This window comes from candidate division KSB1 bacterium, from assembly GCA_024655945.1.
GTDB lineage: Bacteria > Zhuqueibacterota > Zhuqueibacteria > JANLFK01 > Oleimicrobiaceae > Oleimicrobium.
The window spans coordinates 230,687-346,029 of sequence record JANLFK010000002.1 but is presented as its reverse complement, the minus strand read 5'-3'; the positions used below and the strand labels follow the sequence as shown (position 1 = coordinate 346,029).

General features: G+C 61.8%; 97 protein-coding genes, 2 tRNA genes and 2 pseudogenes (2 of these 101 running past the window's edge). 96 read left to right on the top strand and 5 right to left on the bottom strand.

All coding sequences use genetic code 11. The features are described 5' to 3' along the window. The 50 genes from NUW13_04440 to NUW13_04195 form a co-directional block, all read left to right on the top strand. Positions 1–1,075: the 3' portion of a glycosyltransferase family 4 protein gene (locus NUW13_04440; protein MCR4438274.1), read on the top strand. 143 nt of this gene lie to the left of the window's left edge; 1,075 of the gene's 1,218 nt are visible here — the last part of the coding sequence; the start codon falls outside the window, past its left edge; it ends in the stop codon at positions 1,073–1,075. A gap of 73 nt (positions 1,076–1,148) precedes the next feature. Beyond that, positions 1,149–1,225 (top strand) — tRNA-Lys (locus NUW13_04435). Between the two features lie 405 nt (positions 1,226–1,630). Further along, positions 1,631–2,581, top strand: a complete 951-nt coding sequence (locus NUW13_04430; protein ID MCR4438273.1) for an SMP-30/gluconolactonase/LRE family protein — start codon at positions 1,631–1,633, stop codon at positions 2,579–2,581. Between the two features lie 88 nt (positions 2,582–2,669). Then, complete coding sequence (locus tag NUW13_04425; protein MCR4438272.1) at positions 2,670–3,740, top strand: hypothetical protein; 1,071 nt, start codon at positions 2,670–2,672, stop codon at positions 3,738–3,740. A 32-nt stretch (positions 3,741–3,772) separates the two neighbouring features. Beyond that, positions 3,773–4,492, top strand: coding sequence for an ABC transporter ATP-binding protein (locus tag NUW13_04420; protein ID MCR4438271.1), 720 nt, complete (start codon positions 3,773–3,775; stop codon positions 4,490–4,492). Continuing rightward, on the top strand, positions 4,489–5,664 hold the full coding sequence (locus NUW13_04415; GenBank protein ID MCR4438270.1) for an FtsX-like permease family protein: 1,176 nt from the start codon (positions 4,489–4,491) through the stop codon (positions 5,662–5,664). Before NUW13_04420 ends, NUW13_04415 begins: the two co-directional genes overlap by 4 nt. Continuing rightward, positions 5,661–6,932 (top strand): FtsX-like permease family protein, encoded by a 1,272-nt coding sequence (locus NUW13_04410; protein ID MCR4438269.1) that lies wholly within the window; start codon positions 5,661–5,663, stop codon positions 6,930–6,932. The genes NUW13_04415 and NUW13_04410 overlap by 4 nt, the downstream gene beginning before the upstream one ends. Before the next feature lie 8 nt (positions 6,933–6,940). Continuing rightward, complete coding sequence (locus NUW13_04405) at positions 6,941–7,696, top strand: outer membrane lipoprotein-sorting protein (GenBank protein MCR4438268.1); 756 nt, start codon at positions 6,941–6,943, stop codon at positions 7,694–7,696. Positions 7,697–7,966: 270 nt separating this feature from the next. Then, positions 7,967–10,042 (top strand): T9SS type A sorting domain-containing protein, encoded by a 2,076-nt coding sequence (locus NUW13_04400; GenBank protein ID MCR4438267.1) that lies wholly within the window; start codon positions 7,967–7,969, stop codon positions 10,040–10,042. Positions 10,043–10,200: 158 nt separating this feature from the next. After that, positions 10,201–10,806: a fimbrillin family protein gene (locus NUW13_04395; GenBank protein ID MCR4438266.1), complete on the top strand. Its 606-nt coding sequence runs from the start codon at positions 10,201–10,203 to the stop codon at positions 10,804–10,806. 55 nt (positions 10,807–10,861) lie between these two features. After that, entirely contained in the window at positions 10,862–12,325 is a 1,464-nt protein-coding gene (locus NUW13_04390) for a hypothetical protein (protein ID MCR4438265.1), read from the top strand. Between the two features lie 27 nt (positions 12,326–12,352). Next, a complete protein-coding gene (locus NUW13_04385) occupies positions 12,353–15,199 on the top strand; it encodes a TonB-dependent receptor (protein ID MCR4438264.1) in 2,847 nt (948 codons plus the stop codon). 109 nt (positions 15,200–15,308) lie between these two features. Beyond that, on the top strand, positions 15,309–17,054 hold the full coding sequence (locus tag NUW13_04380; GenBank protein MCR4438263.1) for a hypothetical protein: 1,746 nt from the start codon (positions 15,309–15,311) through the stop codon (positions 17,052–17,054). A 53-nt stretch (positions 17,055–17,107) separates the two neighbouring features. Continuing rightward, positions 17,108–18,913 (top strand): hypothetical protein, encoded by a 1,806-nt coding sequence (locus tag NUW13_04375; protein ID MCR4438262.1) that lies wholly within the window; start codon positions 17,108–17,110, stop codon positions 18,911–18,913. Positions 18,914–18,928: 15 nt separating this feature from the next. After that, complete coding sequence (locus NUW13_04370) at positions 18,929–19,870, top strand: PorV/PorQ family protein (GenBank protein MCR4438261.1); 942 nt, start codon at positions 18,929–18,931, stop codon at positions 19,868–19,870. A 108-nt stretch (positions 19,871–19,978) separates the two neighbouring features. Continuing rightward, positions 19,979–20,701 (top strand): hypothetical protein, encoded by a 723-nt coding sequence (locus NUW13_04365; GenBank protein MCR4438260.1) that lies wholly within the window; start codon positions 19,979–19,981, stop codon positions 20,699–20,701. A gap of 5 nt (positions 20,702–20,706) precedes the next feature. Then, complete coding sequence (locus NUW13_04360; GenBank protein MCR4438259.1) at positions 20,707–21,513, top strand: sulfite exporter TauE/SafE family protein; 807 nt, start codon at positions 20,707–20,709, stop codon at positions 21,511–21,513. 99 nt (positions 21,514–21,612) lie between these two features. Further along, positions 21,613–24,027 carry a T9SS type A sorting domain-containing protein gene (locus NUW13_04355; GenBank protein MCR4438258.1) on the top strand — a complete coding sequence of 805 codons (2,415 nt, stop codon included), beginning with the start codon at positions 21,613–21,615 and terminating at the stop codon, positions 24,025–24,027. Positions 24,028–24,042: 15 nt separating this feature from the next. Next, positions 24,043–27,111, top strand: coding sequence for a T9SS type A sorting domain-containing protein (locus tag NUW13_04350; GenBank protein ID MCR4438257.1), 3,069 nt, complete (start codon positions 24,043–24,045; stop codon positions 27,109–27,111). A 97-nt stretch (positions 27,112–27,208) separates the two neighbouring features. Then, the gene (locus tag NUW13_04345; protein MCR4438256.1) at positions 27,209–28,255 is read left to right on the top strand and encodes a hypothetical protein; all 1,047 of its coding nucleotides are present in this window, start codon (positions 27,209–27,211) and stop codon (positions 28,253–28,255) included. A 34-nt stretch (positions 28,256–28,289) separates the two neighbouring features. Beyond that, the gene (locus NUW13_04340) at positions 28,290–30,362 is read left to right on the top strand and encodes a T9SS type A sorting domain-containing protein (GenBank protein MCR4438255.1); all 2,073 of its coding nucleotides are present in this window, start codon (positions 28,290–28,292) and stop codon (positions 30,360–30,362) included. Positions 30,363–30,663: 301 nt separating this feature from the next. Then, positions 30,664–32,022 carry a GH1 family beta-glucosidase gene (locus tag NUW13_04335; protein MCR4438254.1) on the top strand — a complete coding sequence of 453 codons (1,359 nt, stop codon included), beginning with the start codon at positions 30,664–30,666 and terminating at the stop codon, positions 32,020–32,022. Between the two features lie 692 nt (positions 32,023–32,714). Beyond that, positions 32,715–33,812, top strand: coding sequence for a sugar kinase (locus tag NUW13_04330; protein MCR4438253.1), 1,098 nt, complete (start codon positions 32,715–32,717; stop codon positions 33,810–33,812). Positions 33,813–33,956: 144 nt separating this feature from the next. After that, a tRNA-Lys gene (locus tag NUW13_04325) sits at positions 33,957–34,032 on the top strand. A gap of 233 nt (positions 34,033–34,265) precedes the next feature. Continuing rightward, positions 34,266–35,147: a creatininase family protein gene (locus NUW13_04320; GenBank protein ID MCR4438252.1), complete on the top strand. Its 882-nt coding sequence runs from the start codon at positions 34,266–34,268 to the stop codon at positions 35,145–35,147. Between the two features lie 586 nt (positions 35,148–35,733). Beyond that, the gene (gene rhaI / locus NUW13_04315; protein ID MCR4438251.1) at positions 35,734–36,942 is read left to right on the top strand and encodes an L-rhamnose isomerase; all 1,209 of its coding nucleotides are present in this window, start codon (positions 35,734–35,736) and stop codon (positions 36,940–36,942) included. A gap of 8 nt (positions 36,943–36,950) precedes the next feature. Further along, entirely contained in the window at positions 36,951–38,234 is a 1,284-nt protein-coding gene (gene larA / locus NUW13_04310; GenBank protein ID MCR4438250.1) for a nickel-dependent lactate racemase, read from the top strand. Positions 38,235–38,441: 207 nt separating this feature from the next. After that, positions 38,442–38,939, top strand: a complete 498-nt coding sequence (locus NUW13_04305) for a hypothetical protein (protein MCR4438249.1) — start codon at positions 38,442–38,444, stop codon at positions 38,937–38,939. Between the two features lie 64 nt (positions 38,940–39,003). Continuing rightward, a complete protein-coding gene (locus tag NUW13_04300; GenBank protein ID MCR4438248.1) occupies positions 39,004–39,858 on the top strand; it encodes a sigma-70 family RNA polymerase sigma factor in 855 nt (284 codons plus the stop codon). Positions 39,859–39,905: 47 nt separating this feature from the next. After that, a complete protein-coding gene (locus NUW13_04295) occupies positions 39,906–41,234 on the top strand; it encodes a 4Fe-4S dicluster domain-containing protein (GenBank protein MCR4438247.1) in 1,329 nt (442 codons plus the stop codon). A 6-nt stretch (positions 41,235–41,240) separates the two neighbouring features. After that, positions 41,241–42,107 carry a deoxyribonuclease IV gene (locus NUW13_04290; GenBank protein ID MCR4438246.1) on the top strand — a complete coding sequence of 289 codons (867 nt, stop codon included), beginning with the start codon at positions 41,241–41,243 and terminating at the stop codon, positions 42,105–42,107. A 63-nt stretch (positions 42,108–42,170) separates the two neighbouring features. After that, positions 42,171–43,382 (top strand): IscS subfamily cysteine desulfurase, encoded by a 1,212-nt coding sequence (locus NUW13_04285; protein ID MCR4438245.1) that lies wholly within the window; start codon positions 42,171–42,173, stop codon positions 43,380–43,382. A gap of 30 nt (positions 43,383–43,412) precedes the next feature. Further along, positions 43,413–43,814 carry a Fe-S cluster assembly scaffold protein NifU gene (gene nifU, locus NUW13_04280; GenBank protein ID MCR4438244.1) on the top strand — a complete coding sequence of 134 codons (402 nt, stop codon included), beginning with the start codon at positions 43,413–43,415 and terminating at the stop codon, positions 43,812–43,814. A gap of 13 nt (positions 43,815–43,827) precedes the next feature. Continuing rightward, positions 43,828–44,031: a hypothetical protein gene (locus NUW13_04275; protein ID MCR4438243.1), complete on the top strand. Its 204-nt coding sequence runs from the start codon at positions 43,828–43,830 to the stop codon at positions 44,029–44,031. A 190-nt stretch (positions 44,032–44,221) separates the two neighbouring features. Further along, complete coding sequence (locus NUW13_04270; protein MCR4438242.1) at positions 44,222–44,701, top strand: phosphate-starvation-inducible PsiE family protein; 480 nt, start codon at positions 44,222–44,224, stop codon at positions 44,699–44,701. A gap of 20 nt (positions 44,702–44,721) precedes the next feature. Beyond that, a complete protein-coding gene (locus NUW13_04265; GenBank protein ID MCR4438241.1) occupies positions 44,722–45,687 on the top strand; it encodes a YitT family protein in 966 nt (321 codons plus the stop codon). A 26-nt stretch (positions 45,688–45,713) separates the two neighbouring features. After that, positions 45,714–46,319, top strand: coding sequence for a methyltransferase domain-containing protein (locus tag NUW13_04260; protein MCR4438240.1), 606 nt, complete (start codon positions 45,714–45,716; stop codon positions 46,317–46,319). Positions 46,320–46,428: 109 nt separating this feature from the next. Continuing rightward, positions 46,429–46,932, top strand: coding sequence for a hypothetical protein (locus NUW13_04255; GenBank protein MCR4438239.1), 504 nt, complete (start codon positions 46,429–46,431; stop codon positions 46,930–46,932). Between the two features lie 44 nt (positions 46,933–46,976). Next, positions 46,977–47,828 carry an MBL fold metallo-hydrolase gene (locus tag NUW13_04250; protein MCR4438238.1) on the top strand — a complete coding sequence of 284 codons (852 nt, stop codon included), beginning with the start codon at positions 46,977–46,979 and terminating at the stop codon, positions 47,826–47,828. A gap of 31 nt (positions 47,829–47,859) precedes the next feature. Beyond that, positions 47,860–49,209, top strand: coding sequence for an amidohydrolase (locus tag NUW13_04245; protein ID MCR4438237.1), 1,350 nt, complete (start codon positions 47,860–47,862; stop codon positions 49,207–49,209). Between the two features lie 242 nt (positions 49,210–49,451). After that, positions 49,452–50,738 (top strand): Glu/Leu/Phe/Val dehydrogenase, encoded by a 1,287-nt coding sequence (locus NUW13_04240; protein ID MCR4438236.1) that lies wholly within the window; start codon positions 49,452–49,454, stop codon positions 50,736–50,738. 212 nt (positions 50,739–50,950) lie between these two features. Beyond that, positions 50,951–53,257, top strand: coding sequence for a PEP/pyruvate-binding domain-containing protein (locus NUW13_04235; protein ID MCR4438235.1), 2,307 nt, complete (start codon positions 50,951–50,953; stop codon positions 53,255–53,257). Further along, positions 53,155–53,739: a hypothetical protein gene (locus tag NUW13_04230; protein ID MCR4438234.1), complete on the top strand. Its 585-nt coding sequence runs from the start codon at positions 53,155–53,157 to the stop codon at positions 53,737–53,739. Before NUW13_04235 ends, NUW13_04230 begins: the two co-directional genes overlap by 103 nt. A 117-nt stretch (positions 53,740–53,856) precedes the next feature. Next, positions 53,857–54,891: a carboxypeptidase-like regulatory domain-containing protein gene (locus NUW13_04225; protein ID MCR4438233.1), complete on the top strand. Its 1,035-nt coding sequence runs from the start codon at positions 53,857–53,859 to the stop codon at positions 54,889–54,891. Continuing rightward, entirely contained in the window at positions 54,888–56,042 is a 1,155-nt protein-coding gene (locus NUW13_04220) for a carboxypeptidase-like regulatory domain-containing protein (GenBank protein MCR4438232.1), read from the top strand. Before NUW13_04225 ends, NUW13_04220 begins: the two co-directional genes overlap by 4 nt. 178 nt (positions 56,043–56,220) lie before the next feature. Further along, complete coding sequence (locus NUW13_04215) at positions 56,221–56,655, top strand: HIT family protein (GenBank protein ID MCR4438231.1); 435 nt, start codon at positions 56,221–56,223, stop codon at positions 56,653–56,655. A 4-nt stretch (positions 56,656–56,659) separates the two neighbouring features. Further along, complete coding sequence (locus NUW13_04210; protein ID MCR4438230.1) at positions 56,660–57,640, top strand: hypothetical protein; 981 nt, start codon at positions 56,660–56,662, stop codon at positions 57,638–57,640. A gap of 43 nt (positions 57,641–57,683) precedes the next feature. Next, entirely contained in the window at positions 57,684–58,634 is a 951-nt protein-coding gene (locus NUW13_04205) for an endonuclease/exonuclease/phosphatase family protein (protein MCR4438229.1), read from the top strand. 23 nt (positions 58,635–58,657) lie between these two features. Continuing rightward, positions 58,658–60,073, top strand: a complete 1,416-nt coding sequence (locus NUW13_04200; GenBank protein ID MCR4438228.1) for a beta-lactamase family protein — start codon at positions 58,658–58,660, stop codon at positions 60,071–60,073. Between the two features lie 24 nt (positions 60,074–60,097). Beyond that, the gene (locus NUW13_04195) at positions 60,098–60,841 is read left to right on the top strand and encodes a class I SAM-dependent methyltransferase (protein ID MCR4438227.1); all 744 of its coding nucleotides are present in this window, start codon (positions 60,098–60,100) and stop codon (positions 60,839–60,841) included. Positions 60,842–60,919: 78 nt separating this feature from the next. Here the strand turns inward: NUW13_04195 and mscL are convergent, their stop codons facing one another. Continuing rightward, positions 60,920–61,369 carry a large conductance mechanosensitive channel protein MscL gene (gene mscL, locus NUW13_04190; protein ID MCR4438226.1) on the bottom strand — a complete coding sequence of 150 codons (450 nt, stop codon included), beginning with the start codon at positions 61,367–61,369 and terminating at the stop codon, positions 60,920–60,922. Between the two features lie 277 nt (positions 61,370–61,646). On the opposite strand from mscL, the gene NUW13_04185 reads away from it, so the two are divergent. The 15 genes from NUW13_04185 to NUW13_04115 all read left to right on the top strand — a co-directional run bounded on the left by NUW13_04185 (position 61,647) and on the right by NUW13_04115 (position 74,419). Beyond that, positions 61,647–63,044, top strand: a complete 1,398-nt coding sequence (locus NUW13_04185) for an ATP-binding protein (GenBank protein ID MCR4438225.1) — start codon at positions 61,647–61,649, stop codon at positions 63,042–63,044. Then, complete coding sequence (locus tag NUW13_04180) at positions 63,016–63,477, top strand: response regulator (GenBank protein MCR4438224.1); 462 nt, start codon at positions 63,016–63,018, stop codon at positions 63,475–63,477. The genes NUW13_04185 and NUW13_04180 overlap by 29 nt, the downstream gene beginning before the upstream one ends. Before the next feature lie 331 nt (positions 63,478–63,808). Then, positions 63,809–64,483 carry an FAD-dependent thymidylate synthase gene (gene thyX, locus NUW13_04175; protein ID MCR4438223.1) on the top strand — a complete coding sequence of 225 codons (675 nt, stop codon included), beginning with the start codon at positions 63,809–63,811 and terminating at the stop codon, positions 64,481–64,483. Between the two features lie 22 nt (positions 64,484–64,505). Next, positions 64,506–65,372 (top strand): lipoyl synthase, encoded by an 867-nt coding sequence (lipA, locus tag NUW13_04170; protein ID MCR4438222.1) that lies wholly within the window; start codon positions 64,506–64,508, stop codon positions 65,370–65,372. Continuing rightward, the gene (locus tag NUW13_04165; GenBank protein MCR4438221.1) at positions 65,369–65,875 is read left to right on the top strand and encodes an acyl-CoA thioesterase; all 507 of its coding nucleotides are present in this window, start codon (positions 65,369–65,371) and stop codon (positions 65,873–65,875) included. Before lipA ends, NUW13_04165 begins: the two co-directional genes overlap by 4 nt. Next, positions 65,862–66,950, top strand: a complete 1,089-nt coding sequence (locus NUW13_04160; GenBank protein ID MCR4438220.1) for an AIR synthase family protein — start codon at positions 65,862–65,864, stop codon at positions 66,948–66,950. The genes NUW13_04165 and NUW13_04160 overlap by 14 nt, the downstream gene beginning before the upstream one ends. 4 nt (positions 66,951–66,954) lie before the next feature. Beyond that, entirely contained in the window at positions 66,955–67,569 is a 615-nt protein-coding gene (gene def, locus NUW13_04155) for a peptide deformylase (GenBank protein ID MCR4438219.1), read from the top strand. Positions 67,570–67,609: 40 nt separating this feature from the next. Then, positions 67,610–68,083: a ferritin family protein gene (locus NUW13_04150; GenBank protein ID MCR4438218.1), complete on the top strand. Its 474-nt coding sequence runs from the start codon at positions 67,610–67,612 to the stop codon at positions 68,081–68,083. Between the two features lie 71 nt (positions 68,084–68,154). Beyond that, positions 68,155–68,463 carry a hypothetical protein gene (locus NUW13_04145; protein ID MCR4438217.1) on the top strand — a complete coding sequence of 103 codons (309 nt, stop codon included), beginning with the start codon at positions 68,155–68,157 and terminating at the stop codon, positions 68,461–68,463. A gap of 40 nt (positions 68,464–68,503) precedes the next feature. Continuing rightward, on the top strand, positions 68,504–69,445 hold the full coding sequence (locus NUW13_04140; GenBank protein ID MCR4438216.1) for an ROK family protein: 942 nt from the start codon (positions 68,504–68,506) through the stop codon (positions 69,443–69,445). Positions 69,446–69,585: 140 nt separating this feature from the next. Next, complete coding sequence (locus NUW13_04135; GenBank protein MCR4438215.1) at positions 69,586–70,587, top strand: D-cysteine desulfhydrase family protein; 1,002 nt, start codon at positions 69,586–69,588, stop codon at positions 70,585–70,587. A gap of 365 nt (positions 70,588–70,952) precedes the next feature. Next, positions 70,953–71,888, top strand: a complete 936-nt coding sequence (locus NUW13_04130; GenBank protein ID MCR4438214.1) for a prohibitin family protein — start codon at positions 70,953–70,955, stop codon at positions 71,886–71,888. Between the two features lie 271 nt (positions 71,889–72,159). Further along, complete coding sequence (locus NUW13_04125) at positions 72,160–72,309, top strand: hypothetical protein (GenBank protein MCR4438213.1); 150 nt, start codon at positions 72,160–72,162, stop codon at positions 72,307–72,309. After that, complete coding sequence (locus NUW13_04120) at positions 72,278–73,147, top strand: DUF6206 family protein (protein ID MCR4438212.1); 870 nt, start codon at positions 72,278–72,280, stop codon at positions 73,145–73,147. Before NUW13_04125 ends, NUW13_04120 begins: the two co-directional genes overlap by 32 nt. Positions 73,148–73,159: 12 nt before the next feature. Then, the gene (locus tag NUW13_04115; protein ID MCR4438211.1) at positions 73,160–74,419 is read left to right on the top strand and encodes an aminotransferase class III-fold pyridoxal phosphate-dependent enzyme; all 1,260 of its coding nucleotides are present in this window, start codon (positions 73,160–73,162) and stop codon (positions 74,417–74,419) included. A 298-nt stretch (positions 74,420–74,717) separates the two neighbouring features. Here NUW13_04115 and NUW13_04110 read toward each other — a convergent pair whose 3' ends face one another. The 4 genes from NUW13_04110 to NUW13_04095 all read right to left on the bottom strand — a co-directional run bounded on the left by NUW13_04110 (position 74,718) and on the right by NUW13_04095 (position 78,702). Further along, on the bottom strand, positions 74,718–75,827 hold the full coding sequence (locus NUW13_04110) for a radical SAM protein (GenBank protein MCR4438210.1): 1,110 nt from the start codon (positions 75,825–75,827) through the stop codon (positions 74,718–74,720). A gap of 197 nt (positions 75,828–76,024) precedes the next feature. After that, positions 76,025–76,792, bottom strand: coding sequence for a pseudouridine synthase (locus NUW13_04105; GenBank protein ID MCR4438209.1), 768 nt, complete (start codon positions 76,790–76,792; stop codon positions 76,025–76,027). A 28-nt stretch (positions 76,793–76,820) separates the two neighbouring features. Beyond that, on the bottom strand, positions 76,821–77,861 hold the full coding sequence (locus NUW13_04100) for a DUF2961 domain-containing protein (protein ID MCR4438208.1): 1,041 nt from the start codon (positions 77,859–77,861) through the stop codon (positions 76,821–76,823). Positions 77,862–77,871: 10 nt separating this feature from the next. Continuing rightward, the gene (locus tag NUW13_04095; GenBank protein ID MCR4438207.1) at positions 77,872–78,702 is read right to left on the bottom strand and encodes a hypothetical protein; all 831 of its coding nucleotides are present in this window, start codon (positions 78,700–78,702) and stop codon (positions 77,872–77,874) included. A 432-nt stretch (positions 78,703–79,134) separates the two neighbouring features. Between NUW13_04095 and gcvH the strand changes: the two genes are divergently transcribed. The 31 genes and pseudogenes from gcvH to NUW13_03940 all read left to right on the top strand — a co-directional run. Then, on the top strand, positions 79,135–79,569 hold the full coding sequence (gene gcvH, locus NUW13_04090) for a glycine cleavage system protein GcvH (protein MCR4438206.1): 435 nt from the start codon (positions 79,135–79,137) through the stop codon (positions 79,567–79,569). A gap of 94 nt (positions 79,570–79,663) precedes the next feature. After that, positions 79,664–80,908 carry a nickel-dependent lactate racemase gene (gene larA, locus NUW13_04085; GenBank protein ID MCR4438205.1) on the top strand — a complete coding sequence of 415 codons (1,245 nt, stop codon included), beginning with the start codon at positions 79,664–79,666 and terminating at the stop codon, positions 80,906–80,908. A gap of 34 nt (positions 80,909–80,942) precedes the next feature. Beyond that, positions 80,943–82,379 carry an FAD-binding oxidoreductase gene (locus NUW13_04080; protein MCR4438204.1) on the top strand — a complete coding sequence of 479 codons (1,437 nt, stop codon included), beginning with the start codon at positions 80,943–80,945 and terminating at the stop codon, positions 82,377–82,379. Then, entirely contained in the window at positions 82,376–83,455 is a 1,080-nt protein-coding gene (locus NUW13_04075; GenBank protein ID MCR4438203.1) for a (Fe-S)-binding protein, read from the top strand. The genes NUW13_04080 and NUW13_04075 overlap by 4 nt, the downstream gene beginning before the upstream one ends. Before the next feature lie 66 nt (positions 83,456–83,521). Continuing rightward, positions 83,522–84,595, top strand: a complete 1,074-nt coding sequence (locus tag NUW13_04070) for a lipoate--protein ligase (protein MCR4438202.1) — start codon at positions 83,522–83,524, stop codon at positions 84,593–84,595. Positions 84,596–84,622: 27 nt separating this feature from the next. Continuing rightward, positions 84,623–85,159: a 4Fe-4S dicluster domain-containing protein gene (locus NUW13_04065; protein ID MCR4438201.1), complete on the top strand. Its 537-nt coding sequence runs from the start codon at positions 84,623–84,625 to the stop codon at positions 85,157–85,159. Continuing rightward, positions 85,156–86,043: a CoB--CoM heterodisulfide reductase iron-sulfur subunit B family protein gene (locus tag NUW13_04060; GenBank protein MCR4438200.1), complete on the top strand. Its 888-nt coding sequence runs from the start codon at positions 85,156–85,158 to the stop codon at positions 86,041–86,043. The genes NUW13_04065 and NUW13_04060 overlap by 4 nt, the downstream gene beginning before the upstream one ends. A 76-nt stretch (positions 86,044–86,119) precedes the next feature. Beyond that, positions 86,120–87,334 (top strand): annotated as a pseudogene (locus tag NUW13_04055) (FAD-dependent oxidoreductase). A gap of 416 nt (positions 87,335–87,750) precedes the next feature. Beyond that, positions 87,751–87,930 (top strand): annotated as a pseudogene (locus NUW13_04050) (hypothetical protein). Beyond that, entirely contained in the window at positions 87,902–89,128 is a 1,227-nt protein-coding gene (locus NUW13_04045) for an FAD-dependent oxidoreductase (GenBank protein MCR4438199.1), read from the top strand. Before NUW13_04050 ends, NUW13_04045 begins: the two are co-directional and overlap by 29 nt. Before the next feature lie 29 nt (positions 89,129–89,157). Beyond that, on the top strand, positions 89,158–89,583 hold the full coding sequence (locus tag NUW13_04040) for a hydrogenase iron-sulfur subunit (GenBank protein ID MCR4438198.1): 426 nt from the start codon (positions 89,158–89,160) through the stop codon (positions 89,581–89,583). A gap of 195 nt (positions 89,584–89,778) precedes the next feature. Then, positions 89,779–91,059, top strand: a complete 1,281-nt coding sequence (locus NUW13_04035; protein ID MCR4438197.1) for a citrate (Si)-synthase — start codon at positions 89,779–89,781, stop codon at positions 91,057–91,059. A gap of 94 nt (positions 91,060–91,153) precedes the next feature. Continuing rightward, positions 91,154–93,091 (top strand): aconitate hydratase, encoded by a 1,938-nt coding sequence (locus NUW13_04030; GenBank protein MCR4438196.1) that lies wholly within the window; start codon positions 91,154–91,156, stop codon positions 93,089–93,091. 48 nt (positions 93,092–93,139) lie between these two features. Further along, positions 93,140–94,339 carry an isocitrate/isopropylmalate family dehydrogenase gene (locus tag NUW13_04025; GenBank protein ID MCR4438195.1) on the top strand — a complete coding sequence of 400 codons (1,200 nt, stop codon included), beginning with the start codon at positions 93,140–93,142 and terminating at the stop codon, positions 94,337–94,339. A 366-nt stretch (positions 94,340–94,705) separates the two neighbouring features. Then, positions 94,706–95,317 (top strand): DUF47 family protein, encoded by a 612-nt coding sequence (locus tag NUW13_04020; GenBank protein MCR4438194.1) that lies wholly within the window; start codon positions 94,706–94,708, stop codon positions 95,315–95,317. Between the two features lie 10 nt (positions 95,318–95,327). Next, positions 95,328–96,326, top strand: a complete 999-nt coding sequence (locus NUW13_04015) for an inorganic phosphate transporter (GenBank protein ID MCR4438193.1) — start codon at positions 95,328–95,330, stop codon at positions 96,324–96,326. Between the two features lie 316 nt (positions 96,327–96,642). After that, on the top strand, positions 96,643–96,873 hold the full coding sequence (locus tag NUW13_04010) for a DUF2892 domain-containing protein (GenBank protein ID MCR4438192.1): 231 nt from the start codon (positions 96,643–96,645) through the stop codon (positions 96,871–96,873). Positions 96,874–96,945: 72 nt separating this feature from the next. Beyond that, entirely contained in the window at positions 96,946–97,752 is an 807-nt protein-coding gene (locus NUW13_04005; protein MCR4438191.1) for a hypothetical protein, read from the top strand. Beyond that, positions 97,733–99,013 (top strand): 4Fe-4S binding protein, encoded by a 1,281-nt coding sequence (locus NUW13_04000; protein MCR4438190.1) that lies wholly within the window; start codon positions 97,733–97,735, stop codon positions 99,011–99,013. The genes NUW13_04005 and NUW13_04000 overlap by 20 nt, the downstream gene beginning before the upstream one ends. Beyond that, positions 98,997–100,817: an aldehyde ferredoxin oxidoreductase family protein gene (locus NUW13_03995; protein MCR4438189.1), complete on the top strand. Its 1,821-nt coding sequence runs from the start codon at positions 98,997–98,999 to the stop codon at positions 100,815–100,817. Before NUW13_04000 ends, NUW13_03995 begins: the two co-directional genes overlap by 17 nt. 35 nt (positions 100,818–100,852) lie before the next feature. Then, positions 100,853–101,485 carry a hypothetical protein gene (locus NUW13_03990; protein ID MCR4438188.1) on the top strand — a complete coding sequence of 211 codons (633 nt, stop codon included), beginning with the start codon at positions 100,853–100,855 and terminating at the stop codon, positions 101,483–101,485. 344 nt (positions 101,486–101,829) lie between these two features. Beyond that, positions 101,830–102,885, top strand: coding sequence for an aldose 1-epimerase family protein (locus tag NUW13_03985; GenBank protein ID MCR4438187.1), 1,056 nt, complete (start codon positions 101,830–101,832; stop codon positions 102,883–102,885). Between the two features lie 41 nt (positions 102,886–102,926). Continuing rightward, a complete protein-coding gene (locus NUW13_03980; GenBank protein ID MCR4438186.1) occupies positions 102,927–104,075 on the top strand; it encodes an aminotransferase class I/II-fold pyridoxal phosphate-dependent enzyme in 1,149 nt (382 codons plus the stop codon). A gap of 41 nt (positions 104,076–104,116) precedes the next feature. After that, complete coding sequence (locus tag NUW13_03975) at positions 104,117–105,661, top strand: glycosyltransferase family 39 protein (protein MCR4438185.1); 1,545 nt, start codon at positions 104,117–104,119, stop codon at positions 105,659–105,661. 79 nt (positions 105,662–105,740) lie between these two features. Further along, entirely contained in the window at positions 105,741–106,565 is an 825-nt protein-coding gene (locus tag NUW13_03970; GenBank protein ID MCR4438184.1) for a hypothetical protein, read from the top strand. Positions 106,566–106,704: 139 nt separating this feature from the next. Further along, positions 106,705–107,922 (top strand): pyridoxal phosphate-dependent aminotransferase, encoded by a 1,218-nt coding sequence (locus tag NUW13_03965; protein ID MCR4438183.1) that lies wholly within the window; start codon positions 106,705–106,707, stop codon positions 107,920–107,922. Then, complete coding sequence (pckA, locus tag NUW13_03960; protein ID MCR4438182.1) at positions 107,919–109,571, top strand: phosphoenolpyruvate carboxykinase (ATP); 1,653 nt, start codon at positions 107,919–107,921, stop codon at positions 109,569–109,571. Before NUW13_03965 ends, pckA begins: the two co-directional genes overlap by 4 nt. A gap of 528 nt (positions 109,572–110,099) precedes the next feature. Then, positions 110,100–110,393, top strand: coding sequence for a hypothetical protein (locus tag NUW13_03955; GenBank protein MCR4438181.1), 294 nt, complete (start codon positions 110,100–110,102; stop codon positions 110,391–110,393). 4 nt (positions 110,394–110,397) lie between these two features. After that, the gene (locus NUW13_03950) at positions 110,398–111,693 is read left to right on the top strand and encodes an ATP-binding protein (GenBank protein MCR4438180.1); all 1,296 of its coding nucleotides are present in this window, start codon (positions 110,398–110,400) and stop codon (positions 111,691–111,693) included. Next, positions 111,686–113,041: a sigma-54 dependent transcriptional regulator gene (locus tag NUW13_03945; GenBank protein MCR4438179.1), complete on the top strand. Its 1,356-nt coding sequence runs from the start codon at positions 111,686–111,688 to the stop codon at positions 113,039–113,041. The genes NUW13_03950 and NUW13_03945 overlap by 8 nt, the downstream gene beginning before the upstream one ends. A 797-nt stretch (positions 113,042–113,838) precedes the next feature. Then, positions 113,839–115,343 carry the 5' portion of a PAS domain S-box protein gene (locus NUW13_03940; protein MCR4438178.1) on the top strand. Its footprint extends 718 nt past the window's final position, so only the first 1,505 of its 2,223 coding nucleotides appear in the window; the start codon lies at positions 113,839–113,841; the stop codon falls past the right edge of the window.

Genomic DNA, 115,343 nt, shown 5'->3' with positions numbered 1-115,343 from the left:
CCAGATCCGCATCCGTCGCATCCGCAACATCGCGCCAGGTGCCGGGGGAATCGGCCAGCTCGTTCGTCTGCCCATCTTCTGGAACCCTGTGTGGGTAGCGCAGTTTGTGCCGCTGGTGCTGGCGGAAGGCTTTGATGTGTTCCACGCCATCAACTTGACCATGGCGCCGTTGGCGCTGGCCATGGGTCGCCTGTTGCGCATCCCGGTGGTCTACGACATGTACGAGAACTACCCGGAGGCGCTGCGGAGCTGGAAGCTCAAAGGGACCTTCAACCGCGTGTTCCGCAATGCGCGCGGCGCAGACCTTCTTGACCGCGTGTGCGTGCGCGCTGCTGACTACCTGCTGGTGGTCACCGAGGAGGCCGAGGAGCGCCTGCGGGAGCTTGGGGTGCAGCATGAGCGCGTTGCCGTCATCCATAACACGCCTGACTTGGAGGCCATGGGGCAACACCCAGTGGCTCAGGAAATCGTGGGCAAGTACAAGAACGACTATGTCATCCTGTACACAGGCTGGTTGAGTCCGGAGCGGGGGTTAGAGACGGCCATCGAAGCTATGCCGCTCATCCGCCAGCGCGTGCCAAATGCACGACTGGTGATCGCCGGGGGAGGGCCAAGTGAGGAGGATGTGCGTCGCTTTGTGCATTTCCGCGGCGCCACTGACTATGTGGAGGTTACCGGGTGGCTTGACCACCGTCTCTTCCCCTCGTACATCACTGCTGCGCAGGTGTGCATCGTGCCGCACCCGGCGGACCCGAGCATCAACACCACTTCCCCGAACAAGTTGTTCGAGTACATGGCGCTCGGCAAGCCGGTGGTGGTGTCTGACGCCCGTCCGCTGGCACGAGTAGTCCGAGCCCACCAGTGTGGTAAGGTCTTTACCTCCCATGACCCCCACAGCTTTGCTGCTGCCGTGCTCAGACTGCGCGGACAGGAGCGCGCTGCCGGTGCCAACGGGCGTAAGGCCGTGATAGAGACTTACAACTGGAGTGTCTCCTCGCAGCGTCTCCTGGCAGCCTATGAGGAGCTGGAAAGGCTGGCAAAGCGGGCCTCACGCGACAGCAGAGCGACGCCATGACGGAGGCGAGGCGGTGGCGCAATTTGCGGTTGTCTTTTCGGGGGGAAACTGCTATATTTCATCGGCAAACAATGAGGGTGTAGCTCAGCTCGGTAGAGCAGCGGCCTTTTAAGCCGTTGGTCGTGGGTTCGATTCCCGCCACCCTCACCATCAGCGTGTCCCCTAAAGCCGGCCTCGCTACTGAGGCCGGTGGCATAACTGCGGGAGGCAATTAGATGGCCTCTTCCGTCCGGTTGCGCATCGCTCCTGTCGCGGTGAGAAGATGGCGATGAGGCATATACTCTCTGCTCGCTACAGCGCCTGTCTTCCCCTCTCCTTGCTTTCTAATCCCTCTTGCTCCTCCTCTTCGGTCTCCGCCCAATCGGTGAAGGGGTGTCCTCACTTCGTGGGCGATTCTGTCCGAAGGGAAGGTTCTGGCCTCTTTCCCGCTTTCCAAGTTTCCTTGGCCCCGAGCGGGTGGTTTGCCACCTGCGGTTTTGGCACCATGGCCGTTCACGGGGCCGTGCCACTGGTTTTCACGCCAAGAGGTGGCCTGTGAGACGCCTGGAGTGCGCTGTGCCGCTACGAGGAGCTGGATTCCTCGTCTTGAGCGTCGCGCTTGCCGTCTGCCTTTTCTTGCTCGGCTGCCGCGGGCCCCAGATGCCGCACCTGTCAAGCTGGGGACAGGTCGCCTCGGGCTTGGACTTCCCTGAGGGGCCGGTGTGGGATGGAGAGGGTTCACTCTACGTGGCGAACTGCTACGGCGGCTGGATTGCTCGCGTGGTGGAAGGGCGGGTGGACACGTTGGTCATCCTTTCTCCGCCTGGGCGCCCTAACGGCCTGGCGATGGGCCCTGGGCAGCGACTCTACGCGTGCGATTTCGGGCGGCGGCTGTTGCTCGGCATTAACTCCTCCGGCGAGGTGGCAGCCGTGAGCGCGGGGCCGCAAGGGGCGCCGTTTAACCGCCCCAACGACCTGGTCGTGGACTCGTCGGGACGGGTCTACGTGACCGACCCGAAGACTTATGGCGCCGAAGCAGTGGATGGGAGGATCATCTGTGTGGATCTCGCCCGGGACACCTCATGGGTGGCGGCAAGCGGCCTGGCCTTTCCCAATGGCATCGCTTTCTCGCCCTTGGATGGCAAACTCTACGTGAGCGAATCGGCTCGACAACGGGTGCTGCGGTTTGCCGTGCGCGAGGACGGCATGCTTACGGACCAGGAGGTTTTCGCGGAGCTGCCCGGCGGCGACCCGGACGGCCTGGCTTTTGACGTCAAGGGGAACCTCTACGTGGCGCACTTTGGTGGCGGCGCCGTTATCGTCATCTCACCCGACCCAGGGGTGATCGTACGCGTGGCAGCGCCGGGGAGGAAACCCAGCAGCTTGGCATTCGGCGGCGAGGGCATGCGCTACCTTTTCCTCACCGAAACCGAGACCAACAGCGTCTACCGCTGCGCTGTCTCGGTACCTGGTGCCCGCTTGCCCTGGGTGGAGCAGCAGAGGGATGGCGAGCATGGTGGTAGATAGGCCAAGAACACGCACGGCCCAGTGTCCGTACCTTTGCGTCCTGGTTCTCGTGGCGTTGCTCCCTGGGGCTTCGCCTTGTGGAGAGTCCGTGCACTGCGCGGGCGTGGTCTCCGGCTGGGCAGGGTACCTGCCCAGTAGGCCAGAAAGCTCTTACGGGGGAGCGCGCTACCTCCCGGAGTTGTCTTTCGCCCTCGAGCTGGGCCCAGGATGGAGCGTCGACGGTGAGGTGTCGGTCAACGGCTACGTCTCTGGCTGGTGCGAGGGCTGGCGCACTGTCCAGGCGAAGGTGAAGTTGTACCGCTCCTGGGTACGCCTATCGCGTCCGCAGTGGGAGGTGCGCGCTGGCCTGCAGAAGCTGAACTTCGGCTCGGCTACGCTGTTGCGCCCGTTGATGTGGTTCGACCGGCTTGACCCCAGGGATCCGCTGCAGCTGGCCGACGGTGTCACCGGCATCTTGGGCCGCTATTACTTCCTGGCCAATGCGACGATCTGGGCCTGGGTACTTTTCGCCAACGAGGGCCCGAAAGGGTGGGAGGCCTTTCCCACGAGCTCCGGGCACCCGGAAGATGGGGGTAGGGTGCAAGTTCCGGTCCCAGCCGGAGAAGTGGCGCTGAGCTTCCATCATCGTTTCGCTGACGTCTCTCCAGCCTTGCTTGGCGAGGGTCCTTCCCGCGGGGGCACCCCTAGCGCAGAGCGTCGGCTCGCTTTCGATGGCAAGTGGGACCTCGTCATTGGCCTGTGGGTCGAAGCGGCCATCAGCCGGTTTGAGGCCCAACTGCCGGCGATGCGCTACCAGAAAATGGCCACACTCGGTGCAGACTACACCTTTGGCCTTGGCAACGGCCTACATGTGCTCGGCGAAACGATGTGGATGAGCAATGCCGAGTCTCTGTGGAAGTCCGGGGAGCGGTTCACGTTCAGCGCGGGCATGGCCAGCTACCCGGTGAGCATCGTGGACATGCTCAGCGGGGTGGTTTTCTACGACTGGCACAACCGAGCGTGGTACCGTTTCGCCTCCTGGCGCAGAAGTCTCGACAATTGGCAGTTCTACCTCATGCCCTTTTGGAATCCCGAGGCCCTGCAAATCTACCGAGCCACGTCCGGCGCGCCGCAATTCGCGGGCAAGGGCGTGCAGGTGCTGGCGGTCTTCAATTACTGAGGAGGCCAGCTGTTTCACATTGGAGACGGACAATGGACGATAGCAAGCTGATCACCATCGAGCATCTGGTAAAGCGGTTTCCCATGGGGAGCGGCCACTTTTCCGCGTTGCGCGGCATAGACCTCGCTTTCGAGCGGGGAGAATTTGCCGGAGTGGTCGGGCCGAGTGGCTCCGGCAAGACCACGCTGCTGAACATCATCGGCTCGTTGGACACGCCCAGCGAGGGGAGAGTGGTGGTGCTGGGTCACTCGATAGGAGAGCTCTCCCATAAGGAGGCAGCACGTCTCCGCAACCGCCATCTCGGCTTCATCTTTCAGACCTCCAACCTCTTTCCGGTGTACACTGCCTACGAGAACGTGGAGTTTCCCCTCCTCTTGCTGGAAGTGCCCGCGCACGAGCGGCGCAAGGCAGTCCTCGAGGCGCTGGAGTGGGTTGGCCTGGCGGACAAGGCAGACTCGCGGCCGGCGCAATTGTCCGGCGGCGAGTGTCAACGGGTAGCGATCGCCCGGGCGATGGTCAAGAGGCCGGAGATCGTGCTCGCCGATGAGCCCACTGCCAACCTGGACGCGGAGAACTCACACCACATCCTGCGCACCATGGCGGAGCTCAACCGCCAATTCCGCACTACCTTCATCTTCGCCACTCACGACGAGAAGGTCATCCAGTACCTGAGGCGCAAGATCCAGCTTGTGGATGGCAAGGTGACCAAGGACGAGCGGTTTGTGCAGGGCGAAGGAGGTGTCAGGTCATGATGGCCGTCAAGCTGGCCTTACGTAACCTTCTGGGAGCAGGATTGCGCAGCTGGCTCAACGTGTTTGTGCTTTCCCTCTCCTTTGTCGTGATCATCTGGTTTCAGGGGATACTGGAAGGATGGAACAGGCAGGCGCGCCGCGATACCATCGCCTGGGAGATCGGCGGCGGCCAGTTCTGGCACCCTGCATACGACCCCTATGACCCTTTCACGCTTGACCAGGCCCATGGCATTCTCCCTCCGCCGTTGCGCGAGGGCGTTTTGCGGGGGGAACTGACGCCCATCCTCGTGGCGCAGGCCAGCATCTACCCGGCCGGCCGAATGCAAAGCGCCCTCCTCAAGGGGATCGACCCTGAGCAGCGGATTCTCAAAATCCCCAGCGCCTTGCTGCAGAGCGAAGGGCCGGAAATCCCCGCCATCATCGGCAGACGCATGGCCACCAGTTGCCGACTCACAGTTGGCGACGTCTTCACGGTGCGCTGGCGGGACAGAAATGGCACCTTCGACGCCCAGGAGGCAAAGATTGTCCACATCATGAAGACCGATGTCGCCTCCATCGACAACGGACAGCTCTGGGTGCCCCTCGAAAGGCTCAGGGAGATGCTCGACATGCCTGAGGAAGCCACCCTCTTGGTCGCCGACCCGACTACCCCGCCGCCGGCCGGGGCACTTGGCTGGGAGTTTAAGAATCAGGATCTTCTGCTGCAAGACATAGAGGCCTTAATCCGCACCAAGAGCGCAGGTAGCTCGGTGCTGTACCTGGTGCTGTTGGCCCTGGCTCTGCTGGCCATTTTCGACACGCAGGTGCTGTCGATCTTCCGCCGGCGAAAGGAGATTGGTACGTTGATGGCCTTGGGCATGACCAGAAGGCAGGTGGTCGGCCTTTTCACGGTGGAGGGCGCGATGCACGGCGTGCTGGCGGCAGTGGTCGGGGCCGTGTATGGCATCCCGCTATTGCTGTACTTTGCCAGCAAAGGTCTGGGTATGCCGAAAGAAGTGGCAGACAGCATGGGCATGGCCATCGCCGACCGCATCTACCCTGCCTACAGCGCCGGGCTGGTTGTGGGCACCACATTGCTGGTGCTCATCGCGGTCACCGTGGTGAGCTTCCTGCCGACGCGACAGATCGCCAAGATGCGGCCAACAGAAGCTCTGCGAGGGCGCACGTCATGATCGGGTTCCTGGTCAAAGGATTGGTGCGCGATCCATCGCGCAGTCTTTTCCCTTTTCTGATCGTCGCACTGGGGGTCATGCTTACGGTGTTTCTGCACGGCTGGCTGGGCGGAGTGATGCACGACTTTCTCGACACCTCGGCGCGCTTCTCCACCGGACATGTGCGCGTGGTGACCCGCGCCTACGCCGAACTCGAGGACCAGTTCCCTAACGACCTTGCCCTGGTGGGTGTCGATGAGCTCTTGGGCGAGCTGCGCCAGAGGGAGCCAGACTTGGACTGGGTAGCGCGCATTCGCTTCGCCGCGCTGGTAGATGTGCCCAATGAGCAGGGGGAGACCAGAGCCCAGGGCCAGGCTATCGGTTTGGCTGCCGACCTTCTCTCGTCTGACAACGAGCTGCACACCCTCAACGTGGCCAAGGCGCTGGTGCGTGGTGAACTGCCTAGCAGGGCCGGCTACGTGCTCCTGAGCGAGGAACTGGCACAACGACTCGGTCTTGCCCCGGGGGACAGGCTCACTCTCATCAGCTCGACCATGTACGGCGGCATGGCCACTGGCAATTTCCTCCTGGCGGGCACGGTACGCTTCGGCGTGGGGCCTGTGGACCGCGGCGCGCTGCTCATGGACCTTGCCGACGCCCGCCAGCTCTTGGACATGGAAGACGCCGCCAGCGAGATATTCGGCTTGTTCCGCAGCAAGGTCTATCGGGACTCCGAGGCAGTGGCCGTCGCCCAGCGCTTCAATCGCTCGCGACAGAGCGACAATGACGAGTTTGCGCCGATGATGTTGACCCTTGGGGAGCAGCAGGGACTGGGCGAGTACTTGGACTATGTCGAGACCTTCTCCGGGATCATGGTCTTCGTGTTCGTGATGGCCATGTCGCTGGTTTTGTGGAACGCCGGGCTTCTGGGCGGCCTGCGGCGTCACGGCGAAGTGGGCGTCCGCCTGGCCATAGGGGAAGACAAGGGCCACGTCTATCGCTCCATGCTGGCCGAGTCGGCGTGCATTGGTATCGCCGGGTCGGTGACAGGCACGCTCCTCGGCCTGGCGATAGTCTCTGTCCTGCAGGTGAAGGGGATTGACATGGGGAGATTCTTCAAGGGCTCCTCGCTGATGATTCCGGGAATAGTGCGCGCGCGCATCACCCCGGCCACCTGTTACCTTGGCTTCATCCCTGGGCTTTTCTCCACGCTTCTGGGCACTGCCCTATCTGGCATTCGCATCTACAAGAGGAACACGGCGCAGCTTTTCAAGGAATTCGAAGGATGAAAAGAGGTATGCACAAAATAGCACATCGCTCTGCAAGGGCATTTCTCGCGTTGAGCTCATGGCTCGCATGGGCCTCTGCCCAGGTTCCCTCAGGCGAGTGGATCCTGCAGAAGATCGACGAGAACCTGAGTTCCACAAACCGGGTCATTGTCTCCAAGATGGTCATCCATGGACGACGGGAGGTGCGCACCATCGAGGCCAAGTCGTGGGTGCAGGGGACGGAGAGGTCCTTCACCGAGTACCTTGCGCCGGCGCGTGAGAAAGGCACCAAGATGCTCAAGATAGGAGACAAGCTGTGGATGTACTCTCCGGCCACAGATCGCACCATTCAGATTGCCGGCCACATGCTGCGCCAGTCGGTGATGGGCTCGGACCTCTCCTACGAGGATATGCTGGAGGACCCGAAGCTCAGCAATCTCTATCGTGCCGAGGTCACCGGCAGCGAGACGGTGGACGAACGCGACTGCTGGGTGGTTGCCGTCACCGCCACCTCGGAGACGGTTGTCTACCATTCGCGGAAGCTGTGGGTGGACAAGGAGCGCTTGGTCCCCTTGCGGGAGGAGTTGTTTGCCCGCAGCGGTAAGTTGCTCAAGAGGGTGGAGCTTAAGGACGTACGACGGATTCAGGGCAGATGGTTCCCCATGCGCATTTGGTTCAAGGACATGCTCAAGACTGGCGAGGGGACCGAGTTTGTCGTCGAGTCCATAGAGTTCGACCAGGCCATCCCTGAGCATCTCTTCACCAAGGCCTCGCTCAGGAAATAAGGGTTCCCCAAATGGTGAGGCGTCGAGACTCGCGCGATTTTGCCGATGTCCCGAGAGAATCTACTTGACAAATCCTCCCTATTTCTGTATATTATATGGGGTTGGCAGCAGGTCCATGAGATGGTGGGGGATGGTGAATGGAGCAAATCGACAAGGAGGTGATGCAGGGCTGCCGCAAAGAGGTTGGACGATGGCAGGTACCCTTTGAGCCAGAGGGCTCCGGGGTATTGACGGCACGCGGTTAACGGACCGAACGAAGGAGGTGCCTCGATGAGCAGACTATTAACAGTCAAGATGACGGTGCTTGCGGGAGCGCTGATGGGGCTCTTCGCAGGGGCGAATGCACAGCAGGTGGGCGGACCGTATCAGCCCGACGAGCACACTGTGCTGCTGATGCACTTTGACGGGGACCTCAAGAACGAGTCACAGTTTTCTGCCGACGGGCAATTCCACGGCGCTCTGACCAACTTCTTCTTCCTGCCGAATCCCGTCGCAGGCCTCAACAAGTGCCTGCGCATCGACAACGATTCGCGCACGGACTCGGCCTACGTGACCGTGGCGGACACGCAGTACCTGGACCTCACCGGCAATTGGACCATTGAAGGCTGGATTAACATCTTCACGTTCGGCGAAGGCTCGGACGATTGGCGATGGGTGCCGCGCTTGGTCATCAAGACCGGCGATGAGGTGTTTTGGCGGCCGAACTACTTCGTGGAAATGTGGGGCTCCACGCGTTTCTTCAGCTGCGGCTATCATACCGCCTCACAGGATGCCTGGCCCCAGGCGAATTCTCCGGACAACACCATGGTGCCTGGTCAGTGGTACCACATGGCCTTTGTCCGCGACACCACCAAGCATGTGCTTTTGACCATCATTCATGACGCAGAGCGCAAGCTGCGCACCTTTGCCGTGGCTGACTACCTGACCTTCGGCGCCGCCGACCCGACGCCCATTACCACCAACCAGCCACTGCACATCGGTTACGCCGGCGGTGGCGGTGACTCCTTCTTGGACGGCTTTGTCGACGAGATCCGCATCAGTAATGTGGTGCGGCCGTTTGCGGTTCCCCCCATCGTCTCCAGTGTTACGGTCATGCCTAACCAGACTGCGGACGTGACCAGTTATCCGGTGGGCGCGAATGCCTACACGCTCATGGGGGCGGCGATCCAGTCGGTTACCCTCTACTATGCGGTGGGCAGCGGCCCGTGGCAGTCGGTGGCGATGACCCACGTTGCCGGCGACTCTTTCACGGCGGTCATCCCGCAGCAGCCGTTGGGCTCTATCGTCAAGTACTACGTGGAGGCAATAGACAACCAGGGCCTGTCCTTCGCCTACCCACGCGACGCAGGGTGGGGCGCAATGCCGTACTACACCTTTGGCATCTACAGCCCGAACACGAACATCTTAGACCTCGGGTTTGAGGAAGGCTCCGGCACGCCGGTCGACGCCTCCCCGTACAACAATCCGGTGACGGTGGTTGGTGCACCGGTCTACTCCACCGACGCAGCTGTGGGCAACTACTCGCTCTACTTTGAGGGCGATTCGAGCTACTTGGAGGTGGACTCGCCATTCCTTTCCAGCACGGAGTTCTGCGTCGACCTCTGGTTCAAAGCGGACACCATCGAGAACTACTGCCGCATCATCAACCGGCCGGCCACCTCGCAAACGTGGGCGAACAACAACTACCAGATCCGCTTCGACGACAGCCGGCACGTGCAGGGCATTGTGGACGGCACGGTTACGCTCACAACCACTGCCCAAGTGGAACCGGGTAAGTGGTACCATGTGGTGTTCGAAGTGCAGGACGCGCCAGCCGGGTTCCCGGCCGTGTGCATTGGCTCCCTCCTCCTGGAGGATTCGGCAGGCACCAGCCTTTATGGTCGTTTCTTGCCGTCCAACACCCCGGTGGCACTGCGAAATGCGCCGCTCCGCATAGGCAAGGCTGCTGGCGGCACCTATCCGCCCTATTTCCAGGGCCGGCTGGACAACATCAAGATCTACAACTATCCGGCGGCCAGACTCTACAATCGCTTCACGGGCGTCGAGCCGCAGACGGCGGAGGTGCCTGCGCGCTTTGAGTTGGCGCAGAACTACCCGAACCCGTTCAACCCCACGACGGAGATCCGCTTTGCAGTTCCTCGTGCATCCAAGCTTACGCTGGCGGTGTACAACCTGCTCGGCGCCAGGGTGAAGACGCTAGTGAACAAGGAAGTGGTCCCCGGCCGCCATGTGGTCACTTGGGACGGCAGGGATGAGGCGGGCCGCGAGGTGGCCAGCGGCGTGTACATCTACCGCCTGGAAGCTGACGGGTTCACCGCTGCCCACAAGATGCTGTTAGTGCGGTAGGAGAAGAGCAGCAGGGGGTGGGCCTACCGTGGCTCACCCCCTGCTTATAGGTAGTTGTCCGAGCACGGCAAAGTGGCGCCCCTGGCTTGCAGAAGAGGCGATTCCCTTGTGGGTGTAAGGCCGACGACAAGGTACTATCTGAGTGAGGTCTCAAGGTCATGAGGAGAAGGCAACTTGCGTGTGCCATAGTGTGGTGCGCAGGGGTGGTGGCGCTGCTCCTGGCCGCCGGGTGTGACACGGGGGTGGAAGTCTCGCCTCAGCCAGGAATCCTGCGCGTTACGCTGCAGTCGGACCCCGCGGACACTTCCATTCTCATCGTCAAAGACACCGTGAACGTGGCCGAGGGGGACAGCTTTGGCGTGACCGTCTACCAGGGGAAGGTGTACAACGACAGTGCCTTCGCCTTGCTGTACACTACACCACGCACCTACCAGCAGCAGGATGTGACCTACAACATCATTAAACGAAGTGCGGGCCAGTACCACAAGTTCACCATCTATGAGTGCCACGTTCCGCCCTTCTCTTATGACAAAATCACCTTCGGCATGACGCCGCGCATCCTGCGCCTTGGGACCTTCGAGATTCCGGTCAAATCCCCTACTGACGTGAGCCCCTTTGTGGAGCTGCACACACAGTTTCACGTGGAGGAAAAGGGGGTCACCGAGGTAGAGGTGCGCATTCGTCCGTTTCGCTCGGTACGGCGCTACCGCGACAGTTATCTTTTTGTTCCCGACGTGGAAATCGTCAGCGTGAAGAATCTATGAACGACAGTGGAGGCGGGGGCAATTCGCAAGAACCGATGCTGAGGTGACCAAGCCCATGAAGCGTGTGGTGACGTCCGCTTTTCTGCTCGCTCTGGCCATAGGTGTGGCATGGTTCGGCTGTGCACGCAAGACTTCGCCTGCGCGTCCTAATCTTCCCCCCAACACGACCGTGGCGAACATCCCGGTGGATGGGGACACGCTGTTTGCTCTTGTCACCTTGCACTGGGACGGCGAAGACGACGACGGTTACATCGCCGGCTACGAGTACCGCTACATAACCTATCACGTGCACGCCGGCGACTCGGTGGTGCAGGCATGGACGCGCAGCGAGCAGACCCGTGCGACCATCGCCTTCGAATCGAGCGATGTGCTCAACCGCCAGCGCTTCCAGGTGCGCGCAGTGGACAATGACGGCGACGTCGACCCTACCCCGGCAGAGAAATGGTTCTACACCTATCAAACGGTCTTCCCCACTACGGAGATCTTGACCCCGACGCAGAACCAGCAGTTCTTTGTCATCGAGCAGACCACCGACTGGTGGCTGGGCATTCACCTCATCTTTCGGGCGCGGGACCAGGACGGCGAAGTGGTGGAGTTTGCCTGGGCCGTTGATGACGGTGAGTGGCACTGGATGGCGGATACATCTGTCTACATCGGCCCGGAGCACTTTGTGCCGTTGGACGGCAAGCACACGCTTCGCGCCACTTGCCGCGACAACACCAACCTGGTCGATCCGGTGGGGGATGCGGTCACGGTGGAACTCATCAAACCCACCTTCAGCAAGCCCATTCTCATCATCGACGAGACGGTGGAGTCGAAATTCCCCTTCGGCATCAGCTTCAAGGACGCCGACGTGGACAGCTTCTATGCGCGCATCTTTGGCACGCGCGACTCTTGGGATTTTGAGAAGAACGGCATGCCTCCCAAGAAGGTGCTGGGCGAGTACAAGCTGTTGGTCTGGCATGCGGATAACTATTTCACCTATGAGGGCGATGTGCACAGGTTGCCGCAGCACATTAACGACATCATCGACTATTTGAACGTGGGTGGCGACTTTATTATGGGAGGGTGGCGTATCCTCAAGTCGTTTGCCCATGCCGAGCCATTTCCCAAGAGCTTCCGCGAGGGGGACTTTATCTACGATTACCTGCACATCATGGTGGCCGATGAGTCGCCGCCTATTCCTGACTTCAATGGCGCCTATTCCAGCGACACGCTGCGCTTCAGCAGCATCCGCGTGGACTCGCTGAAACTCTCCGAGTCGTACCTGACCTCGATTCCTGTGATCGGGTTACAGTACGTGAATGTCATGCCGCGGCGCGCCGGCTTTACCAGCGTCATCTGGCGCTACAAGAATGACGACTATGTGGGCATCCCGACCTATCGGGGCTACCCCGTCGGCATCCGCTACTACGGCACCAGCTTCGACGCCATTGTGCTGGGCTTCCCGATGTTCTTCATCAAGGAGGTGGATGCCGCGCGCATGGCCCAGGAGATGCTCAGGAGTCTCGGCTATTGATGTCCCTTTGCTCAAGAGAACGTGACGATGAGGAAAACGATGGTGCTCAGGCAGCGTAGTCTTGCCTTGGTAGCGTTGGCAGCAGTCCTGTGGGGCCATCAGCTTTGGGCGGGAAATACCGGCAAGATCGCCGGCATGGTGGTCGACAAGCAGACCAAAGAGCCGCTGATGGCCTGTAACGTGATGGTACGGGGCACCACCTTAGGAGCTGCCACCGATGCAAAGGGGATGTACTACATCCTGCAAGTGCCACCTGGCAGATACGAGGTGGCAGCGTCATACATCGGCTATCACACCAAGACGGTGGCCAATGTGGAGGTGAAGGTAGACCTCACCACGCGCGTCAACTTTGAGCTGGAGCCGACGGCCATCGAGTTTCCCGAGTTGGTGGTGGTGGCCGAAGAGCCGCTGGTGCAGCTGGACATCACCTCTACGCGCAAAACGACAAGCCGCGAGCAGATCGAGCAGACCCCGGGTTTCGAGAGGACAACCGACCTCTTCCTTTTGCAAGGGGGCGCTGTCATCGATGCGGCACCGCAGGCCATTCGTTTCGGGGATGGCACGCGGCTCCAGGTGCGCGACGAGAGCGTCAAGGACATCCACGTGCGCGGCGGCCGCGGTGGCGAGATTCTCTTCATGGTGGACGGCGTACCAGTGACGCACCCCATCTACGGTGGGCGGGACGTGCTCAACCTCAACGTGGTGGACATCAAGCAGATGGAGCTGCTGACTGGAGCGTTCAATGCCGAGTACGGCCAGGCACAGTCGGGGGTGGTTAACATCACTACGCGCTCCGGAGGGCAACGACTGGAAGGCGGCGTCGAGTACAAGTCCTCTGAGATGTTCAACACCTATGCGACCGACTACGGTTCCTTCTACTTCGGGGGGCCTGAGCCGGTGTCGCGGTTGCTCGCGGCGCGGGGGCTCCGCTTGCCGGGTACCTTGAGCTTCTTCTTGTCGGGCAACGGCACCCTTTCGGACACACCCTACAACAACCACCGCAAGCGCGACGATATCAATGTCCTCGGCTTGAGGATTAGGGAAAAGCAAGACAACGACGGCAACTTCAACGCCAAGATTGGCTGGCAATTGACGCAGCAGCTGGACCTGGGCTTCTCCTACCACGGCTCCTGGAAGAGCTGGAGCAGTTTTGACTGGCTGTGGAAGAACTATCCTGACCACACGGCCGAGTATGCGCGCAACAATCAGAACCTTATGCTGCGTGTGAACCATACGCTTTCGCCGGCGACTTTCTACACCGTCAATCTTGGCTATCTGACTGTGGACTATACCGGCTCGCTGGACGGCAAGTCGCCTGCCGATTTCTGGCGCTTCTACAAGGACGGAGTGGAGTACGACTACTACACCTATGTTCGTAACTTCTCAGGAGCGCCAGACTCGCTCAAGTCCACCATTAAGGCACCGACCACGGACGGCTATGGCTTCTTTGATGCCCAGAGCTACGAGAACATTTGGCGAGACGACCACACCAAGACGCTGACGGTGAAGGCCGACATCACTTCGCAGATCCACCCTGAGCATCTGGTGAAGACGGGTTTCTTGGTCCAGTCCAACGATATTCACTATGTCGACATCCAGGATGGCGGGGTAAAGCTCTCCAACTACGGGCAGTACGTGTTCAAGAACGAGCCCCCGTTCCCGGCCCCGAACGGGCCGTACAAGGAGTTTGGTCAGAATCGTTGGGTGTTCACCGCTTACCCAACCAGCGGCGGGTGGTACATACAGGACAAGTTCGAAAAGGGGTCGCTGATCATCAACGCGGGAGTCCGCGCCGACTGGCTCCGCTTGGGCTCGACGGTGGAGAACAAGGCGTGGAAGAAAGCCTGGGAGGAGGCCACTGGCTTGCGCGCCAATTGGAAGCAGCTGAAGTACAAGATAAGCCCGCGCTTCGGGATCTCGTTCCCCATTTCCGACCGCACGGTGATTTTCTTCTCCTACGGGCACTTTAACCAGTTCCCCGAGCTGCAGTACCTGTACCGCGACCCTTACACGGGTGGCTTTACGGGCAATCCCTTCTTAGACTTTGAGCAGACAATCTTGTACGAGTTCGGCTTCACGCACCAGTTCCTCAGTGACTGGGCCATTGATGTAAAGAGCTATACCAAGGACATCTCCAAGCAGGTGGAGACGACGCAACTGCTGGCGGCTCTTGGCCTGCCGGTCTATCTCTACGACAACAAAGGGTACGCCAGAGCGCGTGGTCTGGAGTTCGAATTGGTGAAGAGGTACTCCCATTTTACCTCAGGCAAGTTGAACTACACAGTGCAGTGGGCGACAGGCTATTCGTCATCCGCCTTTGAGAACTATATCCGCTCGCTCACCGATTTCCCTCTACCCATCCGAGAGCGCCGCTTGGGGTGGGATGTTCGCCACCAGTTCATCTTGCAGGCGATGTTGGAGGCTCCGCCCAAGAAGAACCCGAAGATGTTTGGCCTCAAGCTTCCTGATAACTGGAACGTGACCATCCTTTCGCGGGTCTCCTCTGGGCAACCGTACACACCTTTCACCCTCGATCCTGTGGTGGCTCAGAAGACCGAGAACTCTGCCAGCGGCCCATGGACCATGTCCACTGATGCCAAAATTCGCAAGTCGTTCAACTTTGGGCCGGCGCGCCTTTCGCTGTTCGTCGACATCTTCAACCTCTTTGGCGAGAAGAACACGCAGATCAGCTATGCGTTCAACACCCTCACCGGCAAACCTTACAAGTACGGTGACGTGGACCCGCAGTTGACGGCGATCAATGTCTACCAGTACCTGAGCTGGCACAAGATTTACAGCCTCATGGACCCACGGCAGTTTTCCACGGGCCGGCACGTAAAGATAGGAACGAGCATTGACTGGTCATTGGACTGAAGATCGGGAGTACCACTTGTTCCCCGGCCGGCAACGGCGCCAAGGGGTATGCTGTCACGCGACCCCTCGCCGAAGGTGTGCGGCTCTTCTCACCCTCGTGGCGACGCTGGTGTTGAGCACTTCGCTCCTTGGCCAGGCCCGGGTGGCCCTGGACTGGAAGCTGCACGACGTAGGCAAGGTGCGGCAGTTTGTCTCCAACATCGGCAGCCTGTGGCCCACCTGGGTCTTATGGGGAAGTTGGACAGGGCTCATCTATTGCGAGTTCCCGCCCGGCAGCCATGAGGAACACGTGGGGGAGGGCGGTATCTGGATTGGTGCGATCACCGGCGTTGACACTGCGGTCTCGGTGACGACCAGCTGGCATTCCGACGTCGAGTTCTTCCCCAGCTCTGCCAAATGGGACACCATTTGGGTGGTGGAAAAGGGAGACACGGTGGACATACCCTATTGGCCGGGCTATACAGCCGTTGGCGATCAGGACTTTGTCTGCCGGTATGCGGACTTTCACATTACCAACATCGCCTTGCACACCCCGTTGTATGTGGACGTGATCCAGACCAGTCATGTCTGGGCCTCACCGCCGTTGGACGAAATGGTGGTGTTCCGCTACTGGGTGACCGCCACAGCCAAGCCCTTGCAGAATGTGTGGGTTGCTTACTGGCTGGACGGGAATGTCGGCTACCGCGGTCCGGGGTGGTCCTTTGCGCTGGACGACTATTCGGTCTACTATCCGGAACGGCAGATGGGTGTCTCAATAGACGCCGCAGGCGGGCCTGATGGCGATGCGTACAGCCCCATCGCGGTCAAGATTTATCCGCCCCAGGGGATGGGCAAGCTGCGCTGGACCTTTAACTGGATCCAAAACCCGGACTTTGGCCCGCCCGCGCGCGACCCTGACCGCTACCGAGAGATGGCGGCAGGGGTGATCATGCAAAACCAGCTTGACCCCATCGGCTCGCAGTTTTTCATAGCCTTCGGACCGTTCAACCTCCAGGTTGGCGACACGGTGCAGTTCTATGTGGGTGAGATCCTCGGCAAGGGTCTCAAGGGGCTGCTGAAGAACGCCGATCGTTTGGACTGGTTGGTGGCGAACGACTTCAAGGTGCCGTCGCCGCCGCCGCGGCCGCCGCTGCGGGTGGAGACCCGCTCTCACCAGGTGGTGCTGCGCTGGAAGGCGCAGCCAGGCGAGCCAGATCCGGAGACCTACCAGGACCCCAATCGCGCCGACCACTGTCCGCAGCCGTTCGAAGGATACCGTGTGTACAAGAGCACGGTCGGCCCCACCGGCCCATGGACCCTGTTGGCCGAATATGACCTGCCTGGCAACGATCTTGGGGCAAACACCGGCCTGGCCTACGAGTACACTGACGTAGGGCTGCTCAACAACCTCGAGTACTACTACTCGGTGACCGCGTACTCGAAGCCTGACACCGTGTCGGGTTTTCCCTCGCAGGAATCCAGTGTCCCCGCCAATGCCAAGGTGGTGGTGCCGGGGACTGAGCCTCCTGCCACGGTGGGACAGGTCGCAGTGGTTCCCAATCCCTACCGCGGCGACGTCGCTTATCACTCCTACAACCCGCCATGGGAGCGCCCGAAGGGCACGCGCGAGCGCTGGATGGAGCAGGACCGTCGTATCCAGTTCATCAACCTACCTGAGGCGTGCGAAATCGATGTCTACACCTTAGCAGGTGACCATGTCATCTCCATCAGCCACCACGACCCGTACAAGGGGTATGAAGACTGGAACCTGACCTCCGGCGTGGGACAGGCGGTTGCAAGTGGCATCTACCTTTTCACCGTCAAGGACACCAGAACCGGCGCCGTACAAGTGGGCAAGTTCGTGATAATCAAATGATGCGAACCACCTTGCGCAAAACAGGAAGAAGAGTGAGAGTCTTGGGTGTACCCATGAGCCTTGCAACTTGCAGGTGGGCGGCAGCGGTCGTTGCTTGTTGCCTTCTGTTCCTGTGGGCCTTCCCGGCGAAGGCGCAGTGGACCAACCTGGATTGGAAGCTGCACAACGTGGGCAAGGTGCGGCAGCTGGTGACTAACATGGGCACCTTGGACGACACCCACGACTACGTACGCGTGGGCTATCCGGGGCTCTTGTATTGCGAAATGCCGCCGGGCAGCAACGAGGAACATGTCTACCAAGGTGGGATCTGGATCGGGGCCATCACCCCGTCCGGGGACACGCTTGTCTCCGTGTCGCGGACCCACTTCACGCCCCACGAGTTCTTCCCCACTGCCGAACCATGGGATACGGTGTGGGTGGTACAGAAGGGTGATACAGTTGACATTCCGTATTGGCCACGCTACGCGGCTATCTCCGACCAGGACTTTGTCTGCCGGTATAGCGACTATAACATCCTCAACGTCACTGACCACACCCCACTCTATCTGGACGTGGTACAGTGGAGTTATGCCTGGAGTTCGCCGCCGCTGGACGAATTTCTCGTGTTCAATTACAACGTGATGCCCACCAAGTTCCCCTTGCGGGAGGTGTACGTCGGCTTTTGGCTGCATGGCGAGATTGGCAACAACGACGCGGCTCTCAACTTCTTAGATGAACATACCTACTTCTTCCCAGCGCAATTCATGGCCGTGGGTGAGGATAACCCCGGCGGCGATGATGGTACGGCGATAAGCCCCATCGGCATCAAGGTGCTCTATCCGGCCGATAGCACGCTCAAGTGGACCTTCAAGTGGTACAATCACGAGGACTTGGCCGGGTGGGGCCGAGACCCGGTGCGCTACCGGCTGGGCATGGCCAGCGGCGAGATCATGCAAAACCGCCCCGAGATCGAACGGGCGCATATTTCGATTGCCTTTGGGCCTTTCCCCTACCTGAACGTGGGTGACACGCTTCACTTCGAGATAGGCGAAGTCTTCGGGATGGGCATGGCGGGTCTGATGAAGAATGCCAAGTACCTGGAGTTTCTGCGCGACCGGCGCTATCGCGTGCCGTTTCCACCTCCTCGGCCACCGCTGCGGGTCTTTCCTGCATCGCACCGCGTGACGCTCTCCTGGAAACCACTGGCTGGTGAGGTGGACCCGGAGAAGTACTACGACCCTTATCGCGGGGACCACAGCTCGCAGCCGTTCGAAGGGTATCGACTCTACAAGAGCACCGTGAGCGCCCAGGGACCGTGGACCTTGCTGGCAGAGTACGACCTACCGGGAAATCGCTACGGCCAAAACACCGGGCTTGCCTACGAATACACCGATGTGGGCTTGGTGAACAACGTCGAGTACTACTACAGTGTCACCGCCTTTTCCAAGCCCGACTCGGTGACCAATTTTCCTTCTCAGGAGTCGAGCGTGACGGCCAACGCCAAGAAGGTGGTGCCTGGTACCCCGCCGCCGGAGAAGGTGGGGCAGGTGGCCGTCGTGCCTAATCCCTATCGGGGCGACGTGGCCTATCATCAATACAATCCGCAGTGGGAAAAGCCGGCGGGCACACGCAAACGATGGATGGAGCAGGACAGGCGTGTGCAGTTTATTAACCTGCCGGCGCAGTGCATTATCAAGGTGTACACTTTGGCCGGAGACCTTATCACCACGCTGGAACACGATGACGCCAGTCGTGGCTATGAGGACTGGAACCTGACCTCCTCGGTGGGGCAGGCCATCGCCAGCGGCATCTACCTTTTCACGGTGGAGGACAAGCGCACTGGCGAGGTGCAAGTGGGCAAGTTTGTGGTGATCAAGTAGAGGACCGTCGTTCGTATGAGAAAGAAGACGAAGCTTGCGTATCGAAAATGGTTGGGGGTGGTGCTGCTCCTGCCGGCCGTGGTCGTCGCCCAGTACGAGCGCCCTGGCAGTACTGATGCGCAGTTTCTCAAGATAGGCGTCAGCGCCCGAGGCGCAGGCATGGGCGACGCGTTCATTGCCATGGTCGACGGCGCCGAGGCGGCTCACTACAACCCAGCTGCCTTAGCCTGGATTCCGGGCAATGCTGTGGCTTTCACCCATACGGGCTGGTTTGCGGGCATCAACCACGATTATGTGGCGGCAGCCCGCACCTTTGGCCGCGCCGGCACGTTTGCGCTCTCGGCCACCGCGCTTTACACCGACGAGATGAAGGTGCGCACTCCCCTGCAGCCAGACGGCACCGGCGAGACCTTCTACGCCGGGAACTATCGCATAGGACTCAGCTACGCTCGCTATTTGACCGACCGTGTCACTTTTGGCGGCACACTCAACTACATCCGCATGGCGCTGTACTCTGATTTCGTCGGCGCGGCTGTGGCGGCGGACATCGCCGTCCTCTACGTGACCCACTTTCGCGGTTTTCGCTTCGGCATGAAGATCGCCAATTTCGGCTCGGAAGTCAAGTTCGTGCACGAATCGTACCCGTTGCCCACGAACTTTACTTTTGGTCTGGCCATCAACGCCATCGACGGCCAGGCACAGAGGCTGGCGGTAAGCTTCTCCGCCATGAAGCCCAACGACGGCCGCCCTTTGGGGGAGGTTGGCGCAGAGTGGTGCTACCAGAATCTCCTCTTCCTCCGCAGTGGCTATCGTCTCAATCATGATGTGGCGCGCTACTCCTTCGGCGGCGGACTGCAAGTGGATGTGGGTGGGCTGTGCTTCCGATTGGATTACGCTTACAGCGACTTTGGCCTGTTGGGTGCTGCGCAACGGATAGGCGTCAATGCGCAATTCTGAGCGCCTATGGCGGCGCGAAAGTAGCTGGCCGTTGCCGACGCGTGGCCCCTGGAGCACAAGCAGAGCCCGGTCCCGCCTCAGCGCCGCCCCCTTTTTCCGTGCTGCCCCATGGTGACGAGTCGGTGCGCAGCGCTCCTCCTGTTGGTGACGCTCACCCAGCCGCTGGCGGCGCACGGTTACCGCTTTTCGCAAACCCCTGAAGAGATGCGCGACCAAGTCTGGGTGCACGTCGACCCGACGCTCATCACTGTGCAATACGAATCCCTCTATCTCGGCCAGCTTGCGCCGCACATTCGCAACATGATCGACACCAATGCCGACACCGTGCTCAGCGCCGCCGAGGTAGAAGATTTTTTCACAGAGTTCGCCCGCTCGCTGAATGACCTGCTGCAACAGGAGCCGTTGCGCATTGGTGGCCGGCGCTCCCGCATGCGCCTTGTGGAGTGTGAGGCGCCTGGTCTGCTCGCCGACAGCCTGCTTGCGCCGCTCAGGCTGCGCATGGTGTTCCTGGTCGAAAGTGGCCAGCTCTCGCCGGGGGATCATGATCTGGAGGCAGACCCCCGTCTCTTCTTCATCTGCGGGAACCACTTCATCGATCTGGCCAAAGAGAGGGTGGCCTTCACTGATGAGCAGGAGCGGGCGATCGGCAGATTGCTCCAGCTTCGTGTTATCGGCTCGCCCTCCATTTCATTCCTGTCCACGTACCCGGGATATATCAAGCGGGACTTGGACATGGTGGTCATCAGCGGCGTGTTTTACGACGAGACTGTGCTGCGTATTCGCAAAGGAAAGTACCCGAAGTTGAAAATCCGCTTCCGGTGCACTCGGTGACAGCCGTGAGCCAAGACCTGGTCAAAGAGGTGCTTTACTATGAGCACGTGAGCCCCCTGTTTGCGCTGGCGGTTCTTGGCGTTGCTTTCCTGCTGGGAGCTCTGCACGCCCTCGGCCCAGGGCATGGCAAGTCGCTGATGGCTGCCTATCTGGTCAGCTCTCAGGGACGGATTCCCGATGCGGTGCTGCTTGCTCTTGTTCTGACAGCTTCCCACGTCTTGGTGGTAGTGGTCGTTGCGCTGCTGGCTCTCTGGGTCACTGACTTTTTTTGGCCAGAAAGAGCTGCAAGATGGTTTTCTTTGGGCTCCGGTGTGGCCGTCTCTGGTATCGGGCTTTGGTTGCTCTTCGCGAGGATCAGGGCTGTGTTCAAGAGGCGGCAGACCTCGCTTTCATCGCGGGGAACGGGCCAGGAGCAAGCGTCCTGGCACGGTGGTGATGTTCATGAGAGACATTTTCATCACCACGAACACGAATACCACCACGCACAAGGCGTGTCTGTGGGGCCGCGAACGTGGTGGGGCGCGATCTCCTTAGGTTTCTCCGGTGGGCTCGTGCCGTGCCCAAAGGCTCTGGTGATCTTGCTCCTGGCCATATCGATGCACAAGGTCCCCCTTGGGTTGGCCCTTGTGGCCAGCTTTAGCCTGGGGATGGCAGTGGTGATGGTGGTGTTAGGCGTTGTCGTGGTGAGGGGGGCGCGCCTGGCCCAAGGCCGCCTGCCCGCCTGGGGCACCACTGCCGTGGCGGTGGCGGGTGCCGTGGTGATTGTTGCCCTTGGTGTGCTGGTGGCCATGCGCTCACTGGTCGCGAGCTGACATGGCGACGGCAGGAATTCTGGGCAAGAAGCAACGCTGTCCCAGCCGGTTGCTCCCGCCTCTGATGGCCAGGCGCTGCGCTTTTTCTCTGGAGGATGGGTGACATCAGCAAGGTCATGGCTTAGGCCTCTCGTCCTCGTCGGCTTGGCATCGTGGGTGGTGCCGGCTGGCAGTCAGTGGATCTATTTCCGCAATTTTGTGCGCCACGCCGACGGGCAGTTCTGCCGCCATCAGCCGCCGGAGGCGAGCTTCACGGTGTTCTTGAACGGGGACGAGTCGCGCATTCTGCTGGAGAACGCGCCTCGCTGGGACACGGGCGGGGATCCGAACATCGACGGCAAGGGTACCTTTGGCGTGGAGCTGGGCAACTTTTCGCCAGCCGTGGCAATGGGGGATTGCGTGGTAGTGCGTTTTTGCTGTGAGGCGGCCGGGGAGCAGGGCGTTCTCGCCGAACGGATCGATGCCATCCCCTGGTACCGTTGGCCCTCTACGCTGTACTTGGCCAAGGTGCAGATGCCTGCGCGCCCGCGAGGACTGCGCCTGCACCGGAACATTCGCGGCCATCGGGAGCTGACGTGGGAGGCAATCCCCAACGCCACTTACGCCGTCTATCGGCGGGCGCTGCAGGACACGGTGGCTGGTGGTCTGGCGCGCAGGCAGTACCAGCTGATGGCCGAAGGGCTCTTCACAAGCAGTTTCACCGACTCTGCTGTGGCGCCGGGTGCGAGTTATGGCTACGTGGTCTTTGCCCGGTCATCATCGGGCACTTGGGGCCCCCACTCGGAGGAGGTCAATGAGATCGTGGCGGGTGCCGACTTGGACGTCGGGTGGATTGCCCGCCTGCCGCGCCTCAGCTACGTGTGGGGGAGCAGCGACCCGGCAGTGGAAGGATGGCCCAGGCCGGGGGAGCTGGTGACCTGGCGCGCTCATATCCGCAACTGGGCCGCCGAGGACATGTCGGCTGTCCCGTACGCCTGGCTCCTCGACGGCGAGGAGGTGGCGCGTGGCCTGGTGGACCTGCCCGACTCGGGCATGGCGACCGTCGACTATAGCTCGCCATGGACCTTCGCGCGCCATGAACTGGAGTTCGTCATCGACCCGGACAATGAAGTACCTGAAGAGGAGGAGGGCAACAACGCCGTTCTCATTTACACCAACGCCCTCAGCGTTGGTTTCTATGTCGAGCAGAGCGTGTACGACTACTTTCACCGGTACCAGAAGGAGTTGGGGGTACATGCCAATTCCTGGGAGGATTGGGCGCAGCGTCACGTGCGCCGCTGGAACCAAATGTTCGCCAACGCGGTCTATCCCGAGACTCCGGAGGGTGTGCTGGACCGCCTGCGCATTGACCATATCACCGTGGTGCCCGATGGCAGGCTCCCTCTTGCCGGAGGTTTGGCGACAAACACCCCCAACTTGCAGGATCGCACCGTCGACCTCCAGTGGGGTTTTCCTGCCAGCTTGCTGACGAGCGGCTTCTACGCCAACCATAAGAGTATCAGCGATAGCAACCCCTTCTTTTTCGAAGGCTCACTGCTCCACGAACTGGGGCACGCACGCTACCTGATTGACCTCTATGGCTTCAACGTCCACGACAACGGCAGTGGTAGCACCGTTGCCATCATGGAAGGAGGTCGGCTCATCGTGGGCACTCCTTACATGCCGCTCGTGGGTGGCGACGCGGTGCACTACACCCCGTACAAAGGGCTGATGAATGGGGAGTACACCTGGATTGACCGGTACAGTGCTGTGGCTTTGAATCTCATCGCGGGCCATCGTGCAACCAAGGGCAACTACAACGCTCCGGAAAACATCGGAGCATTCATGCAGGACTTGCCCCTTGAGAACTGTCTGACCGTGAAAGACAACGGCGGCAACCCCTTGCCCGGTGCCCAGGTCTCTGTCTATCGTGCGACTGGACAGCCAGGGGTGTGGTACGGCAAGTACTTCGACGACAAGGCGGACATGCTCCTTTTCGCCGATGACGCAGGGAATGTCTACCTTGGGCGCTGTCCATTCTCTGCAACCGGCGTGATTGTCCACGACTATGGGTTGTCCAACGCCGTGCTCATTGTCAGGGTGGAGCACGGAGGGGGAGTTGGGTATGGCTTTCTGGAGTCCACGGACTTTAACATGGAGTATTGGCGGGGCCATATCGAAGTGGGGCGGCACGAGTTGCGCGTGAATCTCGTGCCCAAGACCACCGTCCTGACTGCTTCAGGAGAGGAGCCACAAACCACCTGCACGCTCAGCATAGCCTTTCCCAATCCCTTCAACCAAAGTACGGAATTCGCCTATAGCACCACGGGACAAGGCCAGACGCAAGTGGCCATCTTTGATGTGAGCGGCAGGTTGATCAGGACACTGATTGCTCAGGAGCTTCCGGCTGGCACATACCGGGTACAGTGGGACGGAAAGGACCAGTACGGTTTGGCCGCGCCCACTGGTGTTTACTGGTGTCGCCTCACAAACGGGATGCTGGTGCGCAGACAGCAGGTTACACTGGTCCGTTAGCGCGGGGACGCAAAGATGACCCGGCGGCTTATTGCGGTTGCTATGATAGAGGCGGTCGTTCTTGCCTGGGCGACCTTGGGGTGGCCGCAACACGAACTCTCGCAATTGGCTGTGACGGGCCGCGACCCTCTGTTCACCACCTATGCGGCGCCTGTGGCGCGCTCTCAGTTCGTCTTGGACGAAGGGTATCAGCTCAAGTTTTCGGAGCCGGAGCGCGGGGTGGAGTTCACCACCGACAATGGGGGCACCCTTGGTCTTGCCTTCAGAGTGGGGGGCGTAGTGCACTACCAGGTGCGCGACCTGGCGGAGGAGCCCGTGATTATAGCCTCGTATAGCGACTTGGTGAAGCTGCGCATGCGACCGTTTCCGGAAATCGAGGTGGAGGTCTTCTTTCAGGTCTACAGCTCACGGATTGCCATCGAAGAACTGGCAATCACCAACTCGGGCGCAGCCGCACAGGTCGTGGACGCCTACGCGTTTCTCCATCACCCCCAAGGGCTTCGGGCGCCGGCGATGAGGGAGGATGCGCGCAGCTTCGTCTGCTCCCATGAGGAGCCTCCAGACTGGTGGACCCTTGCGCATGGGGTTCCTTATTGCCGCAACGTAACCGATATTCTTGTTCTGGATGCACCGGCCCAGGCGTATGGCGGCTATGCGAGCCTGGGCGAGCCGCCTGGGCCGCCCCTGGCGCGTAGTGCGCGCGGTGGCAATTACTGCGTGGAGTGGGGCACGGTGCACCACGCGGACGGCTCCCTGTGCACGCACCAGCCACCCTTGGTGCAACAGCTGATCACGCGCGCGGACAGCCAGGGCGAGATTCTCACCGAAGATGCACCAAAGTGGGGCGATCCAGACCCGAACATTCCGGGGAATGGTTTCCAGGGCTGCGAGCTGGGCAACTTTCTTCGCCCGCCGCTCAGGGTCGGCGATTCGGTCATCGTGGTCTTTACGTGCAACGCCACGGGGGAACAGGGCGCAGCAGGGGCAGCCGTGGGGGAACTGCCTGCGCCATCGGGCGTGCGGATTGACCTCAGGCTCGCGCCCACCTCGCTGCCACCTGCACCCCGCGACGTGCATGTCCACTTTGCCGCTAACCACGAGGCGGCAGTGGTGAGCTGGGTGCCAGAGCCTGGTTGCCGCTACACCCTCTACCGGAGGACCTCCGGCACGCCAGGGCGCTACGACTTGATTGCCCAGGAGCTCACCGACCCTGGCTACCTCGACTTGGCGCTCGACCCGGACAGCAGCTACCGGTACGTGCTTGTCGGCCGCGACCAGCACGGCACCTGGGGATGGCGCTCCGCCGAGGTGGGGCGGCCAGCGGTGACGTCCTTCTTCGCAGATGTCAACAACCCCCGCCTGTCCGGGCTCATCGGCGAGGAGTGCCGCGTCGTGGCGGTGCAGCGCTCTATGTCACTGCAGCCAGGCGAGACCAAGAGCATCCGCCTGATTCGCGGCGTCATCGAGGAGGGAGGCAACGTGGACAGCCTGGCCATGGTCTGCCAGGCTCTCATGGCCTACGACATGGAAGAGGCGCTGCGCGAGGACGAGGCGGCCTATGCGCGCATCCCGCGCCTGGCATGGCCGAGCCGCGACCACCGCCTGATGTACTGGAGCGCCTTCTCGATGATGCGCCAATGCATGATGCCGCCGGAAGGCGAATGTTCCTTCAACTACTATCTTTTCTCGCGAGAACCAACATGGGGATGGGGGCACGGAGGCCAGGTTTTTCACGAAAGCCTGGCGATGCTGGCATACGCCTATATGGACCCGGTGGGCGCCCAGAATTCGCAGCGCCTCTACGCCGAGCGCATGAACAGCCGGAGCGAGTGGCCCGATGGTTACATCCCTTACCGTGTGGGCCCCTATCTCAACGAGCTGCTCTACTGGGCCAACGAGTACTCTTCCTCAGCGCCATGGTTCAACTGGGAGACGTGGCAGATCTTCCAGGTGACGCACGACACCAGTTTTGTCAGGGACATGTACGATTATGGGGTGAGGTTCCACAACTTCTGGCTGCGGGAGCGCGACGACGATCGAGATGGCCTCTGCGAATGGGGCGGCGATGCTTTCTTGGAGTCGGTGAGGGACTACAACGTGATCTGGGACCTGTTGGGCGGCTACTCGGATCCCCACAACGCCAACAAGGTGGAAGCCCTCGACCTCAATTGCGAGCTGGTCATGGAGGAGAAGGCGCTGGCTTCCATGGCGGCTCTCCTAGGAAAGCAGGAAGAAAGCGCGCATTGGGAACGCCTTGCCCAGGCACGGGCCGACGCCATCAACGCGCTCATGTGGGACCCGGAGACGCGGTTCTACTACCACGTCGACAAGCATACCCACACTTTCACCTATCGCTCGGCCAACGATCTGCGCCGCAAGGAGCTCATCGGCTTCCTGCCCCTATGGGCGGGAGTGGCTAACCAGGCCCAGGCGCGCTACCTCTTGGCGCAGCTGCGCAACCCTGATACCTTCGGGCGGCCCTACGGCGTGCCGCTTCTCGCGCACAGTGACCCTTACGACGGCTACGATGCTCATTCGGTGTACCCGGAGTGGAACTTCCTCGTGTTTCGAGGCCTGCTGGCTTACGGCTTCTACGATGAGGCGCGCGAGCTGGCCGAGCGCCTCTTTGCTGGGGTGATCGCGACGCTCCGCGACTATCACGACTTTTACGAGTCCTACTCCTGCGATGCACCCCGTCCCTCGGACTCCTGGCTGCACACGTACATTTGGACTGGGGTGGTGGCGCGCATGCTTCTGGACCTGGACGAGGTGGGCATGCGGGTGGAAGAAGAAGTAGCTCCGCATTCGGCGCCCCCTGTGGCCGTGGCCGTTTTCCCGAATCCTTTCAATTCCCAGGCAACATTTGTCTTCCCGACGAAACAAGACGGCGAGGCGCGGTTGAGCGTCTACGACCTGGCAGGGCGGGAGGTGGCACGCCTGGTTGACCAACACCTGCCTGCCGGCCTCCATCGCGCAGAGTGGGACGGCACTGCGCTGGGGAGGCCTGTCGCTTCCGGCCTTTACTTGTATGTGCTCAAGGCAGATAAGCGCACTTGGCAGGGGAAGATAGTTCTTGTCCGATAGACCCGAAGGCGGAACTTCTTTCTGCGAGGGCACCCTGCCGAGGCGGTCCCGCGTTGAGTTCTCTTTGGTGGCGGATAACTGGTAAGGAGGGCCTGAGATGCTTTCAAGATTGACATTGGGCCTGTTGTGCGCAGTCATGTGGTGGGTGTTCGGCGTGGCGGCGCAAGCATGCGCAGGCTCGGTGCCAAAGCCTCCCTTCGTTGTGCCGGTGGTGGTCGTGTGCTACTATCCCTTAGCAGGCGATTCCATTAACATAGCCGTGACCGGAGATTGGGGGCGGAGCCTTGCCTTCACGCGAGCCAAGACCGACAGCCTCACCAAGAGGATCGCCGAATGCCTGGAAGAAGGCTCCCGCTTTCGGGGATACAAGAATCCAGCGGCGAAACCGAGTCTGAAGTACAAGATCCTGCACAAGCACGAGTTCTTCGAACCCTTGCCATTGTGCTTCAAGCCCGGCCACGCTCGCCCGGTGCCCGACTATTACGCGGTCGTGAAGCGCATCGACGCTGAGTATTGGGTCGAAAAGAGAGGCGTGAAGGAGATTTGGTTGTGGGCCTACCATGGCGGCGTCTTGGACCTGTGGGAATCGAACATGGCGGGGCCGTTTGGCGATGTGAGCAACAGCGACCGCGACCCCAACGACTTGCCGACCTTTCGCAAGACGTACACCTTGTACCACTACAACTATCAGCGCGGACTGTCCGAGGCCATCGAGGACCACATGCACCAGATCGAGGCGGTGTTGAACTTTGTGGATGGCCGCGATACGACGCCAGAGGACGAGTGGCCGAACTTGCTCTTCTGGGGCAAGTTCGTGGGGAGCGACAAGACCCACAAGATTGTCAGGCCAGGGTGCGGCTGGGCGCACTACCCGCCCAATGCCGAACGAGACTATGACTGGAAGAACCCTCGCCTGGTGTGGACTGACATAGAGGATTGGCGACCCGACGGCACAGGGCAGCGCAAGCAGGTGAACTGCCAACGCTGGAACTGCAACAGCCTCGACTGGTTCATCCTGTGGATGCAAAGCCTTCCCGGCGCGGACAACGGTCTCGAATACGATGGCCGCCCGCTGACGAACTGGTGGATTTTCATCGGTGATTTCGATGCGGCCATGAAAAGGGGGTTTAAGCTGGTGCTATGAAAACGGACGTGGTCATCTTGGAGGAATTCTTGAAATGGTTACTCTCTCCGACAGGCCAAAGGCGGCTTTTCTGGCCGCGGCTCTCGCCTTGTTCGGCTTCGGAACAGGGCTGGCTCAGGTCACCCAAATCCAAGCGCTCAATGTGCTGAAAGGGATCACTTCCGGAACCATAGTTGCCTCGGCTGAGCCTGCGCTGAGGTTCGGCTCCATGGACAGAATCTTTGACGGCAACGGCCTCACCAGTGCCGGGGTGCAAAATTCCAGCACGCTGAGCATCACCCTCCTCCTTGACAGCGCGGTGACCCTGAAGGCCAGCAAGGTCTTCTTCTGGATGGAAGGCGAGTGGTCCCTGGAGACTGCGGCGCAGCAACAGGACCTGACCAGTCGCAGCGGCACCTACCGGATCCCCGTGGAACGCCGGCTGTGCCATTACTTTGCCTGGGACTCGGTGGGATGCTCCGTCGAAGGGGTGCGGGCGGTGCGTTTGACCGGCCGCAACACGCAGATCGACAGCAGCTACGTGTTCGTGGGCGAATGGATGCTCTACTCAGGCCAGACCTTGGTTGCCCTCAAGATTATCCCGGAAGAGTTCAGAATGGTGCCGGGCACCACCCTGCAGCTTACCGTCAAGGCCGTGGACAGTGGCGGTGGGTTGATGCCCTACCCGTTTGCAGCCCCGCCGGCGTGGAGCTCGAGTGACCCTGGCGTGGCACATGTCGGCGAAATGGGCGATGTGCATGCCGTGGCCCTGGGAAGCGCCGAGCTCACGGCCGTAGCCGGCTCTCTCACCGGGAGCGCACGGGTGACCGTGGTCGAAGACTTTGTCTCGCAGAAGGTGGAGCCGATGGTCGTGCCGGTGGCAGTGGTGCTGCAAGACCAGATTATCGACAAGGTGAACAAGAGGCGCATCCACCAGCTCCGCGGCTGGGCCGACCCGCTCGTGCTCGTGTTTCAGCTGGCGGAAGAGTTCTACCAATGCAGCGACGGGGTCGTCCAGTATCAGATAGTGGAAATCCATGACGATGTGCAATGCTTTTCCCGTCTGGATGGCACGTTCATGTCCTTGGACACGCTGGCCTACTATTTCGGGCCCGGCGGCAGATTGTACGGCCGCAGCACACCAGGCACGCTGCAGTACATGGCGGAGATCGAAGACCGGGTCAAGTTCGACTACCGGGCGATGATCGACTATCATCAGTTCGACCAAAAGCGGAACGAAGGCCGCATCATGGAGGTCTGGGTCTACAGTTTTCCCTTTGCGGGCATGTGGGAGTCGCAGCTGGTCGGTCCGGGCGCGTTTTGGTACAACTCCCCGCCCATGGACCATCCAGCGCTGCGCCGGCTGCTCCCGGTGATGGGCTGGAACTATGAGCGCGGCATCGCTGAGGCCATGGAAAGCTATGGCCATCGCTCCGAGAGTGCCCTGGCGCACGCCTACGGCCGCTGGAACCCAAGGGCCGAGCCTCGCAACAACTGGGAGATCTTTACCACTATCGACAAGGACAGGCCGGGGCAAGCTCACGTCGGGAGCATCCACTATCCACCCAACGGCATGAGCGACTATGACTTTGGTAACCACCGATACGTGACCTGCTACGCCGACAATTGGAAGCGCTACCCCATTCTCCTGGACCAGAGCCGCGTCCTCAACTGTTCCGAATGGGGGTGCTCGCACGTGGGCTACATGCGCTGGTGGTTCAGTCACTTGCCCAGGTTCGTGGGAGTGACCGATGGAATCCTGAACAACTGGTGGCACTACATTGTGGACTTTGAAGGCGCGGTCGAAGAGGCCGCGCGGCAGAGCTCCGGCGTCGCCCCAGATGGCAAAGGAAGCGCTCTCCCTGGGCAATTCTTCCTCGGACAGAACTTCCCCAACCCGTTCAATCCGCGGACGCGCATACCGTTTTCTCTGCCGCGCAGCCAGAGGGTGCGATTGAAGGTGTACGACACGCTGGGCAGGGAGGTGGCAACGCTCGTGGACGGGACGCAACCCGCTGGCACCCACATGGTGGTCTTCGACGGGTCTCGCCTGTCCTCCGGCGTGTATTTTTACGAACTGACGAGCGACCAGGAGAGGGCGGTGCGCAAGAGCCTCCTGCTGCGCTGACGGTCTCCGGAACTGGAGTAGCACGGGACAAGAATGCGCCAGGAGGCCCTCGACATGTATGACACCGCAGGGGGGCTGTGATAAGGCTTGCAGGCGAGGGACCCGGCCGGTGCGTTTCCTGTGCTCCGCCCAGGAGCATCTCCTCTCCGTCGTGGGGCCGCCACTGGCATAGGCCACAGAGGGGTTCCCTTCAGAGCAGTGACGCTGCGCATCGGCTCGCAGGGCCAGGGACTTTGGACAGACCAAGCCTTGTCGAGGCAGGGGTGGACGCGCCGAGATCTTCCTTCAGGAGAGAAGCGCTATGGCAGCCTTTCCGACGAGCTTTGTGTGGGGAGCAGCAGCGGCCAGCTACCAGATAGAAGGAGCCGCCTGGGATGACGGCAAGGGCCCTTCCGTGTGGGATCTGTTCTGCCGCCAACCGGGCAAGGTCTGGCAAGGCAACACGGGCGACGTCGCCTGCGACCACTACCACCGCTACCAGGAAGATGTGCAGTTGATGAAGGAGTTGGGCCTTCAGGCCTACCGTTTTTCCATTTCCTGGCCGCGCGTGCTTCCAGAGGGAGTGGGGGCGGTCAACGAGCGCGGCATGAGCTTCTACGATCGTCTGGTGGACACCTTGTTAGCGCACAACATTCAGCCGTGGGTGACCTTGTTCCACTGGGACTACCCGCACGCGCTTTTTCGCCGCGGCGGATGGTTGCACAGCGACAGCAGCGAGTGGTTCGCCGCCTACGTGCAACTGGTCGTCGACCAGCTGTCTGACCGGGTCGGGTGGTGGATCACGCAGAACGAACCGCAATGCTACATCGGCCTCGGCCATCTCACCGGGGAGCACGCGCCGGGCCTGCAGTTGGGCTTTGCCGATGTCCTCCAGGCTGCGCACAACTCGCTTCTTGCTCATGGCAAGGCCGTGCAGGTCATCCGCAGTCGTGCCAGGCGCAAACCCTCCGTTGGCGCCGCTCTGGTCGGCGTGGTCAAGATTCCCGCCACGGAGCGTGCGGAGGACGTCGCTGCCGCGCGCAGCGCCACTTTCGCGATCACTGAGCGGAGCTGTGGCAACAACACCTGGTTTGCGGACCCTATGCTGTGGGGGAGGTACCCGGAGGATGGGTTGGAGCTCTTCGCCGATTCGCTGCCTCAGATTGGCCCCGCAGACATGGGCACCATCGGTCAGCCGCTGGACTTTTTCGGGGTGAACATCTATTTCGGGGAAGTGGTGCGGGCAGGCAAGGAAGGCCGATGGCAGCCTGTGCCCCTGCCCACCGGACCAGCTTTGACGACCATGGAGTGGCCAGTCACTCCCGAGGCGCTCTACTGGGGACCGAAGTTCTTCTACGAAAGGTACGGGCTGCCCATCGCCGTCACGGAGAATGGGATGGCCAACTGCGATTGGGTAGCCAGCGACGGCCGGGTGCACGACCCCCAGCGGATCGATTTCCTGCGCCGCTACCTCAAGGCCTATGGACGAGCAATTGCCGACGGGGTGCCAGGCATCGCTTATTTTGTCTGGTCCATCCTGGACAACTTTGAATGGGCCCACGGTTATAAGCAGCGTTTCGGGCTGGTGTATGTGGACTACCAGACTCAGGCCCGCATCGTCAAAGACTCCGGGCTCTGGTATCGCGAGGTGATTGCATCCGGTGGAGGGAATATCGGTTAGCCACGTGGGAGGAGGCGAGGTCCAAGGCTGCTGCTCCGAAGTCGATGGTGCGGGCGACCCTTCCCGGCAAGATAATCGCGGAAGTGCCCAGCGTAATGCTACCAAGAAGGAGCACGCACAGGGCAGGCAACCTTGCCGCTTTTCCTTTTGCTCCTTTTCGGCCATAGAACTCGTGCACGAAGTGGCCAGAAGCCCCGGCCGAGCGTTTTTGCGGCACAAGGATACGCGGCTCCCGCACCCGGCATGGTCAATCCCTCACGGTTGCCTTCTGGTGGAGGAGCGCTGCAGCCGAAGTGACTTGGCTTGCCAGGGTGGTCTGCACCTGGAGGCCCGACCCGTGAGGTGGCGAATGCTTTTCGCGTGGCGGTGCGACCTGCGTGCGAAGCATTGTCCCTGCGGCCGGCTGTGTCTCCGCTTCGCAGGGCGTGGGGAACAATTGGCCCTCGCTCCTCATTAACGTCTTTGACAAGGAGCTTCTTCCGGCACATAGGATAATTTCTCTGCTCCTGGGCAGGGATGCGCGTATTGTTGAGTGAAAATGGCGCGAGGCGCCTCGCGCCTTTGCCGCGCGGAGGCCTGGGCTTCTTGCTGCGGAGGCGGACGCCGGCCGGACCCAAAAATGTCTTGGCAAAGATGGATGTGCGACAGGAGAGTCAATTGATGTCTGACGGACAATCAAGGAGGGAAGAAGCTTGAACCTGAAACTGCGACCGAGGGAAGAGTGCGAATTCGACTTGCTTTCTTTGGGGGAGGTGATGCTGCGCCTTGATCCTGGCGAGGGGCGCATCCACACGACGCGCTGGTTCCGCGTCTGGGAAGGCGGCGGTGAGTACAACGTGGCGCGGGGGCTGCGCCGCTGCTTCGGCATGCGTACCGCGGTCGCTACGGCTTTTGCCGACAACGCGGTTGGACGCCTCATCGAGGACTTGATCCTGCAAGGCGGAGTGGACACCTCCCTTATCAAATGGGTGCCCTACGACGGCGTCGGGCGCACCGTGCGCAACGGTCTGAATTTCACCGAGAGGGGCTTTGGCGTGCGCGGGGCGGTAGGCGTCTCTGACCGCGGCAACACCGCAGCTTCCCAGCTCAAGAAGGGCGATTTCGACTGGGAGGAGATCTTCGGCAGGCGAGGGGTGCGCTGGTTTCATACCGGGGGCATATTTGCCGCGCTGTCGGAGACTACGCCGGAGGTGATCCAGGAGGCGATGGCCGCCGCGCGCAAGCACAGCACCATTATCTCCTACGACCTGAACTACCGTCCTTCGCTCTGGAAGGCAATTGGCGGGAAGGAGAGGGCGCAGCAGGTGAACAGAAGCCTGGCCCCTTATGTGGACGTGATGATCGGCAACGAGGAGGACTTTACCGCAGCCTTAGGTTTCGAAGTGGAGGGGGTGGACAAAGAGTACTCGGCCCTGGAGGTGAGCAGCTTCAAGCGCATGATCGAGCGCGTGGTCAAGGAGTACCCCAGCTTCAAGGTGGTGGCAACTACCTTGCGGGCAGTGAAGACGGCCACCATCAATGACTGGGGCGCCATCTGCTGGGCTGACGGGAGCTTCTACGAGGCAACACCGCGCCCGAGCCTGGAGATATTGGACCGGGTGGGTGGCGGAGATAGCTTTGCCTCTGGCCTGATCTATGGCCTCATGACCACCGGGGACCCGCAGAAGGCGGTGGAGTACGGCGCAGCGCACGGGGCTCTGGCCATGACCACGCCTGGCGACACTTCAATGGCGACACTCAAAGAGGTGGAGAAGCTCATGGCGGGCGGCAGCGCCCGGGTGGACCGATAGGCCATCGTCCCGCGGCCGGCCCCAGGAGGCACTCGAGAACCGGCGTGCGCAGTTTTGCTCAAGCCCGGAAAAGAGCTTGACAGTGACCTCCGAAGTTCGTATATTTGCAGCCGTCAAATTGACCCCGCTGCCAGCGGGGTGCTTGCGCCCATAGCTCAACTGGCAGAGCAACTGACTCTTAATCAGTAGGTTCAAGGTTCGATTCCTTGTGGGCGCACCATGAGGAGAAGTGGCAGGCTCACGGGTGGCGTGTTCGGCCGCCTCAAGGCTCAAGGCCCATGCGAGTGGGCCTTTTTTGTTCGGAGAGCCGGGTAAGGGGACTCCGGCGGCTCGTATTTTCGACGAGTTCCAGCTCGGTAGAACGTAAGGCTGGCACCCTGCGCTTGGCACAGGCGCCGGGACACAAAGCAAGGGAGTGGCGTGTATTTGGCCAGTGCAAGGGAGGGAATCCTCATGCGAAACGATGCGCAACGGGTGGGCCGCACACCCCGGAAGGCCCCTGAAAACAACTCAGCAGCCAGTTGCCCTCCAGTTTGCCTTGAGGAACTCAGCGCGGCCGACTTCGGCACCGCCCTGAAGCTCTCCGCGCGCACCTGCGTAGTGGCCTGCGGCGTGCTGGAAAAGCACGGCTTGCACCTCCCCCTCGGCACGGACGTCCTCAACGCCCGGGAGATCGCGCTGCGGGCCGCGGCAGAGGAGTACGTGGTCGTCTTCCCGCCTTTCTACTTCGGCCAGATATTCGAGGCGAAACATCAGCCTGGCACCATTGCCTATAGCGAGCGCCTCATCTGGGCTGTGCTACAAGAGACCTGTGATGAGTTGGCGCGCAACGGCTTCCTGAAAATCGTTCTCCTCAATGGACACGGGGGCAACAACGCCTTCCTAAAGTTCTTCTGCCAGGCGCAGCTGACTCGGGAACGAGACTATGCGGTCTATCTCTTTCTGCCCGCGGGTCCTCCAGAGCGGCAAGAGTCTGTTTCCGAGAAGCGCCGGACCGAATTCGACTTCCATGCAGGCGAGGTGGAGACCTCGATGCTCATGGCGCATCGTCCCGAGTTGGTGCACCTGCAGCAGGCGAGCGCCAGCCAGGGCAAGGACCTGCAACGGCTCAAAACTCTTCTGGACACCTTCACAGGCATCTGGTGGTACGCCCGCTTCCCGGATCACTATGCAGGCGACGCGCGGCCAGCGTGTGCAGAGCTCGGTGAGCTCGTCTTAGCAGAGTACGTGCGGCAGTTTGTGGGCATGCTCAGGGCCGTCAAGGCCGATCGGCTGACGCTGAAGCTGCAAAAGGAGTTTTTCGCGAAAGCCAGGCGTCCCGAGGCGGGCAAATAGCCTGTGCAGCGCGAGCTGAGGTGGGAGCTTTGGGGACGTCCTGTGAGAAAGACCCCGGCAGAATCCCCTGGCCGTTTCGTCGAGATCCACCGGTGTCGTTACGGGTATCAGGCGAAAGGATGCCGACGACCTGGTCGAATGCGCCGGCGAACACCTCGGCTTTGCGCAGGAGTTGGAGGTGGCTATGCGGAGGCGGAATCGCTGGTTGCCGCGCGTGGGCGCACCATGTGTCTGGGGTAGGCTGTTCGCAGGCCAACTGCTGACGCACTTCTGGCGGGCAGGCAGGGGTGACCATCTGTGCACCAAAAAAGGTTGATTTTTTTCTTGCTATTTGGGGAAAAATGTCGTATAATTACAGGCCAAATTTCAGGGCCGCGACGAGTCGTCCCACTCTCAGCCATTGACTGGGCAATCCTCAATAGGCCATCGTCTGATGGCCTATTGAGTAACGGGCAGGAAGCAGCACTACACGCTTCCCGTGGTCTTGCCAGCGTGCAAGGCTGGTTGGCCGCGTCGGAATTGAAGAGAGCCGTCGCGGCTTTTTGCTATTTGCCATCCTCCGCAACACGACAAAGTGGAGGTAAATATGTCAAGCCAGTTCGATGAGCAGTTCTACCGCCTCCTCAGCCAACTGTTGTACGACCGCGGAGTGGATGTGCCTGCGGTAGAGGCTCAGGCGATGTCCATCTGCATCGAGACGCCTTCGTGGGGGTATGGGGACAGCGGTACGCGCTTCAAGGTCTTTCGTCAGCCGGGGGTGCCGCGCACCATTTTTGAGAAGCTTCAGGACGCTGCCCAGGTGCACCGCCTCACCGGCATCGCGCCACGCGTAGCCATCCACATCCCGTGGGACAAAGTGGACGACTATGCCGGGCTCAGTGCTTATGCCCGCTCTTTGGGTGTGGCCATCGGCGCCGTCAACCCGAACCTGTTTGAGGACGATGACTACAAGTTCGGCAGCGTCACCAACGTATCGCCTGCCATCCGGCGAAAGGCCGTGGCGCACATGAAAGAGTGTATCGAGATTGCTCAGGAGGTGGGCTCCGATCTCTTCACCCCCTGGCTCGCCGACGGCACAAACTACCCAGGACAGGGCGATTTTCGACAGCGTAAGCATTGGATAGAGGAGTGCCTGCGAGAGGTCTACGAGGCCATGCCAGAGTCGATGACCATGGCCATCGAGTACAAGTTCTTTGAGCCGGCGTTCTACCACACCGACCTTGCGGACTGGGGCATGGTCTACGCCCTGGCGACCAAGTTGGGGCCGCGCGCCAAGGTGCTGGTCGACCTGGGGCATCATCCCTTGGGCACGAACATCGAGCACATCGTGGCGGTCTTGCTTGACGAGGGCAGGTTGGGAGGCTTCCACTTCAATAGCAAGAAGTACGCCGACGACGACATGACGGTGGGTTCGCACGCCCCCTATGAGCTGTTCTTGATCTTCAATGAACTGGTCAAGGCGCAATTGGACCCCGACCGCCCGCAGACGGTGGCCTACATGATCGACCAGAGTCACGCCATCAAGCCCAAAGTCGAGGCGATGGTGCAGTCGGTACTGCAAGTGCAGGAAACCTATTGCAAGGCGCTGCTGGTGGACAGGGAGGCGTTGGCGGCCGCGCAACTCAAGTATGAGGTGGTCGCTGCCGAAATGATACTCAGAGAGGCCTTTGCGACCGACGTTCGCCCACTATTAGCGCATGCGCGGATAGAACGAGGCCTGCCGCCGGACCCACTGCAGGCGTACAGGGAGAGCGGTTACTTGGAACGCGTCGTGCGCGAGCGCACTCGACATTGACGGGGCAGATGGAACTCACCCTGCATTACGGAAGACAGGGGTGGCCCATTCGGGTTCCCGAACGGAACCTGCTCAAGGTAGTGCGCATGCGCCAGGCGCCGCCGCTCGCAGATCCCGTCGGACACCTGCGGCGCGGTCTGAAAGATCCCATTGGGTGTCCGCCGCTGGCAGAACTGGCTAAGGGCAAAGAGTCCGCCTGCGTCGTCATTTGCGACATTACGCGCCCGGTGCCGAACTGGCTACTCCTGCCTCCCGTGTTGCAAACCATCGAGGCGGCGGGGGTGCCACGCGAGCGGCTGACGATCCTGGTTGCCACAGGCACGCATAGGCCGAATGTGGGGGAGGAGCTCGAGGCACTGGTGGGGGCGGAGATCGCCTCCTGCTACCGGGTAGCCAATCATCACTCCGCCGAAGAAGCCGAGCACGACTATCTGGGCACCACCAGCACAGGAACCGAAATCTGGCTCGACCGCCGCTACGTGCGCAGTGCCCTCAAGGTGATCATCGGCTTCGTGGAGCCACACCTCATGGCCGGCTTCTCTGGTGGACGGAAGCTGATTGTTCCCGGAATCGCCGGGGACCGGACGATGCGCGTCGTGCACGGCGCACAGATGATGGCCCACCCCCTTTGTCGCGAAGGGGTCATCGAGGGGAACCCTTTCCACAGCGAGGCCTTGGAAGTGGCGAAAAGAGTGGGGGTCGATTTCTCCGTGAACCTAGCCCTGGACGAGGAGAAGCGCCTCACCGGCATCTTCTGTGGTGACCTGGAGGAGGGACATGCCGCGGCCGTGGCCTTCGTCCGGCAGGTCGTCACCGATGAGCTTCCGGCACCGGCCGAGATCGTCGTCACCACCTCGGGCGGCGCGCCGCTGGATGCGACCTTCTACCAGGCCGTAAAGGGCGTGACCGCAGCGGCGCCAGTGGTGAAAGATGGCGGAACCATCATCCTGGTGGCGGAATGCTGTGAGGGCCTGGGTAGCCCGAAATTCGCTGCTCTGTGCAGGGAGACGGTTGACGGGCAGGATTTCCTGAAGCGCATCTTGGAGACGGACTACTACGTCCCTGACCAGTGGCAATGGCAGAAGTATCTCCAGACGCTGCGGAAGGCCGACGTCCTGGTGGTCTCCCCCACGTTAGCTCGGCCGGAGCATCGATGCCCGCTGATCAGGTCGCATGCCTCCTTTGACCAGGCGCTGCAGGCGGCTCTGGCCAGCCATGGCCCAGATGCGAAGATTGCGGTAATCGCGCAGGGGCCGTATGTCCTGCCCAAGGTGGGCGGTGGCGTCCAATGAAGTCTGGAACCGATAGAGCCAGCCCGGGCTGACTAAATGTGGACGCAATTGGAACCAATTCGACCGTATGTTGTTCAATGAGCAGACCTGGTCAAGGGGGTGGGGGAACTCACGACCAGAAACAGGCGTTGAATTTGCTGGTCTGGTGAATCTCATGCTGCGCGATTGCGTCTAATAGACGGATTTTAGCCGTTGGAGGTGGATGAAATGAAGTTTGGTCCGATCGGTGTGTTAGATTCGCTGAAGCTTGCTATTCAGGCAGAGACTGATATGGCGGAGTTCTTTGCAGAGTCGGCCAAGGTGGCTCCTGACGAGACGATGCGCGAAGTGTTTCGCCGTTTTGGCGCAGAGTCGCGCAGCACAGCCCGTGACCTGCGCGATAAATACAGGCGTATTTCCGGCAAGAGGCTCCTTTACCTCAACTTGGACAAGAAGCGGAAATTGGAGGTGGTAGTTACCGCCCATCGTGAGCGCCAGCCGGCGCTGGAAGAAGCTCGTGGCAACCTGAACCTCTGCATCGGCTTCTACAATGATGTCATCCTGCGCCTGCTGGAGCCAGACTATAAAGGCATATTCCGCTCATTGGCGGAAGCAAAGGAGCGTCAACTTGCGCTGCTGAACGCGACGTTCCCGGCGCCGGAGGAACCTGAGTCCTCAAATAAGGTGGGCGAGAAGTCGCGTACGCCGGTAACTGAGGTTGTGTAGCGGAGTGGAAGAGAGTGTTGTTGAGCGACAATCAAAAGGCGAGTGAAGCGCGGAGGGGGTTGTCGTGGGAAGGATAAGCCAACTACAAAAAGAAGATCCTCAGCTCAGAGCTTATCTTGCGGAGATTAGCAAAATACCCCTACTTTCGGTGGAACAGGAGGTAGAGCTTTCCGAGAAAGCCAAGCGTGGCGACGACCGTGCCCTGCAGCGGCTTGTGGAGGCCAACCTTCGTTTTGTGGTCATGGTGGCAAAAGAGTACCAGGACCAAGGGCTTCCCATCACCGACCTTATTAACGAGGGTAACCTCGGGCTGATGGAAGCGGCGCGGCGCTTCGATTCCACGCGAGGCATCAAGTTCATTTCGTATGCAGTGTGGTGGATCAGGCAGTCCATTTTGCAGGCGATTGCCAACTACGGACGGCTGGTACGCCTGCCCATCAACCAGGTGTGGACGCGGAACAAGGTGCTGAAGGCCTCTACCGCCTTGGAGCAGGATCTGGGGCGCGATCCGAGCATCGAGGAGATCGCTTCGGAGCTAAAGACCGACTCCTCGACCCTGCTCAGGAACATGCGCTTGTGGGGCCGCGACGTGTCGTTGGAGGACAGTGTCAGCTGGGGCGATGAGGACATTCGGGTCGTTGACCGCCTGCCCGACAAGGACCTTCCGGAACCCGACTCGCCGCTGGTCAGCGAGTCGCTGCGGGAGGAGATTGAAAACGCGCTCAAATCTCTGGACAAGCGGGAAGCCGAGGTACTGCGCCTCTTCTTCGGCATCGGTCAATACCGTCCCCTGACGTTGGGGGAGATCGGGGAGGTGATGCACCTGAGCCGCGAGCGGATCAGGCAGATCAAGGATCGGGCCTTGCGTCGCTTGCGCCACATTTCGCGCAGCGAGAAGCTTCGCCCCTATTTGGGATAGCCGTGCGCGCCCCGGCCTGGCTCCTTGGCCGGGGCGACGCCATCACAATGAGCCAGTCTCTGGTCGAACAGGTGCGTATGGCCGGCGTGGTGGGGGCCGGCGGAGCGGGTTTTCCCACGCACATCAAGCTGGGCGCGCGGTGCGAGGTGGTCATCGCCAACGGCGCCGAGTGCGAGCCCTTGCTGCAGTGCGACCAGCAGATCATGACCGCCTTTACCGACCGCGTACTGCGCGGTCTTGCTCTGGCAATGACAGCCACTGGCGCAAGCCAAGGAGTCGTGGCTGTCAAAGCCAAATACGGCAAGGCCATTGCAGCCCTTGAGCAGGCCCTTGCGAAAATCCCCCAGAGCATACGTCTCCACACCCTCCAAGACCACTACCCAGCCGGGGACGAGCAGGTGTTGGTCTACGAAGTGTTGAGCCGTGTGGTGCCCGCCGGGAAACTCCCGATCCACGTGGGCGCGGTGGTGCAGAACGTGCACACCCTCCTGCACGTGGCCGATGCTGCGCAGGGGCAGCCGGTGTTGGACCGCTTTGTTACCGTGGTCGGAGAAGTGCGGCGTCCCCAGACCTTGCGCCTCCCCATCGGCACGCCGGTGCCTGTTGCCATGGAGCTCTGCGGCGGCGCCATCTGCGTCGGCCCTGTGGTCGTGCGCGGTGGCCCGATGATGGGCACGATTGCCGGGCCCGACGACGGTGTGGACAAGACCACGACGGGACTCTACGTCCTCCCCTCAGACCACCCAGTCGTGCTCAGCAAACAGACGCCGCTCGAGCACTCATTGGCCAGAGCCAAATCGGTCTGTGAGCAGTGTTCGTTTTGCACCCAATACTGTCCCCGCTACTTGCTTGGCCACGACCTCTTTCCCCACAAGATTATGCAGGGAGTAGCATATGCCTCGGACGTCGCAGCCGACGTGGTCACCGGGGCATTGTTGTGTTGTGAATGTGGTCTATGCGGCACTTTATTCGCCTGCCCGATGGGACTCTCCCCCGACCGCTACAATGCCCATCTGAAGGGGCAAATGCGTGCGCGGGGCGTGAAGCTGCCTTCCGTTTCTTCGTCGCCGCAGCCGCCCGCCGATCGCTCAGCAAGGAAAGTGCCCGTGGACATGCTGGTACGCCGCCTGGGTCTGGAGCGCTACCGGCGTCCGGCACCGCTTCAGGAGGAAGTTGCCGCTGTGCCGCGCGTAGTCCTGTCGCTTGCCCAGGGCGCAGGGGCTCCGGCCAGGCCAGTGGTCAGGGTGGGGCAGAAGGTGCGCAAAGGGGAGCTGGTGGCCGCGATGAGCCCTGCGGGTATCTCCGCCCATATGCATGCCAGTATCAGCGGCACGGTGACCAGCGTCACTGCGCAGCGTATCAGCATTGAGGCGTAGGCATTCGTGGAGACGCCAACGAGCCAACCACGACCGATCCTCGGGGCGCACGTTTCCATTGCCGGGGGGTTGCACAGGGCCCCGGCTCGAGGCTTGGCCATCGGGTGCGATGCCATCCAGATCTTCACCAAGAACCAGGTGCAGTGGAAGGCGCCACCCCTGAGCGAGGAGGAGATCGCCGCTTTCCGCACAGAGTTCCAGCAGTCGGGGCTGGCGTGCGTGGTCACTCACGACTCGTATCTCATCAATTTGGCCAGTCCTGACCAGGCGGTGCGAACGCGCTCCTTGGACAGCCTCGTCGGCGAGCTCCTGCGCGCGGAGCAGATTGGCGCCCCCTACTTGGTGATGCACCCAGGCGCACACATGGGCGATGGAGAGGAAAAGGGGCTTCGGCTTATCGCTGAGGGGGTGAGCACCGCAATAGACAGGAGCGGCACGCAGCAGGTAATGGTGCTCTACGAGACGACCGCAGGCCAAGGGTCGGTTCTCGGCTACACTTTCGAGCAATTGGCTGCCCTGCTGGAGATGACCACCCCGCGGTCGCGGGTGGGAGTATGCCTGGACACCTGTCATGTGTTTGCCGCCGGCTACGAACTCCGTTCCCCCGAAGGGCTGGCGGAAACCCTGGCTACGTTTGACCGCCTGATCGGTCTTGCGCATTTGCAGGTGATTCACTTGAACGACTCAAAGCGGGAATTGGCAAGTCGCATCGACAGGCATGAACACATCGGCAAAGGGGAGATCGGGCTGGAAGGCTTCCGGCTGCTGCTGAAGGAGGAGAGACTGCAGCACATCCCCATGCTCTTGGAGACGCCGGGAGAAGAGAAAGACTTTGCAGCGAACTTGCGAACCCTTCGCGACCTCCTCGCCTGATAAGGCGCGAGTCACGGTGACAGGGGTTCATCATCCAGGAGACAGAAGAGAGGCGAAGGAGCTATGAACCCTATCTACATGGATCACCATGCGACCACGCCGCTGCTCCCAGAGGTGCTGGAGGCAATGTTGCCCTATCTGACCGACGAATTTGGCAACCCATCCAGTACGACCCACGTCTACGGCACCGTTGCCCGCACTGCCGTGGAGAAGGCCCGGGAGCAGGTGGCGGCGTTGGTGGGGGCGGCCTCGGCCGAGGAGATTATTTTCACCAGTGGCGCTACCGAGTCGGACAATCTTGCCCTGAAAGGAGTGGCGCAACAGCTCAAGGATAAAGGGCGGCGGATCATCACCATCGCCACCGAGCACAAGGCCGTGTTGGACACGGCCAAGAAGTTGCAGAAGGAAGGCTTCGAAATCGTCTTTGCGCCCATCGATGAGTTCGGGGTGGTGGACCTCGAGGGCCTTCGCGAGCTCATGGACGATTCGACCATCCTGGTGAGCATCCAGTACGCAAATAGCGAGATTGGCACCCTGCAGCTTATCGCTGCCATTGGCGAGCTTGCCAAAGAGCGGGGCATCCTCTTTCACTCCGACGCGGTGCAGGCGTTGGCGCGGGTGCCCGTGGACGTGCAGAGGGAGCACATCGACCTGTTGTCCATCTCTGGGCACAAGATCTACGGGCCGAAAGGGGTCGGTGCGCTGTACATCCGCAAAGGGGTGAAGCTGGTGGCGCAAATGGATGGCGGCGGTCACGAACGAGGCTACCGCTCAGGGACGCTCAACGTGCCGGGCATCGTCGGCTTGGGCAAGGCCGCGGAGATCGGCAAGCGTGACCTGAAGGAGGAAGCGGCACGACTCACCCAGTTGCGGGAGCGATTGCGGCAGGGAATCGAGTCCTCGCTCGACTATGTGAAGCTGAACGGGCATCCCACGCAGCGCCTCCCCAACAACCTCAACTACAGCTTCGCCTTTGTGGAGGGCGAGTCATTGATCCTCTCCTTGAAGGAGTTTGCCCTGTCCACGGGCTCGGCGTGCACCTCAGCGTCGTTGCAGTCCTCCTATGTGTTACGGGCCATCGGGGTTCCCGAGTCGCTGGCGCATTGCTCGTTGCGCTTCGGCCTTGGACGGAGCAACACTGCGGAGCACGTTGACCTCCTTGTGGAGCGGCTCAAGACGAGCGTGGCCAAACTCAGGGAGATGAGTCCGCTGTACGAGATGGCCAAGGAGGGCGTGGACATAGACGCCATCAGCTGGGGGCCGCACCGCCACTGATGCCCCCTCTCTGGCAAGGAGAAATGCCACATGACGGACATCACCAGTGAGTACACCGAAAAGGTAATGGATCACTACGAGCATCCACGCAATGTGGGGGTGGTGGAGAATGCCAACGGCGTGGGAGTGGTGGGCAATCCCGCCTGCGGCGATGTGATGAAACTCACCATCCGCGTGGAGAACAATCGTATCGTCGATGCCAAGTTCAAGACCTTTGGCTGTGGGGCGGCCATTGCTACCAGCTCCATGGTTACCGAGATGGTCAAGGGCAAGACTTTGGAGGAAGCCTTGGCGATCACCAACAAGACCGTGGCAGAGGCTCTGGGCGGCTTGCCTAAGGTAAAGATGCACTGCTCGGTGCTGGCAGAAGACGCCCTGAAAGCGGCCATCGACGATTATCGGAAGCGCGTTGCGGCAGGCGAGAAGGTTTAAGCCGGAGGTAGGGATGGAAGAGCTGAAGTTGTACATGGTGTATTACCTTGGGGATTCCCCATGTTGGAATCTGCGCGTGGCCCGCAGTGAGGAGGAGGCCATCATGCAATGTTTCAACACCTCCCGCAAACCCAAACCGCCTGGCGCAGCCGAGTGTAGCTGCCGTGCTGAGGAAGTCAGGATCGCCGGGTACAGGATACGAGTGGAAAAGGTCTGAGGCGTTGCGGCGCCCTGCCGAGTCCGATCTGCAAAGAAGGTCGCACCCGAGGCGGTGTGACCTTTTTCGTTGTTGCTCTTGGCGGTCTCAGGAAAAAATCAGTTGCGATTTGGTCGCAAGTTTGGTATCTTGTCGCAGCCGCGAGAAAGCCCGGGAGGTAAGCGCGGGAGCACGCGAGAAGAGGTGGCTCATGACGAGGGTCATTTACGTTTTCGAACGCTGCGTGACCACCGCCGTCGTGGTCATGATGATGGTGGCCATTGCCGCCGCGACGGTCGAGCTGGTGGTCATCCTGGTGAGGGAGCTCCTGAACCCCCCTTTGATGCTCTTGGACATCGAAGAGATGCTGGAGGTTTTTGGTTTCTTCCTCATGATCCTGATAGGACTTGAGCTCTTAGCCACCGTCCGTGCCTACCTTCGGCAGGCACGACTCTGCGTAGAGGTAGTCTTCTTGGTGGCGATGACCGCCCTGGCGCGCAAGGTGATCGTTCTTGATTACAAGGAGGTGCCCCCATTGGTGCTGCTGGGGATCGCCGCACTCCTCGTCGCCCTTGCCGGGGGATACATGATGCTCAGGCGCGTGCACACACAGCGCCTCCCGGAGAGCGAGGACGCCACTGGCCCTTGCGGCCCGCCCCCCTGGGCAGATGCAAAAGGCCCCTGTGAGTGAACTGTGAGGAAGAAACCTCCGTGAGCAAGCGAGGGCTCATCTCTGCCCGCCTGCGAGCCCTTTGCCTGCGGCTGCGCCCGGTGCGTGACTACCTGTTCATAACTGTTGGTTCTTTCGTGATGGCACTGGGCATTGGGGTCTTCTTGGTCGACGCCCATGTGGTGCCAGGCGGCGTCAGCGGGCTGTCCATGACCATCCACTACCTCTCTGGTGGCGCTATTCCGGTCGGGGCGCTGATGTGGCTGCTGAATGTGCCGCTCTACGTGTGGGGTGTCCGCCAGCTGGGGCCCCAGTTCGGGGTGCGGACCTTCTACGGTTTTTCTACCAACTCGCTCTTTGTTGACCTCGTGCGCGGCGAGATCCCTGGTTTACGGCACATCCGCCTGCAGGACACGGCCGCGATCCGCAACTTGATCGAACACGACTTCCTGTTCTTGGTGCTCTGCGGGAGCGTGCTCCTCGGCATAGGCCTGGGGATCATTTTCAAGTTCAAGGGCAGCACTGCCGGTTCGGATATTGTGGCGGCCATTTTGCAGAAGAAGCACGGCATCAAGCCGGGACAGGCGATTATGGCGATCGACTTTGCCGTCATCAGCTTGGCTGGGGCAGTCATCCACTGGCGCGGCCTGGCCGTGGCGAAACCTGTCCTGGTGCTTACTCTCTACGCATTCTTTCTCCTTTTTGTCTCCAGCCGCATCATCGATGTCATCCTCGATGGGATGGACTATGCGCGGTCTGCGCTCATTGTCTCGGCGAAGAGCGACCAGGTGGCCGAAACCATCATGAACCGCCTCAGCCGTGGTGCCACCGCCTTGAAGGGGCGCGGTCTGTACACGGGCCAAGACCGAGAAGTGCTCTATACCGTGGTCAACCGCAAGGAGGTCAACCAGCTCATTGAGATGGTGAAAGAGATCGATCCCAACTGCTTCATGATTATCAGCAACGTGCACGAGGTGCTGGGCGAAGGGTTCAAACGCCGCGTGTAGAGGCGCATGTGGCCCAGGAGAGGCCAGTGGACTTTTTCTCAATTGTCGCACCGGTCTACGACCGGCTGATACCTGTCGCCGACCTTGAGGCCCTGCGGAGGCATCTGCGGTTGCCTTGTGCCGGGCTCCTCCTCGATGTGGGAGGGGGAACCGGGAGGATCTCACACGGGTTTGCCGGCTATGTAGGCGGGGCCGTGGTGGTCGATCGCTCGCTGGCCATGGTGCGCCGGGTTCCTCGCGGGCGGCGGGTGTGGGCCGTGGTTGCCGATGCTGCGCGTCTGCCTTTTCGGCCCGCGACCTTCGCCCGCGTTCTCGCTGTGGACGCGCTTCACCACTTCGCCGCCCAAGAGCTGGCAATCAACGAGCTTGCCGCCGTGCTCGGCGGAGGAGGGCGTCTGGTGATCGAGGAGCCAGACATCAGCCGGCTGGCAATCAAGTGCTTGGCCGTGGGAGAGAGGCTTTTGGGGATGCGCAGTGGTTTTCTTCCGGGTGAGAAGCTTGCCTCTTTGCTTTCATCACAGGGGTTGGACGTGACTGTGGTGCGGGGTCGGAGCTTTGTCGTTTGGGTGAATGGCGACAAAGAGGAGGCTCGCGGCGAAATACTGCCCGGCCGGGTCAGCTCTGATCACTGAGCCGCGAGCGCGATCCCATGCGGCGCACGGGGACTCTGCAGATTTGCCCGCAGCGCGGGAGGAGAACGACGCCTCCGCCACAGAGCACGTGGGCAGAGGCCGCTTGCCCGTGGGCACAAGTGAGCAGACTCGGCCGGGATGGAGTTCGACGATCAAGATGTTCTCCCTTGTCGGCGCGCCAGCGCAAGAGGCCGGGCTGGGGAAAGAGGGACGGGCGCTGCCTGCAGTCGCGAGCGTGAGCTTTGGCGGTAAGCTGGGACGGGTGTTTACCTTGCCTGACCCTATTTGTGCCGGCAAGACCGCTGTCCTGCACACGGCCGGCACGCTCATGTCCCCATCTGTCGGCGGCATCAGCGTTGCAGCCATGTGCCTGACGCGTCATGTTCAACGAGTGCGCCGCAGGACAGACTGCCGCCGCGGCCCGCCCCGACCCTACGACCGCCTGCCGCCCGACGAACTGGTGGACCATTGTGTTACGCTCCATGGCATAGACGGCGTGCCACGTGGGGCGGTGAGGAAAGAGTTTTTCGGTCCGCTGGGCACGCACGAGTCGCTCCCAGGGTGGCCACATCATGTGCCGCCACAAGCCTTCTTTGGTGGCGCTGAAGGCTGACCTGGCGGCCTTTGTGCACTTGGCGACTGAGCAGTGAGGCAGGAATGCTTATCGAGTTTCTCGGTACCGGAGGTGCCACCACCATCCCTCGCCCGCTGTGTTCGTGTCGGGTCTGCGCCCAGGCGCGCGAACGCGGGGTGCCCTATTCTCGTTCTGGGCCAAGCCTTTTCATTCACGGCCCGGACATCCTCATTGACACACCCGAGGAAAGCGCTTGGCAGCTGGCGCGCTCCGCGGTGCGGCATGTCAACGGCTGCCTGTACTCGCACTGGCACCCGGATCACACTGCAGGGCGCCGGGTCTTCGAGATGAACATGGACTGGCTGCATTGGCCCCAAGCGCCACGCTGCTGCGACGTGTACCTGCCGCCGCGCGTGGCTGCCGACTTTCGGCGCGGACTTGGCCTATGGAACCACTTCAGTTACCTGCAGGAGAAGGGGGTGGTGCGCGTGGTGGAACTGGCGGAAGGGGAGGAACTCCTCATCAACGGCGCGCGCATAAGGCCCATCCCGCTAGCGGTGGGTTTTGTATACGCCTTTCTTGTGGAGGAAGGCCAAGCGCGCCTGCTGGTGGTCGCTGACGAGCATATCGGCTGGCAAGCAGGCCCTGAGGTGGCAGGGGTGGACCTTGCGGTGCTGCCGATGGGGATTCCTGAGTTTCATCCGCTCAGTGGCGCCAGGCTTGTGGCTGCTGACCACCCCATTCTCCAGTCCGAGGCCACCTTCGCGCAGACCCTGGAGCTGGTGCGGAGCTTGGCGGCAAAGAGGGTAATCCTAACCCACATTGAAGAGCCGTGCGACCTGTCCTACGACGACCTGCGCCTGCTGGAGGCGAGATTACAGGAGGAAGGTCTGCCGGTCAGCTTTGCATTCGACACGCAAATCGTGTCCGTCTGATCGCGGAAGAAAAACCGAGGAGGTTGTGGATATGGCCATTGTGGGTGAGGCGCATCTGGTTTGTTGCCTGGTCTCCGTGGTGGGCTTGCTGCTGGCCTACGCGGATGGTGCAGAAGGCCGCCCGCGCGGGGCGAAGCCGAGCACACTCGGCGGCCAAATAGACCGTCTGGCGGCGGAAGTCCAAGAGCAGGTGATTGCCTGGCGCCGTGATTTTCATCGCCACCCTGAGCTGTCAAATCGCGAGTTCCGAACGGCGGGGGTCGTTGCCGCAGAGCTGCAGCGCCTGGGGCTGGAGGTGCGCACCGGCGTGGCGCACACCGGCGTAGTTGGCCTGCTCCGGGGCGCGAAGGATTCCCCGGTGGTGGCGTTGCGCGCGGATATGGATGCCTTGCCGGTGACCGAGGAACTGGATCTCCCCTTTGCCTCGCGCGTGCGCACTACCTTCCGCGGGCAAGAGGTGGGGGTGATGCACGCCTGCGGCCACGATGCGCATATGGCGATGCTCCTTGGTGCGGCTGCGGTGCTCTCGCGCCTGCGCGCCGAGCTCCCCGGCACGGTGAAGTTCATCTTCCAGCCGGCAGAGGAGGGAGCGCCAGAGGGTGAACAAGGCGGCGCGGCGCCGATGATCGCCGAAGGGGTACTGGAGAATCCCGCGCCCTCGGCTATTTTCGGCCTGCATGTGTTTCCTTTCCCGGCCGGTACAATTGCTTACTGCCCGGGCCCGGCAATGGCAGCGGTGGATGAGCTGCGTATTACCGTGAAGGGGCGGCAGACGCACGGTGCGGCGCCCTGGCGCGGCGTGGACCCGGTGGTGGTCAGCGCGCAGATCATCCTGGGGCTGCAGACCATCGTCAGCCGCCAGATCAACCTCACCGAGGCGCCCGCCATCGTGACCATCGGCAGCATTCACGGCGGGGTGCGCAACAATATCATCCCTGAACAGGTGGAGCTGTGGGGCACCATCCGGAGTTTCGGGGAGCAGACGCGAGAGGATTTACACCGCCGCATCACACGCACCGCCACTTCCATCGCCGAAGCCGCTGGTGCCACGGCGCAAGTGCAGATCATCAAGGGCTACCCGGTGCTGGTCAATGACCCCGATCTGACCAAGCGCATGGTGCCGGTGCTGCGCCAGGTGTCCGCAGGCGGCGAAGCGCTCCAGGTACCGCCAAAGACCACGGCAGAGGATTTTGCCTACTATGCGCAAAGAATCCCAGGGCTCTTTTTCAACCTCGGCGTCGCACCCCGTGACGCCGACCCGGACACGGTAGCCGAGAATCACTCCCCTCGCTTTTTTGTGGACGAGAGTGCGCTGGTGGTCGGCGTGCGCGCTCTGGCACATTTGGCAGCGAGCTTTCTGGAAATGGAATCGAAGAAGTGAGCCTGCAGAGGGCTCTTTTGCGCGAAGAGTCAGATGCCGGAGGGAGTTTCGCAGCGGCCGTGGCTTGTGCGCGAACGGCGGAGTGTCCTTTGGCTGCTCTTCTGAGTGCAAAAAGCTGTTGTTTAACTGCCTCTATTTGCCTATATTTGGGCGCCGGCCGCCACGATGCACAACCAGGCAAAGAGGTGGCGGACGGCACTTGAGGAGCGAGGTGGGCCGCACAAACCTAACAGGGAGGAGTTATGAAGGCAAAGGGCTATAACCCCTTCGAAACGGCACAAGCGCAGTTCGACAAGGTTGCCGAGATGCTGCAATTGGACCAGGGGACCAAGGAGTTGCTCCGCAATACGCAGCGAGAGTATCATTTCAGCATCCCGGTGAGGATGGATTCTGGCGAGGTAAAGGTCTTTCGTGGCTTTCGCGTCGTGCACAATGATGCCCGTGGCCCGGCCAAGGGCGGCGTTCGGTTTCATCCCTCCGAGACCATTGACACCGTCCGCGCTCTGGCCATGTGGATGACCTGGAAGTGCGCGGTGGTAGACATCCCTCTGGGCGGCGGCAAAGGAGGAGTGGTCTGTGACCCGCACCACCTGAGCATGCGAGAGCAGGAACTGTTGTGCCGCGGCTGGGTCAGGCAGGTCGGCTGGGACATCGGGCCAGTCCGCGATGTGCCTGCGCCGGATGTCTACACCAACCCGCAGCACATGGTGTGGATGATGGACGAGTACGAGACCATGCACGCCGGCAAGTACCCTGGGGTCATCACCGGCAAACCGGTGGGGATCGGCGGGTCGTTGGGAAGGACCGAGGCGACCGGCTACGGCGTCGTCTACACGGTGCGCGAGGCTCTCAAAGAGTTGGGCATCGACATCAAGGGCACGACAGCGAGCTGCCAAGGGTTTGGCAATGTCGCGCAGTACGCCATCGACCTGTTCCAGAAACTGGGCGGCAAAGTCATCGCTGCCTCATATTGGGATGAGGCCGATAAGGCGGCCTACACCTTCAGGCGCGAGTCGGGTTTGGACATGCAGGAGCTCTGGCCCATCACGGACCGGCTCGGAGCTATTGACAAAGCCAAGGCGCAGGAGCTTGGCTACGAAATCCTCCCTGGCGACGCCTGGATAGAGCAGGACGTCGATATCCTCATCCCCGCTGCTCTGGAGAACCAGATCAACGAGACGACTGTCGGCAAGATTAGCAAGCGCGTCACACTCATCGCCGAAGGTGCCAATGGGCCGACCACGCTTGAGGCCGACAAGGTCATCCAGGAACGGGGCATCTTCCTCATCCCGGATTTTCTGGCCAACGCCGGCGGCGTCACTTGTAGTTACTTCGAACAGGTGCAGTGCAATACCAACTTTTTCTGGACAAAGGAGGAGGTGTTGCAGCGGCTCGATGAGAAGATGACCACCGCGTTCCACGCCGTGTACGAGCTCGCCAGACGCCGCAACCTTTACATGCGCGATGCGGCGTACGTCATCTCCATTGATCGCGTGGCGCAGGCCACGAGGATGCGTGGCTGGGTGTAGGCAAGGCCATCACCCGCAAGAAAAGGATGAGTTCCACCGGCCGCGGGGCCGGTGCAAGCCCACAGAGAGGCGTCCGAGAGGGACGCCTTTTTCGTTGGTGAGCACAATTTTCATGGTTGCGCTTGCCGAGAAGATGTGTTATATTTATGTCGCACGGCAAACTTTGACGTCCGTCGCGGTGGTGGCGGGCACATTATCACAAGGGGTCGACCATGGCAGACCAAGACAAGCACATCGAGAACCTGATTCGCGAACTCAAGGAGCGCGAAAAGGAGCTCAACTGCGTCTATCGGGTAGAGCAGGTGTTGGCCGATACCTCAATGGACCTTGACGCTCTTCTGCGCCAGGTTGTCAAGGTCATCCCGACCGGGTGGCAGTACCCGGAGCCCTGCCAGGCGAAGATTGAGTACGAGGGGCAGGTCTTTCAGACGGAGGGATACCTCGATAGCCCCATCGCGCAGAGCGCCGACTTGGTGGTGCAGGACAAAAGCGTGGGCCGCCTCGTGGTCTCATATGCCAGCGAGGTGCCCAAAGGGAGAGATGGCTATTTTCTTCCAGAAGAGGATAGGTTGTTGCGTACGCTTGCTGACCGGCTGGCGCACGCGATTCTCTATCTGGAGTTGAAGCGCCTTTACTGCAAATGGGATGGGATCGGAGAGGGCGTCGGCGGGCGCGAGAGCGAAAGGTGGCGGGCCATCGTGGAAACGCTGCGCAAGACAGACCGCAAGCTCTACATCTACCTGGCGCGCAAGATGCTCCGCCAGCTGTGCCGTGCGGGCAATGAGCCTGCGGTCAGGCTCCTCCACGATTTCGGCTACGCCGAGCCCCTCGCCGACCAACTGCAGGCCGAAGCCCCCAATCGTCCCAGCCAGAAGCAGTCGATGGAGCGCATTCTTGAGCTCAGCGACAGCGTTTTCCAGATTGCTGCCGAGCATCTGAGCGGCGAGCAGATCGTGCTGGCTATCCAGCGGTGGATCCGGGAGGACAAGGCGATGTTTTTCGTGCGCGCCATCGACAATCCCAGCTCCACCCTCAGCGAGGTCATCAACGCCATCTCTCGCTACCGGCTCAGTTCCAGTGCCGATGTTGAGCTTTCCCCTGCCAACGAAAAGGGGGTTCTGGTCTCGCTGATCCGCCGCCTGTTCTACGAGCAGTTGGAATTCATTAATGTCGCCAAGCAGTATGTGACGCTCAGCGACATTTTCGCGCTCACCGACCGCATCGTCTATCACGAAGAGAGTCACGGCCATCTGGGGGGCAAGAGCGCAGGGCTCTTCCTGGCCGAGCGCGTCATTCGCCGCCTGGAGGGCAGGTATCCCCTTCTCCGCAGCGTGCGCACCCCCAGGACTTGGTACATCACCTCAGATAGCCTCACGCATTTTCTGAACTACAACGGCTGGGAAGATGTCCATGAGCAGAAGTACAAGGACCTTGAGGAGATCCGCTTCGAGTATCCGAATCTGATCCAGATCTTCAAGCATTCCCACTTCCCGCCGCGCATCGTCAGTGGGTTGAGCGCCGTGTTGGAGGATCTTGGCGAGCGGCCCATCGTGGTGCGCAGTTCCAGTCTGTTAGAGGATCGCGCCGGGGCCGTGTTCTCGGGCAAGTACAAGAGCCTGTTCCTGGCCAATCAGGGCAGCAAGGAGGCACGCCTGGAGGCGCTCATGGATGCGATTGCCGAAGTGTATGCCTCCACCTTTGCCCCGGACCCCATCGAGTACCGCATCGAGCACGGCTTGCTGGACTTTTACGAAGAGATGGGCATCATGATGCAGGAGGTGGTGGGCAACCGGGTGGCAGACTATTTCCTGCCCACGTTCGCCGGCGTCGCCTTCAGCCAGAACGAATTCTGCTGGTCCCCGCGCATTCGGCGTGAAGACGGGGTCATCAGAATGGTGCCGGGACTTGGCACAAGGGCAGTGGACCGCATTGCCGACGACTACCCCACCTTGATTGCCCCAGGGCAGCCACAACTGCGCGTCAATACCACGCCCGATGAGATCGTTCGCTACTCCACAAAGCGGGTCGACCTCATCAACCTGCGCACCAATTCCTTCCAGACCGTGGACTTTCGCCAGTTGGTGCGCCGCCATGGCGATGAAATCCCGGGATTGGAGTGGCTAATATCGCTCTACGATGGGCAGATGTTGCACCATCCGACCTCGCTCTACAACACCGACCTGAGCCAGGCTGACGTCGTGGTAACGTTCGAGGGGCTATTGCGCAACGACTTTGTCGCCCAGATCAGGACGATGTTGGCGGTGCTGCGGGACGCCTTCGGCATGCCGGTGGACATTGAGTTCGCTCATGACGGCCGCAGAGTCGGTCGCGAGGCGCGGCTCCTTCGGCTATCCCGCGAGATATCCCTAAGGAGCAATTGCTCTTCACGGCCAACCGGTATGTCTCCAACGGAGCAGTGCCAGCCATTTCGCACATTGTCTACGTGGACCCCAACGCCTATGACGCGCTGGCCGACCACGGGCAGCTCCTCCAGGTGGGGCGAGTCGTCGGCCTGCTGAACAAACGCCTCCCCAAGCGGCGCTTCATCCTCATGGGGCCAGGGCGCTGGGGCAGCAGGGGTGACATCAAGCTGGGAGTGAACGTCACCTACTCGGACATCAACTGCGCAGCTATGCTTATCGAGATTGCCCGACCAAAGGGCAACTATGTGCCCGAGCTCTCTTTTGGCACCCACTTCTTCCAGGACCTGGTGGAGTCGTCCATTCGCTACCTGCCGCTCTATCCAGACGACGATGGCGTGGTGTTCAACGAGGAGTTCTTGCTCCACGCCGAGCACCAGCTGCCTGTGCTCCTTCCGGAGTATGCGTGGTTGGCCCAGGTGGTGCGCGTGATCGACGTGCCCAAGGCCAGTGGTGGCAGGCTGTTGCAGGTGCTCACGAATGCCGAGGAAGACCGCGCCGTAGGCCTCTTGGTTGAGCCGCAAGAGAAGCCACGAGCAGACGAGGCCTCGCCACGGGCAACAGCGCGAGCGGTGCCATAGGCTCTCTTGCTCCGGTCGTCCATGGTGCGGAAAGGGACAAGCGTTTGGCCCCGCCGGCTGGCATGTTGTTCGCTGAGCAGGGTTTCGAGCCTGTTGCTTGCCGGCGTTTGCTGCAGCATGACACTTGCGGGACAGGGAGCGGTGCCGGAGGGGAAGTGTACCGTGTATGGCCGGGTGGTTGATGCCCAGTCTGGCAAGCCGCTGATGCTCGTCAATGTCTTCTTGGCCAACACCATGATTGGCACCACCACCGACCGCGAGGGCTTTTACCGAATTAGCACTGTCCCCATAGGCAGCCACGAGCTGGTGGTGTCAATGATGGGGTACAAGGTGCAGACGGTGCCGCTGCGGTTTGCCGCGCCGAGCACAATGGAGCTGAACTTTCGCCTCGAGCCACGGGTGCTGCAATTGCCTGCGGTGGAAGTGGAGGCGCCGCGCGCCAAGGACTGGGAGCGGAACCTCAGCATCTTCACCCGCGAGTTCCTTGGCCAGACGGCCAATGCGCAGCGCTGCCGCATCATCAACCCAGAGTACCTCGACTTTGCGCAGGACAAGGAGTCTGGCGTGCTGACGGCCACAGCGAGCGAGGCCTTGGAGATTGTGAACGAAGCGCTCGGCTATCGGATAACGACGGTGCTGCTGCGCTTCACCTTCGGCCACGGCAGGTGTGAGTACGTGGTCAAGCCGATCTTTGAAGAGCTGGCGGCGCGCAGCCAGCAAGAGCGCAAGGAGTGGACAAAGAGGCGACTGGAGGCCTACCGCGGCTCTTTTCGGCATTTCTACCAGGCCCTGGTCGGGCTGCGGCTCAGTGAGGAGGGCTTTGCCGCCGGAGCGGTGCGCTCGCCGTCTGAGAGGGCGTACTTTGTCTACCTCGGCAAAGAGGCCCTGCAGAAGCTCTTCTCGCCCGGCGACTTCCCTGGGGAGACCAAGCTGCACTTTGGCAAGTACCTTCAGGTCGTCTATTACAAAGAATCGGATGAGTTCTCCTTTGCTCCGGCGCAAACCTCCTGTCTGGAGGCTCTCACCGATACGGTGATCGTCTACGAGCCTGGCTACACAGGTGAGGAGGGGGTGTTGGTGCGCTATGGGCGCTGGGCGCGAGATCGCATGGCCGAAGCGCTGCCTTTCGACTACCTGCCGGAGGAGAAGTGAACAGGTCGGCTTCCACGGCGGACCGTCGGCTAAGGTGCAGGCCGGTGACTGGCGGGCGCTCTTCTGGCTTCTGGCTGCGGCAGCTCTGGGCAAGCGTGTTAGTTGTGCACCTGCCCTCTGCAGTCTTCGGCGGGCCACCTCCGAGCCATGCCGGTCGCTTTGCCGTTTCCGGCAAGGTGAGAGATGCTTCCACCGGACAGCCGCTCCCTCTGGTGAACGTATTCATAGCGCAGAGCACGATCGGGGCCGCCAGCGACAGCAACGGCTCCTTCCTCATCCGGAGGATACCGGAGGGGCAGTTCGAGCTGGTCGCCTCGCGCATCGGCTACCGCGCCGAATCTGTCCTGCTGCGCATGCCCCAGGACGACGGCAGGGTTGTCGAGTTCTCCTTGGAGCCGACGGTGATAGAAGTGCCGCCCATAGAAGTGCGCGCCGAAGACCTGGATCAGTGGCGGGCAGATTTGGAGCACTTTTGCCGTGCCTTCTTGGGAACAAGCGCCAATGCCAGGCAGAGCGAGATTCTCAACCCAGAGGTGCTGGAGTTCACCAGGGACCAGCAGGGCAAGGTGCTGCAGGCCTCTGCCGGCGCACCGTTGGAAATCATCAATCGGGGTTTGGGTTACCGGATCCATGCCCTGCTCATCTCATTCTCCGTGCGTGGTGATGCCTCTCACTACCAGACAAAGACACAGTTCACTGAGCTGGAGCCTTCCGGCCCAGAAGAGGCGCGAACCTGGCAACAGAACCGTTTGCGCGCCTACCGCGGTTCGTTTCGCCACTTCCTGAAGGCGCTGGTCAACGGCACCACCAAGGAGGAGGGCTTTTCGGTGTGGCGGACGCCGAAACTGTACAGCTACCGGCAGAGCAGCTATGACAGCAGGTCCAAGCAGGTGCAGCTCTTCTCACCTGGCGAGGACGGGTTCACGGTGAGGCTGCACTTTCCTGGGTTTCTCAAAGTGGTCTACATCTTGGAACCCGATGAGTTTAGTCAAAGGAGCTATCAGGTGTCGCTCATCAAGTTAGCCCGCGACACGGTGCTGGTGAACTTGGCGGGGTATGCGCCGGAGCCTGCTGACTTAGTGCGCTACGGGCGTTGGTCGCACGATAGGCTCGCCGAGCAACTGCCTTTCGATTACGGGCCGCCACGGTGAGAAAGGCCAGCGAGCACCAGGCACTTCTTAGCCAACGCACCAGGCCTTCCTTGGGCGGAAGATAGCGGAAAGGGCGCGGCGGCTTCGCTTCACTTGGCACGAGGTGGCGCTGTGCACGCGCGGGCTTGGAACGGAGAGATGGTGGGACAAGTCAGTTACGGCATGAAAAGGCACAGAGATGGCGGAATGCGTCTTTTGTGAGATTGTGGCTGGAAGTAGACCGGCCAGCGTGGTGCATCGCGACCAACAGTGTTGGGCATTCCTGGACATCCGGCCGGTGAACCCGGGACATGTGCTGGTTATCCCGGCCCAGCACGCGTCGGGCCTGGCCGACCTGGACCCGGAGGCGGGCGCGCAGATGTTTCGCGTGGCGCAAAAGGTGGCGCGCGCCCTGCGCGCCAGTGGCCTGCGCTGCGAAGGGGTCAATCTGCACCTGGCCGATGGCCGAGCTGCAGGTCAAGAGGTTTTTCACGTGCATCTGCACGTGGTCCCCAGGTACCGGGGGGATGGCTTTGGTTTGCGCTTCGGCCCGGACTATGGCCGGCTGGCACCACGCGCGAAGTTGGATGCCATCGCCGCCTCGTTGCAAGCCGCCCTCCACTCTGGCCGGTAGCAGAATGCGAAGAGTCTGCGCCATGGATTTCGCCCCAGCTGTATACGAGCATGCCGCGCGGCTCATTGGCAGGACGCCGTGGGAGGCCTCCCGCAGCGCCGAGTTGCTGTTCCAGGCCCATGCCGCCGCCTTCCGCCTCTACAGGCACACGCCGGTTGTGGTGGGAATCGATGTGTACAACTTGGAGCCAGAGGCCTATGGCGCCGTGGTCGCGCAACCGGAAGAGCAAGGGCTTCCTGCCGTCACCGGCCATCCTTGCGCTGAAGTGAGGGCCATCCTGGACTTGCCCACGCTGGACCCTTCGCGCGCCGGGCGTATCCCGATGGTGTTGGAGGTTGGGCAACGCTTGCGCCAGGCGTTTCCAGCGGCCACAGTGAACATCCCGGTCAGCGGGCCCTTCTCGTTGGCCAGCAATCTGGTGGGCTTCGAGACGCTCCTCTGCGAACTCCTCAGCGATCCAGACACCGTGAAGCGGGCGCTCCTGCATCTGGTGGCGGGGCAGCGTCGATTTTGTGCGGCTGCGCGGGCGTGCGGCCTCGGAGTGACCATCTTCGAATCGGCAGCCACGCCGCCGCTCCTTTCGCCGCGCCTGTTCGAAGAGGTGGAGTTTCCCGCACTTGCCCTCTTGGTGCAAGCTGCCGCGGAACTGCTCGGTCGGCCAGCACCATGCATTGTGGGCGGCGACACTGCGCCGGTGGCTGACATGCTCTTCCGCACCGGCGCCGGCTACGTCATCTGCCCGTCCGAAACGGACCAACAGGCTTTCATGAAGGTCGCCCAGACCTACTCGGACGTGACCGTGCGTATCAACATGGACCCTTGGGTCTTGGTCCATGGCGATGAGGCGGCAATCTTCCGGGAGGCTGATCGCGTCGCGCAACTGGCCATGCGGCATCCGCGGGCGTGCATTGGTACCGGGGTGCTTCCTTACGAGGCAGAGCCGGAAAAGGTGCTCCGTCTCCGGGAGTACGTCGCCTCGCTCTGATTGGCGAGGCAAAGGCTGGCAGAGACCAAAGGGGTGCCTCCTCATGCTACTTCGTTCTCTTCAGGATCGTGGGCTGAAGGTGCACAGAGCCCTGGCCATCGCCGTCATGCTCGCTTGTTCTGGGTGTGGGCTGTTGGGTCTTGGGCGACGCCTGGCTGGGCTGGAGCTGAACTTGATGACGTTCAACATCCGCTACGGCACTGCAGAGGATGGGCCAAACAGCTGGTCGCACCGGCGCGAGCTGGTGTTCCAAGTGCTGGAGAAGAATGACGCCGATGTGGTTGGGCTGCAAGAGGCCTTGCATTTCCAACTCCAAGAGATCTGCCAGGCTCTGCCGCGCTACGGCTATGTGGGCGTGGGGCGCGACGACGGGGCGGAGGCGGGCGAATACGCAGCCCTCCTTTACAGAAAGGACCGCTTCGCTGTCGAAGAGAGCGGAGCCTTTTGGTTCTCCGATACCCCGGAGGTGCCTGGCTCCACGAGCTGGGGCAACGAGCTTCCGCGCATCTGCACCTGGGCGCGCCTGCGCCACCCGGGGAAAGGTGTGGCCTTCTACGTCTTCAACCTCCACCTCGATCATGTCTCGCAGAGGTCTCGCGAGCGCAGTGTACAGCTTCTCGCAGAGAGAATCGGCACGCGTAGCTCAACCGCACCGGTGTTCGTGATGGGCGACCTCAATGCTGGCCCGCGCAATCCGGTAGTCGCCTTCCTGAAGGGCAGCGCGAAACTTGCCCTTGGTGATGGGAAGGTAGCCAACAACCCGCTGCCGTTGGTCGATACCTACTCTGCTATCCACGCAGACACTTCGGCCATTGGCACCTTCCACGGCTTCACGGGTGACCGCAGCGGTGCCAAGATCGACTACATCTTTGCTGCTCCGAGCGTCAAGGTCAGAGGCGCGCATATCGATTACACCAATGCCGGTGGCCGCTACCCCTCGGACCATTTTCCCGTGACGGCGCGTGTGGTGGTCCCTGCCGCAGGCATGCGATGAAAACTTGGGAACGGAGGCCAAACATGAAGAGATTCATCCTCCTGGCACTGCTCTGTGCCGCAACCGCCTTCCCGCAGACGGCAAAGGAGGGGAGTGTTGATGCGAAGCTGACTCTTCTTCAGAAGTGGGTCCAGGAGCTCAGCGAGTACTACCACTTGCCCGGCGTGGCGGTGGGAATCGTGCACGACCAGGAGTTGATCTACGCCAAGGGGTTCGGCTACGCCGATCTCGGCACGAAAGCACCGGTTACCCCACGGACGCTGTTCCGCGTTGCCTCAATCACCAAGTTGTTCACCGCCACGGCCATTATGCAACTACGCGACGCAGGGAAACTCGCCCTCGATGATCCGGTGCAAAAGCATCTGCCGTGGTTTGCCATTCAGGGCCAGCAGCCAGGATGGCCACCGGTGACCATTCGCCAGCTCCTCACCCACACCTCTGGGCTTCCCCGGGAGGCAGCCTTCCCATACTGGACCGACCACGTCTTTCCGACTAGGGAGCAGGTGATGGCTGCCTTGCCTAACCAGGAGATGGTCTATCAGCCGGAGAGCCGCTGGAAATATTCGAACTTGGGGATGGCGCTTCTTGGCGAGGTAGTCGCCGCGGCAAGCGGCACAAGCTATGCCGAGTACGTGGAGGAACACATTCTGCGCCCGTTGGACATGCGGGCGACGCGCGTGGAAGTGGCGGCCACCACCACAGGTTTGGCCACCGGCTACCTGCGCCACATGGAAGGGCGGCAACGGGAGGTTGCCCCATTCACCGATTCGCGTGGGCTCACGGCGGCCGCGAACCTCGCCACCAACATCGAGGACATGGCACGTTTTTGTTCCTTGCAGTTCAGGTACGACGACTTGTCGCCTTCTGCAGTGGTCAAGGGGAGCACGTTGCGGGAGATGCATCGTGTGCACTGGCTGCGTCCCGATTGGCAGAGCGGCTATGGCCTCGGCTGCAGCGTGCGGCGTGCCGGATCCAGGACGTTGGTCGGCCACGCTGGGTGGGTGGCCGGCTTCCGCTCGCAGGTCATTTTCTCCCCGGAGGAGAAGTTAGCGGCGATTGTCTTCATCAACACCGAAGACTTTGACCCTGGCGCCATCGCCACCAAGGCGCTGGAGGTGGTGGCACCGGCCCTGGCGGCTGAGGAAGCTCCTCCGGCCCCGCCAGCTTTCGACTCCACCTGGGTGCGCTTTGTGGGCAGTTACCAGGACCCCACCCATTGGCGGACCGACGTGCTCATTCTCGACGGGCGGCTCTACCTCTACGGGTACAGCTATCCGCCGGAAGACGATCCTGCAGAGGCTTTGGTGGAACTCCAGCCAGTGGGAAAGGACAGATTCCGGCGCAGCAGTGACGGAGAGCCTGTGGTGTTCGAAGTCGACCGCACCGGCGCGGTGAAACGCATCAAAGTGGCGGAGAACTACCTCTACCCGGCAAGATAGCAGCGGGTAACCTAAGGTTCACGAATGGCGGAGAAGCACTTTCAAGAGCAACAGGCCTTTGCCAAGTCCTATCTGTTGCCCTACTTTCGGGAGCACCTTCCCGGCTTTGCCGGCATGCGCGTTTTGGAAGTCGGTTGTGCCGAGGCAGGGCTCCTCGATGTGCTCCACGAGCAGGGGATAGAGGCAGTGGGGCTGGAGCTTTCGCCCGCGCGCGTGGCCATTGCCCGGCGCAAGAACCCAGACCTGCACGTGTGCGTGGGCGACATCACCGACCCGCGCTGCCGCCAGGTGGTGGGTACCGGTTTCGACCTGGTGGTGATGCGGGACGTGATCGAACACATCGCCGAGCGAGCCGCGGCGCTGCACAACATCCGCGCGCTGCTCAACGCGGGGGGCTACCTCTTTGTGTCCTTTCCCCCGAAGTACTCCGCTTTTGCCGGCCACCAGCAAGTGGGTCGCTCTGTGCTCCGTTTTGTCCCCTTTGTTCATTTGCTGCCCGCGCCACTGGTTGGCGCCCTGGGGAGAGTCCTGCATGAGGCAGAGTACCAGGTGAACAGCATCGTGACAAATCGCCGACTGGGCCTGAGCATCGCTCACTGTGAGCGGCTGTGCAGGGCAACCGGTTTCCGGCTGGTGAGGAGAGAACTTTTCATAGTACGCCCAATCTACCGCACCCGCTTTGGCTTGCGGCCCCTCAGGCTGGCCAACATCCCGGTAGTGCGCGAAGTGGTGGCAATGGGGTACGAAGCCTTGTGGCGAGCCGGGTGAATTGACTTGCTCACTTTGGCGAAGCGCTGGGAGGTGCCGAGCCGGGGCGCAGCCTGCCCTGAGATCTGCCACGACTTCTCACTGGAGCCCGATGCCACAGTGTGCACAACGCATTGCCTTGAGGGGGATCACCGACAGGCATTCCGGGCACTCCTTGGTTGTGGGCGCCAGGGGAGGCGCCTCCTCTTTTGCCCGCAAGGCGTTGACCCCTTTCACCACCAGGAAGAGCGCAAACCCGATTATCAAGAAATTGATCAATGTGGTAATGAAGACTCCATAGTTGAAGGTGGCAGCTCCGGCCTGATTTGCCGCCGCAAGGCTGGCGTAAGGATTGGTACTGGTTCCTTTGCAGAGCACAACGTACAAGTTGGTAAAGTCCACTTTGCCAAGGAGCAGGCCGATGGGTGGCATGAGAATATCCTCGACAAAGGACTTGACGATGGTGCCAAACGCGGCTCCCACGACGATCCCTTCCGCCATAGCCACCACGTTGCCACGCATAATGAACTTCTTGAACTCTTGCAACATACCCTTTCCCTCCTTGTGCGTGCACCCAGACGGCTCGGCAGTGGCAATGTAGCGACCTCTCGGCTCAAACGCAAGCGAAATCTCGGCCGTGGGGCGACTCAGCCCCAGGTGAGCCATCTCCTGTTCTTGGGCAGATGGCCAACCGGCGCTCGCCAAGCGGTTCTGCTCGCAGTTGCTGCACCCGAGACCTCTGCCATTTCCCGCTTGAATATTGCAGAAATATTTCGCATATTAGCACCCTGCGTGCGGGCAGGAGACCAAGCTCACGATGAGGCCCATGGCAGTTACCACGACCAAGTTGGACGCGAAAAGCCCCGATCTATCGTGGCTGATCAGCACCTACTTTTCTGATCCTTCGAGGCGGCTTAGCCTCCGCAAGGGCGAAAGGCTCATGGTGCAGGGGGGATACAACGATCGCCTCTACCTGGTCCTCAAGGGCGTGCTGGTCGGCTGTGCGCGGGCCCCTGGTGGGGGCCAGTACGAACTCTTCCGGGCGACGCGCAACAAGTTCGTGGGGGTGTACAGCTACTTTTCGCGCACCTTCGTCAGCTCGGCCACGGTGATCGTGGAGCGCGATGCCGAGGTGGCCTACATCGACCAGCATCAGCCGGTAAAGGATCCGTCCAGGGGAAGCTCTCTGTTTGAGCAGTTCATGCCGGTGGTGGTCATGGACCTGAAGTACCGGCAGCAAAGGGAACTGCAGATTGCCCGGGAAAAGGAACGGGCCCTGCGCCGCCTGATTCACACTGAGCGTCTTGCTTCCCTTGGGCAGATGGCGGCTGGCATCGCCCACGAGCTGAACAACGCAGTGGCCGTGTTGGAGCGGAACACCGAATGGCTGCGGGAGAACTTGATTCGGGCCCTGCGCGACCAGTCGCCCGAGCAGCTCGAGTACTTTCGTCTGGGGCTGGAAAAGGGCCGCTGGCAGTCCACGCGCGAGGTGCGGCAGCAGGCGGAGATATTGGAGCAGGCCTACGGCCTGAGCCCCGAGACCGCCCACAAGCTCGCTGAAACGGGGCTGTCCGCCGAGCAACTGGCTCGCTTCGGGAGACACCTCCAGGCAGTGGGCGACGTGGTGCATTACTACTGGCAGCTTGGCGCCACCTTCCGGGACATGGCGGTGGCCGCCCAACATGCGGCACACGTGGTCAAGTCCGTGAAGTACTTAGCCACGCAAGAGACCGCCATCGAGCCGGAGTTGGAGGTGAACAAGTCGATTGGCGAGGCGCTCATCCTGCTCAGCAGCCCTCTGCGCAAGGTGGACCTGAAACTCAACTTGGGTGAAGTGCCGCCCATCGCCGCCAGCAAGGGCGAATTGGTGCAGGTGTGGAGCAACCTCATCCGCAACGCCGTGGAAAGCCTTGCCACCGATAGCAGCAAAAAGGGCGAGGTGGTCATTACCAGCCGGGCCACCGACGAGGTGATTCAGGTCTCCGTCCAGGACAATGGCCCGGGCATCCCCAAGCGCGTGCTGCCAAAGATCTTTCAGCCCAACTACACGACAAAGGAACAGGGCTTGGATTTCGGTTTGGGATTGGGGCTGACCATCGTGGAACGCATCGTCACCAACTATGGCGGTCGCGTGAGCGTGCAATCGCGCCCTGGCAGGACCGTGTTCACCGTGACGTTACCGATCAGAGGAGGCTATGGAGAAGCTAAAGGTGCTATGCGTTGACGATCAGCGTGAGGTGTTGGCTGCCTTGCGCAAGGACCTGGAGCCGCTTACCTCGGTGTGTGCCATCGTTGAATGCGAATCGGCCGCCGAAGCCGAGGAGGTGCTGGCGGAGATGGAACGACGGGGCGACCACCTCGCTTTGATCATCTGCGACCACATCATGCCCGGCAAGAACGGCATCGACCTGCTGGCAGAGTTAACCCAGGCCGGCCGCTTTCCCAACACGAAGAAAATGCTTCTCACCGGTTTGGCCACGCACGAGGACACCATCTACGCCATCAACGAGGCGCACATCGACCGCTATGTGGAAAAACCGTGGGATGCGAGCCAGTTGCAGCAATCGGTGAAGATTCTGCTCACCACCTACTTAGTGCGCTCGGGCCTGGAGTACCAGCCGTATCTCGAACTGCTTGACAGAGCAAGCGTGGGCTGAGACCAGGAATGGGAGTGTCGTCGTTGCACAGTCTCTTGCCAAGGGTGGCGGCCGATGGCGAAGGCAGTGCGCACCTTGCCTTTTGCTCTGCCTGGTCGGTGGTCCCGCATGGTCACCGTGAGGAGCTGCGGCGGGTAACTGCGTCGCGTTCGGCGGGGGAGGTTGCCTTCCATCCTTGGGGATGCGCTCTTCACTGGGGCCAGAGATTGGCCAAGAAGTCTACCCTTACCTCCTGTGGACTCTTTGGCCCACGAAGGGGCGCTGCACGGCGGAGGAGTGCTGCGTGACGGACCAAGAAAGAAAACCCGGAGAAGTCGCCCCGGCAGGGACGATGGTGCAGGCGGTCCTGGATCATGGTTTTGTGCGCCTGGTGGACTTTATGGGTGGCGACCAGGCGGTGGTGCGGGCAGCGCGCGTCTCCGTGGGGCAAGAGAGCAAAGGTGAGCTCAAGGACCGTCAGCTCATCGACTATCTCCTCAGCCACCGCCACGAGACGCCGTTCGAGCACAGTGTCTTCACCTTTCACATCAAGTGCCCCATCTTCGTGGCCAGGCAATGGTTCCGTCACCGAATGGCCAGCTACAACGAGATCTCCGGCCGCTACACGCGCCTTGAGCACGAGTTCTACGTCCCCGAACGGCTGCGCAAGGAGAGAGGTCTCGACTATCAGTTCGAGCTCTTGCCAGAAGAGGCCAACCGGCCGCTGCGGCAGGAGATGGTGGAGCACTACCAGCGGAGCTATGCCCTCTACCAGAGGCTGCTCGCGCAAGGTGTGGCCAAGGAGCATGCCCGCATTGTCTTGCCCTTGGCCCTTTACACGCAGTTTTACTGGACGGTAAACGCCCGCTCGCTCATGAACTTTCTCATCCTGCGGGCGGAGCGCCACGCTCAAGAGGAAATTCGCGCCTACGCCGAGGCCATCATGCGCATCTTTGCAGAGAAGATGCCATGGTCCTACGAGGCGTTTCGCAAGTACTATCTCCCGTCGCATCAGGCGGCGGAATAGCACGAGGACGGTGCAGCTCAGCATGGGTCGTGTTGGACAACAGAGAAGGCGCCCCGGGTGGCTGAAGGTGAGGCTTCCCAGCGGGGAAGGGTTCTGCGCCGTGCGCGCCTTGGTGGCAAAGCACCGGTTGCACACCGTCTGCCAGAGCGCCCGCTGCCCGAACATCGGCGAGTGTTGGGCGCAGCGCACGGCCACTTTCATGATCATGGGGAACGTATGCACCCGCGCTTGTGGCTTCTGCGCCGTAGACCATGGTGCACCGCTCCCCCTGGATGGCGACGAGCCGCGCCGCGTGGCAGAGGCGGTGGCACTTCTTGCCCTCGACTATACGGTCATCACCTCGGTGACCCGCGACGACCTGCCAGATGGCGGAGCGAGCCATTTCGCCGCCACCATCAGGGCGGTGCGCGCGCGGCGACCCGACTGCAAGGTGGAGGTGCTGGTTCCCGATTTCGCCGGTTCGCAGGAGGCCCTCGCCGAGGTGCTGGCCGCGGCGCCGCACGTGTTGAACCACAACGTCGAGACGGTGCCCCGGCTTTATCCCTTGGTTCGTCCACAGGCGGATTACCGACGTTCCCTCGGCCTGCTGGCCCAGGCCGCCCAGGCAGGCGTCGTGACCAAGTCCGGCCTGATGGTGGGACTGGGCGAGAGCAGCGAGGAGGTGCTGGCAACCATGGCTGACCTCCGTGGCGCGGGGTGCAGCATTTTGACGACCGGCCAGTATTTGCAGCCGAGCGCCCAACATCTGCCGGTGGACCGCTTTGTCCCACCACAGGAATTCGAGCAACTGCGCGCCGCAGGACTGGCCATGGGCTTTGCTCACGTGGAAGCGGGCCCATTGGTGCGCAGTTCGTACCATGCCGCCCGACAGGCAGGGGTGCTGTCATGAAACCGGAACGCGCCGCCGGCATCAGATCCGGTGAAGCCGAGACGGTCCTGCTGGCCCTGCCAGCAGACGCCAATAGCATCGGCAGCGTGTTCGGGGGCAGGATTCTGCAGATCATGGACATGGTGGCTACCATCGCCGCCAGGCGTCACACCGGCACGCGCGTAGCCACGGTGGCGGTACAGGAGGTCCGCTTTTTGAAACCAATCAGAGTGGGACAAGTCGTGGTATGTAAGGCGAAGGTGAACCGGGTGTTTGGCAGTTCCATGGAGGTGGGCGTCAAGGTGTGGGCGGAAGATACCTACGCCAAGGCTGCGTACCACGCATGTTCTGGGTACCTGACTTTTGTGGCGTTGGGCGAGGATGGGCGTCCGATAAGGGTTGCGGACGTGGCCCTCGAGACTGAGGAGGAACGCCGGCGCTGGACGGAAGCCGGGGAACGACGCCGTCTCCGGGCCGAGGCGGAGCGAAAAGGAAGGGAGAGTATGGCGCATGGAGAGGAGTAGGCCCCTTTTGCCACCTCTTGGCAAGATTGATTTCGACTTTTTCGACAAGGTGATCTTTCCCCGGTTGGGTGCCAAGGACCCCAACGTCCTGCTGGGCCCACGCCATGGCGTGGATTTTGGAGCCCTGCGCGTCGGGGAACACGTGCTGGTGTTCTCCTCCGACCCGGTCTTCATCCAACCCTCGCTCGGCTGGGAGCGCGCTGCCTGGTTTGCCCTGCACATCTTGGCCAGCGACGTGGCCGTGAGCGGCATCCCTCCTTCGCACCTCACCATCGACCTCAACCTGCCGCCAGAGATGAATGAAGACGTACTGGAAATCATTTGGGACACCATCCACTCCGAGGCCGCCAAGCTGGGCATCGCCATTGTCGGCGGCCACACCGCCCGCTATGCCGGTTGCTCCTACCCGATGGTGGGTGGCGCCACCATGTTCGGCGTGGGGCGCCCGGAGCAATTGGCCGATCCCCGCAACGTGCGGCCTGGCGACTTGGTGCTCATCACCAAAGGGCCGGCAGTGGAGACCACCGGCCTCATGGCAGTGCAGTTCCCGGAGTTCATCGAGAAGGAACTGGGCGCGGCCGCTGTGCGCCAGGCACAGGACGTCTTCTACCAAATGTCGGTGGTCAAAGACGCGCGCATTGCCGCGGAGACTGACGGCGTGGTGGCCATGCACGATGCCACCGAGTGCGGCGTGCTCGGCGGCCTGTTCGAAATGGCCATGGCCGGGAACTATGGCGTGCGGGTCAACAAGGAGCGCATCGTCCTCCAGGAGATTGTACGCAAGACGTGCGCCGTCTTCGACATCGACCCATACAAGGCCATCAGCGAAGGCACGCTTATCGCGATAGTGCGCAAGGAGCGCGCCGAGGCAATCGTTCAGGCGCTGCAGAGCGCGGGGATTGTCAGCTCCCTTGTCGGCGAGGTCTTGCCTGCCGAAGAAGGGTTGACCATCGTCGAGGCGGGTGTGGGGCGACCGCTGCTTCACCCGAGGGTTGATCCGTTCTGGACGCGGTTTGAAGAGTATCTGGCCATGCAGCGGCAAAGGCAGAAGCAGGGCGTCAAGGCGCAAGGGTGAGGGCATGGAGGAGAGCAGGCTCCTGCAGGTGAGGGTGTACGGCGATCCGGTGCTACGCACGCCGGCCGCGCCGGTGGAGGCTCTCGACGAGGTCCGCGCCATCATCCCGGCCATGGTACACACCATGCGCGAGGCGGACGGGGTCGGACTGGCAGCAAACCAGGTCGGGCTCCCCAGGCGCATCATCGTGGTGGCCTACGAGGAGCAGCTGCACATCCTCATCAACCCGGAGATTGTGAGCTGGAGCGCGCGCACCAACGTCGACTCGGAGGGGTGCTTGAGCCTGCCGGGACTGCAGGCGCAGGTGGAACGCGCCAACAAGGTGGTGGTGCGCGGACTCGACCCGGAAGGGCGGCAGGTGGAATTGGTCGCGCGGGGACTGTTGGCCCGCATCTTCCAACACGAAATCGACCACATCGACGGCATCCTCTTCATCGATCGCATGCAAAACGGGTCGCTGCAGTGGATCCGAAGACGCGAGGGCAGTGATGAGGTCGACTACATCGACACCGACCTGGGCGAGGTGAAACGCTCCTTCCGCCAGCGCTACCATGCCGGCAAGGAGGACTTGGGGTTCGAGCGCCGCCCTGAGGTATTGTTGCACCGACCGTGGGAGTGATAGTCGCAGATAGCAGACTGGAATCAGCGAGGAGAAAGCCATGGCACACCTATTCTACGCCAACGAGATCGTCAAGATGAACATCACCGAGGAGCAGAACGGGGCGGCCTACTACACCGCCCTGGCCAAAAAGGCGAGCTCCAAGAAGCTGCGGGAGGCGGCTGCCCGCATCGCCGAGCAGGAGCGCCACCACGAGAAGTTGTTCACCGAACTCCTGGAGCGCTTGGGTGAACCCGAGGTGGCAGAAAGCTACCCTGGCGAGTACGACGCCTATGTCAAGGCGCTGCTCAACTACAAGATTTTTCCCGACGCCGAGGCTGCGGCGGCAATGGCCCAGGAAAAGTCCGACGTCGACGCCGTCAAGCTGGCCATTGAGACGGAGCGGAGCACCCTGCTCCTGCTGGAGGAACTGCGCAAGCATGTCCCGGACGCGGAGCGCAAGCATGTCGACGTCACCATCCGGGAGGAACAGCAGCACTTGACCGACCTGAACGCCATTGTGGCGGAACTGTAAGGCTCCCTTCTTCCGCTAAGTGACAAACGCTGCGCAGCCATTTCTTTGGTACAACTCTGGAGGGAAGACCTGTGGCAAAGGAGCGCCCTGTCTGCGTTCGCAAGTTGTCAGATGAAGAGGTGCGGGGGCAGTACCTTTTGGTGCAAAAGGGGAGCTTGGAGCTTTTCCCTGCGCCGGGCAAACCGTTCAAGTTGAAGGTGGGCGGCAAGTACCACGAGGTGGCCGTGGCCGCAGTGGAGTGCTGGAGCATGGGCCCGCGCAAGCCGACCAGGAGCTATCGCATCGACCTGCGCCCCTTCGTGGGCAGCATCCCTCTCCGCTATGGCCACAAGATCACCATTGAAAAGGTCAAAGATGGCTACTACGAGCTCAAGGCGTGATGGCTACTTTTCACAGGCAAGGCGAAGGTGGAGCGGCGCCATGAAGCTCATCATAGGGCTGGATCTGGGTGGAACCTTCTTGAAGTCGGCCTTGGGCGACATGAAAGGTCGCCTCTTGCAGAAAGGGAAGCGTCCTTCTGAGGCCACGGCCCCGGCGGACGTCATCTTTGAAAATATGTTCGCTGCCGTGGAGGAACTGCTCGTGGCCGCCGAACAGTACGGGGGCGTGGTGCAGGCTGTCGGGGTGGGCAGCCCAGGAGTGATCGATGTGCACAGGGGCCGACTGGTGGGGCAGAGCCCCAATCTTCCGCACTGGGCAAACGTGGAGATCGCCGGGAGGATGGCCTGCCATTTCGGCCTTCCCACGTTCGCGGACAACGATGCCAATTTGATGACCTTGGCAGAGGTGACCGTGGGCGCCGCCAAGGGCTGTCGCCACGTGGTGTGCCTAACCGTGGGCACGGGCATTGGCGGCGGGCTGTACCTGAACGGCGAAATCTACCGCGGCAACCATTTTGCCGGCGCCGAGCTCGGCCACACGCTGGTAGAGTTCAACGGTCGGCCTTGCCCATGCGGCGGGCGCGGCTGTCTGGAGCAGTACGCCTCCGCACCAGCTACCGTGCGGGAGTATACGGCCCGGCTTCAGCAGGCCGGCAAGCCGGTACCCTCCGAGGTAGATGCCAAGTTAGTTTTTGAACGCGCCAAGTTGGGCGAGCCGGAGGCCGTGGCCGCCGTTGAGCTGACCAGCCAGTACCTCGGCGCGGGCATTGCCAGCTTCGCCAATGCCCTCAATCCGGAGATGGTGGTCATCGGTGGCGGAGTTGCCGATGCCGGCCCCTTTTTCATCGACCGCGTGGCGCAGGCGGTGCGCGAAAGGGCAATGCCCACTGCCTGGAAGGGGCTACAGATCCGGCCGGCGGAGCTTGGCAACGACGCCGGGGTGATTGGGGCCATCCTGCTTGCTGCCCAAATCTTGAGTTGAATCTGTGAGGCGCTGCTACGGACGGCAGCGCCTTTTTGTCCTGGTTGCTGCCTCGGGGGAGCGCCAGACGGCGTGCTAGACCATCTCGTCCCCTCGGGGCTACAGAGCCTGTCTCCCACATTCCACGAGGAGGATCTGCCGTGCATTTCGCGTTTCCGCCGCGCGTGTCACTTGCCCATCTTCCCACGCCTGTGCATCACCTTCCCCGGTTGTCCAGCAGCTTGGAAGGGCCGGAAATCTACCTCAAGCGGGACGATCTCACTGGGTTTGCCCTCAGCGGCAACAAGGTGCGCAAACTGGAGTTCGTCGTTGCCGACGCGCTGCGCCACGGAGCGACGGTCCTCATCACCTGTGGGGGCACTCATTCCAACCATGCGCGCGCAACGGCAGTGGCAGCCGCACGCCTTGGGTTAAAGTGCCACCTTGTGCTCCGGGGCGAACCCCCTGAGGTTTATGACGGCAACACCCTCATCGCCAAGTTGGTGGGCGCGGAGATGAGCTTCATCACCCCTGAGCAGTATTATGCTCATCGCGACGAGATCATGGCCGAGAAGGCGGCCGAGCTGGAGCGCGACGGCGAGCGTGCTTATGTGATCCCGGAGGGGGCCTCCAATGCCGTAGGCGCGCTGGGGTACCTGCAGGCCGGCCAGGAGATCGCCCGTGACCAGGAAGAGCTCGGCGTGTCGTTTGATGCGGTGGTTTTTGCCGTGGGCTCCGGCGGCACCTACGCGGGCATGTTTCTGGCCAGCAAGCTAAGCGGCCTGCGCGCCCGTGTGGTGGGCATCAACGTGTGTGACGACGCGGCGTATTTCGTGCACCGCATCGCTGGCATTATCGAAGAGTTCCGGGCGCAATTCGGCGCGGAGTTCGCTTACAGCCCGGAGGAGATCGAGATTGTCGACGGCTATGTGGGATTGGGGTACGGACTGAGTCGGCCTGAGGAGTTAGCCTTCATCCGCCAGGTGGCGCGTACGGAGGGAGTGCTGCTAGATCCGGTCTACACCGGCAAGGCCATGTACGGGCTGGTGGATCAGATAAGGCGGGGTCGGTTCCGCCCCGGTGAGAGGGTGCTGTTCATCCACACCGGTGGGGCGTTTGACCTGTTTCCGCTGCGCGAGGAAGTGGTTCGCAACGGGCCTTAGGCCGAGGAGAAGAGACGGACCCTGGTAGAACCGCCCGGAGGTTTTGCTGAGAACGCTCCTGATGCACGAGCTGGGCTCTTTGCCAGTAGCCTCGTTTGTGCTCCGGCGCACCCCCCGGAGGCTCGAAGGAGTTGACGTTGTCCTGGCAGTGGGTTCATCAGAAACGAGGGCAGCGGAAGTTGTAGGGCGCGGCGCAAAGCAGAGGTTTGCGCTACACGGGCTGTCAGCAGATGGGGCTCTTGAGGGACAAGGGAGCGAAAGTGGCGGGGGGTAGCTAGGTCAGGGAGAGGGAGGTTCTGTGCCTGGCTGTCGTGTGCTGCGACGCTCGGCGGCTGTAGCTTTGTACCCCAAGCTTGGAGGTAATCATGGCAGGCTACCTGATCACAGCATTGATTGTCCTATTCGTCCTGCAGCTGGTGCTGGCTTCGCTGCGCCAGAGAGGGATGAAGCTCCCCGCCTTTGGCAGCAAGACGATTCTCCTGGCTTTAGCGGCGATCGTGCTGTTTGTGCTCATCGTTGATGCGGTGGTCATCATTCAAGCCGGCACGGTGGGGGTGGTCAAACGGCTCGGCGCCGTGCATCGCGAGCTGCCCCCGGGCATGCACGTGGTGATTCCGGTGGTAAACCGGGTGGTCATCTTCCCCACCATCAAAAAGACCTACGAGGCCTCCGACGAGCCGAGTCAGAGCCGGGCTGACTTTCCGGATGTGGTCATCAGCGCCCTGACCTCGGACGGGCAGCAGATCCGCGTCGGCATCACCGCGCGCTTCATGATCCAACCCGGCATGGCGCCCTGGATCCTGCAGAACCTCGGCACCGAGCGCGACTATGTGGAGAAGGTCGTCAAGACGGAGATCCGTGGCTCGGGGCGGCGCGTACCCACCAAGTTCGCCTCGTACGACCTCTACACCCGGCGCAGCTACGATGCTCAGCAGGCGCTGTTCGACGAGCTCGCCCCGAAATTTGCCGCCAACGGCCTGATCTTGGACGAGCTGGTGCTGCGCAACATCACCTTCACGCCGGAGTACGCGCGCACGCTCGAGGAGAAGCAAATCGCCTTGGAGAACATCACCACCGAGAAGAACAAGCTGGAGCAGGAGAAGATCCGCAAGGAGCAGAAGATTGTCGCGGCCGAGGGCGACGCCAAGAGCATCGAGATCCGACAGGCAGCGCTGAGCAAGAACCCCACCATCATCCAGTGGGAGTTCGTCCAGAAGCTGGCGCCGAACATCCAGTGGGGCGTGCTGCCGCAGAACATCGTGCCGCTGGTGAATCTGCAGGGATTCGGCGGCCAGAGATAGCGCCGGCCTTTTGGCCTCGCGCCGCGGCCGACGGGCTGACCTTGCCGTCGGCAAGAGGTGCCTGCCGCACTCCGCCTTCTGCGCGCAAGGGTCGTTGTTGTGCTTGTCACCGACGAGCTGGAGCCTCACGCCACCAGCATGGCTTCTTGCCTGCGGCGACTTCGTCGACAGGAGGCCATGTTTTGGCACGTTGTCGTGCAGGGGCGTCTGGCAGCAACATGCTTCGCCACGCGGCGCTTGGCATAGGAAAGGAGAGGGAGAAGATGCGCACATGAGGGCGACAGGAGGTTTGTCAATTTCGGTGGACGCCGAGCTCCTTCAGCGCTTCGAGCGCGGACTTGACCCCCGTGTCCCAGAGCGGAGCGCCATTCCCGCGCGCGTGCTCGGCTTTGGCGAAATCAGCACGGTGTTCGCAATTTGACGCGGATGGCCTGCGCGGCCTGGCCTTCAAGCGCATGCCTCTATTCCTGAATGACGATGAGGTGCGTCGCTACGCCTCGGTCTACCAGGAGTACTGCCGGCTGTTGGAGGAGGACATCGGCCTTGCGCTTCCGCCTCATGGGTACCAGGTCATCCGCGGCCGCATGGGGCGGCCTGTCTTCTACATCGTGCAGGCGCAATTGCCGGCCGAGTCCATCGGCAATCGCCTCATCCACCGGCTCGCGCCGGAGGAGGTCGGCTTCCTGGAGGGGCGCGTGCTCAGGGAGCTGCGCAAGGTGTGGCTCTTCAACCGGCGGCAGGAGCACCTGCAGGTTGCCATCGACGGCCAGATTTCCAATTGGGCGCCTGCGCGATGGGAGGGGAGCGCGCAGGACATTGCCCAGGCGCCGCTCCTCTACCTCGACACCAGCACCCCGCTCTTCCGCGTGCGCGGGGTGGAGCAGTTGGACACGGAGTTGTTCCTGCGCAGCGCCCCCTCTTTCTTGGTGTGGATCCTCCGCCTCTTTTTCCTCAAGGACGTTGTGGACCGCTACTACGACTTTCGGCGGGTGGTGGTGGATTTGGCGGCGAATTTCTACAAAGAGCAGCGCCCGGAGTTGATCCCCTTGGTCCTCCGCGTGGCCAATGCCTTTTTTGCGCAAGAGGCGGCCGACTTGCACATTGCCCCAATCGCCGACAAGGAGGTGGCCGCATATTACCGGGAGGACGCCCTCATCTGGAGGCTCTACCTCGGCATGAGGAAGATCGACCGCTTCCTGCGCACACGGCTATTGGGAGGCGAGTACCCATACATTTTGCCGGACAAGATCAAGCGTTAGAGGAGGACAGAGATGGCCGTTATCGGTGGCATGCCCAAGGAGCGGATTATCGAGAGCTTTGCGCGTCATGTGTCCAGTGGCAAGGTGGAGTTTTTTCGCAAAGCCGGCATCGACTTTGTGTTTGGCAGGAGAGAGGGGGTGTACGTCTGGGATGTGACGGGCCGGCAACGACTCATCGATTGTCACTGCAATGGCGGGGTGTTCAACCTCGGTCACCGCCACCCGCGGGTGGTTGCCGCGTTGGAGGCTGCCTTGGAGGAGCTGGACATTGGCAACCATCACTTCATCAGCGAACAGCGTGCTCTGCTGGCGGAACGATTAGTGGCCCTCTGTCCAGGGCACCTGAGCAGGGTGGTGTTCGGGGTAGGAGGGGGCGAGGCCATTGACATGGCCATCAAGATAGCGCGGGCCCACACGCGCAGGCCGAAGGTCATCTGTGCCAACGGCGGGTATCACGGCCACACCGGCTTTGCCTTGGCCGCAGGGGACGCCAAGTACAGTGCGCCTTTTGCACCCTTAGCACCAGGCTTTGTGCAAGTGCCCTTTGGTGACTTGGCAGCATTGGCTGCCGCCATGGACGCTGACACCGCTGCCGTCATCTTCGAGACCATTCCCGCCACCATGGGCATCGTGGTGCCACCCGAGGACTATTTTGCCGGGGTGCGCCGGCTGTGCGATCGGCATGGGGCGGTGATGATTATCGATGAGGTGCAGAGCGGTCTGGGCAGATGCGGGGCACTCTGGGGCATCGACACCTTCGGCGTAGTTCCCGACATTCTGGTCACCGCCAAAGGACTCTCCGGTGGTCTCTATCCGATTTCCGCCACCATCTACAGGGAGCACCTCAACCCCTTCTTGCATGAGAACCCTTTCAGCCACATCTCCACTTTTGGCGGCGCGGAGGTCGGCTGTCGCGTCGCCCTGGAAGTGCTCGCCATCCTCGAGGAGCCCGAATTCCTGGCGCACGTGCGGCGGATGGCGGCGCGCTTTGCCGAGGGCTTAGCAAGGCTGAAGGAGCGGCACGGCGGGGTGTTGGTGGAGGTGCGCCAGCGCGGTTTGATGCTGGGACTGAAGCTTGCCCACGAGGCGATGGGGCCCCTGCTCACCTTGGCAGGGTTCCGGTTTGGGCTGCTCTGCATTTACGCCAACAACGACCAGTCGGTGAACCAGCTGCTGCCGCCGCTGACCATTCAGGAGCATGAAGTCGACGAGGTGCTGGCTGCTCTGGAGGCCATGCTGGCCTGGCTGGAGCAGGCAACGGCGAAGATGTGAATCCTAGCGGTGAGTGACTGCGCGTGAAGCGCGCAGCCTCCGCTCGCGACAGGATACCGGCAGTGCGCCCGGGGTTGTCCTCCTGGGGCCTGCTGGTGGGAGCGGCCATTGCCACGGGCGTGCTCCCGAACATCTCTCCTGGAGTCGGCAGAAGGGAGGAGGAGCGTGGGCCAACTTTCCGCTCCAGGTTCGGGAAATGTGCTCTTTGCTCCTTGCGGCCAGAGCACAGCAGCGCCGCGCCTCTCCGTGAGCCAGCGGGCGTTCAGCTCCCGGCGAATCCTCCCCCGCGCCTGATTTCCTACAGGCCCAGCAGGTGCTGGTTGCCCAAGTGGACGCGCCGCAGCCCGGCAGCCCGTGCCGCCTCCACGCAGGAGTAGGCCTGTTCCCGCGAAGTTGCAGGAAGGTCACTCATGAAGAACTGGGGGTAAAAGGCGAGCAGCGAATAGGGCGTGTCCTGGTGCAGGGAGGCGATAAAGCCGGCAATGCGACGAACCTCGTCGGCCTCCACGTAGCCCGGAACAAGCAGAGTGCTGACCACAAGGAGGGGCACGGAGGGGCGTTGCCGGGCGAGCCTTGCCAGCCAGGCCACATTCGCTATGGTCTGGGCGTTGCTCGTGCCGCACAGCGCCTCGTGCAGCTGCGGCGTGAAGGCTTTGAGGTCGATCTTGATGCAGCCGCCGCTGCGCAGGGAGAGATCCGCCATCTTGCGCAGCGCAGGGAGGCCGACGCTGCCGTTTGTCTCCCAGCAGATGCGCAGCGGCCGCCCTGCGTTGGCACGGAGCGCAAGACGCGAGGCGGCCAAGGCGTGCGCCACTTGAGGCGCAGGGTCACCGCCGAAGTAACAGATGCAGGCGGTTCGCCGGTCCACGGCTGCTGCCAGCTCCTGCGCAGAGCGCTGTCTGTTGGTGGGCTTTGCTTCCCGGTAGTGCCAGTTCTGGCAGAACAGGCAATCAAAGCTACACGCCTTGTAGAAGACGGCGAGGTTTGTGTAGCCGTACTCAGGCCCGGGAGCATAGGGGAAATCGGGATAGCCGACTTCTGCGCCGGCTGGACAGACCCAGCTTGCCACGCAATTGGTGGGCAGGGGGTCGTGGTACCAGCTCACCAGGGCGCCGCGCGGCGTGCCCGCCAGTTGCATGAGCCTGCCGCCCTCGTTGCGCCGCAGCCCGCAGTAGCCGCGCCCGCCAAGGGGCATGCGGCAATTGTTGCCACACCCCTTGCAACCCACACCCTCTGCGGCCCTGGGCATTTCGTCGGGCACATCAAAGGGTCGGCGCGCCGCACGATGCGCCTGCCGCACGAATTCCTTTGCCTGCACCTCCCGCTGCACTATGCAGCTGGCACAGACGCCCAGGGCCCGACTGACTAATCCTGGCTGACCGCAGAGCTTGCAGCGTTCGCTTGCCACGCCTTGTCCTCAACACAGCGCGCACCACGCCTCGTCATCCGCTCCGGGGCTCTCTTTGCGTGCATTGCCTCGCCTGCGTTTCCGTTCTGCGCCCAAAGGGCCTCCGGCAAGTTGCCCGCGCGACATATCAGTCCGGCGTGCCCAGCACAGGCGGACTGGCCCTTGAGGCGCGCGGCTTTTCTCGTGCGGTGGCTGCTTCAGATGTTCCTCATGCCAGCCCGGCCGGATTCCCACTCTGGCAGAGGCCGATATTTGCGCAACGCGTGCAGCAGGGCGCGAAAATCCTTGGGCAGCGGGGCCTGCACCACCACCTTGCCACTGCTCGGCGATACGAAGTGAAGCTCAGCCGCATGCAGTGCCGGCCTGCTCAGGAGTGGTCGCTCTTCCTGGTCTTGTTTCCGCTTGTAATGCGTCTTGAGCTCCGAGAGGTAGAGGGCAGGCCGGCCGCCATAGGAGCGGTCGACCGCCAGCTGGTGCCCGATGGCCTGCAGGTGGGCGCGAATCTGGTGCGTCCGGCCGGTGCGCGGCACCACGCGCAGCAAGGTGTACCCGCGAAAACGCTCCAGCACCTGGTAGTCGCTTTGTGATTTCTTGCCGTAGCTGCGTACGACCACGTGCCCACGCCGCCGACTATCGGCGGCCAGCGGCAGGCCAATTGTGCCGTTCTGCGCCACTTCACCGAGGACTATGGCCAAATAGACCTTGACCATGGCGCGCTCTTGAAGCTGCAGGCAGAGCGCGCGGTGGGCCTCCTTTCCCTTAGCGAAGAGCACCACCCCACTTGTGCCCTCGTCCAGGCGGTGCACCGGCAGGATCTGCTCCCCTGCATGAGTGGCGCGTAGCACGGCCAGGAGGTTGGGCCGCGCAGCATCCCAGCGGTCCGGGATGGTGAGCAGCCCTGGTGGTTTGTCCACGGCCAGCACTGCGTCATCTGAAAAGAGGATGTTCAATTGAATTCTTGCCATGGCCTGAGGTCGAAGTTTACCCAGCCTGTCAAATGATCTCCCGCCCGTTTCGGTCCGGCAGAGGCGGAAAGGGTGCCGGCGGCAGGGTCTGGTACCAGTAGGCCACCGAGGCAATGTCGTCCTGCAGGGGGAGGAAGCGCCGCCCGCTCCGCCAGCCGAGGGCCTGCATGGTCACCTTGAGCTCGGCGGAGAAAAAGACCGGATCGTGCACGTGAAAGCGATACAGGGTCATGCGTGCGCCTGGTTCGCCTGATTTTTTCACCACCTGGTGAAAGCCGCAGAAAGGCCCGCTAAAGTCCTCGCCGAAACACCAGGCGCCGCCGAAATAGTCCTCAGTGCCCGTGCCGCAGATGGTGGGAAAGTCCCGGTCGCCGTCGATAAACATCTTGATTTCGCCCTCTCCCCACCAACCGGCGTTGTTTTGCTGCCAGGCCATGAAGGTGCCTACATAGTGCCCCTGGCCGCGCACGCCATCCACGAGGACATGGTCACAGCCGTAGGGCAATGGATTGGAGCGCCGCCACTGGGCATGCAAGTACAGGGCATCTTCGGGCACTTGCTCCAGGGTGTAGTTGATGGTATAGAAAAAGTGCGGCAGTTCCTCCGGGGCTTGGTTTTCCACCGTGATGCGGGCGTGGGTACGGAAGGGCATGGGGAGGTAGCAGTTCATCCCTCCGGACGGATTGACGTTGATGGGGAGGGCCAGGATGTTTTGCCGACAGCCCCAGGAGTTGCAGAAAAAATCGCCCAGAGGTACTTCCACCGAAGGCTGGGCAAGGTGGTCCCAGAAGCATCTGAGGATGAGGTCGCGATAGAACTTTTCGCTGCAGGTGAGCCAGATGTGGCGGATCACACCCGGGCCGTCGTGGTCCATCAGGGTGGCGGTCTGCCCCGGCGCGATGCTGATGCAGGGGCGCACCTTCCACCCGCGTCCCAATTCCCTGGCAGGGCTCTGGGCATCCGGCTCTGCCATCGCCCCTTTTCCCTTTTCGCCTGTGGGATTCTCGGCGCTGAGAGAGCGCGACTCGGCCTGACGTTTGCGAAAGACGTTGGCAAGGTCGATTTCCATGTTTGTCTCCTCACTCCTGTGGTGCCAAGCCAAACAGCCGTTGTCGGGCGCGCTGCGCCCAAAAGTGCCGCAAACAGAGACGCAGATTCAGTGTCAAGTCCGGCTTGCCGTTGATGACGAACAGCCCGGCCGAGGCCGCGTACACGCCACGGCGTAGTGGTCGCAAGTTGACCGTCGCCTGGCCTCCTGTCCTGCGTCTGAGCTCGTGGCGCACCATCTTGTTGATCTTGTCAGCCAGGCGCAGGTGGGTGTCCACCAGAAAGATGGCCACATCTGGCGCCAAAGCCTCGACGCGGTCGAAGAAGGCGGCCACCACCGGCTGATGGATGTTCTTGGGTGGGCTGGACTTGGTCTCCACGTAGACCAGCAGCTCACCCAAGAGGGCAACCACGTCAAAGTCGCCGCCTGCCGGCAAATCGTAGACCTTGACGTCCCAGCCCACAGTGGCGGCAAAGGCCTGGGCAAAGAGCTGCGCCACGTACCACTCTAAGGTGTCCCCGAAACTGTACACCGCCTGGTTTCGCAGCCGGAAGGTGTCTTGACTTTCGCCTGGGGCAATCACCCTTGCCCGGAGCAAGTAGTCGACGTAGCGCTGGGCCTTGCGCGGCGAGCAGTAGTGCAGCAGGTCCTCGGCGCGAAAGCCGGCGCGGTACTTGATGACATCCCGCAGCAGCAAGCGGAAGGAATAGCGCTTCATGAATCGGAGGAATTCCTGACACGCCTGCGGGTCTGCTGGCTCCGGCAAGAGCACGTTGTCCAGCGGAGAATCGCCGGCATAGCGCAACCCTCGTTGGCTGATGATGGTGCGAATGCTCTCCTGTTGCCGAGCCTGGTCGTTCATACTGCGCCTCATGTTTCCCTGTGTTGCTATTTTACGACATTTTCTCCTGTCAAGCAAGCGGAAAGCGCGGAGGAGGGCGCCAGCGAGTCTTTCCCAAAAATGCCAACCGCTTTGCCGGGCATTCCCAGTTTTGGGAAGCATTCGCTTCGACATGGCCACGAGGGCGATCGTCAGGTGTGCTAACTTCCTGTAAATGTGGAGGTGCCTTGGCGGCGTCAAGTCTTGGCGCATGGCATGCAGTTTGAAAACCATTCGTTTCCGACGAAGCTGGCCGGTTTTGCTTGACTTTGAGGGGGGAATTTTGTATAATAGCGCGGCCTTGCCGCACGCGTGCGCCCGTGCCAGCGGGGATGGCCACGCACGGGCGTGCAGTTTCCGGGCGGTGGCGCTCGGCAAATTGTCCTGCATTGCGGCATCACCAAGGAGGGAGCCATGGAAATTGAAGGTTACGACTACCCGGACGATCTCTACTACCACAGGGAGCACACTTGGGTCAAGCCCGAGGGCGATGGCCGCGCCAGAGTGGGGATGACGGACTTTTACCAAAAGCTCTCAGGGGAGATCGTCTACGTGGACCTGCCTTTCGAAGGCGACGAGGTCTCTGAAGGGGAGACGGTGGGCAAGCTGCAATCCAGCAAGTGGGTGGGCAAAATCGTCAGCCCACTCACCGGCACCATTGCCGAGGTGAACAACGCCCTCGAGGATACGGCCAACCTGATTAACAAGTCCCCCTATGGTGACGGGTGGATCATGGTCATCGAGGCCTCTGACTTGGATGCCCAGCTTGCCGGCCTCATGAAGATTGGCGACATCCCCAAGTACCTTGAAGGTGAGAAGGAGCGGGTGGAGCGCGAAAAGAAGAAGTAGTGGGCCCGCGCGGTCTTTGTGCTCCGCCGAACGAGGGGTAAGCAGCGCGAGGGGTGCTGCAGAGCGTTGTCCACTTTCCGCGAGGAGAGCGACGGTGAGACTTGCGATCCCGTACGGCAGAGAGGCGCAGCAGGTGGAGATCGCCGACCACCACGTGATGCACGTGCTTCACCCCAACTCTGTAGTGGTCGGCGATGAGATGGCAACACTCATGGCGGCAATCTCGTCGCCGCTGCAATCGCGCCCGTTCGACGAATTCCTGTCTGACGCCCGAGACGTTCTTTTCATTGTCAACGACGGCACGCGCCCCACTCCTACCGCCAAGATACTCGACATCCTGCAGCCGAAGATTCCTCTCACAAAAAGCCGTTTCTTGATTGCCACCGGTGTGCACCGGGCACCGACGCAGGAGGAATACGACTTTATCTTTGGGCGTCATTATCCCTACTTGAAAGATCGCATCTACGTCCACGACTGCCGCAAGCAGGAGGAGATGGTGCACATCGGCACCTCGGTGAACGGCACCGAAATGTACGTCAACCGCATGGGCGTGGAGGCGGACAAGATTGTCATCATCGGCTCGGTGGAGCCCCACTATTTTGCCGGCTACACGGGCGGCCGCAAGTCCTTCCTCCCGGGCATTGCCTCCTATGCGACCATTGAGCAGAACCACAAGCACGCGCTGCGCCTGGAGGCTAAGGCGCTGGTGCTGGAAGGCAACCCGGTGCACGAGGACATGATCGATGCCTTGCGCAGCATCGCCGACAAGGAGATCTTTTCCATCCAAACGGTCCTGGATCGGGACCGGCGTATTTATGCAGCAGCAGCAGGCGATCTCCATGCTTCCTTCCGCGCGTGCATTGCCAAGGCCAACGAGGTCTTTACCGTGAAAATCCGCGGCAAGGCCGATGTGGTGGTCTCGGTGGCACCCTACCCAATGGATGTGGACCTTTATCAATCGCAGAAGGCCTTGGACAACGGAAAGTTAGCGCTCAAAGAGGGCGGGATTCTCATCATGGTCTCCAAGTGCCGCACCGGCATCGGCGAGCGCACTTTTTTCGATCTGCTTTCCAGTTGCGACTCCCCCCGGGCCACCATCGAAAGAATCGGCAAGGAGTTCAAACTCGGCTATCACAAGGCAGCGAAGATGGCGGAGATCAATACCTGGGCACAGGTCTGGGGGGTCACCGACCTGCCGGACAAGGACCTTGAGGCAATCTTCATCAAGCCGTTCCGCAGCGTGCAGGAGGCCTTGGACGAGGCGCTGGCAGAAAAAGGACCTGATTGTCAGGTGATCTTCTTGATGGATGGCAGCATCACCGTGCCACTGTTGGATTGAGCGGCACGGAGAACCGAAAGAGAGGAGAAAGATCATGGCGCTCAAGAAAGAGGTCATCGCACGACTGCAGAGCATTGTGGGCGAAGACCGCTGCAAGACCAGCATCGCCGAGCGCTACGTCTACGCCTTTGACGGTGGCATCCACCGCGAGGTGCCGGATGTGGTCGTGCAGCCGATCAACACGCAGGAGGTCGCCCAGATCGTGAAGCTGGCCAACGAATTCAAATTCCCCGTGGTGCCGCGCGGTGCCGGCACCGCCCTCTGTGGACATTCGGTGCCCATCGACCACGGCGTGGTGGTCGACCTGCAGCGCATGAAGAAGATCAAAGAGATCTGCGTCGAGGACCTGATCTGCGTGGTGGAGCCAGGGGTGGTGTGCGACCACCTAAACGCGGCCCTGAAAAAGTACAAGTTCTTCATCCCCGGTCCTGCCAGCAGCGAGGCGGCAACGCTTGGCGGCATGGTTGCTTGTAACGCCTCGGGTGATAAGGCTCTGAAGTACGGGGCCACGCGGGACGTCGTGCTTGGCCTGGAGGTGGTGTTGCCCACCGGCGATATTGCCCGGTGCGGTGCCCGTTCAGTGAAGGGGGCCAGCGGCTACCAGTTCGAGAAGCTCTTCGTCGGCTCGGAAGGAACCTTGGGCATCGTCACCGAAATCACCCTCAAGCTGGTGCCCTTGGCCACCTACCGCGCAGGGTGCGTAGCGGCGTTTGCCCATATCCGCGAGGCAGGGCAAACGGTGTCCGACATCATCGCTGTGCCTATCCTGCCGTCGAACATGGAGCTGATGTCGGGCACCTGCATCAAGGCGGTCAACAAGGCCACCGGCCTGGGGCTGCCCGAGGTCGATGCCATCCTGCTCATCGAAGTGGACGGGAACAATCTGCAGGCGGTGCGGGAGGAGCTGGCAAAGGTCACCGAGGTGTGCAAGAAGAACAACGCCGTGTCCATGGACTTTAGTGAGGACCCCAAGCGCCTGGAGGAGCTGTGGAAGGGGCGCAAGCAGATGATCCCCTCGCTGAGCGCCCTGCGCGAAGAATACGCCACGGTGATGCTCGCTGATGATATGTCCGTGCCCATCTCCAAAGTGCCGGAGGCGGTGGTGCGCTTCCAGGAGGTCTCGGACCGCTACGACATCGAAATCCCCGCCTACGGCCACGCCGGTGATGGCAATCTGCACACCAAAGTGCTCATGGATCCCACCAACCCGGACCACTGGCGGCAGGCGGACAAGGCAGTGCAGGAAATCTATGACATTGTGCTGGAGCTGGGCGGCACGGTGACCGGTGAGCATGGCATTGGCATTACCAAGACGCCGTACTTCCGCCAGGAGCGCGCCAGCTTGATCGCGGCGATGAAGGCTGTCAAACGCGCTTTGGACCCAAACAACATCATGAACCCGCACAAGATTCAGGAGTGGGAAAATGGGTTCATCACCCACCTACGGTACCCTGTGGAGGTGTCGCAATGAAAGGCGAATATCTGAAACCGTGGCTGAACGAACTCATCACCTGCACTCTGTGCGGGTACTGCAAGAACGTCTGTCCGCCCTTTGACGAGATTCTTTGGGATGGCACCTCGGCACGGGGGCGCAACATCTTGGCGTACGGCATGCTCACCGGCGAGATCCAGGCGGACGAAAGCGTGGCGCAGAGGATCTACGAATGCACCATGTGCGGGGACTGCGAGCGGCGCTGCCCCTCCAAGGTCAAAGTGCCGCAGATCGTGCGGGCGGCGCGCGCCGAGCTGGTGGACATGGGGCTGGCCTTCCCCGGCCAGATCATGCTGGCAGAGAACGTGATGGCCTCGGGCAACATCTTCGGGGACCAGGAAGTGATGTTGCCCAAGCAGGAGGGGGAGGTGCGCGTATTCATCGGCTGCCAGTTCTTGGCGCGGCCGAATAAGGTGAAAAAGTACCTCAAGATACTCGAGATGATCGGCCTCAAGCCCAAAGTGCAGGAGGAGATCTGCTGCGGGTTTCCCCTGGTCTCTCTGGGCTTTGTGCACAAATTCGAGGAGCACAAGAAGCGCTTGGCCCAGATGCTGGCCAAAGAGCCCACCATCACCTTCTGTCCCACCTGCACGGTTTTCCTCAAAGAGGAGTACGGTATCCCGACGCGCCACTTCTTGCAGGCGGTGGCCGAAAAGCTCCCGGCCGACAAGGTCAAGAAGCTGGAAGTGACGGTCACCTATCATGACCCGTGTGACTTGGCGCGCGGTGCCAAGGTGGTGGAAGAGCCGCGGCGCGTGCTGAGCGCGATTGGCGCGGAAGTGAAGGAGATGCCGAAGAGCAAGAACACCACGCGCTGCTGCGGTGGCGGTGGCGGCATTCTTTCCTCCAACGAGCAGCTCTCCGCGCAATTGGCGCGCAACCGGGTGCGTCAGGCCATGGCCACAGGGGCGAAGACCATCGTCACCTCTTGTGCCACCTGCGAGCAAACCCTCAAGAAGGGCGCTACGTCTTTGGCTGAGGCAGGGGAGGGCGACATCGTCGTGCGCGACGTGGCAGACTTGGTGTGGGACGCGCTGCGCTCGGCTGGCGCTTGAAGGCGGTGCACTGCATTGGGGGATGACGGGCATAGCAGGCCCGAGACGGAGCAAGGGAGACCCTTGGTGAAACGAACACGGAGGTCGGGCATGCAGCTCTTTTACTTGGACAAGCTTCCCGGTCAGAATTCGATGCTCATCTTCCACGCCTTGGCGCGCATGGGCGTGGAGAGCCTGGTCATCGTCTCGCCGCAAGACCCGCTGGTGAGCATCGGCTACTTCCAGGACGCCAAGCAGGAGATTGACCTGGAGTATTTGGAGAAGGTGAAAATTCCCGCCATGCGCCGCGAGGTAGGCGGCGGCACCACCTATCTGGATGGGAACCAGATCTTCTACCAGCTCATCTGGCGACGCTCCAACCCCCACTTCCCCAAGAAAATCAGCGAAATCTACGAGTGGTTCTCCCAGGCTCCGGTGGAGACCTATCGCGAGTTCGGCATCAAGGCCCGCTTCCGGCCGGTCAATGACATCGTCACCGGCGAAGGGCGGAAGATCGCCGGCGAAGGCGGCGCTAACATCGGCGATTGCATGGTTTTCGTCGGCGGCATCCTCTTGGATTTTGACTATGAGACCATGGTGCGCGTGCTCAAGGTGCCGGAGGAAAAGTTTCGCGACAAGATTTTCAAGAGCATGGAGGAGAACCTCACCACCATGAAGCGCGAGCTCGGTGCTCTGCCCCCTCGCGAAGAGATCAAGCGCGCCTTGGTGCGGCACTTCACGCGGCTGGTGGGCCCCCTGGAGCCGGCCGAGATGACCAGCGAGCTTTGGGCGACCATGGCGCGGCTGGAGCAGGAGTTCAATTCCCCCGAGTTCCTCTTCAAGAAGACGCCGCGCGTGGCCACAGGGGTGAAGATCCGGGAGGGCGTGGAGATCTCCTTCGGCATCCACAAGGCCCCAGGCGGCCTGATCCGCACGGTGCAGGAGGTGGAGCGGGAGCGCATCAAAGACCTCGGCATTTCCGGCGATTTCACCTTCTATCCCAAGGAGGAACTGGCTGGCTTGGAGAACTCCCTGAAGGGGATAAAGCGCCAGCCCGAGGACATTGTGCAGCGGGTGGGCGAATTCTGCGATGAACACGAAGTGGAAACGCCAGGCGTGACCGCCGAGGACTTTTCCATGGCCATTATGAACGCACGGTAGATGACGCAGGCGATGAGGAGCTTGACCGTGGCGAACGTGAAGGGCAGCAAGCCGATGACCAGATTCGAGGAGTTGACCCCCAGCTTCTGGCGAGAGGTTGCTAAGGAGCCAGGGGGCGAGCTCAGTGCGCGCTGTTTTGCCTGCGGCACGTGCACAGCCGCCTGTCCCGTGCACGCCGTGGACGCGCGCTACAATCCCCGGCAGCTGGTGCATATGATCTTGCTGGGCATGAGGGAGCGGGTGCTGAGCAGTGACTTCATCTGGCTTTGCTCTGGCTGCTACACCTGCGCCGACCGTTGTCCGCAAGGGGTGCGCGTGACCGATATCATGACTGCCGTGAAGAACATCGCTGCGCGCGAGGGCTATTTGCACCCCACTTTCCGCCAGCAGGCGGAGTTAGTGGGCAGGTTTGGCCGCCTCTATGAGGTGGAGGATTTTGACAACAAGAAGCGCCAGCGCTTAGGCCTTCCCCCGGTCAGGAAGACATTCCCCGAGGTGCAGGAGATCTTTCGCATGACCGGGATGGGCAAGTACACCGAAGCGGCGGAGGCCAATCAGCCATGAAGTACGCCCTCTTTCTCGGCTGCACGGTGCCGATCCGCAGCCAGAACTATGAAGTGGCCGTGCGGGCGGTTGCCAGCGGGCTGGGGATCGAGTTGGTGGACGTGGAGGATTTCTCCTGTTGCGGCTTTCCTGTCAAGTCCACCAATGCGCAGACCACTCTGCTCATGGCGGCGCGCAACTTGGCGGTGGCCGAGGAGCAAGGGCTGGACGTCTGCTGCCTGTGCAGCGCATGTTCGGCGGTGCTCACCGAGACCAATCTCGAGCTGCAGCAGCACCCTGAACTGTTGCGACAGGTGAACCGCCAGCTGCGCAAGATCAATCGCCAGTACCGGGGCACGGTCAAAGTGAAACACTTTGCGCGAATTCTGTACGAAGACTATGGCATCGACAATTTGCGTCGGCACGTGACCAGACCCCTGACGACGCTGAAACTGGCTCCGCATTATGGTTGCCACTTCGTGCGCCCAAAAGGGAACTATGACGCTTTCGACGACCCCGAGGCGGCGCGCTCTTTGGACGAGCTGGTGGCTGTCACCGGGGCCGAAGTTATCCGCTACGAGACCAAGAAGTACTGCTGCGGTGGCGCCATCTTAGGTGTGGAGCAGACGACGGCGCTTGGACTGTCGGGCCTGAAGTTGAGTGATGTGCGGGCTGCCGGGGCCGACGCGCTCATCTCCATCTGCCCGTTCTGCAGCGTGCTCTACGAGGACAACCAGAAGAAGGTGGAAGAGCAGTTCCAGCGTGAAATCGCCCTTCCGGTCTTTTTCTATCCCCAGGTCTTGGGACTTGCCATGGGGTACGACCCGAAGGACCTTGGGGTCCGCCTGAACAAGGTGCGGCCAGACGCGGTTTTGGCCAAGGTGTCACCGGCGGCTGCCGCCTAAGGGATATCCACCAACAGAAGCGCGAGGGACGACGCACGTGGCGGAGCGAAGCGAGAAGACTCAAGCAGTCCTGGTGGTGGGAGCAGGCGTTGCCGGGATTCGCGCCGCCATCGAACTGGCGGACATGGGGGTGCCCGTCTACCTGGTGGACCAGTCGTCGATGCTAGGCGGCAAGGTGCTGCAGCTCGACAGGCTGTTCCCTACCGACGATTGCGGCTTGTGCAAGCTATTGCCGGCCGTGCCCGGTGAAGGGGTGTCCGGCTTCTGCTTGCGGCGTGGGCTCCTCTACCCGAACGTCAAGGTGGTCTTTGATAGCCAGCTCACCGCGCTGGAAGGCAAGCCTGGCGCCTTCGTGGCCACCATGGTGACGAGCCCGCAGTTTGTGGACCCGGAAAAGTGCATCACGTGTGGCCGCTGCATTCCGGTATGTCCAGTGGAGGTCCAGGACGAGTTCAACCAGGGGCTGAGCGTGCGCAAGGCGGTGTACGTGCGCCACGGCTTGGGTATTCCGCGCCTGTACACCATCGACGCGGCCGCTTGCACGCGCTGCGGTGAATGCGTGCGCATTTGCCCCACCGGCGCCATCTCCCTGGATGCCGGACCGACCACCCAGTACCTCCACGTCGGGGCGATTGTGGCTGCCCTTGGGTTCAAAGAATTTGACCCCTCCTCGCTGAGTCAGTTTGGCTATGGCCGATTTGCTAACGTGGTGACCAGCACCGAGCTGGAGCGGCTCACCAGCGAGGGCGGGCCGACGCAAGGGGCCGTGCGCCGTCCCTCCGACGGCAAAGTTCCGGCTTCGGTGGCTTTTCTCCAGTGCGTGGGCTCCCGGGACGCCGAGCACGACTACTGCTCGTCGGCGTGCTGCATGTTTGCCATCAAGGAGGCAGCGCACCTCAAGGCGGCAGGAATACAGTCGCAGATCTTCTACATGGACGTGCGTGCCTTCGGCAAGGGGTATCACCGCGTGTATCAGAAGGCCCAACAGGAACTGGGAGTGGCGTTCACGCGCTGCCGCGTGTCCGCGGTGGAGGAACACCCGGCGAGCAAGAATCTGGTCGTGGTGTACGAGGCCGAGGACAGCTCATTCCAGCGGCGCGAGTTCGAACTGGTGGTTCTTTCGGTGGGATTGGGCCCTGCCGAGCAGAGCGCCGCGCTTGCCTCGGCCATAGGGGCAAAGGTGAACCGGCACGGCTTTGTCTCGTACCCGGGCTTCTCTGCGGTGAGCACCGGAAGGGCCGGGGTCTTTGCCTGTGGCGCGCTGACTGCGCCCCGCGATATTCCCGAGAGCGTGGCGCAGGGCCTTGCCGCTGCCGCACAAGCAGCCCTCGTGGTCAAGCCTGGCCGGCGTGACCATGGCGGCGCACACCAGGCGTTGAGCCCCGCAGAGCATCGAGGCGCAGAAGCGCGCATTGGAGTCTTTCTCTGCAGGTGCCAGGGAGAGGTCGGGGAGGTTCTCGACCTGCAGGCCTTGGCCAGTGCGGCAAGGAACCTCCCCGGAGTTGCGCATGTAGCGGTGGTGGACCTGCTCTGCTTCCAGTCGACCCTGGCGGGGGTCAAAGAGGCCATCCGAGCGCAGGGGCTGAACCGGGTGCTGTTTGGCGCCTGCTCACCTCACCTGTACGAAGACCGTTTCGCCCAGATGTTGGCGGAGGCAGGAGTTGATCGCCGCATGTTGGAGGTAGTTCCGTTGCGGGAGCAGGTGGGCTGGATTCACGCCGACCGCGGAATGGCACTCGAGAAGGCAAGGTTCCTGCTCCACGCAGCGGCCATGCGCCTGCGCAGCACGACTGCCGCACCGCCGGGCGTGCTCAAGGTCACGCCCCGGGCGCTGGTCATCGGCGGCGGGGTGACCGGCATGGTTGCCGCCCTGGACATCGCCGCCCAGGGCTTCGCCGTCCACTTGGTGGAGAAAAGCGGAGAGCTCGGGGGCAACGCGCTGCTCTTCGACCGCACCCTGGAGGGACTGGACGTCGCCGATTTTGTGCGGAAGACTATCGAGAAGGTCAGAGCCAATCCGCGCATCACCGTCCATCTCCGCTCGGAGGTCACACGTCTTGATGGGTTCGTGGGCAACTTCCGCACGACGGTGCGGCGGGCCTCCGGGGCGAAGCGCCAGCTGCAGCATGGGGTGGTGGTGGTGGCCACAGGTGCCGTCGAGTACCAACCCAAGGAGTACCTGTATGGGAAAAACCGCCGGGTGCTCACCCAGACCCAGCTGGAGCAACGGCTCGCCAAGGGCAAACTGAACCCCTCGCGGCTCAAGTGCGTGGTCATGATTCAGTGTGTGGGCTCCCGCGATGAGCGGCGGCCCTACTGTAGCCGCATCTGCTGTTCGCAGGCCATCCGGAATGCCCTTGCCCTCAAGACGGCCAACCCAGACCTGGCGGTCTACGTGCTCAATCGGGACATTATGACCTACGGCTTCAGCGAGGAATACTACACCAAGGCCAGGGAGGCCGGGGTAATCTTTCTCCGCTACGACTTAGCCCAGAAGCCGGTGGTCAGACAGCGGAATGGCAAACTGGAAGTGCTTGTGCTGGACAAGATCATCGACGAGATGCTCCTGTTCACCGCAGACTTGGTGGTTCTTTCCACCGGTGTGGTCGCGGCCAAGAACGGCAGACTGAGCAAGGTATTGCGCGTGCCATTGGATGAAGATGGGTTTTTTGCCGAAGTCAACAGCAAGTTCCGGCCGCTTGACCTTGCCCGCGCAGGCGTGTTTGTCGGCGGCCTGGCGCACTCGCCACGCTCGTTGCGCGAGTCGGTGACCCATGCCCATGCCCTTGCGGCGCGGGTCACGGCACTGCTGACACGCGGTGAACTGTCCTGGCAAGGGGTGTACGCTCACCCTGACGAAGAGCTCTGCACGGGTTGCCGAATCTGTGAAGGCGCCTGCGAGTTCGATGCCATTCGCATCAACCGCGTGCGCGAGAACGGGCGTTACAAGGAGCGCGCCGAGGTCATCCAGGCCATGTGCACTGGCTGCGGCTGCTGTGTGGCGGCCTGTGCCAGTGGCGCCATGCGACAGCAGGGCAGGACCCGCGACCAGCTCATGGCGGTGATCGGCGCGGCGCTGAGCTGAGAGACGGAATCTGAGGCAAGGAGAGAGGCGTGACTGCGGCGTTCGAACCTAAAGTTTTGGTGCTTTGTTGTGACTGGTGTGCCGATGCGGCTGCGGACCTGGCAGGCGTGGCGCGGCTGCCCATGCAGCCGAACTTTGCCGTGGTGCGCATGGAGTGCACCTCGCGCGTGGAGCCAGAGTTTGTCATCGAAGCGCTGCGCCGTGGCGCCGACGGCGTGATGATCGCCGGTTGTCATCCAGGCGATTGTCACTACGTCGGCGGCAACTTCCGCACGATGCGGCGGTTTGCCCTTTTGCGCAGCATGCTGCGGCAGTTCGGCGTTGACCCGCGAAGGCTCCGATTAGAGTGGATCCTGGCCACCGAGGCGCCCAAGTTCCAGCAGATGGTCAACAACTTTGTGGACACCGTGAGAAGACTTGGGCCGAGCCCCTTCCGCGCCTCGGGTGCACGTTGATGCTGGCTGAGCGGCGCCGGCAGGATGCGCTATGCCCGTTGCCGGAGAGATGCTGTCTTGCCCAGAGCACCGGCGGCAGGGAAGCAGTTCGGAAGCAAGCACGCTCGTTGCGAGCAGTCGGTGGAGCGAACATCAAAGTCGGTTTCTAAGGGATATTTAGGTCAGTAGGGCTTCGCACCAAAAGGAGGGTGGCGCATGGCAACCTTGAAGCAGAAACTGGCTGAGCAGATCCCGCGTTTGCGAGAAGACATTGCCAACCTGGTCAAAACCCACGGTGACAAGGTCATCTCCGAAGTCACCGTGGCCCAGGCCTACGGCGGCATGCGCGGTGTCAAGTCTCTGATCTGCGACACTTCTTTGGTGGATCCAGAGAAGGGGCTCATTATCAGAGGCATACCCATCGCCCAGCTCACCGACGAGACGCCCGAGGAGGTGTTTTATCTGCTGTGCACCGGAGAGCTGCCCGACAAGGCCGCTCTGGAGGACCTGCGCAATGAGTTCACCAAGCGCGCGAAGGTCCCGGAGTATGTGTGGGCTGTGCTGCGCGCGATGCCCAAGGATTCGCACCCCATGGCCATGTTCGACACGGCCATCCTGGTGATGGAGCGCGAATCGCTGTTCCGCAAGCGCTACGACGAGGGCATGACCAAGACCGAGTACTGGGAGCCGATGCTGGAGGACTCGCTCAATCTCTTGGCACGGCTGCCGGCGGTGGCGGCGGGTGTGTACCGCATCCGTTTCAAGGATGGCAAGCTTATCAAGGGCGACCCAGAGCTGGATTGGAGTGCGAACTATGTGCGCATGCTGGGGTTCGATGACCCCACCGGGGAGTTCGCCAACTTGATGCGCCTGTACCTGGTGCTGCACAGCGACCACGAGAGCGGCAACGTGAGCGCTCACACCTGCCACCTGGTGGGCTCGGCTCTTTCGGATGCCTACTATGCGGTTTCTGCGGGACTGAACGGGTTGGCCGGCCCTCTGCACGGGCTCGCCAATCAGGAATGCCTGAAATTCGTGTTGGAGATCCTGGAGAAGTACAAAGGCGTGCCCAGCGATGAGGAGCTGAAAAAGTTCGCCTGGGACACCCTGAATTCAGGCAAGGTCATTCCTGGCTATGGACATGCGGTGCTGCGGGCCACCGACCCACGCTTCACCGCTTTCCACGCCTTTGGCAAGCGCGTCTGCGCGCAGGACAAGGTGTTCCAGATCGTCGACCGGCTGTTTGCGGTGGTGCCGGAGGTGCTGCAGGCCCATGGCAAGGCCAAGAACCCCTGGCCTAATGTCGACGCCGGTTCAGGGGCGCTACTCTACTACTTCGGCCTCAAGGAGTTCGACTACTACACGGTGCTGTTCGGCGTCTCGCGAGCTCTGGGCATGTGCGCGCAACTGATCGTCGGTCGCGCCATGGGTGCACCCATCGAGCGCCCGAAGTCGGTAGGAACCGATTGGGTCAAGAAGCAAGTCGGCGCAGCGTAGTCTTGCGGCCTGGGGCTGCCCTCGTGCCCTTGAGGGCAGCCCCTTTGCCTGTCGAGGTGTCTCCTCGTCGAGAAAAGGAGTGTGAAGGGCCATCATGGGACAGAATCTTGTTCAAAAGATTGTTGCTGCTCACCTGGTGGAAGGCCAAATGAAGGCCGGCGAGCCGGTGGCTATCCGCATCGACCAGACGCTCACCCAGGATGCCACCGGCACCATGGCCTATCTTCAGTTCGAAGCCATGGGGATTCCTCGCGTCAAGACCGAGCTGTCGGTGAGCTACATCGACCACAACACGCTCCAGGACGGATTCGAGAACGCCGACGATCACCGCTACCTGCAGTCGGTGGCTGCCAAGTACGGGATCTATCTCTCCAAGGCGGGAAATGGCATCTGCCACCAGGTGCACTTGGAACGATTTGGCGTGCCGGGCAAGACGCTGCTCGGCTCAGACAGCCACACCCCCACGGGCGGCGGCCTGGGGATGATGGCCATCGGCGCGGGCGGACTGGACGTGGCGGTGGCCATGGGTGGTGGCGCCTTTTACCTCACCTATCCAAGGGTCCTGAAGATCCTGCTCACCGGTCAACTGCAGCCGTGGGTCGCCGCCAAGGACGTCATCCTCAAGGTGCTTGAGATGCTCACGACCAAGGGCAATGTGGGCTGGATGATCGAATACGGCGGGCCAGGCATCGCCACGCTGTCGGTCCCAGAGCGGGCGACCATCACCAACATGGGCGCCGAACTGGGAGTGACCACGTCGCTTTTCCCCAGCGATGAGGTAACCAGGCGATTCCTGAAGGCACAGGGGCGCGAGCACGTGTGGGTGCTGCTTGCTCCTGACCCAGACGCCGAGTATGACCGGGTGATCGAACTGGACCTTTCCACCATCGAGCCGATGATTGCCAAGCCGCACAGCCCCGACAATGTGTGCCGCGTTCGGGACATAGCGGGTACCAAGGTTGACCAGGTGTGCATCGGTAGCTGCACGAATTCCTCGGTGAAGGACCTGCTGACCGTGGCCGCGGTGTTGAAAGGGCGAACTGTGCATCCGGAGGTCAGCTTTGTTGTTGCTCCGGGGTCCAAGCAGGTGCTGCGCATGATTGCCGCCAGCGGCGCGCTGAGCGACCTCATTGCCGCGGGCGCGCGCATCATGGAAGCAACATGCGGCTTTTGCATCGGCAACGGCCAGGCTCCTCCCACCAATGCCGTCTCCATCCGCACCAACAATCGCAACTTTGAGGGCCGCTCCGGCACAAAGTCGGCACAGGTCTACTTGGTCAGCCCGGAGACGGCCGTCGCTTGTGCACTCACCGGCGGGATCACCGATCCCCGCGACTTAGGGATGCCCTATCCGGCCATCCCCATGCCGGAGCGGTTCACCATTGATGACAGTTTGATTCTTCCGCCTGCGGAGCACCCAGAAAAGGTGACGATTCTGCGTGGCCCCAACATCGGTGACCCGCCCACCAACACGCCTTTGCCAGATGCCTTGCGCGTGGAAGTGGCACTGAAGGTGGGCGACAAAATCACCACCGACCACATCATGCCTGCCGGCTCGCGCCTCAAGTACCGCTCCAACGTGCCCAAGTATGCAACCTTCGTGTTCGAGCCGATCGACCCTACCTTCCCGGAGCGCTGTATGAAGAACAAGGAAAGGGGGGTGTTCAACATCGTGGTGGGCGGTTGGAGCTACGGCCAGGGCTCGTCCAGAGAACATGCCGCGCTCTGTCCCATGTACCTCGGCGTCAAGGCGGTGATTGCTAAGAGCTTGGAGCGCATTCACACGGCCAACCTCATCAACTTTGGCATCCTGCCGCTGCGTTTCAAGGTCGAAGAGGACTATGAGCGTCTTGCCCAGGGGGACCAACTCGAGCTGCCCGAGTTAAAGATGCGGCTGCTGAAAGGGCAACCGCTCATAGCGCGCAAAGTAGCCACAGGCGAGGAACTGGAGTTGGTCTACGAGTTGAGCGAACGACAGCGGGCGATCATCCTTGCCGGCGGCTTGCTGAACTACACGAGAGGGCAGCAATAGCCGTTGGCAAGCAGGGAGCAGCGACCAAGTCGTGCAGTGGAGGAAAAGATGAACCAGGAAGCAATCGAAAGGGCAAAGGCTCATTTTGGCAAGCTTGTCGAGGAGCAGCTGGCCCGCGTGGAGCAGATGAAGCAGGCCCAGGACTGGATCGACTACTCTATCCTCAAGCCCATCATCATCGGGGTGTGCGGCGGCGACGGGATTGGACCCATCATCTCGGCTGAGGCACAGCGGGTGCTGGAGGAGATGCTGGCCGACGAAATCAAGTCCGGCAAAGTCCTCTTCCGAACCATCGAGGGATTGACCATCGAGAATCGCGTGAAGCACATGAAGGCGATCCCTGATGATGTGCTCGAGGAGATCAAGAAGTGCCACGTAATCCTGAAGGGCCCCACTACCACGCCGGAGAAGGGGGGACCTTACCCCAACATTGAGAGCGCCAACGTCGCCATGCGGCGTGCCTTGGACCTGTTTGCCAATGTCCGTCCGGTAAAGGTGCCCAAGGAGGGAATCGACTGGATCTTTTTCCGTGAGAACACCGAGGGCGCCTACATCTTGGGGAGCAAGGGCATCCAGGTGACCGAAGACCTGGCCTTCGATTTCACCGTGACCACACGCCAGGGGGCCGAGCGCATCATTCGCATGGCGTTCGACTATGCGCACAAGAACAAAATCAACAGCGTTACCGTGGTCACCAAGGCGAATGTGGTGAAGACCACTGACGGGCTGTTCTTGGAGGTCGCCGGCGAAGTCGCCAAAGATTACCCCGAGATTTCCTGGGAAGGCTGGTACATCGACATCATGACTGCCAAGCTTGTGGACCCGAAGCGGCGCACGCAGTTCCGGGTCATTGTCCTTCAGAACCTCTACGGCGACATCCTCACCGATGAGGCGGCGGAGTTCCAAGGCGGGGTGGGCACTGCCGGCAGCGCCAACATCGGCAAGCGCTACGCCATGTTTGAGGCGATCCATGGCTCGGCGCCGCGCATGATCAAAGAGGGAAGGGGCAAGTACGCAGACCCCTGCAGTATGATCCGCGCCGGCGCAATGCTGCTGCGCCACATCGGCTACCCGGACAAGGCCGAGCGCCTGGAGATGGCCCTGGATATCTGCGGGCAATTCGAGAAGCGCTTGGTCATCACAGGGCGAGACACGGGAGCCACCGGCCACGAGTTTGCCGATTACCTGCTCGAGACTGTGCGGGACCCCCAGTTGCGCCAGCGCTGGGAAGGATACGCGAGGGCGTAAATCCCGCGCAACGCGAGCCAGAAGAGCATTGCTCTGTCGTCCACATCAAGACGCCGCCCATGCCTGTCCAGACTGGGCGGCGTTCTTGTGCCGGCACGATGGGCGCCGGCTCCGCGACGTGGCCACGTGTGTGCAGGTCGTTCGCCGGGATGGAGACGTTGGCGAGCGAGGAAGCAAGCCGTGCAGGCGGCGGTTGGTACCCGGCGCAGGGGGCGGGCCACGATGCGGGTACAAAGCAGGACGGCGTCAGTGGCAAACCTACTGCAACGGAAATAATGTCTTGACAGGGAAAGTTGGGTTTTGTATATTGTCCGGCCGTCTTTGTTCCGTGACAGCCGTCTACTTTCATGGCGAGGTGCGCAAACGATGAGGATTCTTCCGAAGCACGAGCGATTCTTTGAGATGTTTGCCGAGGCTGCCGCCAACATTCAGGAAGCGGCGCAGCTCCTTGTGCAGATGCTCGAGTCCGGGAAGGAAGCCGAGCGCTTTGGTCGTCAGATCAAGGAGCTGGAGCACAAGGGCGACAAGCTCACCCACGAAATCATCAACAAACTGAACACCACTTTTGTCACCCCTTTCGATCGCGAGGACATCTACGCCCTCTGTCGCGCCCTGGACGATGTGATTGACCTGGTTGATTCTGCCGCCGATCGCGTCTATCTCTTCGAATTGACCAACCGTGGCGAAGATGCCGTGAAACTGGCGAAAATCATCGCCGAGGCTTCGGCCGAGATTGTGCGCGGCGTGAGCCTCCTTCGCCACCCGGCGCAGATGTGCGTGCATTGCATCGAGATCAATCGCCTGGAGAACGAAGGGGACAGGGTGTTCCGCCACGGTCTTGCCAAGCTTTTCCACAACTACGCTGACCCCATTGAGATAATCAAGCTTAAGGATTTCTATCAGGACCTGGAGCTGGCCACCGACCGTTGCGAGGACGTGGCCAATGTGCTGGAGGCGATTTCGGTGAAGAACGTGTGAGCAGGAGGCGATGCACCCCTTCGACAGTCTGACCTTCTTGGCTATTGTCGTCGCCCTCGCGTGGACGTATGATTTTTTCAATGGCATGAACGATGCGGCCAATGCCATCGCCACCACCATTTCCACCCGCGCTTTGACTCCCGCTCAGGCCATCTTCTTAGCGTGGCTCATGAACGTCCTGGGAGCTTTTCTCACCACCGCCGTGGCCAGGACCATGGGTAAAGGGGTCGTAGACCCTTCGGCCATGGACCAGATGGTAGTCATCTCCTCATTGGTGGGCGCAAGTGTGTGGAGCGCCGGGTGCACCTATGCGGGCATACCCATCAGCATCACCCATGCGCTGGTGGGGAGCATTGTGGGCGCGGCAGGTGCGGCCCACGGACTGGGTGTGGTAAAGCTGGCAGGGCTGAAGAAGATATTCATCGCTATGCTTGTGTCGCCGGTCTTGGGCTTCGTCTGGGGGTACATCCTGCTTGTGCTTATCTTCTGGATCGTGAGAAACATGATGCCCTCCCGCGTCAATAGGTTCTTCCGCTTCGGCCAGATTGGTTCTGCTGCCTTCATGGCGCTGAGCCATGGGACCAACGACACGCAGAATGCCATGGGTATCATCACCGCGGCGCTGTTGGTGGGAGGCTTCATCAAGGAGTTTCACGTCCCGACCTGGGTCATCGTGGGTTCGGCTCTTTTCATGGGCTTGGGCACCTCGGTGGGGGGGTGGCGGGTCATCAGGACGATGGGCATGAAGATGGTCAAGCTCCGCCCGGTGCACGGGTTCAGCGCCGAGTTTTCCGCGGGTGCGGTAATTCTTATGGCCACGCTGCTCGGCGCCCCGATCAGCACGACCCACGTCATTTCCACCGCCATAATGGGCGTTGGTGCCACGCATCGTCTTTCCGCGGTTCGCTGGGGCGTGGCTCTGCACATTGTCGTCACCTGGATTCTGACCATGCCCGGCGCAGCACTGGTGGCGGCCGGCACGTTCGAGCTGCTCAAGCTCATCCTCTAAGACCGCCGGGGAGTGCCTCCCCAGAGGACGGCGGGAAATGAGCCACCAGGCGCTCGCTGCCTTTCTGTTCAACCGCCAAGGCAGGCGGCTCCCACAGGAAGACGGAGCCGTAGCTGGAGCGTTTCGCCCTCCGCCATGTGCTGCCTGAACTGCCCATGTTCGCCAGCAAATTCGCTTGACTGGGACTTTGCTATTTCGTAAATTCCGCCAGGCACAAAGGCAGTGACCATGTGGGCGGTGAGACGCCCTGACTTGGAGCAGTCAAGAGTCGCTTTCGACAGTTGAACAACCATCCCACCCAAGAGCGGAGGAAATCATGAAGAAGAACATGGGCTCCATCGACAGGACCGTGCGCATCTTCGTGGCGCTGGTCATCGCGCTGCTGTACATTCTGAACCTCATCTCGGGCACATTGGCCATCATTCTCGGCATCGTGGCAGTGGTCTTTCTCCTCACCGGCATTGTCGGTTTTTGCCCGCTCTACGTTCCTCTTAAGATTTGCACGCTGAGCAAGAAGAAACGGGAACAGGCCGCCAAGAACAGCTGAGCGTTCGGCACGCTCTTGAGGTGTCCAGGTGCTTGAATTGGGGCATATTTCGGGCCGACTCGCGGAGGAAGGATGGAAGTCGACATAGGCAAGACGATCCGCATCAGTGACTTCATCAGTGCAGCAGACGGGAGGGCGCTCCTTTTGGACACCACGCTGCCTGCTTCTGTGGGCGCCACCGCTGGACTCACGCACATTGACGAGGTCCTCCGCAAGGTGACCGAGATCCTGGACGGCGTTATCCTGAACCCGGGGCAGGCCGAGCATCACGCCGAGCTGCTTGGGGGCAGGAGGCGGGCAAGCCCCTTGGTGCGCGTGGACTGGAGCAACGCCTACCGCGGGCCGGACTTTTGTCTGCCGGCTGCGCAGTTCAAGCATCTGTTCATCTCGGATGCCGAAGATGCGTTAGCGTTGGGTGCCAGTGCGGCGGTTGCCAGTCTCTTCCTCGGGTTTGACGACGAAGCTGAGGCAAAGAACATCGAAGCGCTGTCGCTACTGGGGCGTGACTGCTATCGCTTAGCTCTGCCGCTGGTGGTGGACATTCGCCCTATCGGCTTCAAGGTGGGGCCTGGCAACTTTGAGGAGTCGGTCAAACTCGGTGTGTCGTTCATGCAGGAGCTGGGCGCGGATGTTTTGATCATCCCACAATGTGAGACGGCCACCTGTGCCACCATCGGCAGTTGGATCGCCGTGCCGGTGCTTGTCCGCTTAGAGGAGATCCCAGAGGCGAGCCAGGTGGACGAGGTGCTTAACAGTGGCCTGCGCGGCATCGTCGTGGGGGAAAGGGCTGTTGCCCGCGACCACTATGCCCGGCAGTTGGCCCTGCTGGCCGATCATCTGCACCAGAGGAGAGCTGGCGATGGTGCGCTCCCCAGGTAAGACGGCGCGGCTGAACCGCCTGTTCAACCCGAAGGACGGGCGAGCCGTGTGCGTCGCCGCCGACCACGGCTGGATGTCGGATGTCACGCCCAATGTCATGGAGCTGCGGCGCATCTTGGAGCTGGTGGTGCGCGGTGGGGCCGACGGCATTCTCATCAGCTTTGGCACGGCGGTGCGCCATGGCCACCTGCTGCGCGGCAAGGACTCGCCGGCAATGCTCATCCGTGCTGACTGGATGAACATGCCCCGCCTTGGTGCCTCCAATGTCAGCAACGTGTTGCCGGTGGTGAACTTCAAGAAAATGGCCACCTCTCGCGCCCGCGACGCGTTGCTCATGGGCGCCTCGGCCATTACCATCTACTACTTCATCGGCTACGGGGATGAGTTCGAGGCCATCAACATCGAGCAGGCGGCTGACTTTGCCAAGGAGTGCCGCAGGATGGGGCTGCCGCTGATCATTGAACCCATGGCCGTGGGCGGCATGGTCACCGGTGTGAATATTGCCGAGATCCTCATCGCCTCGGGGCGCATCGCTGCGGAAATCGGCGCCGACGCGCTCAAAATCCCCTACACCGGCGACGTGAAGTCATTCAAGCAGTTAGTAGATCAGGCGGGTGTGCCCGTGCTGGTCTTAGGCGGTGCCAAGTCGGACGTGCCGCGCGACGCTTTGGAGCTGGTGGACGAGGCACTGCGCGCCGGCGCCAGCGGCACGGTGTTTGGCCGCAACGTCACCAAGGCCAAGGACCCTCAGAAGATGGTGGCCGACATCGTCGCCTTGGTGCACGGTGGCAAGACCATTGCAGAGATCCTGGGAGAGCGGCGGGCCCTTGGTCAGCGGCTCAAGCCGGTTCCGTCACAGTGCGTGGGCTGCCAACTCTGTGAGGTGGCCTGCGTCCGCGCGCACAGCCCAGGGTACGGCCAGACACGCGCGCGCCTGCGTATCCAGTTTCCTGCACTAGGGGACGAACTCAGCCCTATCCGTCCGGTGGTCTGCACCCTGTGTGGCCAGTGTGTGGATGCCTGCCAGACCGGGGCACTCACCATTGGGCCTGACTCGCGCCTCGTTCTGGAACGGAGCCTGTGCACGCAATGCGGCGCCTGTGTGGAGGCCTGCCCGTTTGACCTGATCTCCACCGAGGATGGCTACCCTGTGGTCTGTGACCTGTGCGAGGGCGACCCTGAGTGCGTAAAATGGTGCAAGCGCGGCGCCATCGTCCTCACGGAGTGGAAGCGGAGAGCGCGACATGTCCATGCACAATAGAGGCTACGCCAACAAGATTCTCACCGTCGACCTCAGCAGCGGTGCGTGCAGCGTAGAGGAGTTGGAAGAGGACATAGCCCGCCTCTACCTGGGGGGCAAAGGACTTGGCTCCTACCTGCTTTACACCCGCATGGCGCCTAAGGTGGACGCCCTCGGTCCCGACAACCTGCTCATCTTCGCCACGGGTCCGCTGACCGGTACCATCGCGCCCACCTCGAGCCGGCTCTGCGTGATGGCGAAGAGCCCAAAGACCGGCACTTACATGGATTCCTACTGCGGGGGCTTCTTTGGTCAGACCCTGAAGTACGCAGGCTACGACGCCGTGGTCATCAAGGGTGCGGCCAAAGAGCCCAAGGCCCTGATTCTGGATAACCAGTCAGTGGCAATAGTGGACGCATCTGACCTCTGGGGAAAGAACACTGCCGAGACTGCAAACGCCCTGCGCGAACGTTATGGCCAAGACGTGCAGACGGCAGTGATCGGCCCCGCGGGCGAGCGGTTGGCCACTCTTTCGGGCGTGTTTTGCGGCCTGCGCACCGCTGGGCGAGCAGGCACCGGCGCAGTCATGGGCTCCAAGAAGCTCAAGGGGATCGCCGTGCGAGGAACCGGTTCGGTGCAGGTTGCCAACCGCCAGGAGTACGAGGAGGCTGTCTGGATTGCCCACCGCATGCTGCGCATGAGCAGCCAGGTCAAACGAATGGTTGACTTTGGCACCCCGAATATCGTCTTGTTGGTCAACGCCGCCGGCGCCTTGCCCACCCGCAATTTCCAGTATGGCCAATTCGACAAAGCGGAGGCGCTGGCAGGCGAAGTATGGCGCAAGCACTACTGGAAGAAGGACATCGCCTGCGAAGGCTGCCCCATCGCCTGCTCGAAGATCGCCTACTCGCCAAAGTTCGACACCGCCATCGACGGACCCGACTATGAAACGATTTTTGCCTTGGGCAGCAATTGCGGCGTTGCCGACCACGAGGCGATTATCTATGCCAACTACCTGTGCGACATGTACGGCGTCGATACCATCACCGTGGGCAACATCATCGGCTTCGTCATGGAGCTCTACGAGCGGGGCATGGTGGGCAAGGCGGAGCTGGACGGGATCGAGGCGGTGTGGGGCAGTGGCGAGGCCTTGGTGCAATTGACCGAGAAGATTGCCAAGGGCGAAGGGATCGGAGAGCTAGTGGAGAAAGGGGTACGCGAAATCAGCGCGCATTTCCCTGGCAGCGCAGATTTTGCCATGCACGTCAAGGGTTTAGAGATGCCCGGCTATCTGCCTCGTGCCGCCAAAGGGGTCGGCCTGAGCTACGCCATCTCCGAGCGGGGCGCATGCCACTTGCGCGGCTCCCCCTTGGTGGAAATCCTTGGCGGTGCCGACCCGCTGACGCCGGAAGGGAAGGCAGCCTTGTTCAAAGTGAACCAGACCGACAGCGCCGTGGTCAACTGCCTCATCCTTTGCTATTTCGTCAAATTTGGTATCACCCTCAAGGAAGTCTGGCAGATGGTCAATCCCTGCACCGGCCTGGAGTACGCCAGCCCGCGCGAACTGGACCATGTGGGCGAGCGAATCATCAACCTGGCGCGCTTGTACAACCTGCGTGAGGGTTTTACCGCCCACGACGACACTCTGCCCAAGAGGTGCGTGGCGGAGCCACTTCCGGCTGGGCCAGCGAAGGGGCAGGTGGTGGAGCTGGACAGGCTCAGGGCTGAGTACTACAAGCTCATGGGTTGGGACGAGAACGGTGTGCCCAAGGCCGAGACCCTGCGCAACTTGGGCATTGCCGACATGCTGGACTTGATGCGGTGACTGGGCAGCACCTTCGAAGGAATGGAGGAACAAGGATGGTGACCAAGCGGAGCTGGCTCATGGCGGCGATTATGCTCGGGAGTCTCTGGGGCATGGCAGAAGTGCTGATGGATGCCACTCTTGCATGGAGCGGCACCGCGGCCCGGGCTGTGGTGCTCCCTTCCTTCGCCGTGATGCTGGTAGGAATGCTCCATGTGCTGGAGAGCAGGCCGGGCGCCATTCTTGTCGCAGGGCTGGTTGCGGCGTTCTTCAAGTTCCTGAACGTCCCCTTCTTCGGCTGTCAGATCTTTGCCGTGGTGCTTCTTGCCTTCTTTGTGGAAGTCACCGTTTCGGTGCTTGGTCCCCGGGTGAAGGCGGGCCCAAGCACCCAGCCGCTCCTGGTGGGCGTGGCCACTTGGTTTTTCTTCCTCCTCTTCGCGCTCATCATGACCTATGTGGTTCGCTATCACTGGTGGACACAGGGAGGCTTGCCCAAGATCATGCGTTACGTGCTGGCCCAAGGTGGATTAGCGGCAATCGTGAGCAGTGCCTCCTTCCGGCTCGGGCAGAGCTTGGCGCGCAGTTTGCGGAGCCGCTGGGCACATGTGGTGGCAGTGAGGCCTGCGTACTCCTACGCCGCGCTTGTCGCCGTGGTCGCCACGGCCAGCGCGGTCTCGTTGGCTCTGTAGAAGGAGAGTGTCGAGCCAAGGGGCTCCGATCTTGCTTTCGGTGAGAAGCCTTGCAGGCGAACCCAAGAGCGTGACAGACCTGCTGCCCGAGGTGGGAGTTCCAAGCGACGTTGCCGGCGAGGGCTCCCACGTGTTGCGTCAGTGCTGCGGGGGAGGGAGCCGGCCTCCGGACCCTTTGCACCGGAACTGGCCACACCGGGTTCCCTGGAGAAAGGTAGCCCGGCTCGCATTGGTGGTCGCTGACGCTCCCCTGGCTCGTGCCCCCGAGGCGGGAGAGCATCAGGGTGTAGCAATTGTCGCCTGTGATGGCACACCTGGCAGGTAGTGGACAGACGAGTGATGTCATGGAGCTCGACGCGCGCAGCTGGACAAGACGGGAGCTTGAGGCTCGCTGGGGGAGAGTCGAGAACCATATCGGGGTGCGCAGGATGCGCCTTGCCGAAGGACCTGAGGCCGGCGTGGAAGTGCTTTGGGTGCGCACCGGAGCAGGGCTGAGCTACTTCGTGAATCCGTCGCGGGCGCTGGACATCGGGCTGACCGAGTTCTATGGCGTACCGCTGAGCTGGCAAGCGGTGACGGGCGAAGTGCACCCCGCTTACTTCGACCCGCGGGGCTTGGAATGGCTGCGCACCGCGCCGGGCGGATTGCTCATCACCTGTGGCCTGACGCAAGTGGGAGCACCCTGCCAGGATGGCGAAGAAGAGCTTGGCCTCCACGGCCGCGTCCATCACCTCCCGGCCCGGCAGGTGGGGGTAACGGCAGAGTGGCGCGGAGACGAATACGAGATGACGATCACCGGCCTGGTCGAGCAGACGCGCATCTTTGCCGAGAACCTGCGCCTGCATCGGACGATCCGCAGCCTGGCCGGCAAGAACCGCATCGTCATCGACGACTGCGTGGAAAACGCTGGCTTCACCCCAGTGCCCCACATGATCCTCTACCACTTTAACTTCGGCTTCCCTCTGATGTCGGAGCAGACCGTGCTGCGCTTCCCCAAGGGGAAAGTTGTCCCGCGCGACAAGGAAGTCCCCGTGGCGGGCTTTGACCGATTCGATCCGCCCACTGTTGGCTACACCGAGCGTGTTTATTACCACGAACTCGACGGCTTGTCCGCTGGGGCGCGGGAGCTGGCCGAGGTGACTGTGAGCAACCCTCGTTTCCCCGTCGCTGGGCGCGAGGTGGCATTGTCGGTTTCCCTGCGGTGGGAAAGGAGCACGCTTCCTCGCCTTGTGGAGTGGAAGATGCCTGCCGCTGGGGTGTACGCCCTGGGCATTGAGCCTGCCAACTGTCATGTTGAGGGGCGGGTTGCCGAGCGGCAGCGTGGCACGCTGGTCATGCTCGGGCCAGGAGAAGCTAAGCACTACCACTTGGAAGTCGAGGTGCGCGCCGAGCAGGATTGAGTCCTTGCCCCGGCTGCGGGCCTGCCCGCGGAGGTTACGGAATGAAGATAGACACAAAGTTAGTCCTTGCCGGTGAGCCATCTCCACGCATCCTGGGCGCGGTCACCTTGCCCACTTTCCAGTCGGCCACGTTTCAATACCGCGGCGCGCCTGGCGAAGTGCTGCGCTACGGTCGCTACAACAACACGCCCACGCACGAAGTGCTGCAGAATAAGCTGGCGGCGTTAGAGAACGCCGAGGCAGCAGTGGTGACGGCCAGTGGCATGGCCGCCATCAGCACGACGGTGCTCGCCCTCCTCAAGTCCGGCGACCACCTCTTGGCGCAGAATTGCCTCTACGGCGGCACGCTCGAGCTTTTCGCTGTCGACCTCCCCGCTCTGGGGATCGAGGTGAGCTTTGTTGACGGCAATCGCCCCGACTCGTGGCGCCAGGCCCTGCGGCCCACGACAAAGGCGATCTATGTCGAGGTGATGACCAACCCCTTGCTGGAGGTGGCGGACCTGCAAGCGGTGGTGGCCTTTGCGCGCGCACACGGGCTTGTCGCCATCATTGACAACACCTTTGCGACGCCGGTGAACTTTCGGCCACTGGACTTTGGATTCGACCTCAGCTTGTATTCCTGCACGAAATATCTGAACGGGCACTCGGACCTGGTCGCCGGGGCTGTGGTCGGCAAGAGGGAGCTGGTGGACGCAGTGACGACCCGGCTGAAGCGCCTCGGCACCTGCCTGGATCCCCACGCCTGTTTTCTGCTCTATCGTGGGCTAAAGACATTAGCGCTGCGTGTGCGCTGTCAGAATCAATCGGCCCTGCGCATCGCCACTTTCTTGGCTGGGCACCCTCTGGTGAGGCGCGTGTACTACCCCGGTTTGGCAACTCATCCGTCGCACGCCAGGGCCGCCGAGCTATTCGATGGCTTTGGAGGAGTGCTGAGCTTCGAGCTGACCGGGGGCGAGCAGGCCGCTGAATCCTTCTTAGAGAGGCTGCGCATCGCGGTGGTGGCACCCAGCTTGGGCGGCGTGGAGACCCTGGTCACGCGGCCGGTGACCACTTCGCACCGTGGGGTGCCGGCGGTGGAGCGGCAGCGCCTGGGCATCAGCGACGGGCTGATTCGCGTGTCGGTGGGCATCGAAGACGTGGAGGACCTGATCGCCGATTTTTCCCAGGCGTGGGAAGGCGCGGCCACCTGACCGAGAGCCCCGGGAAGCGGCCGACAGGACACGGAGCCGAAATGGAGAGTTCTCGACGAACCACAGCGCAGAACGGGCGCAGCACGGCAGTCTTCATCGGGGCCTTACTTGCCTTGCGCTTAGCCGTCAACCTCCTGGCCGCGGGCAAGTATGGCTTTCACCGCGAGGAGCTCTTGCACATCGACGCGGGGAAACATTTGGCATGGGGCTTCCTTGGCAAGCCGCCCGGCATCAGCATCGCCGCGCGGTTCGGGAGCATCCTCGGGGGCTCGCTGGTGGGCTACCGTGTTGCACCCATCGTCGCAGGGCTGGTGGCCGCCTGGCTGGCCGGCCTGCTGGCCAGGCGTCTGGGCGGTGGCAGGTTAGCCCAAGGGCTGGCGACCCTCGCTGTGCTGCTCTGGCCGGTGTCGCTGCGCAACAGCGCCTTCTTAGCGCCGGCCGCCTTTGACCTTATGTGGTGGTCGATAGCCTTTCTGGTCATCGTGCGCGTGGTGCAGGGGCCCAACCCACGCTGGTGGTTGCCATGGGGCCTGTTGTGGGGCCTGTCCCTGATGAAGTGCTATGGTGCCGTCATCGTGGGCCTGGCGACCCTTCTCGGCTTGACTGCTACTGCGGAGCGGGCCCTGTTCAAGAAGATCTGGCCCTGGGGGGCGGTCGTGCTTGCCTTGGCGATAGCCTCCCCCCACATCGCCTGGCTGGCAAGACACCGATGGGCACTCGTTGCATTGAGGGATGCTGTGTTCCTCCCGCAGCCGGGGCTGTCTGCTGTTCTCCGCGCAGTTGGCCGGAACATGGCGGCGATGCTGGTAGTCGCGCCTTTGCTCTTGTTAGGATTCTACCGTCTGCTGTTCAGCCGTGCCCTACCTTCGGCCCGGCTACTGGCCTGGGGGTGGCTGTTTGCCATGGCGAGTCTGCTCCTGGGAGTGAGGCCGCAGTTGGTGGCGCCGGCGTTCCTCCCGCTTGTTTCAGCAGGGGCGGTGATGGTTGAGCAGGCGCGCGGCTGGGCAGGTGCCTGGTTGCGGCGTGGGAGCGTAGTTTTCGTGCTGGTCGTGGGCTTGGCGGGTGTGCCGTTGAGCGTTCCCATCTTGCCGGCGGAAGCCACCAGCGCCTACGCCGGGTTCCTCCATCGCGAGCTCGGCCTCTCCGCCCCGCTCACCTGGAAGGACGGGCAGGTGCACGAGCTGCCTCAGGACTTTGCGGACATGCTGGGATGGGAGAGCCTGGTCGCAACCGTCAGCCTCATGTATCACAGTCTGCCGCCGGACATCAGGGCCGGGACGGTGGTGCTGACCTCTGACCGTGGGCAGGCCGGAGCAGTGAATGTCATGGGGAAAGCCTATGGGCTACCCTTAGCTGTGAGCACTGACGCCGACTATTTCCACTGGGGCCCGGGCGCGCTGCCTGGCGAAACCCTCATCGGTGTGGGCATGTCGCCAGGAACCATGGCGCTGCATTACGACATCGTCGAGACCGCGGCTTCGGTGGTTACCAAGTTTGCGCGGCAGGCAACCGTGCATATCCTCGTGTGTGCCGAACCCCATGGAAACCTGCAGGAGTTGTGGCCCCTGTTAGGCCAGATGAAGTGAACTGTGGGGGTCGCCACAGTGCCGGCGGCCCTCAGATAACGTCGCAGGGTGGCAAGTCGGAAAAGAGAAGGCTAAAGAGATGGCGACAAGGCCTTGGCTGTCTGTTCTGCGCTGGGTGCTGGCCGTGTTGATAACACTGCCGTTCCTTGCCTTCCAGAGGCGGACCGGTCCCACCTATCCGGTGCGCGGCAAAGTGGAGCTGGCCGGCTCCGTGATTCCTTTCCGCCTGCCACGTTCTGCGACGGTGGGATCCGATGCGCCCATCAGAATCGCCGCCGCCGATGCGCGGGTGACCGGCACGCTTGCCTACCGCCGCTACCGCTCGCACGATGACTGGACGGAAGTGCCAATGCGCCGGGAGCAGGGGGAATTGCGGGCGGAGCTCCCTGAACAGCCGCCAGCGGGCAAGGTCATGTACGTGGTCAGGCTGGCCCGCAACGGCCAAGAGACTGCTCTCACCAAACAGCCTCTGGTGCTGCGCTTCAAGGGCCATGTGCCAATGGGCGTGCTCTTGCCCCACATTGTGCTTATCACCCTGGCCATGTTTTTCTCCAATCGTGCGGCGCTGGAGGCCATGGGCAGAGGCGGTAGACCGCGCCCCTTCATCCTCTTGACGATAGCCCTGTTCTTGGCGGGCGGTTTTGTCTTGGGCCCCATCGTGCAGAAATTGGCCTTTGGTGCTTTCTGGACCGGGTTTCCTTTCGGGCACGACCTTACCGATAACAAGACCCTGGTGGCAATGCTGGGGTGGTTGGTGGCATGGTCGGTCACGGGGGGTGGCCGGCGCCGGAGAGGGTGGGTGGTAGCCGCGGCAGTCCTGATGATGGCGGTCTACCTGATCCCGCACAGCCTGCTCGGTTCAGAACTGGACTACACCGCTATGGCAGGTGCGGGCTCCAGGTGAGCACAGCCCAAAAAGCGTTTGCTTTTCAGCATGGACTTTCGTACAATTTGCGCGCCGCGAGGTTAGCCCGGGTGGCGGCACGCCACCTCCATTCGCCTCGCGTTTGCTATTTGTGCGGTGGAACAATTCAGGAGTGTCAATGAGTCTCAGCCAAGTTGCCAAGACGATCAAAGCATCGCCCACACTTGCTTTGAACGAAAAGGCGGCCATCTTGCGAGACAAGGGCGAGCCGGTCATCCACTTAGGTGGCGGAGAGCCAAAGAGCAGGGCCCCGATTGATGCCATCGTGGCGGCCGCTGCCCACCTGAACACGGGGGAGGTCCGGTACGCGCCTGCCGATGGCATCCCAGCTCTCAAGAAGGCCATCATCCGCTACACCGAGGAGCATTACGGCCGGCTGGTTGCCCCGGAGAACGTGATCGCCTCCGGTGGCGCCAAGCAGGCGATCATGGTTGCCTTGCAGGCCATACTCAACCCTCAGGAAGAGGTCATCTTTCCAGCCCCTTATTGGGTGAGCTACCCGGACATGGTCCGCCTGTGCCAGGGGATACCGGTGCCGGTGCTGCCGGAGGACGGCACCTTCTATCCGCGCCTGCAGGACATCGAGGAGCGCGTAGGACCCTACACCAAAGCGGTGATCATCAATAGCCCCAACAATCCCACCGGCGCCATGTACTCGGAGGAGTTCATCGCCGGCATTGTCGACTTTTGTGAACGGCGCAACCTCTACCTCATCATGGACGACATCTACCACCGCCTCATCTTCGATGGGCGCAAGCCGATCAGTTGCTACAAATACGCCAAGGACCTCTCGGAGAATTCCAAGCTCATCGTGGTCAACGGCGTGTCCAAGCAGTACGCCATGACCGGCTTCCGCATTGGTTGGGCAGTGGCCAACAAGAAGCTCATCGAGGCAATGACCAATATCCAAGGCCACCAGACCTCTGGCCCCTCGGTGCTGCTGCAAGTTGCGGCCGTGGGGGCGCTGAACGGCCTGCAGTCTTGCGTCGAGAACCTGCGCGTGACCTTGGAAAACAATCGCAACGTCATGATCGACCGCCTGCGCTCTTTCGAGGGTGTGAAGGTAACCAAGCCAGACGGTACTTTCTACTGCTTCGCCGACTTTAGCGCCTACAGCAAGGACTCGACCAAGCTGTCCAATTTCCTCATCGACAAGGTGCTTGTGCTCACCGTGCCAGGAGTGGAGTTTGGGCTCGAGGGGTACTTGCGCCTGAGCTTCTGTGGTTCCATCAAGGACATCACGGAGGGGATCGAGCGCATGAAATGGGCGTTGGACCTCAATTCGCCCAACGAGCTCTACATCGGCGACCGCAAATTGGTGAGGGATTGGGCATGAAATACCTCGAGTTCGACACACCGGCAAGCAAGCAGGCGAAAGAGCTCGCTTCGGACTATGGGCTCGGCAACCACGGGCTCACCTATCTGGATAGAGCGTACTGGAACCTTCCCAAAGCGGCCTTGTACGAGGAAGCCATATTTCGGAACGAGGCGCATGTCCTCGACCAGGGCCCGCTGGTGGTGCACACCGGTAAGCACACGGCACGCGCCGCAGCGGACAAGTTCATCGTGCGGGAGGCCTCCACGGAGGATCGCATCTGGTGGGGCGAGTACAACCGTCCGCTGAGTGCAGCCAAGTTCCACGAAATCCTTGCCAGAGTGCAGGCCTATTGCCAAGGTGAGGAGCTGTTTGTGCAGGACTGCTACGTGTGCGCCGACCCGAACTACCGGATGCCCGTTCGCATTATCACCGAGAAAGCCTGGCAAAGCCTGTTTGTGCGCAACATGTTCCTGACCACCACGAACACCGAGGAGCTGAAGCATTTTGTCCCCGAGTTCACGGTGATAGCGGTGCCCGGCTTCACGGTGGACCCCCGGGTGGACGGCACGCGTACGGAGACGGCGATCATTCTCAACTTTGGCGAGCGGCTGGGCATCATTGCCAACACCCTGTACGGCGGCGAGATCAAAAAGTCCGTCTTCACCCTCCTCAACTTTCTGCTCACTTTTGAGGACGTGCTGCCCATGCACTGCTCCGCCAACGTGGGGTCGAAGGGCGATGTGGCGCTGTTTTTCGGGCTGAGCGGCACCGGCAAGACGACGCTCTCGGCCGATCCTCGACGGCGCCTGATCGGCGACGATGAACACGGGTGGAGCGCCGAGGGAGTGTTCAACTTCGAGGGCGGCTGCTACGCCAAGGTCATCCGCCTCTCGCCTGAGCATGAGCCACAAATCTGGGCAGCCACCAGGCGCTTCGGCACAATCTTGGAAAACGTGGTCTACGACCCGGTGTCGCGGCGCATGGACCTGGACGACGACATGATTACGGAGAACACCCGGGCATGCTACCCGGTGGAGTTCATCCCCAACATCGTCCCGGAGGGGTATGTGCGCTCCCACCCGAAGAACGTCATCTTCCTCACCTGCGACGCCTCGGGTGTGATGCCGCCCATTGCGCGGCTGACGCCGGAGCAGGCCCAGTACCATTTCATAAGCGGCTACACCTCCAAGATCGCCGGCACGGAGATCGGCCTCGGCATCGAACCGCAAATCACCTTCAGCACCTGTTTCGGCGCGCCGTTCATGGTGCGCCACCCCTTCGCGTACGCCGAGATGCTCAAGAAGCGCCTTTTGCAGCACAAGGCGCAGTGCTGGCTGGTGAACACCGGCTGGGTGGGCGGCCGCTTCGGCGTGGGCAAACGCATCAGCATCCGCCATACGCGCAACCTGCTCAACGCCGCCCTGGAGGGCAAGCTGGACCAGGTTCAGTACCGCAAGGACCGTATCTTCGGCTTCGAGGTGCCGATGACCTGTCCGGATGTGCCGGAGGACGTCCTTGACCCGGCCAGCTCCTGGGGCGACAAGGACGAGTACTGGAAGAAGTACGACGCGCTGGCGGCGCGTTTCATCGAGAACTTTAAGCTCTTCGCCAGCGGCTGTTCCCAGGAGGTCCGCGCCGCCGGTCCCAAGCGCTTGGCTCAGGTGTAGGGGGGCCACCCCCGGCGGACCTTCGGCGCGAGCCGCTCAGCCGGAGCTCGCATTTTCATCGAGGCAAGCCGGTTCAACCTGGCTTGCCTTTCCGTTTTCGGCCAGGCATAGAGGGGCCACGGCGCAGGGCTACAGCCCGACTGAGGCCGCCTCGTCGCCAGAGCCTCGCCCTGGGCCTGTCGCGGTCAAGGACATCGCTTGTCGCGCCATCAGCCTATCTTTTCCGCGCCAAAGGCAAGTTGCCGTAGGTTAGATAGGGTAATTTCTACCCTGTGCTGGGTCGGTTTTACCCACAGAGGCGAGCAAGAGCGTTCGGGGCGCAGGGCGCTCTTGTCTTTCTGCCCGAGAAAGGGCCTAGGAGTTGTGCCGTCAAGTACATGCCAATCTAAAAAGTTAGCGTCGTGGCAAGGGAGCTCCCTGCAATCAGTGCCAACGGCTCGCCGGGCCGTGCGCGTTGGTGCCATTTTTGCCATGCTGCGCACGATGAGGGTACGGTGAGCGAAAGTGGACGCACAGGGCAGGAGAGACATGGCAGATCCCCGAGGATTCGTCGACCTTGTGAGCTTTCTTGCCGGCCAGCGGCGCGAGGGGCGGCCTTTGGCACGGCCCAAGCTGGTCATTCGCGCCCCGCTGGTGCGCCTGGAACGCGAGCCAGTGCAAATAGGCGAGCGGGCTCAGCCAGCAGGCGGCGAGCCGAAAGTGAGGGCCTACACGCGGAACAACGTGGTGGAGCGCATCGAGATAACCTGCGCCTGCGGGCGGAGCATCGAGGTGGTCTTGGACTACACCAACGGCGCAAACAACCGTGGCGATCGCCCTTGAGGCCATGGCACGGCAAGGTGCACGCATACGGGAGGCAGCGCGGGTGAGTTCGGACGTGGCGACAGCAGAGGGAGCAATCACGCTGGGGGCGGCCATCGCCGACTTTAACCAAGCTATGGCGTCCATCACCAGTGCCCACCGCGAGTTGAGCCAACGCATTGCCGAGCTCGACTTGCAGTTGGCGCAGCGCAACGCGGAGTTGGCGCAAAGCCTCAACGAAACGCAGCGCCTCAAGACCTACCTCAACCACATCCTAGACAGCATGTCCAACTGCTTGGTGGTCGTTGACCGCCTTGGCACGATCACCTTGTTCAACAGGGCGGCGGAGCGACTCACCGGCTACAGAGCAGAAGAGGTGGTGGGCAGGCAGTACGAGGAAGTGTTCTGCGCCTGTACCTCAGAGGCCTTCACCCCCCTGCAGGTGCTGAGGTCGGCAGCAGGCAGCAGCGAGGGCGACAAGGAGATTCTCAGCAAGTCCGGGCGCCGCCTTCCGGTGAAATTCGCCGTTTCGCGCCTGACCACGCCGCAAGGGGATGTGTTGGGTGCCATAGAGGTGTTCACCGACCTGACTGCCGTGCGTGCGCTCGAGGAGGAGCGGCGCCGGGTCAGCGTGCTTTCCGCCTTAACGGAGATGGCCGCCGTGGTCGCGCACGAGATCCGCAACCCCCTGCAAGGGATCGCCGGCTACGCTGCGCTCCTCAGCGAAGACTTACCGACCGACGATGTGCGCTACGCCATGGCCCAGCAGATCCAAGAGGGCGTGCACCGCCTGGACGAAATCGTCAACAACCTCCTGCTCTTGGTGCGCCCTGGCAAACCCGCCCTTGGCCCTCTCGACCTGACCGCTTTCCTGCGTGAGCTGCTGGCCTCGTGCCGGAGGCGTTTGCCGCCGCAGAGCGACGTTGTGGTCGAAGACGACTTACCAGCACGTCCGGTTATGACCAACGCCGACCCGCTGCTCTTGGAGCGCGCCTTGGACAACATCGTGAGCAATGCCCTTCAGGCGATGCCGCAGGGCGGCACTCTGCGCATTTCGCTGACGGAAGACCTGCCCGCTCAGCGCCGGGCCTGGATGTGCCAGATTCTCATCGCGGATACCGGTGTGGGCATGTCCAGGGCCACGATGGACCGCCTCTTCACCCCCTTTTTCACCACCAAGGAGCGCGGTGCCGGTCTGGGTCTGGCCATTGCTAAGAATCTCATATCCTTCCACCAAGGGGAGATCATCGTGCAGAGCAGCGAGGGGCGAGGTACCACCGTGGCCGTTCTTCTGCCTGTCCAGCGAGGTGTGAATGGCTAAGCTTTCCGTGCTCATCGTCGAAGACGACCCCTTGGGTGGCCGGTTCGTGCGCGACGCCATCCAGCGCCTGGGCTACGACGTCACCTTAGTGCACGACGGTGCCACGGCCCTGGAACTGGCCGGAAAGCAGAGCTTTGCGCTGGTGCTCACCGACCTGAAGATGGAAGGCGTCAACGGCATGGACGTGCTCTGCGGCGTGAAGAGGCTCCACCCTGAGACCGAAGTGGTGATCATGACCGCCTATGGCACCATTGACAACGCCGTGGAGGCGATGAAAAAGGGGGCTTTCGACTACATCACCAAGCCCATAGCGCCCGAAGAGCTGCGCCTGGTGGTGGAAAGAGTGCAAGAGCGCCAGCAGCTGGTGGCCGAAAATCGCTTCCTGCGTGCTGAGCTGCAAAAGCAACAGGCGGTGAGCACCCTCCTCGGCAGCAGTCTGGCCATGCAACGCATTCGCGAGACGGTGCAGATGGTGGCGCCCACTTCGGCAGCAGTGCTCATCGAGGGCGAAACAGGAACCGGCAAGGAGGTGGTGGCCAACGCCATTGAACTGGCCAGTCCGCGCCATGGCAAGCCCTTTGTGAAGGTCAATTGCGGTGCTTTGCCCCACACCCTGTTGGAAAGTGAGCTCTTCGGCCACGAACGCGGCGCCTTCACCGGGGCTGTGGCGCAGGTGAAGGGACGATTCGAGCTCGCCGACGGCGGCACCTTGCTCCTGGACGAGATCGCCGACCTGGACAAGTCCATGCAGGTGAAGCTGCTGCGCGTGCTGCAATTCGGCGAGTTTGAGCGCATCGGCAGTGGCCGCACTCTGCAGACCGACGTGCGCATCATCGCCACCACCAATCGCAACCTCCTTGAAGAGGTGAAGCGCGACAGATTCCGCAAGGATCTCTATTTCCGGCTCAATACGCTGTGCATCCGCATCCCGCCGCTGCGCGAGCGCCCGGAAGACATACCGGTGCTTGCCGAACACTTCCTGGCGGGTTTTGTCGCCCGCAATGGCGAGCGGAAGAGGCTGTCCAGCGAAGCCATGCGCCTGCTCATGGAGCACAACTGGCCGGGAAACGTGCGCGAGTTAGAGAGCGCCATTGAGCGTGCTGCAGTGCTGAGTCGGGGCACCGAGACCCTCACTGCCGAGCACTTCCCTTACATCCGCGAACACGCCGAGCTTCTGGAACAGGTCGAGGGCCCCGCCCAGCCGGTGAGACTGGAGGATGTGGAGCGGGAGCATATCCTCACGACCCTCAGGCGCCTGAACGGCAACAAGAGCCAGACCGCCCGCCTCCTGGGCATCACGGTCAAGACCCTCCGCGCCAAACTTCGCCAGTACGGGGTGATAGAGTAAGCCGGCCGTCCGCCGGCGCTTGTTGCCATCTCTACCCAGACAGCGTTCTCTTCTCCCTCAGCCGGCGTGAAGTGTGGCGCGCGCTGGACACGTCGGGTGCTGTTGTGGCAGCGGCTTCCACTGGCGCAACAGCCTGTCTTTCCCAGGCTTATACCCACCCCTTTCCCGTCTGTGTGGCATGCAGTACACAATCGGCCCCTCTCGGCCCACTGTGGGCTGCCATTGTGCCCTGCCTGCCAGCAAGCTAATGCATGAGAAAACAATTGCTTCTCCGGCCATTGGATGGCCCTCCTCCCATGGCACGCTCCTTGTAAGGCACGCGGTGCGCAGTGGACAGTCGCCGGTAGCCAAGGTGTCGGGGCTGCAACGCGCCCGGGCGAACCAGGAGCCGCTTTGACCAAGTGCCGGCCCTGGCACCACGCCGACTACCGCGGAGGAAGCGAGGTGAGGATGTGGGGCCGATGTCCATCCCGACAACGAGGCATGGGTGTGTGCTGTCGGGCTTTCGCCATTCAGCATGCCAAGGAATGCAGCGGGTCCGCCAGGTACCCCGTCAAGGCAGCTTTGCCCACCTACAAGCCCCTCTTCCTCTCACCAAGCGGCTCAGCCTCGACGGCTCCTGCTGGCCCATTTAGGGTTTGGCGCTGCACGTCAACGGGCCTGACTGTCTGCGCGCAGAGCGGCGACTCTGGGCTGTGTGCGGTTGCACAGTGGGATTCCGACGCCCTTAGGTCGGGCCTCGGCTCCCAACGCCTGGGGATTTGCCTGCGTGTGGTTGAAGGTGAGGAGAAGTGACGATGGCGCACACCGCAGTGACCGTGGTCGGGCCGGCAGATGAAAACCAACATCTGGTGGTCTTGGCGCGGACCCATGCCGAGGGGGATTTGTTCAGGGAACTCGTTGAGGGGATTGCGGACGTCGTGCTCCGGCTGTCAGCCCAAGGCGTAGTGGAGTATTGCAGTCCGGCGATCCGGAAATTCGCGGGCTATTTGCCGGAGGAAGTGGTGGGGAGGAAGGTACGCGAGTACTTCGCCGACGACCGGGAGTTCAAGCGCGCCGCTGCTGTTTTGACTCGCACCGTGCGTACCGGAGGCGAGGCCGTCTTTGAATTCTCCCTCAAGGCCAAAGACCGTGCTCCTCTCCCGGTGGAGGTAGCGGTGCGTGCCGCTGGGGAAGCGCCGCGGGCCGAGAGCTTGTTGTGCGTCCTCCGTGCCATCAGCGCTCGGAAGGAGAAAAGGGCTGCCTTGCAGGAAAGCGAGGCAAAGTTCCGTGCCATCACTGAGAACCTCGAGGTGGGTATCTTTCGCACCTCGGCAGGGAGCAACGGTCGTGTCTTGGAGGCCAATCCGGCGCTGGTGGCCATGTTCGGCTTCCCGAGCAGGGAGGAGCTCATCGGCAAACGCGTCCAGGACCTCTACATCGACCCTGCCGATCGTGAGGCACTTCTGGCCCGCCTCAGGAGCGAAGGGGTGGTGAAAAGGGCGGAGGTGCCGTTCAGGAGATACGACGGCACGCGCATGTGGTGTTCTCTCACGGCGGTTGCCGAGCGTGACCGGCAGGGCCGCGTGCGCTACTACGACGGCATGTTGGAGGACATTACCGCCCGCAAGCTTGCTGAGCTCTCCCTGCGCGAATCGGAAGGGCGCCTCAGGCAGGTGACTGAACAGGTGCACGCCTGGGTCTGGGAGGTGGACGCCACCGGCCGCTACACCTACACAAACCTACTGGTCTCTCAAGTACTTGGTTACACTCCCGAGGAGCTGGTGGGCAAGAAGTACCTTGGCGACCTTCTCTATGCGACCAAGCGCCCCGAGTACGAAAGGAGCCTGTTGCGCCTGTTTGATGCCCGTGCCCCGATGCACGATTTTGTGGTCCCTCTGCGACACAAGGATGGGCACATGCGCTGGCTGTTGCGCAATGCCACCCCGGTCTTCGACAAGAGCGGCGCCTTTGTGGGCTACCAGGGCGCCGACATCGATATCACCGAGCGCCACCAGCAAGAGGAGCAGATCCGGCAGCAGCGCTCCTACCTCCAGGCCCTTATCGAGCACAACCCTCTTGCCATTGCCGCCATGGACAGAGAAGGGAAGGTGACCCTGTGCAACGGCGCCTTCGAGCGGCTCTTCCAATACGAACGTGCGGAAATGATGGGCCAGTCGGTCGATGCCTTGCTCGCCAACGCTGAGCAGCTGGACGAAGCGCAAGAGCTGACACGGAGGGTGATCGCCGGTGAGCGCGTGCACGCGGTGAGGCGCCGTTGCCGGAAGGACGGCACTGAGGTGGACGTGGAGCTGTTCGGCGT

What these genes read in the sequence shown, in the direction of transcription:
- NUW13_04420 (MCR4438271.1), top strand. Translation starts at nt 3,773, where the DNA reads ATGGACGATAGCAAGCTGATCACCATCGAGCATCTGGTAAAGCGGTTT.
- NUW13_04415 (MCR4438270.1), top strand. Translation starts at nt 4,489, where the DNA reads ATGATGGCCGTCAAGCTGGCCTTACGTAACCTTCTGGGAGCAGGATTG.
- NUW13_04410 (MCR4438269.1), top strand. Translation starts at nt 5,661, where the DNA reads ATGATCGGGTTCCTGGTCAAAGGATTGGTGCGCGATCCATCGCGCAGT.
- NUW13_04405 (MCR4438268.1), top strand. Translation starts at nt 6,941, where the DNA reads ATGCACAAAATAGCACATCGCTCTGCAAGGGCATTTCTCGCGTTGAGC.
- NUW13_04400 (MCR4438267.1), top strand. Translation starts at nt 7,967, where the DNA reads ATGAGCAGACTATTAACAGTCAAGATGACGGTGCTTGCGGGAGCGCTG.
- NUW13_04395 (MCR4438266.1), top strand. Translation starts at nt 10,201, where the DNA reads ATGAGGAGAAGGCAACTTGCGTGTGCCATAGTGTGGTGCGCAGGGGTG.
- NUW13_04390 (MCR4438265.1), top strand. Translation starts at nt 10,862, where the DNA reads ATGAAGCGTGTGGTGACGTCCGCTTTTCTGCTCGCTCTGGCCATAGGT.
- NUW13_04385 (MCR4438264.1), top strand. Translation starts at nt 12,353, where the DNA reads ATGAGGAAAACGATGGTGCTCAGGCAGCGTAGTCTTGCCTTGGTAGCG.
- NUW13_04375 (MCR4438262.1), top strand. Translation starts at nt 17,108, where the DNA reads ATGAGCCTTGCAACTTGCAGGTGGGCGGCAGCGGTCGTTGCTTGTTGC.
- NUW13_04370 (MCR4438261.1), top strand. Translation starts at nt 18,929, where the DNA reads ATGAGAAAGAAGACGAAGCTTGCGTATCGAAAATGGTTGGGGGTGGTG.
- NUW13_04365 (MCR4438260.1), top strand. Translation starts at nt 19,979, where the DNA reads ATGGTGACGAGTCGGTGCGCAGCGCTCCTCCTGTTGGTGACGCTCACC.
- NUW13_04350 (MCR4438257.1), top strand. Translation starts at nt 24,043, where the DNA reads ATGACCCGGCGGCTTATTGCGGTTGCTATGATAGAGGCGGTCGTTCTT.
- NUW13_04345 (MCR4438256.1), top strand. Translation starts at nt 27,209, where the DNA reads ATGCTTTCAAGATTGACATTGGGCCTGTTGTGCGCAGTCATGTGGTGG.
- NUW13_04340 (MCR4438255.1), top strand. Translation starts at nt 28,290, where the DNA reads ATGGTTACTCTCTCCGACAGGCCAAAGGCGGCTTTTCTGGCCGCGGCT.
- NUW13_04335 (MCR4438254.1), top strand. Translation starts at nt 30,664, where the DNA reads ATGGCAGCCTTTCCGACGAGCTTTGTGTGGGGAGCAGCAGCGGCCAGC.
- NUW13_04320 (MCR4438252.1), top strand. Translation starts at nt 34,266, where the DNA reads ATGCGAAACGATGCGCAACGGGTGGGCCGCACACCCCGGAAGGCCCCT.
- rhaI (MCR4438251.1), top strand. Translation starts at nt 35,734, where the DNA reads ATGTCAAGCCAGTTCGATGAGCAGTTCTACCGCCTCCTCAGCCAACTG.
- larA (MCR4438250.1), top strand. Translation starts at nt 36,951, where the DNA reads ATGGAACTCACCCTGCATTACGGAAGACAGGGGTGGCCCATTCGGGTT.
- NUW13_04305 (MCR4438249.1), top strand. Translation starts at nt 38,442, where the DNA reads ATGAAGTTTGGTCCGATCGGTGTGTTAGATTCGCTGAAGCTTGCTATT.
- NUW13_04295 (MCR4438247.1), top strand. Translation starts at nt 39,906, where the DNA reads ATGAGCCAGTCTCTGGTCGAACAGGTGCGTATGGCCGGCGTGGTGGGG.
- NUW13_04285 (MCR4438245.1), top strand. Translation starts at nt 42,171, where the DNA reads ATGAACCCTATCTACATGGATCACCATGCGACCACGCCGCTGCTCCCA.
- nifU (MCR4438244.1), top strand. Translation starts at nt 43,413, where the DNA reads ATGACGGACATCACCAGTGAGTACACCGAAAAGGTAATGGATCACTAC.
- NUW13_04275 (MCR4438243.1), top strand. Translation starts at nt 43,828, where the DNA reads ATGGAAGAGCTGAAGTTGTACATGGTGTATTACCTTGGGGATTCCCCA.
- NUW13_04270 (MCR4438242.1), top strand. Translation starts at nt 44,222, where the DNA reads ATGACGAGGGTCATTTACGTTTTCGAACGCTGCGTGACCACCGCCGTC.
- NUW13_04250 (MCR4438238.1), top strand. Translation starts at nt 46,977, where the DNA reads ATGCTTATCGAGTTTCTCGGTACCGGAGGTGCCACCACCATCCCTCGC.
- NUW13_04245 (MCR4438237.1), top strand. Translation starts at nt 47,860, where the DNA reads ATGGCCATTGTGGGTGAGGCGCATCTGGTTTGTTGCCTGGTCTCCGTG.
- NUW13_04240 (MCR4438236.1), top strand. Translation starts at nt 49,452, where the DNA reads ATGAAGGCAAAGGGCTATAACCCCTTCGAAACGGCACAAGCGCAGTTC.
- NUW13_04235 (MCR4438235.1), top strand. Translation starts at nt 50,951, where the DNA reads ATGGCAGACCAAGACAAGCACATCGAGAACCTGATTCGCGAACTCAAG.
- NUW13_04225 (MCR4438233.1), top strand. Translation starts at nt 53,857, where the DNA reads ATGACACTTGCGGGACAGGGAGCGGTGCCGGAGGGGAAGTGTACCGTG.
- NUW13_04215 (MCR4438231.1), top strand. Translation starts at nt 56,221, where the DNA reads ATGGCGGAATGCGTCTTTTGTGAGATTGTGGCTGGAAGTAGACCGGCC.
- NUW13_04210 (MCR4438230.1), top strand. Translation starts at nt 56,660, where the DNA reads ATGCGAAGAGTCTGCGCCATGGATTTCGCCCCAGCTGTATACGAGCAT.
- NUW13_04205 (MCR4438229.1), top strand. Translation starts at nt 57,684, where the DNA reads ATGCTACTTCGTTCTCTTCAGGATCGTGGGCTGAAGGTGCACAGAGCC.
- NUW13_04200 (MCR4438228.1), top strand. Translation starts at nt 58,658, where the DNA reads ATGAAGAGATTCATCCTCCTGGCACTGCTCTGTGCCGCAACCGCCTTC.
- NUW13_04195 (MCR4438227.1), top strand. Translation starts at nt 60,098, where the DNA reads ATGGCGGAGAAGCACTTTCAAGAGCAACAGGCCTTTGCCAAGTCCTAT.
- mscL (MCR4438226.1), bottom strand. Translation starts at nt 61,369, where the DNA reads ATGTTGCAAGAGTTCAAGAAGTTCATTATGCGTGGCAACGTGGTGGCT.
- NUW13_04185 (MCR4438225.1), top strand. Translation starts at nt 61,647, where the DNA reads ATGGCAGTTACCACGACCAAGTTGGACGCGAAAAGCCCCGATCTATCG.
- NUW13_04180 (MCR4438224.1), top strand. Translation starts at nt 63,016, where the DNA reads ATGGAGAAGCTAAAGGTGCTATGCGTTGACGATCAGCGTGAGGTGTTG.
- thyX (MCR4438223.1), top strand. Translation starts at nt 63,809, where the DNA reads ATGGTGCAGGCGGTCCTGGATCATGGTTTTGTGCGCCTGGTGGACTTT.
- lipA (MCR4438222.1), top strand. Translation starts at nt 64,506, where the DNA reads ATGGGTCGTGTTGGACAACAGAGAAGGCGCCCCGGGTGGCTGAAGGTG.
- NUW13_04165 (MCR4438221.1), top strand. Translation starts at nt 65,369, where the DNA reads ATGAAACCGGAACGCGCCGCCGGCATCAGATCCGGTGAAGCCGAGACG.
- NUW13_04160 (MCR4438220.1), top strand. Translation starts at nt 65,862, where the DNA reads ATGGAGAGGAGTAGGCCCCTTTTGCCACCTCTTGGCAAGATTGATTTC.
- def (MCR4438219.1), top strand. Translation starts at nt 66,955, where the DNA reads ATGGAGGAGAGCAGGCTCCTGCAGGTGAGGGTGTACGGCGATCCGGTG.
- NUW13_04150 (MCR4438218.1), top strand. Translation starts at nt 67,610, where the DNA reads ATGGCACACCTATTCTACGCCAACGAGATCGTCAAGATGAACATCACC.
- NUW13_04140 (MCR4438216.1), top strand. Translation starts at nt 68,504, where the DNA reads ATGAAGCTCATCATAGGGCTGGATCTGGGTGGAACCTTCTTGAAGTCG.
- NUW13_04130 (MCR4438214.1), top strand. Translation starts at nt 70,953, where the DNA reads ATGGCAGGCTACCTGATCACAGCATTGATTGTCCTATTCGTCCTGCAG.
- NUW13_04125 (MCR4438213.1), top strand. Translation starts at nt 72,160, where the DNA reads ATGAGGGCGACAGGAGGTTTGTCAATTTCGGTGGACGCCGAGCTCCTT.
- NUW13_04115 (MCR4438211.1), top strand. Translation starts at nt 73,160, where the DNA reads ATGGCCGTTATCGGTGGCATGCCCAAGGAGCGGATTATCGAGAGCTTT.
- NUW13_04105 (MCR4438209.1), bottom strand. Translation starts at nt 76,792, where the DNA reads ATGGCAAGAATTCAATTGAACATCCTCTTTTCAGATGACGCAGTGCTG.
- NUW13_04100 (MCR4438208.1), bottom strand. Translation starts at nt 77,861, where the DNA reads ATGGAAATCGACCTTGCCAACGTCTTTCGCAAACGTCAGGCCGAGTCG.
- NUW13_04095 (MCR4438207.1), bottom strand. Translation starts at nt 78,702, where the DNA reads ATGAACGACCAGGCTCGGCAACAGGAGAGCATTCGCACCATCATCAGC.
- gcvH (MCR4438206.1), top strand. Translation starts at nt 79,135, where the DNA reads ATGGAAATTGAAGGTTACGACTACCCGGACGATCTCTACTACCACAGG.
- NUW13_04080 (MCR4438204.1), top strand. Translation starts at nt 80,943, where the DNA reads ATGGCGCTCAAGAAAGAGGTCATCGCACGACTGCAGAGCATTGTGGGC.
- NUW13_04075 (MCR4438203.1), top strand. Translation starts at nt 82,376, where the DNA reads ATGAAAGGCGAATATCTGAAACCGTGGCTGAACGAACTCATCACCTGC.
- NUW13_04060 (MCR4438200.1), top strand. Translation starts at nt 85,156, where the DNA reads ATGAAGTACGCCCTCTTTCTCGGCTGCACGGTGCCGATCCGCAGCCAG.
- NUW13_04045 (MCR4438199.1), top strand. Translation starts at nt 87,902, where the DNA reads ATGGTTGCCGCCCTGGACATCGCCGCCCAGGGCTTCGCCGTCCACTTG.
- NUW13_04035 (MCR4438197.1), top strand. Translation starts at nt 89,779, where the DNA reads ATGGCAACCTTGAAGCAGAAACTGGCTGAGCAGATCCCGCGTTTGCGA.
- NUW13_04030 (MCR4438196.1), top strand. Translation starts at nt 91,154, where the DNA reads ATGGGACAGAATCTTGTTCAAAAGATTGTTGCTGCTCACCTGGTGGAA.
- NUW13_04025 (MCR4438195.1), top strand. Translation starts at nt 93,140, where the DNA reads ATGAACCAGGAAGCAATCGAAAGGGCAAAGGCTCATTTTGGCAAGCTT.
- NUW13_04020 (MCR4438194.1), top strand. Translation starts at nt 94,706, where the DNA reads ATGAGGATTCTTCCGAAGCACGAGCGATTCTTTGAGATGTTTGCCGAG.
- NUW13_04015 (MCR4438193.1), top strand. Translation starts at nt 95,328, where the DNA reads ATGCACCCCTTCGACAGTCTGACCTTCTTGGCTATTGTCGTCGCCCTC.
- NUW13_04010 (MCR4438192.1), top strand. Translation starts at nt 96,643, where the DNA reads ATGAAGAAGAACATGGGCTCCATCGACAGGACCGTGCGCATCTTCGTG.
- NUW13_04005 (MCR4438191.1), top strand. Translation starts at nt 96,946, where the DNA reads ATGGAAGTCGACATAGGCAAGACGATCCGCATCAGTGACTTCATCAGT.
- NUW13_04000 (MCR4438190.1), top strand. Translation starts at nt 97,733, where the DNA reads ATGGTGCGCTCCCCAGGTAAGACGGCGCGGCTGAACCGCCTGTTCAAC.
- NUW13_03995 (MCR4438189.1), top strand. Translation starts at nt 98,997, where the DNA reads ATGTCCATGCACAATAGAGGCTACGCCAACAAGATTCTCACCGTCGAC.
- NUW13_03990 (MCR4438188.1), top strand. Translation starts at nt 100,853, where the DNA reads ATGGTGACCAAGCGGAGCTGGCTCATGGCGGCGATTATGCTCGGGAGT.
- NUW13_03985 (MCR4438187.1), top strand. Translation starts at nt 101,830, where the DNA reads ATGGAGCTCGACGCGCGCAGCTGGACAAGACGGGAGCTTGAGGCTCGC.
- NUW13_03980 (MCR4438186.1), top strand. Translation starts at nt 102,927, where the DNA reads ATGAAGATAGACACAAAGTTAGTCCTTGCCGGTGAGCCATCTCCACGC.
- NUW13_03975 (MCR4438185.1), top strand. Translation starts at nt 104,117, where the DNA reads ATGGAGAGTTCTCGACGAACCACAGCGCAGAACGGGCGCAGCACGGCA.
- NUW13_03970 (MCR4438184.1), top strand. Translation starts at nt 105,741, where the DNA reads ATGGCGACAAGGCCTTGGCTGTCTGTTCTGCGCTGGGTGCTGGCCGTG.
- NUW13_03965 (MCR4438183.1), top strand. Translation starts at nt 106,705, where the DNA reads ATGAGTCTCAGCCAAGTTGCCAAGACGATCAAAGCATCGCCCACACTT.
- pckA (MCR4438182.1), top strand. Translation starts at nt 107,919, where the DNA reads ATGAAATACCTCGAGTTCGACACACCGGCAAGCAAGCAGGCGAAAGAG.
- NUW13_03955 (MCR4438181.1), top strand. Translation starts at nt 110,100, where the DNA reads ATGGCAGATCCCCGAGGATTCGTCGACCTTGTGAGCTTTCTTGCCGGC.
- NUW13_03950 (MCR4438180.1), top strand. Translation starts at nt 110,398, where the DNA reads ATGGCACGGCAAGGTGCACGCATACGGGAGGCAGCGCGGGTGAGTTCG.
- NUW13_03945 (MCR4438179.1), top strand. Translation starts at nt 111,686, where the DNA reads ATGGCTAAGCTTTCCGTGCTCATCGTCGAAGACGACCCCTTGGGTGGC.